This is a genomic window from Pantoea sp. SGAir0215 (assembly GCF_043543215.1).
In genome coordinates, this window is record NZ_CP028031.1 from 1,151,056 (window position 1) to 1,266,398 (window position 115,343).

Sequence of the window (115,343 nt, forward strand, 5' to 3'; positions counted from 1 at the left end):
TCGTTCCAGTGAGTTGCGCTTTGCCCGGTGGTCCGAGATCGATTTTGAAAGGGCAATGTGGACAATCCCGGCAGAACGAGAAGCTGTAGAAGGTGTTAAGCATTCGCAACGTGGTTCTAAAATGCGTACACCTCACTTAGTACCGCTGTCTCGTCAGGCATTAGAAATTCTGAAACAGGTTCACAAGTTTAGTGGCGAGCGTGATTTTGTTTTCGTTGGCGATCATAACCCTCGTAAACCGATGAGTGAAAACACGGTGAATAAGGCGCTGCGTGTTATGGGGTATGACACTAAGGTGGAGGTTTGTGGGCATGGCTTCAGGACTATGGCATGTAGCTCGCTGATTGAGTCAGGGCTGTGGTCAAGGGATGCTGTAGAGCGGCAAATGAGCCATATGGAACGTAACTTAGTACGTGCGGCTTACATTCATAAGGCTGAGCACTTGGATGAGCGCCGTTTGATGTTACAGTGGTGGGCAGATTTTCTTGATGTGAATCGGGAGAAGGGGGTTAGTCCGTTTGATTTCGGTAAGAATACTTAAACCTAGTGCAGCCGGATATCTTTAAGCGGTTCCTCGAGAGCTGATTTTGGGCCCGCATTGATTGCTTTATGTACTTTTCTATGACCAAATCTTCCTGAAAGGAGTGAGCATAAATGTTACATAAGCGACTATCTCTAAGATTTATAGAGAATTTACTGTTTTTTGCAACATAAAAACAGGAGGTTGCGATCGATGCTAAGGCTCGACTGGTTGAAGGTTATTGTGTGATTAGTGCCCACATTTACCGTATATAATGCTTAACCCAATCTACAACAATGCAGGTTGTTGTAAGAGAAAAAAATTGAAAGAGCGGAGAATCAAGAAGTGACAACGCCAAACAAGCCAAATCTTACATGCATCGATCTTTTCGCAGGATGCGGTGGCCTGAGTCTCGGGCTAAAAGAGGCTGGCTGGGCCGGTATTTTTGCAATCGAGCGCGATCCGATGGCGTTTGAAACCCTATCTAATAACTTCTTGGTACAAAATGCACCATACGCAAGTTTTGACAAATGGCCAAGTTGGCTGTCAAAAACTAACCATGACATAGTGGAGCTTCTAAGAAATGAGTCTAATAGGGCTCATCTTCTCTCATTACGTGGCTCTGTAACTATGATGGCCGGAGGACCCCCTTGCCAAGGTTTCAGTGTTGGAGGACGGCGCGATGGTGCTGATGAACGGAATGATCTTGTATATCAAATGCTTGATATGGTTGACTTAGTTCGGCCACGCATTGTATTAATTGAAAATGTCGAAGGGATAGCTCGTCGCTTTGTAGCTCGCCCTGGTGAAGAGCGTACCTCAGTTGCTGATTCTGTAATTAAGCAACTCGCTGAGTTGGGTTATACGAGTATTTTAAATGTAGTAGATGCCAGTCGTTTTGGGGTGCCGCAATCGAGACGACGGGTGGTTATACTAGGCATTCAAAATTGTCCAATATCTTCGCAAGAACTAAATATTGCATTTAATGATAATCTAAATGAAGCAGCTCTGGCAGTTCGTGAGCATTGGGGATTACATAAAAGCAAAAATATCACAGCAAAGGAAGCAATAGACGATCTCACTGGGGGGTTGCGAGTTATTTGCCCCGATTCTGAGAAATTTGAGTCATCAACCTATACTAAAGCTGTTTCTGCATATGCGCGTGCTTTAAGGAGAGGGCAAAAGACAGGGAATATTCCTAACTCTCATCGGTACTCAAAACATGGGGAGCGAATTCTTGATTTATACAACCTCGCTCATCAAACGCAGCCGCCGGGGAGACTGTCCAAAGCTTTCTTATTAGAAAACGGAACTAAAAAGGACAAAAAGGTCCTGATTGATTCTTCAGAGGCAGTATCAACTATTACGACGCATCCTGACGAATTTATCCATTATGCAGAGCCTAGGAACATTACTGTCCGTGAAATGGCTAGATTTCAGTCTTTTCCTGATGACTTCCATTTTTACGGCCGATATACCATCAATGGACCACGTCGGAAGTTTGATGTGGCTAGGTGCTCGCAAGTAGGAAATGCGGTTCCGCCTTTGATGGCTGAAGGTATAGGCTTGGCAGTACGAAACTTGCTTTTATTATTAGGAGATAAAGGTGTTTCGGAGTTAGCTCTACCGACCTCAGAAATTGAGGAAGATATTTCTGTCAATTTGAAAAACTGTGGTTAATAAAATGTTAGTGAAGTTATCGTCAAGGCTATAAATATTTGTAGGGACATTCAAACTATAATCTCAGATTGCAGTTTGAATGTCCCTCAAAAACTAACATCAAAATCATAAACTGTCTTGTTAGAGGCGATTTTTCATATGATGACTAGAAGTAATCTGTTACAATATTTACAATTTCGAACTATGTTTAACGCTGCATTCTAGCAATCACTTAGCAGCTTTTTTCAAGGAATAAGAAATGGCACTTCTTGATCTTTTGAGTACAAATAGTGAAGAAAAATGCATTTTAGAGAAAGCTAGCTCTGTAGCGGAACTACATGAGGTGTTTCCTGATTCCGAATGGGGGATAGATACAGATTTCAACTTTTATACTCAAGCTAATATTGATAATATTTGGAATAATGAGCTACGTCGTGGAATTAGAAATAAAATTAAAATAGCTGGTCTAGGCGAAGATGACTATAAGTCTTGGTTAGGAGATGTGCATTTTATTAATATTAGCATTTACCGTAAAAGCCTATTTGAGCGTTACAGAAGCAATGCAGGTTGGCGTTTAATCGTTATGGCGTTGCCGCGAGCAGGGGCAATTTTGCTTGGGATTGCTTCACATTATCAAAATGCTCAAAACCACAACAAATTATCGGAAGTTTCGAATCTCCTTTTTGATATTGCTTCAGATGCAGTAAAAAGAGAGGGACAATCCCATATGTTTGGTCGAAAAATATCAAGTATTGATTGGGACCAAAATGGATTATTTCCGTCTCCATTATCAACTGTGGCTGGTGTTTCTATTTCTCCTGATGTTGTATTTCTTAAGGATGTAAGAACAACAACCTTAAAGAAAATATTGGCATCATTTGTTACTGTAAAGGTGTTACCAAATTCAGTAAGTAAGGCTGAATTATATAATGATTTATCCCAATTAGCAAAAACTGCAAAATTTCTTTCCTCAAATGTTTATCCGTTTGGCAGTTTGGAAGAGTTTGAAGCCCTCCGTGCATTAGCATTACAAGATCTCGCTGCTGCTGGAACTCGGTTACTTTTGCGGAAAAAAAGCTCAACCAGATCAATCGTTCGCATCTATTATGGTCCTCCAGGAACAGGGAAAACTTTGTCTGCGGTTCGTGAAGCAGTTAAATTGATAGAACCTAGCTTCGATGATAAAGGCGAGTTATCTTACTCTTTTGAAAGATTCAATGATTATCGGGATCAGTGCGCCTTTATAACTTTTCATCCCTCCTTACAATATGAAGATTTGGTCGAGTCAATTCGACCAGTAATAGTTAATGAAGATGAAGTTGATGAATCAATTGAAAATAATAATTTTGATTTAAAAAATGGACAACTGAGATATCGACTTCATGAAGGGTTATTACTCAGAATGATTAGACGTGCAATCCAATCACCTGAAAAAGAGTTCGTTATTGTTATTGATGAAATAAATCGAGGTGATGTAAGTAGGATTTTAGGCCCACTAATCTCTTCTCTGGATGCTGATAAGCGAGTTGGTGCGGAATTCCCTATCGGAATCGAGTTGCAATACCCTCGGGCTGAAGAGTTAGAGTCGCGGCTTTTCATGCCATCAAATTTGCATATAATAGGAACGATGAACTCTGCGGATAGAAATATTGCACTTGTCGATCATGCACTTAGACGTCGATTTGATTTTGTTAATATTCCACCAGATTCATCCCTATTACGTGACACTATTGATAGTCCATCTATTAATTGCGGACAGCTTTTACGGACAATAAATTCAAGGATAGAACATCTATTAGATGCAGATCATTGTATTGGACATGGATACCTAGTAGGCTGTGATACAAACTCAAAAGTTATTGAACGGTTAGCAACTAGAGTTATTCCTCTACTGCGTGAATATTTTTATGGTAATGAAGGCTTGATACAGCTTGTCTTGGGAGACTCCGCGTCAAAAAATGCAAACTTCTTTAAAATAAATCCAGTGGAAAAACAGTTTGAAGTTTTATTCGGAGTAGATCAGGATACTGCTGCTTCATTTGGTTATAGGGCACATTCTGTAACTAAAAACTTAGAGTTAGATCCACGGTTTTGGAATCCAAAAAAAGTTATTCCGGGGCCAGATAATGAAGACTATGCTATCCATTGTGTTCTAAAAATATGTCAACCTATTCTCATTGACACCAATGTATTTAATTGAGAGCTTGAGAGGGGTCAGTGAAGCGTATACTGAAATGTGAGGAATGGGCCAAGCTAAGAATTGGCGAAGGCCTTGAGTTAAGCAGCTTTGACGAACTCACATCAATTCTCCATGCATGGAAAAAAAGCACAGGAAAAAATACAGATGCTTATTTCGATATTTATGCAGGAGCATTGGTGCCAAAATTTTGGACAGGAACCTTGGAAACATCTAAGCTAATTCTAGAGGTTGTTCCAATAGGTGCTAATTTGCTGGATCAGAAAAACAGAACCCTATTGGATAATAATTTATCTAGAATGCTTGAGAATGCTATATCATCTAGTTTCATCACCGCTGGATTAGCCCCTCTAAGTACTGATGGAAATAAATTCGATTCATTGTTGGGGATATTTTGTGATGAGTTACAGTTGGCACGCCGTCGCCAAGTCATTCGACGATATATATCTTCATCAGATAGCCTTTCCTCCCCTAGAGGTCGAATAACCTTTCCTGAGCAATGTTACGAAAATATTCGTAGGCCAGGGCGTTTTGCATCATCATGGGTTGCATTGACTGAAGATGTTCCGGAGAATAGAATTTTTAAAGAAGTTTTACTGCGCTACCGATCGAGATGTTCTGCCAATATAAGAGGAATTATTGATCTATGTTTATCCGATATGGATTCAGTCAATATCTCCCCAGATTATCGATTGGAATGGCCAAAGGTGCGTACTGACCGTTTATCCGCAACCTATCATTCACTTCTTCGCCAAAGCCAATCACTCTTGGAAGAGAGGGGGATTGGAATATTTGTTGGTGATGAATTAGCTACATCAGAGATTATTTTTACCTATCGTTTATTTGAAGCATTTATTGCAAAGGAATTGAATTGGATTGCTACATCCGAAGGTTTAATAGCGAAAACACAGGCAAGAGGGACTTTTGCGTGTTCTAGTAATGATGGTGAAGGTGTATTTGAGCTAATTCCTGATGTTAGGTTGATTAATAATGAAGGGGCTACTGAACTCATAATTGATACAAAGTGGAAGTTTCTTCACATGAATAAACGTAATTTAGGTATCTCACGTGAAGATATCTATCAAATGTTGACATATGGCATGCGTTTCAATTGTATGGACATTGTGCTTTTATATCCAGATGTTACCAGTGAGACTGGAAATAAAGGGGTTTACCATAGATTTGATACTTTTCAAGAACAGGGTAAATATTCTTTACATGTAGTAAAAATTCCGATGCTCGCTAACTCGTTATTGGCGATTAGAGACGTGTTGAAAAAAGTGGTTATGCTCAGCCGATCAAAAAATAAATAAACTACTTGTTAAGTTAAGCATGTAAGACAGCGGGTGGTTATGGACACTCCACTGTCTTTTTGATACTAGTATAAAGCTTAAGAAGCAAGACCAATTGAATTTCTTGTCACAGTTGCCTTGACGCCTGTGCGAGGATTCCCCTCTAAATAAATTGTGTTAAGTAAGTGCTCATCCGGAAGGCTTGAGAATTTTTGCGCAAGATGTCGAGCCAAGCTGTCACTTGCAGTTGTCAGGATCAAGTTCATGTTCGGCATTGAGGTTGCCACAAGTCTGAAAATATCCAGCATGGCTACTCGATTTAGATCATCTAAATGAGCGATAGGTTCATCCAACAGGAAGCTTCCACCGGTATTCTTTGCCCTTGCAAGGTAGAGTGATAGTGCTAAATCTTGTCTCTGTCCTTGGCTTAGCTTCTCTTCTGCTTCTAATGGCGTCTCATGACCTTCAGCAAGTACCATCCAATTCAAATCATCGCCAGAAACACTTAGTTGGTGATATACCTCGTTCGCGTGCATTCTGGAGAATAACTCCGTAGCAGGGACAAGGAGGGGGGCAAGGCTAGAAACAGTCGCATTACGAACATGATCGCCGTATTGTGTAATCGCATTATCAGCGACAAGTATGTGGCTTTGCCCCATCCTGAGCTTTTCTTCGACCGCTATTTTCTCACTACGGAGTCTTATTAACTGTTCAGTATCAGAGTCAACACTCAGGCATATCTCACAATCGCGAAGCTCTACTACATACCTCTCCGCTTTTAGAAGGTCTCGTTCAACCGCTGCTTGGGTTGAAGTGTGTATATTTTTGGTGACGGGAAGAGTTCCAATGACCTCATTCCATTGGCTTTGAAAATGATTTACCAGTTGAGAAACTGTCGCAATGCTGGCGTTGACCTGATGTGATTCTCTAGTTTTTATTTCAATACTTTCCAGCTTCTCTTTGACAGAGAGGGTAAGGCTTGCCCGTATAGCATTGGCTGAGTCGAACTGTTGCTGGAAGCGCTGTGCATGCTGCACAAGCGCCTGAAGAGCTTTGGATACGCCGGTATTTACGGTCTGGGAGCTAGGTAGTTGAAAGAATTCTTCAACTTGCGATAATGCTTCTGCAATGCTTTTCGCACTAATGGCAGAATTAATGCGAGCCAATAAATGCGGAAGACTAGTAATGTCAGAATGTGAGAATTCAGATTTATCCATGATGCTCAGATAACTGGTTCTTTCCTCAATGGCCTTCAGTTTATCGTTTATAGATTTTACCCGAGTAACGTAATCCTCAAAAGAAGATTGCTGTAGCTTGGCGTTTTGTAGTGTCGTTACACAGATCTGTTCATTCGACTGTGCAACTACTAGTTTATGGCTTGCAGCCTGAAGTTCGGGCGATAAGTTGGCATCGGAAAGCTGTTTTCGCAGCACATCAGCTGATTTCCAGTCATGGTCGCATAACGGGCAGTGCCCACTCGAAAGGGAATGTGACGCTTCGTGCCCCAATGCCCTCAGGCGGTTGATGACATTTGAAAGGGCATCGAACTCTCCCTGTGCTGTAATACGCGCTTGCTTAGCTACATCTGCAGATTTTAATAGCTCCACTAGGTTGTCCGGTGGTTGGACTGGATTGCTAGATAGATCCCGTTTGACGTTAAGAAGATCTAACAGAAGTTCTCTATTGCTGATCAGATACTCAATAGCATCTAACCAACGCTGTTGCCTGTCACTTTCCCACCCATACTCGACAAAATTTTGCTCCAAGAACTGGAAACTTAGTTCAGTTTGAGGAAAGATCCGAACGAAGTTTGGATCCGAGATGATACCTGTCCAGCCATTGAGAACATTGATGTTTTTTTGTGCCCACTCAATTCCTAATTTCCCTTGCAATATCTGGCTTTCGACACTAGCAAGTTGCTCAGCTAGCTGACGATGCTCATCGCTCAAGGCTGAGCTGGCCTGGGTAATCTTTGTGAGTAAACTACGACTGCTTTCAAGCTGTTGCAGGCCCGATTCATACCCCAGCCATCCTTCCTGCAGTTGGTTCAACAGGTTCTTTTTGCGCTGTGTGGTCTGCTGCAGTTTAGCGACTTCCAATTGTGCTGTTTTGAAGTCATCCAACAGATTTCCCGTTACCCGAGTGTTGGGAAATGTCTCTAATATAGATTTCAACTTGAAAGAGAGCTGTTCCCGTCCCAATTGGTTGGTGGAGAGCTTTTCTTCGAGTGTCTGAATCTCAATGGTAAGGCTTTGCAACCTTTTTTCCAGTCCCTGGACTCTAGGAAGATCACTTCTGTATTCCTTTAGATTGCTGAGCGTGTTTGTAAGATGACCAAGCCCCAATATGTCAGCAAAAATTTGTTGCCTTAGTTCTGACTTGCTATTGTCAACAAGGAGGGCTAATGAGTTTGCGTACAACCATCGGCAATTGCGAAGCCAGTCGCGGCGGGCCTTAGTAGTAGCTTGAGTACTACTGCCCTTAACTGAGGATGGTGTGAGCATCTCAAGCAGCTCGGCATCCTTAATCTTTTTTTTGCGAGTCTCCCCATTTTTTTTTAATGCAGCTTTTCCATTGACCCGTTCTAGATAGCACGTCTCGCCGTTTATCTCACATTCAGCACTTACAGAAGTATCACCATCCCCCCACTGACAAGAAAAGTCTAAGGTGGTTGGAAGGTCATCCACTTTATTAGTAAGCAGCCACTCTAATGCATAGCAAATTGTACTTTTACCAGTACCATTAGCTGCATGAATGATAGTTAATGGTGCATTGAGCGGGATTTGCAAAACATCGGGAACCCCGCGAAAATTCCGAATCTCCACCGAAAGAAACTTAATAGGAAGATTATTCATTTAGATCCCACTCCTTTCCATGATGACGAGCTAATTCCTTACCTGTAACGCTCCCAAGAGATGTCAAAAGCTCAGCCATTTGTTCATTTTCAGGTACAAATCCGGAAAATTCGGTTTGCTCAGATTTTCCACCCAGCCCAAGTGGAGTGATGCGCTGGCAACGCTGCCAGCCACTAGTATCTCGATAAACAACGTGTTTCCGCACAAAGCGGGTGTCCTTTTCCACATCATTGATGAACTGTCGGAAATCATCAGTGAACTGAGTCAGCGCCAGTACCAGATAACCATCAACAACTACCCCCTTTCTTTCGCGCTGTAAAAGTGCAGCATCCAGGAAAGCTTCAGCCTGTCTCGTCTGTATCCAAGCCTCTTCAGGCGTTTGGCAATCGACTTGTACAAGCAGTACTGATGCAAACTTAGTCGACCAGTACTTCACTTGAGTCTCCAAAGGCGGACCCGGCCAGTACGGCGTATCAGCAAACAACAATATATGGTCTTCAGGGGAAGTGAAGCCAGCTTCGACAGCACGCTCATCAAGGAGATGAATCAGTTCATTGAGCATCTAATTTTTTCCTACGATTGGAAATATCATCCATGAACTCCTCTGCTGATTCATCATCAGACTCATCGTACATCGACTCAATTTCATTGAGAGCAAAAAAGTAGACGTTGTTTACCATTGCAACATCTGTGATGGAATCTTTCACACTTGGCCCCGTCGTAATATCAAAGCGTTCGCTGCTGGAACCATTGAGTTCACTGAGCTTACTAGGCTTTTCATCCTTCACTCTCCCAACACCATTACCGAACACTACGAGCGGTGGATGATTGGCGGTATCTCTTGCCCACCGATAAAGATCATTTGACATGTGCCTTACGCGATACCCGTCATTAGTCCACGCGAGTACGTTGTAATCACCTTGGTTGGGATCAGTGAACTGCAGATGGCCCTTTTTACCTGGCTCAGTAACCCAAGCCGAATCCTTGTGGGATTTTAGGTAGCTTAGAGCCTGCACCGCCTTCATCACATTTTTTCCAGAATTGGTCAATTCATCCAATGTGAATCCGTGCGTAGATGTCACCCCATATCGGGTCTGGTAAGCAAAATCCTTGACGTCCTTGATTCCCCTATCCTGGACGAAGTTATCCAGTAATGAAAATTCCTTCTTCACCGATTCGGGGTAATCAGGGTCTGGAGGATGCCGGTTGAAGAGTTCATGAAACTCCAGCGCTGCGGGTTCTAGATCGTCCTGGACTACACCCCCCTGCAATCGCTGCCCTTTCGCACGTTCCAGTGTGAGATTCGCATTCCACGTCAACGTGAGGGTCAGTCCTCCGCTAGTGCTCCTGCGCATCACGCAGCTTGGGGGCTGCATCGCAGGCGGACTTGCTCGAGTATTATGTTCGCTATCGACGGAGGGGAATATCCCTGTGGCACTATGAAGCTGCATCTGACAACTTTGCAGACGTCCACTGTTAGCGGCTGCAACTGCAATCGGGGACACCAATCGCCGTGCATGATAATCCAAAAGAGCTTTCACGAACTCCTTAAGATCAGTAATGTGCTGGGAGGCCAAAATCAGATTTGGACGTTTGAGCCTGTCCTCAACCTGACTAGCTATAATTCTTCGTAATAGGGAGTTATTACGGTGGATCGAGTTTGTAAAATCATTTCCCAAAGTTGGCCAAATGATGACATCTTTAAAAGCCAGTCGAAGCGAAACATTCCCGCGATCAAAGCCTGCATCCTTTGGCTCGTTTTCAACTAGTATGTAGCAGTTGATACTTTCGTTGTCAGGATCTGTTACCCAGCACCATCCAGCTTTAAATTTCTGTGCAGAAGCCGGTCGCCAAGTTGGATCTACCCAAGACATTCCGTCGACTGTCTTCCAATTGATAAGCAAGGAACCGGTAACCTCTCCGCATCCGACCATGAAGACAAGTGGATACGGATAGGCTTTTACCAGCTCATTTATTTCGCTCCACTGTGTAGGAGTGGCAGCGGCTGCTCCGGCAGTGAGCACCACAGGGCGATTGCCAAAATGTTGTTCAAAGGTACCCACTTCTGTGGCAAGCATGCCCTTTAAAAATGGGATGAGTTCTGGACCTTGGATGAGGCTGATATTGAGGTGGTCTACCTCACACAACTCTCGGTCGATGTACTCTGTGCGGATTTTCTGAAGATAGGGTTTATCGGCTTCAGGAAATGCTCCGCCTTGGGATGCCAAATACTGCTTGATGACCTCGATTATCTGAGTCGCATCAGTATCCAGTTTGAAATAGGTATTCTTCACCTTTGAGTGTTTGGCCACCAAGCTTGATAAACTATCCTTCTTAAGGATTTTTGTATCTAAAAGGGGAGTCCACTGCCACACTATTTCACGCAGTTGCTTGGAAGATAGATCTTTGAGCCGTGCATCTTTGTGAAGCGTTTTTGATTTTTTGAGTATTTTCCCGCATTCATCTTCAAATGACGAAATATTGTCGTCGAAACGTTTTTGACCTGATGCCTGTAGGAACTCGAAAGCTTCAGTGGTTACACCATCGGCAACCGCAAAGTAGTATTTAAAGGACGTTCCAGGATGTGGCGCGATCTGGGGTCTGATGTGCGCATACAGGAAGAACTTGCAGATCTCATAGATAACCGTACCTAAATCAAGATTTTTCTTGAGGCGCTTGCACTGTATTACCCCTGTTGGTATCCCATCATTGTACAGGACAACGTCTCGACCTTGGTCAGCACCGTCGTTTAAGCGGCTTACTCTGTCATACCAGTTTTCAGCGTTACTTTCATATTCCGCTCGATAGATGTCTGCCACCAGAAGCTCAAACTGAGCATCACCCATGCGTTCGAATGGAAGCTGTCCGCAGTCAAAAGTGAATAGCTCTGGAGCATTTGTCTTGTCTCCTCTAATCACTGCTTCTTCTTCAGGCGAGATGAAAGACACTTCTTCTTTTACAGCCAATTTTCGCTCCTAGCGTTGAGAGACTGGTATTGTGGAGACTACGCGCTATGCCGCACGCTTTGGTAAAGAAGCCGCGAAAGGCGGAGCCAAAATCAATGTTGCTTTAAAAAAGCTTGTAGCTTTACGCACCTGTCTACTTTGCGAGAGCTATATCAAGCGATCTTAATCATAATCCGAGTAGTGCTGACTATCGAGGAGTTGTTTGTGGTTATGGAGGGTCTGTCGCCTTTATCAGTGAGTCAGCATGGTGACAGAAAGCACTTCGGCACAAATCGGAACTGATATTAGTGGCCGGTAAATAGCAGATATTCATCCATCATTTGCGTGAGAGATATGTTTTCCTCCTGCCGTCCAACCAGCCACAAGCCTAGAGCTTCAGGTGCCTTACGTTTCAGGTTATCCAGCCAGTCTTCCAGCGTCGCCCCCATCATCAAATCGTACCAACACAGCCAGACCAGCTTGTGCCGATACTCCGGTGAACTGAATTGTTGTAGCAGGCTAATCAGCTTATTCGCCAGCGGACGCTGCTTCAGGCGGATACATTCACTCAGCAATATCCCTTCCAGCATTGGGTGGTGAAGTAAAGTTTTTTGCTTTGTCTCAAGGTTGATTTGCATATCAGTCACAACCGACACTGGCTCCGGATGCTGACTTCCGTAAATCAGTCGGTAAAGGCATTGAGGTACCACGGCAGTCATCTGCCCCGCGCCGGGAAAGTACAGACTGCCCACCATCAGATGGTGGCTGGCCTGGATATTGGGGTGACACATGCCATTCATGATGGCCAGTTTTGTGAACCCGTTTAGCCAACGTTGATAGCTGATTAACAAACTGTCATATCGCGTCTTTGTCTCTTTCATGGTGAATTATCCCTGAATACTGAATGATAGGCAGCCGCAAACCCCCGCAATGAGCGGATAAAGAGTCTGCCTGTCAGGAAAGTGATATGTAAGAAGAGGTATCTAGCTGCGTGATTCGTCGATTCTCGCCTGAAGCCAGGCTTCAACTTCACTTTTCCGCCAACGGGAGCTGCGACCAAATTTGGTGGGTTTTGGAAACTTACCGTCCTTAATAAGTTTGTAAAACCATTTATCGGTCAACTGAGTGAGTTGCGTAATGAATGCCATATCGATGAACTGGTCTTCGAGCAGGGAAATTTGAATAGTCATGATTTTATTCTCCGGTATCTGAATGGAAACCGGAGAAGGTCTTATTATTGTTACTATCCCGCTCCGGCATAGGTACCGGTGGTGCCGTAAAAAATAGTATTAGCATGGTATATATTTTCTGGGTCTACCCTGTCGTGCAGGTGGTGGAACCTCATTGCATCCCCAGATCGGATAACCATTTTTCTGGTCTTCTTTTGTCAAATAGCTGGCTATACGTCTCAGGCTGTCTATGGCTTCGTTGTTGTGATATTCAACAATATTGTTAATATTGTCCTGATGATATTCATTTGGCCTGCATCGTTGGTATTTTCCCTCCCCATGGGTAATCTGATGCCACAGTTCTCCTGTCTGTAAAATGAACGGGAATGACTTCTGATGTTCCTGAGCATTAAGATAGAAAATCGCATGGGCATGAACTGCTCCTTCTGATGCCCATTCCAGTACCCAGAAAATACCAATGACGCCAGGAAGGTTCGTCATCGCCTGAGTGAGTTCTCTGAGGTCATCCTGTATCTCAAATGAGGAATTACGAATAAATCTGTTAGTACCTCGCTGGTAATCAAAATCCATTCGGAACGCCAGTATTTTGGAGTGACATGCCAGAATCTGATTAAGATGGTGATTGATCATATTCAGCAGAAAATCATTAGGGGTGATTTTCTTTAGATGTGGGTAATGTTTTTGCATTGATCTGTTCCTTTGGATGAATTCAAAGGAATTGGTATATCTGTTTTTTTGTCTCATAAAGGATGCCTGCAAAGCAGGTTTTAGTCACTTTTTACGGAGATGTATCACCCCGTGGTTGGGATGTTAGATGTCTATCAATTGAGATCTACTCTCTATAATACCAATTAACCTTAATTATGTTTTAACCTGATAGACGTCTCCGTTTTCCTACAGTTTTTACATTCATACAACCTGTTACCCTTGGCTGTCGTTGGGGGGGGGGGGCGCAGAGACAATTTTCAGTATTTCCGGGGAGGCGCTCTACATGACTTAGGTCAAATTTTCTCCGGTATGATTGAAATCAAGGCATGAAGTACAGGTGTAGAGGCTTATGATAGTCAAAAAAATAACGTAGTATACTACGTAGAGTGCTACGGCTTGTTCTACGATTGTTGTTACGTTTGAGGTTATGATGAGTGCAGGAAAACGAGTGACCAGTCTCTGGACGGAAAGAGTAAATTTATGGCTTTACTGGGATATCTTCCGCTCAGCATTAATGCATGTTGATGAGTCTCGTGAATTAGTGGAAAGAATAGGTGATGCTAATCTTTTCAAAGAGTCTTGTATTAAATATATGAATAAAAAAGAAATGCTTAAGTATAGGAGTGCGGAAGATTTCTTTGAAAAGAGTAGGCGAGAGGTTGAGGGGTAAGTTAATACCTTTTAGTGAACTTGAGTGGATTGATTGTGAACGTTCGTTGTCATTTGTTGCTAATTATATTCATGCTGAATATAAGCTATATGCAAATAATAATACCCCCTCTCTCCTTGATATCACTTTACCTGAATGGAGCCTTGATTCTGATAAGAGTGGCGTAAATTATGACGGGTTAATTCTTTTGATAGACCATCAATGTCGTGTATCAAGCTTTAACCATATCCGCTCAAACTTAGAGCGTTTGAGAAACTCTTGGCTCCGTATACAGAAAAAATTTGGCAATCCGTTTTGGTTCTCATCAGCCAGATATGATGCTAAATGCTTGGCAGATTATCAGTGGGTGATGTCTTACTTCTATAAGAACAAAATGATTAATGGTAATGTGGATTTTTGGTTTAAAAAAAATTTGAATCTGAAAGTTCACTCAATCTTTGATCAATGGGTTGAGAATAAATCCGATGCTGAAGGTGAGTTGTTTATTATAAAAACAAAAAAAGCATGGGGCCAGAAAAAATTCAGAGATAGTGTTGCAAACAAAAAAGTACTCAATACCTATATTAGCAAAGATTGTAAGAGACAACTTGATTATCTGGCAAGCCAAAATGAAATGAAAATCAATGAATTGATTGAGATGCTGATCAATGATGCATACGCAAAAGCTAAACTGAAAAGTTGGGGGAATTAAAAAAGATCACAGATATATATCATCACTCTGAACATATCCCATTAACGGCAGAACCTCTTAGTTCTGCCGTTTTTGTATACTTTTTTCGGAGGAGCAATAATGAAACAATTTGACGGTCTGCAGTCACTGCAGCAACCGCTTTCCGGCCTGCCCCAGTGGGTCTCTGAACGCATTCTGCAGCAGATAAATCAGTTAACCCACTACGAGCCTGTAATAGGCATTATGGGGAAAACCGGAGCAGGCAAGAGCAGCCTGTGTAATGCCCTGTTTGCTGGGGATATATCACCGGTCAGTGATGTGGCGGCATGTACTCGAAAACCACTGCAGTTTCGCCTGCAGCTCGGCAAACGCTTTATGACAATTATGGACCTACCCGGTGTTGGAGAGTCTGAACTCCGGGATGCTGAATATGCCGCACTCTACCGTGAACAACTTCCCCGGCTCGACCTGGTGCTGTGGTTGATTAAGGCCGATGATCGAGCACTAGCGGTGGATGAACATTTTTACCGGCAGGTGATTGGTGAAGCATACCGGCATAAGGTGTTGTTTGTTATCAGTCAGTCCGACAAGGTTGAACCCACCAGCGGTGGTGAAAAGCTGTCTACAGAGCAGAAACAAAATATCAGCCGCAAAATCTGTCTACTGCATGAGTTGTTCCAACCTGTAAATCCTGTCTGTGCGGTGTCGGTACGTTTGCAATGGGGGCTGCGGGTAATGGCTGAAAGGATGATTCATTGCCTGCCGCGGGAGGCCAGTAGTCCGGTGGCGGTACAGCTTAGTGATCCACTTCGTACCGATGCCATTAATAAAAAAGCCCGTGACGATTTTGGTGAAACGGACGGCTCGGTGTTGGACACAGTAAGTTCCATGCCCCTGATACCGGCCCCGGTTCGGACTGTCATCAAGTCTGTAAGCGACATCGTGGTATCGGTCGCTCGTGCAGTCTGGAACTTCTTCTTCTGAACATTAACCCTTCTAACCCGTAGTTTCCTAAGCCCTGCCGCGATTGAGCGGTAGGGCTTTTCTGTCTTTATTTTCCCATCATGAGGAGTCTGCTTATGACCCGTCTGGCTTCGCGCTTTGGCGCATCAAATCTTATCCGTCGTGACCGTCCGTTAACCCGCGAAGAGCTATTTCGTGTAGTGCCCAGTGTTTTCAGTGAGGACAAACACGAATCTCGCAGTGAACGGTACACATATATACCCACCATCTCTCTGCTGGACAGCCTGCAGCGCGAAGGCTTTCAGCCCTTCTTTGCCTGTCAGACCAGAGTGCGTGACCCAGGTCGCCGCGAGCACACAAAGCACATGCTGCGCCTGCGTCGGGAGGGACAAATTACCGGCAAGCAAGTCCCGGAAATCATTCTGCTCAACTCTCATGACGGCACCAGCTCGTATCAGATGCTGCCGGGATTATTCCGCGCGGTATGCCAGAACGGGCTTGTCTGCGGTGAGTCGTTTGGAGAGGTGCGTGTGCCGCACAAAGGAGATGTCGTGAGTCAGGTGATTGAGGGGGCGTATGAAGTGCTGGGTATTTTTGACCGTGTGGAAGAGAAGCGGGATGCCATGCAGTCGCTGATGCTGCCGCCACCTGCACAACATGCTCTGGCACAGGCTGCACTGATGTACCGTTTCGGTGAGGACCACCAGCCAGTGACAGCACCTCAGATACTCTCCCCACGCCGCTGGCAGGATGAGAGCAATGATCTGTGGACCACATATCAGCGTATTCAAGAGAACCTGATTAAGGGCGGGCTCAGTGGTCGGAGTGCGAAAGGCGGGCGAACGCATACCCGCGCCGTGCGTGGTATCGACGGAGATGTGAAGCTCAACCGGGCTCTCTGGGTGATGGCTGAAGCGATGCTGAGTGGGTTTCAGTCCTGAGCTTGTTATCAGCATGTTAGGAAAGGACACTCCCTGTCCGTTTTACCTCCACTGGATTGAGTGTTTTTTCACCGCATTTCACGATGTGCCGCGTCGGGCCTGCTTCCGGTGGCAGATAAAAAATAGTTCATTCCATGTCCATACCCTGTCCGCCCCCCTCTTTAGAATCATTTCATATTCAGGCAGTTAACTATTACGGAGATTTAAGATGACACAGGCAGAGCGCCGTCATGACCGGCTGGCTGTCAGGCTGTCACTGATAATCAGCCGCCTGGTTGCAGGTGAAACGCTGAACATGGCGCGGCTGGCTGCAGAGTTTGGTGTGTCAGTCCGCACCCTGCGACGGGATTTTCGCGAACGGCTGATGTACCTCGACCTTGAGTATCGACGGGGGCAATGCCGCCTGCGCAGCACCGGTGGGGGCGTACAGGGCGAGCTGGATGCGCTGACTTTTGCTCACCGGGCAGGACTGGCCGATATTTTTCCGGGGCTGGACCGGCGTCTGGCAGGCATGCTGCTCACCGCAGGAGGGATGCCCTGTCTGGTGTGGCAACCCCCACAGTCAGTGTCACCGGCCAGCTCGCTGGTGTTTTACCGCCTCGTCAGTGCCATTACTGCCTGCCAGCGGGTACTGCTGCTGGCCGAGGGAGAGCGCTGTGACGGGCTGGCCCCGTACCGACTGATTTCATTCGACGGCTGCTGGTACCTCACCGGTGAACTTAACGGGTATATCACCGTGCATCCTCTGGCGAACATCCATGCGGTGACAGTACTCAACACCACGTTCACCCCGCTAAAACGTCTCAGCCAGTTAACCACACAGGCGGGCTTTATCCGGGCTCTTCCGCACTTCAGCTATATCCGCGAAGCCCTGTCTCCTGGGCCCTCTGAGGAGGATCCAGTCAACATACTGATTTAATTACCTCTGTTAAGAAGGAAAAACAATGATCTGGCATTACGAGAAAAATGGCATACGTCACGACAATGTGACTGAAGACGACATCACCGGCCTGATTATGCGCGGTGAACTGACTGCATCCACTTTGGTATGGCGACAGGGTATGACTGAGTGGCAGCCAATCTCCGCAACCCCGCTGGCTTCGGCGCTGCTCCACAGCACAACTCCACCAGCATTACCAGGAAACCGCATTCCGGGTGGAGTGGTATGGACGCTGGCAATTGCTCCCTTCATTGGTTATGCGCTTGAGCTGTGGACGGCTGGGCTGAACGGAATGTCTTTTGACGAGGCATATGAGGCTGTCTCGGACGGGGAGTACTGGTTTATCACGCTGCTGCTCAATATCGCTCTGGGGTATCTCGATGAACGACGTCTGCGTAAGGCCGGAGTGGATACCACCACGTTCGGTAAACTGGCTTGGTTGGTGCCATTCTATCTGTGGCGACGGGCGAAAACCCTTGGGCAGAAACCAGCTTACTTCTGGGTATGGTTGTTGATGTTAATTCTGACTGTGGTGGCCTGAACCATCACCTGCGGATATCTCCCCTCTTGAGGAATAACATAATGAAAACACTGCTTAAGATACTGAGCATTACAGGCAGCCTGCTGCTCTGTGCAGGAGCTCAGGCCCAGCCTTATAACCGGACGCTCCCTGCAGCCGTCAGTGACAACAACGGGAAAATTTTCTGGTGTGATGCGCATCGCCAGGTTACCGGGAAATGCGAAGCCATGTCTGTTGATCGTCTGGGCGTGATGGTCACGGTGCGTTCAGCACCTTTTAAAGGCTGCGAAGGCGGCCTGTGGGGCTGGATAACCATCATGCACAACGATGTGTCGAAGGGATTCACCATTACTCCGGACAAGAAATTTGGGCTCACCGTAAAAGACCTGTGCCGTCCGGGCACGATAGTGACCTTTAAGCCCAACCAGAAGAAGCCGGAATATGACGACCTGGTGGCACTTTATCAGGGCAAAGAGCTGTTTCGCTACCGGCGCTTCTGATAACACCCGATACCAATCTACCTCATTTTGCCCGACAGCGGGCTGGATTAATTCAGGAAGAAAACCATGCTGAAAATAATGACATCTGCTGTACCCGCCCTCATTCTGTCACTTGCCACATTTAGTGCCGGTGCCGCTCAACTTCCGGCAAGCCTGATGGATAAAGACAATCCCGGCCAGGAGTACTGGTGCCAGGGAAATGACATCAACACCTCCATGTGCTCACTGACCGGTTTAAGCGACGACCATAAATTTGCTCTGATTCACGACCTGCCGGGCCCGGCCTGTGAAGACTTAAGCTTCGGGGTTATCGACCTCGTGCGCCAGACCGGTGTCAACATTCCTTACGATGGTGGTGACTGTAAGGGCGATGTGCAGGCCGGTTTTGTGCGTGGCACGAAAGATAATGCCCTGTATGTGAAAATTGTACGGGGCAGCAAAACCCTGCGGCTGTATAAGGTGCAAACCGGTTACTGACAATCCCACCACACATGCAAACTCCCACAGCCCCTGACGCATCTGCGTCAGGGGCTTTTGTTTTTAAGGTACACCGAATGCCTGAATCTCACATGCTGCCACCGGGACCGTTTACCCGACAGCAGGCCGAAGCGGTTACCCGCCGGTATCACAACCTCAGCATTGAAGATGACCAGAGTAGCCACTTCCGCCTGGTGGTTCGTGACTCTGAAGGTCTAAGGGCTGGCGGGCGTGGTGCTTTGAACCTGATGCCGGTAAGGGCTTAACCGTTATATCCGCAAGTCAGGCATCCTCAGAGCATCCTCCTCCTGACCACACTCATTCATCATCCCTGCATGTCCTTTATTTCCCATACGGCAGCCATCGTCGCTGGCGTTTTTATTGACGGAGAATATCCATGACGACACAAACTCAACGCGAATTGATATCCGCTAATGAGTCTCAATTTGACCTTACTGTAACACCAGTACCTGACGAGCAGCGTCTCGATTTCTGGCTGCAGCACTTTGGCTCTATCCCGCAGTGGATAACGCTGGAACCCCGTATTTTCGCCTGGATGGACCGCTTCTGTGATGAGTACAGCGGTGGTATCTGGTCTTTTTACACGCTCAGCAATGGCGGGGCGTTTATGGCCCCTGATACTGACAGTGACGATAAATGGCATCTGTTCAACAACGTGAACGGCAATGGTGCGGAAATAAGCGCGGAAGCTGCCGGGATAGCCGTCTGTCTCCTCGCGTACAGCCACCACGCCTGCCGCACGGAGTGTGACGCCATGACTGAGCACTATTACCGCCTGCGGGATTACGCCCTGCAGCACCCTGAATCCCACGCCATTTTTCGCATTATTGATTAAGGATACCCATGATGGAACAGTCACTTATCCCACTGACTCCGGTCCTTCCACTAACCGCACAACGCACGGTAAAACGCGCTTTAGCGCTGCTTGACCGACACCTGCGCGAAACAGGCGTGGCATTCACCTCCACTCAGGCTGCCCGTGACTGGCTGAAACTGAAAATGGCTGGACTAGAGCGCGAAGAGTTTATAGTGCTGTACCTGAACCAGCAGAACCAGTTGATTGCCCATGAAACACTATTCACCGGCACAATTAACAGTACCGAGATACATCCTCGCGAGGTGGTCAAGCGGGCCCTGTACTTCAATGCGGCGACGGTGATTATCGCCCACAACCATCCTTCCGGTGACCCCACACCCAGCCAGGCAGATAAAACCATCACGCTGCGCCTTATGCAGGCACTTGCCCTGGTGGACATCCACCTGTTGGACCATCTGATTGTCGGCGGGATCGAGATTGTCTCGTTTGCCGAACGCGGCTGGCTATAAGGAGAAAACAGTGATGAATATCATCAGCAAGCGTCAAGCGATGACAATCTACAGTCAGCATCCGCAGTCCCGCTTATTTCGGTTTTGCAAAGGGAAATATAAGTGGTCCGGCAGCATCTGCCACTACGCCGGGCGCGAGGTGCAGGATATTAGCGGGGTACTGGCGGTATACGCCGAACGACGTCAGGACTTCAACGGCCCGTATGTGGCCCTGCGTTGTGTCACGCTGAATTAACTCATATTTAAGGAGCGCTACATTGTCGAATAAAACACCGACAGCAAGCAACCACACGAAAGCGCCTTGGTGGGGACTGAAACGCGATATCACCCCGTGCTTTGGCGCACGGCTGGTCCAGGAAGGCAACTGCCTGCATTACCTGGCTGACCGTACCAGCATCGCCGGGACATTCAATGATGCAGAGTTATGCCATCTGGACCAGGACTTTCCGGTACTGATGAAACAGATGGAACTAATGCTCACCAGCGGCGAACTTAATCCCCGCCACCAGCACAGCGTCATGCTGTATGTGAAGGGGCTGACATGCGAAGCGGATACTCTTGGTTCGCATGGCTACGTCTACATCGTCATTTACCCCACAAAACGTTAAACCTTTTTAATTCACGCGAGAAAAAAAATGAAAATCTTACCTGAAACAATCCGGCGGGTGACGATGCCATATCCACTGCCTGGGGGTGTCTGGCTAATGTTACTGATAAGCCTGCTGTTACAGTCCTGTGGGCTGACGTTGAGCGGCACATTATTCAATGATGAAAACGTTATTTTGAAAAACGAAGCTGGAACTTACCCAAACACAGAAGGAAATTATGATGAAAAATAACATTCGTTGCCCAGTATGTAACTCCCACCGAGTTCGGGAGCGTCATACCGGCAAGAAAGGGGGCGCTGTTGCTGGCGGTGTATCAGGGGCTTTAAGTGGGGCTGCCATTGGTTCAGCCATTCCTGTTGTTGGCACCCTTGCTGGTGCAGCGATGGGGGCATTATTGGGCCGATTTATCGCTGGAGCAACCGCAGGTGCTGTGGCAGGGGCCGCACTGGATGGCGTCATATTCGAACGCTATGAATGCGTGGACTGTAATCAACTATTTGATTGATATTACTTTTATAGGATTGACAGCATTGTCTTTCTGACAGTCTGGCAATTTTATCCTCATCATTATTTACTCCTCAAGACATTAACTTCTATTCACCCATCTGAGAGTTCGTTATGAAAAGCTTACCTTTATTAAATAACCGAGGGGCTAAGCCTTGCCTGCCGCCTGTGACTATCTGGCAAATGCTTTTGGCTCGTGTGCTGCAACAGCATTATGGACTGACATTAAACGACACGCCTTTTAGTGAAGAACGGGTTATTCAGGAACATATTGATGCCGGTATCACTCTCACCGACGCGGTTAACTTCTTGGTAGATAAGTACGAACTGGTACGTATCGATCGCAGAGGGTTTAGTTGGCAAGAACAATCACCTTATCTTCGGGCCGTTGATATTCTGCGAGCACGACAGGCAACTGGCTTGTTACGACGAAGTCTTAATGATGCTCTATTGTGAGAGGCCCGAGCAGCATTCCTGACTAAAATCACCAGTCTTCACCAAATTTATATAACATACATCGCACCTGCCACTATTGGCAGGTGCGATTGCTTTTACAAAGTATAGCTAGTTTTAAGGATATTTATTATTAATGATTGAACTGAAATCCTCTTTATCGGTTTCAGCATCAATGACTGGTGGAACGTATGTGTTCAGTTTTTTACTGATGCCGAATATCTTGAGAATACAGGATAACATCCAAAACCATGGAATAAGAGTAGCTAAGGTGACAGTTAGAAAGAAAATAAACTGACTGACATCTTCACTTGAATACCTTTTAATTATCTCTGAACCCATAATGGTCAGTATAAAAATAAGCATGAGTGGTAGAGGCCACTTCAAATGACTATGGGGGTATATCTTGCCATCGTTGATATCATATAATCCCGGCCAACGTAATACCGCTTTGAGTGATTGAATATAGGTTTGAGAGTGGCTGGAATGAAAAGCCACAAGCCTGTAGGATAAATCTCTGTCCCTATGTAGACCTAAAGATAGAAGGCGGAATTGTTGTTCAGCCACATCTAGTGGGTCTGAAGATGGTGGTTTTGAGTGCCTTAACCATTTAACAGCTTCGATCTGCTCTAAAGGAGAGCGAGAAAAGAAATCCCGTCGGCTGAAGTGGACATACTTTTTCGCAATTGCGGCGAGAATGGCAAGGGTGACGCTTGTGATAACTGGAATATTGAGCAAATCTTTTACCAATGTGAACATCATCTTTCTCCTCTTAATCTTAAATGAACTGGAGATAACAGATTGATTTTTTGCAGGAGTTTTTTCCAGAGTGAGGCAAGAAGCATTAGTTTTGCTATGTAAGTGCTAGTTGTTAAATCTGTCTAGGAAAGAAAAATATTCCCAGCTGAAATTATTAAGGATGGTATGATTACTGTGTCATCGTTTAGATGATTCAGGGCGTTATGTTACTACGCTGATTTTAGAGGGGGAAGCAGTTGAGTATACATGTAAGTATATAACATCAATTATCCAGATGTTAATCACTTAAAATTCAGTTGATTAATGTTGAAATTCGAGTCCGGCCTTCGCACCATTCATATTTGAAGACTTTCTATTTTTTTAATTCAGTATGTACCATGATTTTTATACTCTGTGTAGTTCAGAGGGCCCGTTAGGATCGTGAGCTGAGTAACTGGATTTTCTTATTTTACATTAGTGAAAATTAAAAAAATGAAGAGCAATGCCAAAAATTTTAGGCTGTAAATCTTAAGGGAGAAATATAAAAAGAAAAACTCATTTTATTAATTTTTATCCTCTGAATTGATTAATAAATACAGATTTTTTTCGAGAGAATTTATAATCCTTACGTTCAATACTCTATGCTTACTGTATATAAAAATTTATAAATAAAAGAGCAGAAAACATAAAACGAATTTTCGTCCAGATCACAGTACGCGTCATGCTCTGGTTAGATAAGCCAAATTTAAAGGGCGTTTTGGACAAATAAGTTTTATATGTGCATAACACAAACAAATCATTGCACTCGCGCTCACATCGTGGACAATGCTTAATCATAAGGTGCGTTTATATCTATCAAATCAATAATTTGACTTAAGTTGCGGGATGCGGGATGGACAGTAACACTAAAGGATTCACTTCATACTGGCGTAACTCTCTGGCTGATGCAGAGTCGGGCAAAGGTGCTTTTGCTAGTAAGGATGTAGAGCCATTCACCAGATGGACGAACATTAACTCAGCAAGGCTGAAGGATGAAACAGTCCGTGCGTTTTTTGAGGATGAAGATGAAGACGTTAAAACCGTTGAGGTGCTTTTACGGCCTCGGGTATTTATCCGGCTGTTGAAGCATGGCAAAGAGCGGACTGCAGGCGCACCAGAGTTCGTCACGCCACTGGTCACTTCTGCTCTCCTGAACCGCGAAGGTTTTTTGTTTCCCAACGCACCGACCACCATTCCGCGTGACCTGATTGAGCCACTTCCCAAAGGTACATTTTCAATCGGTGAGATGGCGAATTATGACAAATACAGAACAACACATGACTCAACCACCTTTGGTGTGGATGATGAGCATGAGCACCACGCGGAAACGGATGAGCAGCGTGAAAAGCGATATGAACGATACAAAAACTTATGGGAAAAATATCGTAAAGAGTCAGAAGATCTTCTTGAAAATGTTGCTAAAGAATGGATTGAATCCCACGAGCAATATGAACTGGCTGAATATGGCTATGTAATCAAAGCAAACAAGCCAGGTGGGGCAACAAAGCATCTTCTGCCTATGTATGATCATCTGTTGGTGAGCAAAAAAGAAGTGCCGTTGTTATCGCGCTTTGCCTCTAATGCAATGCTCCCATTAGAACCACTTCTGCCTGACAACGCCATGTTTAGCGACCGTCTTGGGCATTCTGGCGATACATTTCCGCTGGCTCTGGCACAACGTGATGCTTTGAGTCATTACCTGACCCAGCAACCGGGCGATATACTCGCTGTTAACGGTCCTCCGGGAACCGGTAAGACTACGCTGGTGCTTTCCATTATTGCGACCGAATGGGCCAGGGCTGCGCTTAATAAGAGTGAACCGCCTGTAGTTATTGCTACGTCGACCAATAACCAGGCTGTAACCAACATCATTGAAGCGTTCGGTAAAGATTTTGGTTCTGGTACCGGGATAATGGCGGGGCGTTGGTTACCCGACGTGACCAGTTTTGGCGCGTTTTATCCGTCTTCCACTCAAAGAGCCGACGCTGTAAAAAAATACCAGACGGAAGATTTTTTTAATCGTGTTGAATCCCTCGAATATGTTGAAGACGCCAGAGTTTTTTATCTGGAGAAGGCAAAGGCTGCGTTTCCGAACGAGGAATGCAGTTCACCAGAGCAGGCTATAAATCTTTTGCATAAGCGTTTAACTGAGATGTCTCATCAGCTTAAGCAAATCGAGCCGGCATGGAACAGGCTGAATGCGGTTCGCCGTGAGCGGGATGCCATCAGCGAAGATCTCGACCAGTACATTGAAGATAAAAATGCGTTACTGCTTAACAGTACGAATGACATCTCGCTTTTGAACCAGGGTAAAAAGCAGTGGCAGCAATATCGTGCGAATGAGTCCGTGTTATATGCGCTTTTCTCCTGGCTGCCTGTCGTTCGGACTAAACGCCAATATCAAATGAACCTCTTTTTAGATGAATTGTTTGGCGCAAAGATGATGGCATTTGAGGGAGCACTGCCTGAAGATATTGACGCATTTATAGAAGGTTTAATTTCACAAGCGTCTAAAGAACAGGCGGGTTACCAAAAGGAGATTGAACTAGCCCAGGACATCTCCAGACGCGAAAGCGAAGCATCTCAGCGCTGGCGCGAGCTGACATATTCATTAGGGCACTCAGATGCAGATGAAGTGACCTTGTCCAAAGCGGATGAGCTGGCGGATACAGGGATCCGTTTCCCTGCGTTCTTACTGGCAACCCATTACTGGGAAGGCCGCTGGCTAATGGATATGGACGGGATTGATAATCTTCAAAAAGAAAAAAAAAGTCCTGGGGCAAAAAGTGTTAAAGCACGCTGGCAGCGTAGAATGAAACTCACGCCTTGTGTAGTGATGACTTGCTACATGTTGCCGTGCCATATGAAGACCAGGGAGTTTGTAGGCGGCAATAAGAAATTTGACGACAACTATTTATACAATTTTGCCGATTTGCTGATTGTCGATGAAGCGGGGCAGGTCCTCCCTGAGGTTGCTGCAGCGTCTTTCGCACTGGCGAAAAAAGCCTTGGTAATTGGTGATACAGAACAAATTGCCCCTATCTGGAACAGCCTGCCAGGCATTGATATAGGTAACATGATGGAGGAGAATATCCTTCACGGCAGTACGCAAGAGGAGCTTACTGAAGCCTATATCTTAATGAGTGAGTCAGGAAAAAGTGCTGCATCAGGCAGTGTTATGAAAGTGGCTCAGTTTAACTCACGCTATAAGTACGATCCTGACTTTGCCCGCGGAATGTACTTGTATGAGCATCGACGTTGCTTCGACAATATTATTGGTTACTGTAACGCTCTTTGTTATCACGGTAAGTTGCAGCCAAAACGAGGCGAGGAAAAAGAAACGATTTTTCCTGCGATGGGTTATCTTCACATTGACGGCAAAGGTGTAAAGAGAAATGGCGGAAGTCGCTATAACGCCTTTGAGGCTGAAACGATAGCGGCCTGGCTTTCGGCTCACAAAGTGGAAATCGAGGCGCATTACGGAAAACCGTTACATAAAGTGGTGGGTGTAGTGACGCCATTTTCTGCACAGGTTAATGCCATAAAGTCATCATTACGCGAACAGGATATTAATTGTAGCGGTGATGAAAATTCCCTGACGGTAGGAACTGTGCACGCTTTGCAAGGGGCAGAACGCTCCATCGTGCTTTTCTCACCCGTATATTCGAAGCACGAAGATGGTGGATTTATTGATAGTGACAGCAGCATGTTGAACGTTGCCGTTTCCCGGGCTAAGGACAGTTTTCTGGTCTTTGGGGATATGGACCTCTTCGAGATCCAGTCGGGCTCTTCGCCCAGAGGATTACTGGCGAAATACCTGTTTGCTTCCGCAAATAATGCGCTGCAGTTTGAGTTCAAAAAACGCCCGGATTTAAGTACTGCTCAAACACAGATTTCTACCCTACACGGGGCAGAAGAGCATGATGCCTTTCTCAACCAGACGTTTGACTCAATCGGGAACAGCATCATGATTGTCTCTCCCTGGTTAATCTGGCATAAGCTGGAAGAAACCGGATTTCTGGCATCAATGAAACGTGCTCTTTCCCGCGGAATTGATATCACAGTCGTGACAGACAAGAGTTTCAATACCCAGGCTTCCAGTTATGATCAGCGGATAGAAAAACGGCAGCGCCTTGATGAAGCTCTTGGAAAGCTAGAAGAACTCGGTATATCAACCAGACTTGTTGACCGCATACACAGTAAAGTAGTCATTGGTGACGAAGGCCTCTTGTGTGTCGGTTCATTCAACTGGTTTAGTGCATCTCGTGATGAGAATTTCAAGCGTTACGACACATCGATGGTGTATGTCGGTGATGCTTTAAAAAATGAAATTAAGATCATTTATTCCAATCTGGAGCAACGCTTACTCAAGAAAATTTGAGGCATATCTTCGTATTATATTCCTGTCAGCAGCCGTTCTGTCATTTTCAAAACGGCGCTAATAAGTGAGTTAAAAGAAGCTTTTATAGACATGCTGCTCTGAATATATCATTTTTTAGGATAGGGTTAACCCGTATTGTTGGGTGCGGGTTTCAAGCTTTACTAAAACTGCTGAGTTTAAATTATTTTTTTAATGATGTGTGTTGTGTGAGATTTTTGTAGTTTAAATCTGGGAGTATAGAAGTTTATTGTTATAGTACTTATTTAAAAAAGGTGATTTTATCAAGTCTGTGCTCGTAAGCTTTGCGTTACCTAATCGATATCAGGCAAGGGTATTATCATAGATTTGCCCAAATAAATTGCCAGCTCTACGACTACTATGAGGAAGCTTTTAAAATGAATGAACTCCCAGACAGTCTGCCGTACGAATTTATTATTCAAGCTATCAAGGCTTATGATGAAGGATTCTCACATAGTTTTAAAGAAGCGAGACTTTATGAACTTGAATTTGAAGGACGTCGTTATCCGTCAAAAGCAATTGCTGGAATAGCCGCATCGCTAATGACAGGTAGAAATTTTACACCTCAAGATTTCTCTGGTGGTATCAATTCAAAATGCGTAAGATTGCTTATAAAACAGGGGTTTAATATTATACAAGATAAAAATCGCGCTGTGCCTGCTCAGGGTTTTCTTTTTCCTGATGAACTACCCAACCAATCTCAATATGTTGAGGGGGCCGCAATGCGAGTCGTGGTTAACCGATATGAGCGCGATCCAAAAGCCCGTAGTGCCGCTCTTGCTTATCATGGTCATCAGTGCAAGGTATGCCAAATTGATTTGTCAACGGTCTATGGTGATATTGCTAAAGGATTTATCCATGTTCATCATCTCAAACCACTTTCTGAAATTAAGGAAAAACATTCTCCAGATCCAATAAATGACCTTATTCCCGTTTGTCCAAATTGTCATGCTATGCTACACCGTAAAGATCCCCCATTTACCCCAGAGGAGATCAAAAATATGATGATTTAATATTTAATTTAAATATTCATGCTTTTTTAAGCTTGGTTTTTATGATTTTTTTTCCTCTTCTTTTTTCTTGAAGAAAGGAGTAATTCTAAAATAGCTGTAATTATTATTGTTAACACGCTGCATAAAAACCAATAATCAGGAACGACAAAGTAGTAAAAGAAGAATAGTAGTATAACAGCTAAGCATATTACTGCATATGCAGCAGTATCTTTAAATAATTCTAAGATGGCCTTTTTCATCTTCTATTTTTTCTTTTTGTGGTTAAAGTCAGGAGGTAATATAATAACGATGAAATCATAAGTGAGATAATTAACAAAAAAACAAATAGTGAGTTAAAAGATTGTTGAAATCCTAAGAATGAAAGTTTTCCCAAGAGTGAGATGAATGAGTCAGCATCGCCGAACCTGAAGGTAATCTCAAAAGTTACTGAAGCGATTAAAATAAACAAGCCAATAAACAAGAGTGTTTTGATGATATTTTTCTTCAAAATCTATTTCCTCATGATATTATAGATATCTTGTTTCATTCTGAGTTAGGATACCCGGTAATGTACCTGTCATCAATAATAAAATTCCGAACCACACCTGAAAAGGATGCAGCAACCGCACTCGATAAAGCTGTAAAAGGATTGGGTTCAAACAGCATGGGGACATTAAAGGACGTTAAGGCAGGAGTAGAACGTGCATCCTGGTACAGTTCGTGTCTTTTCGATAAATACGAAGACATATGTTCAGAACTTAAGGGGGAAGATCGCCGGTTCATCAAAGTTATATTTGAGATATATAAAAGAAAAGATGTTATGGCTGATATGATGAGAATGTATATTGAGGCTGAATTAAATAAACTGGAGCAGTCGCGAATTCAGTATATGGACCAGAAGTTGGCTAATATGCTGGCTGGATACAGCAGTGGGAAGTTAACCAAAACAGCTATAGCGACTAGTTTTTCTGTATTAATTGTTAATTCATTTAGTTTTAAAAATGAAGTTTTGGTCAGGGTTAATAAATATTCAATCGCAATAGTTACTGCGGCATCATATTATGGAAAGGTTCAGGTGGCTGCGTTAGCTTCCAGAAGATTACAACAGCTTTCACCACAGTTATATCAATTATTCTATTCAAATAATATCGAAATGCTTTATTTCTTAATTAGTGATAGTATTGACAAGGCTTTGATTAGTGCTTTGGGATTAAGCGGGGAAAACAGAATTATCGCTATAATCCAGAGTCTGACAAAATAAATCTCCCTATAGTCTGATATTCTTTATATAAGAAAATACTTCAGTGAATAAAATGAATTATAATTTTGGTGCTTTTGATATATTATTTACCGAGGTCTTTAGATGTGGCTTTGTCTAACTTTCATTTTCTGCAAAGAATAGCAATCGGTTTTTTAACTGCCTGAAGCTGTGCTTTTTTTGTTATTTTCTTTTAAGAAATAATGATGTGCTCGATAGGCTAATGAAAAAAATGTAAATTCTGTTTTACTACATATTCCAGTTTATCAGTAATTCGCGGTAGAAGGATGTTAACCATGAAGGGTAAAATTTTTTTGGCTGCGGTATTTCTTTTAACCGGATGCCCCGGGCCGGGTGACAGGATGACTGAGCGAGAATCAACCTCAGTGATTATTAAAGATAATCAGGTTTGTGTAGTGTCGCCGCTAAAATCAGAGGAACGGGTTACCGCTATTCAAATAAACAGCGATAAAAACGATACGCTACATAAAGTCTTTGATGATAAACCTGTTTATGTAGCTAAAGGGGAATGCCTGCCACTATTTGGATTTACATTTGCACCGGGTGAAAGATATTCAATCGCTTATGACGTCATGAATCAGAAATCACAATCGCATTTGGTAACGGCTGAGTTTTCAACTCAAATCGACAGAGGCATCATCAAGATCTTTTAACACCATGATCTTACAAGCGCGCATATGCGTATAAGACCATAGTCACCTTTGTACAAATCGATATCGATAAAATATGTGCCTAAATGGGCTATGCAAGGCGCGGAGTCGAGAATGGTATCAGTGGAGAAATGGGTTACGTTCCCGACTGCGACTGATAGTAGCACTAAACTAAGTGTTGAAGACGAAGTCATCAGGGTCATCTCTTTTTTTCTTTAAATCAGATATTTATGAGTCGTAAGGGCTAAGGTTCTGACTGTACCTTGATTTTCGGGCAACAAACTGATGTTATCTTTATGGCATCGCTGGTTTTTCAGTATGCAGGTTGGATAGGAGAAGGGTGCCTTTTTTGAAAATTTTAACTTTATACTGAAATGAAAATATTTATTGTTTTAATTATACTGCTTGCTAATATCGGCTTCGTCTTGTCTATCCTTCTCTACGCATTAAACAGAAGGAAATATTATGAGCTTATTAAGCTTTTCCAGAAAAAGCATGTACTTCCTGCGCCGTATCTTTACAGCAGTATGATTGGCTTCTTTGGTGCTTCCACGATGGCATATTTCTTTATCAGACTTAAAAGGAATAAAAGTATATTTTTTCTGGATGAAAACAGCGAGGCGTATCAGTTTGTCGATTCGAATAATGTCGAATTGATGCGGTGGATGATTCCTTTTTTTATGTTTTTGTATTAAGTTTTGGATGCATCTTGTTCCTGATTTGTTTTGGCGGTGTACTAATCTTAATCGATAAATTCACAGTTTGACTTATTTAACTTTAAATTCCCCAGCGTAACGTTTCCCCTCACAAGTACTTTTTTATGCCATCAAAATGATTCTGAAGTCTCTGTTAAAACCCTGGCTATACAATATAATGAGCAGAGACTTGTTGAAATGCATAAAGAGGCTTGAGCTTTGGATAATCAAGACGGCGTAAGATTAGTGCTCTCTCCTATACAGATGGCAGCTTTGTTGTCTGATAAAAGCGTAAGTGAAGGGGAAACCCTGAGTGATCGGCTATACGGCGGCTTAGGGTTGGCGGAGGGATTGTTGAATTTATCCAATGGTTTAATTATGAAAAACATTAATGTACATGTCCTGGACAGCCTGATTGCCATCTATTTTGGGCAAGATTATGATTTGTTTGGTAGTGGAGAGAGCGTGGATACGCAAATAGACGCATGGATTGCAGACACACCATCCGCTACACGACATGGCTTGATAGGATATATTGATCAATTTATTCAGGAATCTGATAACCTCGAAGATGATTTTGAAAGCCGCTATGGTAATGAATTTTCGGCACAGTTATGGAATACCACGCCAGCTAATTTCCTTAGCTTATTAAGACAAAAGGTAATTGATTCACTTTCTTGACGCGAATGCCTAACACCAGGTGATGCTTATTCGGTCCCCATACGATTCTCTCTGTTTCGTGAAAAACCTCGTGAGAGGTTAGATGAGCACCAAAATGTATAGCAACGCCTTCTCGTTAAAGTGAAGGAAAAGGACTCATCTGTACCTGTTGATGGTGCTTTTGAGCGTTTTTCATGTAATTACATGTACAGCTCTGTTTCTTTAAAAGACGCCATTTTTTGACCTCTAGGGAAGGTCATTAAGGTAATCCTGTGTTCATCTTTAACCTTATGCTCCCCAACCACTCAGGCAACACCTTCCCGTACCATCCCAAATACTTCGCCAGTTCCGGCTTTCCCCGCTCACTCAATATCAGCACCACCTCATTCACAATCCACGCTTTAGCAAGGGCGATCTCTTTCGCCAGCACATCCGCATTAAACCTGCTATGCAACTGAAAATAGCGCCTTGCTAACAATCGAAAATCTTCTTCTCCTCCCATCCCTTTGATCAAAGGCGCTAAATCTATCGCCGGGCTACCCAGGCCAAAGCGTTCCCAGTCGAAAAGCACCAGTTCGCCATTCTCTCTCTTTCCCCAGTTACCTGCATTGGTATCACCGGAGATCACGCAATGCGGTTCAAAAAGCACATTGCTGTGCTTGTGCATTGCCCGAAGCTGCCGTTCCGCCTCTGCAGGCAGGCGAAGCAGATCGAGGCAGCTTTCCAGTGCTGCCTCGTCCCACCGATGTGTGCTGAACGTCCATGAGGGATCAGGCGGTACAGAATATAATCGTGCAAGAACGGAAAGGAATGCATCGCCTGTAACAGCGTCTTGTTGGATGGGTTCAGGAATATATTCGAGTATGAGCTTTCGTTGTTCGTAGCAGGCTGATTTCACAACGGGCGTCAGAATGCCATGCCGTGCCAGAAGGGGAGCGGCATCGCGGTAGAAAGCATATTCCACCTCGCTTACCGGCGCTTTTTCAATGGCACAGGCCTTACCATCTTCATCCGCAAGGCGTTTTACGCGGGCACTACCCATTTTCGCTAAATCTGCGTCAGTCATAGCAACGCTGCATTTACTCTTAACATAGCAAACCCAGCCTGCCCCCACCTCCGCAGGAGCAGGCCGCCTCAATCTTACTATTCAGTCAGCCCAATCGCCTTCATCACCCGTTTTCTCTGCTGCACGGACAGCGAAGCCAGATCCTTAATCGATCCCACCCGCGTCCCGTTTATCACATCCCTGGGTTTGAAGCTGATAATAATCTGGCACCAGGTAACCTTCACATCCAGTTGCACACCAATCGGAAAACCCGCTTCTTTTAGCCAGCAGCCCTTCAGGGTGATCGCTGGAACGCGGCGATAATTTGGAGTGCGGGTCACATAACCCACGGTCGCATAGCGCTGCGTATAGTTTGGTGCTTTAGGTTCAGTGTGGCCTGAAATACAATCGAAGGCAGTCATGATTACTATTCCTTATAAATAGTGATTGTGATCAGCGATGCGGATGTGTTGCCCCACATTCGTATCGCGCTAAATGACCGGAATATTTAATCAGGCAGGCGAAAACGCAGCGAGAGTGAAAATAGCAAACTGCGAAAACGTACGCAGAAATTTCACGCAAATCGCAACGTAATCCATCATTTTTAGTGGCAGATCTAAATTCTGATAGTGGCGAAAAGAAGGGGGAAATACCCGACCATTTCACGCGTCCTCAGCGTCAATCCGTTGTCCTGTTGCCCTGGCCTAAACCGCCTCCGGGACTTTCACCGCGTCACCAAACCCTGACCCCGAAATCCTTTATCAGCCACTCGCACTCTCCTGGGATCTCCATAACAATTTCCACATCGGCACTGTTAACGCCTTAGCTAGCCACAGGATCAGGCGCTTCCGCTGGTGAAGCGTAATCTTATCGCCGAGCCGTTCGTGACCGTTGCCTCACCGCAATACTTACTGATGCCAGCTTGCTGACCGGCAGCAATGACTGGGCTTATGAGATCACTAACGAATGTCACTTTTTCAACATTCCCAAATCGCTTGCGGTCTGTGACCGTACGCCGTTACGAAAATCGGTGCTTTCAGGGGCTGGGATTGCCTGCATGCCGGAGTATGTTGTCCAGCGTGATATTTGCAGTGAAAAACGCATCTGCCTTTTTAAATAGATGAAATCATCGAAATGGTTATTAAACCTTTATTATCCGACCCGCAGCCAAATAGCTGAAGCCAGATGGACAGCAAGAGAGATAGGCTCGTCGCCTGATATTGAAATCCTTTCGACTAATCCTGTAATTACGCAGAATGCTCTGCAACTATGAAGTCTGTTGATGATTACGAAGATGCAGTAAGGCTCCGTTATTACTTTATCGCTCTGTGTCGCCGTGCTCTTGATAATCTGGTATACAGACCCGTAACGCCCTTAACGTCAGGATAAAAAATGAAAGTCAGCGAAGAAATCCTTATGCAGGCCGGTTTCACGTCACGTGAGCTGGGCAGAATAAAAAACATTTCACAACGCTCTGGCGATACACTGGGCGAAGCTATTAACGACCTGGCCCGACGCTTTATTATTGCTGCTGTCGCCGTGACATTTTGCCTGGTCGTGTTCTTTATCCTGCTTGTTTTTGGCTCAGCCCAATCGGTTATCCCGGGTGCTATCGGTCTGGCCTGTGGCGCTGCCGTTGCAGCATTCTCTCAGCCGCCTGTTATCACTTACAAAGCCTGGCGTTTCAGACGCGCTCAGCGCGGTTGATCGCTGTTTTTACTGTCGTGAAGCAGTTCTAAAATGACCCCGGCCTTCACCCCGTAGTTCACGATCTTCATTGTCAGTTGTGACCTGTCCATCGTGTCTATTTTCCGGAAGTAGTCTGTCGGTAGCCATCGAAATTTATGCAACGCCACTGACTGTTTCGGCGCGACCTTTGTTAGCCTGTTTCTGACGGATACATCGCCGCAGAAGGCTCTGAGATGGGAAAATACCAGCGGTTCGCTGGCAATGAGTTAGCGTGGTCCAATGAAAGGTACGTCGACGCAGGCCCAGATCAGGCAGGTTTTGAGGAAGACAGGCTAAAATTAAGCTTACGATTAACGTCGAGGCTTTTATGCATCGCCAGCGTTCTGCGTTTTAAAGAAGATAATATTGTCGTTGTGTTATAAAATTGAAGTTCCTGAAAAATAATAAATAATAATATGCATTCTTTTCTGTCATTGAGTTTAACGCTGGCGTTTATCATTTTGCTGATTAAGTATTTCTTTCTGCCGATGTTCAAACGAGACGATTTCTTTGCTGTTAAAGGTGAGTTGAAGAAGATTTCTATTGATACACCGCTGCTTAAACGTCTTGGGATGAACACGGAGGATTACTATTACGAGGCAAATTTCCTCTACCAAAAGCGTAAGGAAGACATCTTTAATAAAAAATCTCGCTGGGCCAACTTATTCAGGTGAGACCGACCGGAACGCAGATTAGCAATCGTCGTGTCTGGCAGCTTCGTTATCGCACAGGTGCCTCGCAGACAGAAAAAACAGTCAGTATCCTGAATAACTACTAGCTATTTAATCAGGACTTTGCCGGTTTTCTTTCAGCCGTTCGGGCAGCCAATCCCGAGGCTGAAGTAAAAAATGATAATCTGGGGCATATAAACCTTTGGAGGCCGGTGCTGAAATGAGTCCTGAACTGGAGGAAGTCATCGCATTTGTTCGTGACTATGCGGGATGGAAGTCTAAAGTCGTCAATGAAAATACATTGTTGGAACGAGACCTTCATCTTGCCGGTATGGATGGCGTCGATTTTTTAGAGGCAGCCGAAACGTTTTTTGCCGTCAGCTTCGATATCGAAGATGACGATTTTCGTACACTGTTTGATTTGAAAGAAAACGAATACCTGTTCAGCAGTGAAGGACTCGATTTATTGGGCATTGGCTACTTTTTTGAATGGCTGCGGGGAAAACCGCATTCTGTCGTTAAAGATCTCTCTGTTGGTCAGCTTCACCAGGTTCTGGTGAAGCTACGCAGCAAAAATTCGCGAGATGTCCGTCGTGACATCTGAAGCAATGTGTCACTCTGGGCACGGATAAGTGTTTCCTAAGCGCGGTCAGAACCAGTCAGTAAACCCCATCACGTCACGTTATTTAGTCGTGCTTTTTCCATCTTTATCCCAAACACCGCGATACTCAGTAGCAAACAGATAACCGCACCAACGCCGAACAGCAAATTAACGGCCAGGTCCAGGCTGGCATGATCCACCACCGCGCCTAACAGCACGGGCACCCAGTTAGCGATATAGGCAATCACGTAAAACAATGAAATCAGTTTTGCGTGACTGGCGGTAGGGGAGAGCATATTCACCAGAGTTGCACTTCCTACAAAGATCGCGCCATAGGAATAGCCGGCGACGATCAATCCTGTACATGCCCAGACCAGAGAGTGGTGGCCAATCGCCCAGGTAAAAAGCACGATGGATATGGCCTGCGTAAGGCAGCCAGCAGCAAGAGACGTGCGGGCGCGAATCCGGCGGCTCAGAATCTGACTGATACCAGCCACCACTAAATAAACCGCAATCACATAGCCATAAACGCCCTGGCTATGAATGCCAAGCAGATGCTCGGACACGGCCGGACCAATCGACAAGATACTGGCGGCAAACGCCCAGCTCATAAACAGCGCGCCGGCACAGAGGAAAAACCGCACGCCTGTCGCTTTCAGTCCGGCTTTCAGTGTCGCCTCCACTGAGGTGGCAGGTGAAGAGGTGGCGACCGAGGGTTGGTCGTGACGCCCATCTGGCCAACTGAAACGTAACCCGATAAGGGCGATTGCGGCCGTCAGCATGATCAGCAGAAACGGTAACGTCTGACTGTGGAAACCTGTCTGAATCGCCACGCCGCTAAAAACCGGCCCCAGCGCCAGACCTGTGGTGAAAGAGAGCGTAGCGAGCAGGGCCGCCACTTTACCGCCATCTTTGGGACCAAACCGCACCAGGGCGATATTCGCTGCGCCGGTTAATGCCCCCGTTCCCACACCCGCGAGCAGGCGTGCCATAAACAGACAGGCAAACGAATCGGCGAGAGAAAACAGCAGGGCACCGGCAAAGACAGCCAGCAGTGCGGGCATCATCAGGCTGCGCAGATCGGCGACCTTCCCGGCAAGATTTCCCACGCTAAATAACGCAATCAAAACGCCCGCCGCATAGGCGCCGTAGATAACTGTCAGGCTGACGGCGGTTAAGCCCAACTGCTGTTGATAGAGAGGGTAAAGCGGCGTTGGCGCACTGCTGTTTAATAAGGCGGCGATCAAAGCCAGTGCAAGAAAGAATAAAATGCTCTTTGTGGAAACAGACTTTTTTTTGTCTGTCGAACGGCTATTGATGGTTAACACTTCTGACATGTTTATTTCCTGAGCTGTAGATAATTCAGCTCTGCTTAGCAAGCGCTAATGTCACAGAGCAGTAAACAGATGGATAATAGTGTCTGCTTATTGCTTGTAATAGAGACAATAATGCATCACAAGTCTTCATTTATGCAGCTTGATGATTTATACAGAATGTGTTTTGTTAAGCAGGATGCGGGTAATGAAGATACAACTTGCTAATAATGCCAAGCCATAAACAAAATGATTGATGAGAGCCGCTATTAACAATTCATAATTGCCACTTTTCATTCCCCACAAACCCAACCCTACAGAAGGATAGATAAAAACTAAGGTTATCAATGAGCATATCAACCCATAAACAGCCGTTTTGAAAACTGACAGGTTAGAAATAAAATTTGTCTTAAAAAATAGCCAGCAATAAGGAAAGGCTAATGCAATGCCTGCAAAGTAATGGAAAAAGTAACCTATTAGTAATCCGTTTTTATTTGTTGCGATTTCACTGGGGTGAGAAAAAATAAAATCACCTTCCATCCATTGTGACAGCATGTTGCCAATGAAATAGATATTTAGTGCTGGTATAAGATGGATTGTTGATGTGATTTTGTTTATTAAATCCATGCTAATTGTGGAGGTTACGCCACTTAAAGAAGTTAGAAAGATAATTTTCTTGAATGTTTTATGCATTTTTTTCTTCCATTGATGTTAAATTTATTTTCGAAGGCGAACGTTTTTTTATTGATGCCAGGATGCCGGATGCAACTATACATAACATACCACCTGCAGCGATTATGGATATTTTCTCTCCAAATAAATAATAGCCAATAAACGCTGTGAAAATAATAGTGCTATAGGAAATAACACTTACAGTGGTTGCTTCACCTAAACTGTATGCGCGCGTCATAGCCAATTGACCAAGGGTACCAAATCCACCAACAGCGATAAGAGCAATAAATTGTTTTAACGTTGGCAGGCTGATCTCAGACATCAGACACACACCGAGGCCAATAACTGCACCTGGCAATGAAAACCAGAACACGACTCTGAGGATTGGTTCACCGCTCAGAGTCAATTTACCTATGTTATAATAAGCGAGCGCAGTAAGCAGACCCGATAAAATTCCAGCTACAATGAAAATATGGCTGCTAACGGGATAATTAGGATTTAACAAAATGACCACACCCAAAAAGCCTAGTAAAATCGATGCCAGTATGCGACTGGATGATCTTCCTTTTTTGGTAGACACCATGATTATTCCTTGAAAAATGGGGTTGGTATAACTCAGCGTTGTAGCCATAGCTACAGGTAGATGCATAAGAGAATAAAAGCCACAATACATCGCGCTATTACCTAATGAAGCACGTTTCAAATGTAATAATGGCTCATTAGGTCTAAAAGTGATGCCTTTGTAAAACATCATTACAGAGACGGTAAGCATATTAATAAAACAGCGAAAGAAGATTATCTCAAAAAAACTCATCTCTATTGATAATGATTTTATTGTTGCGTTCATTAGTGAAAAATAAATACAAGCGAGTAGCATCCATAAGACAGCCATGATCGTATTCTATCTCCTATTAATTAGGATTTTTATTGTTTGTGGTTTCAGTCGTAAGTGGTGTGTTTTTTGAACAGGCAAAGAAGACTAACATGCCCGCTCCCTGGCTACCAGAAATCCCCTGATGAACCGAGTTCACTGTGTCGCTGAAAGTATCTCCTTCAGAGAAGGTGATTTTTTTCTCTGCGTTCTTCATTGTGAGGGTTACGCTTCCATGCGTCATATAGACCGTACTTATGCATTTATGGTAATGCCATGGAAGAACATGTACAGGCGGAATTTCAACTTTTAAAACTGTAATTTCTGGTGTGCCATTAGGATAGGCATGATAAATATTTCCATCCCATGAGCGCTCGGTCTGTAGTAAGATTTTTTTTTCAACTCTCGTCTTTGCAATTACAGTATTCATGAAAAATATAGTGGTTAACGCGATTATTAATTTATTCCATTTAAGCATAATTATTCCCTGAGTATCTTATTTGTGAGGTATTAAAGAAAAACTCTGCGCAGCAATTCGTGCCTCATAAGCCGTTACGCTTTGTGAGTAGTAGTGATTCGGTGTTGTGTGATTACCGACAACGATTTCGATCAGGAAAGGCCCGGAATGTTGATTTGCTGCGTCGACGGCTGTGTTTAATTCTTCCAGTCGTGTAACGCGGGTGGCTTCAACACCAAGGCTTGTCGCAAAGCCTACCCAATCATGGGCTGGAAGATGGGTAAAGTCTGCAGAAACGCCACGTTGATGTAATGTATCAATGTGCATAGCGCCGTGGGCTTGGTTGTTCAGGACTACGAAAAGCGTTTTAACACCGTAACGGGCTGCGGTTTGAATTTCTATGCCGTGCATCAGCATGCATCCATCACCAGTTACCACCATACACGGCCGTTCTGGTTGGGCCAGTTTAATGCCGATACCCGCACAGATAGCCCAGCCCATGGGGGCAAGCTCACTGGAAGTATGATAATCACCGATGCCAGCAGCGGACCAGTAATGGGCCATAAAGATTCTATGCGCACCAGAATCAACAACAACGTTAGTATTCTCGGGCAAGATATTACGTAAGTAGCGAACAACATCACCAGCAAACAAGCGGTTATCTTTTTCATCCTTTGCTGTAAAAATCGATGTTTTAGAGATGGTTAACGGTAATCTATGAATATCAGATATCCAGCGTAAACGTTTCTGTTTAGCCGCGAGCAAAGGTGTTCTTCTCGGTATCTTGATATTGAAGAGGTAATCTAAGGTTTTACTAAGATTTGAGAATATTTGAATATCAGGTTGGTAGTGTAAGCAGTTCTTTTCGAAATCATCGTCAATGAATATTAGTGTCTTATTACTGTGAAGTTCTGGGCACCAATTGAGGCTGTCTCGCTGTGTTAAATCACTACCGAGAACAATCAAAACATCAACACTGGTATCATTAATAGTTGTTATTGCGCGAGTATGGCCGGCGAAACCGTATAAGCCAAGGGATAAAGAGTGTTTTTCAGGGAAGGCACCTTTACCTGAAAGGGTAGTCGCTACCGGAATAGAAAATTTCTCGGCTACGCCTTTCAACAGTTTAGCACCATGATAATTATTAACACCGTTACCTGCTAAAATAGCAACATTGAAATCATTACAAAGATAATCATGAATAAGCATATCCATTGCTGATGTATCAATCGCTAAACCATGTTGTATACTATTTGTCTTTATCGAGTTGTCTTGTTGAGATTTCTTTTGAATGTTTACTGGCAAGTTTAAATAGGCACGCCCTTTTCTATGAGGGTTAAGTAGATCGAAGGTACGCCGTAATTCGTGGTTAAACACAGAAGGTGTTTTTATTTCAATAGCACTATTAAGTAAAGGTTTGACGACGGATATTTCATCAAGTCCACCATTACTGCCATCTTGAAAGGCTCCCTGAGCTTCATGGTAAGTAGCTACGCCGCCTGTGATGTAGAGCACGGGTATTCGGTCAGCTCGGGCAGCTGCCATCGCTGGTATAAAATTCATTGTGCCAGGCCCGGAAATTCCCAAACAAACGCCAAAATTCCGATTACCTCTTGCATAACCGTCAGCCATGAATCCGCAGGCGGTTTCATGTGCCCCCATAATTCCGATGATTGATGATTTTTCCAGTGCTTTGATGATGGGATAAATCAATTTACCAGGTACTAAGAAAATGTGACTTATTTGTTTATTGTATAATTGATTAATAAGATCTTCAGCAAAATTCAAAGCAATTTCTGCTTCGCTAATATTATTTTCAACAACTTTATCGGAGTTAAACGCCGGGTAGATGGTTACGAAACTATCATCTTCAAACAATTTCATTATCTAAATCCATTAGAATAAAAGTAAAGATAATCAGAACTGATCGGGCAATAAAATGTGCGTTAGATGGAGGCCACTACAGGATAAAACACAGCGAGGCTATATCCAAAAAACGGCCCATCATAGTCACAATTTGAAATTTTAAAAGTTGCATTAATGCTTCACAATAATGCAAAAATATTTATGATTGCATAGTGGTTTTTATGATATGGCTGATGGCGTTCGATAGTTTTTTAGCCAGTTTGAAGACACACGTTTAGCTAAAATAACATGGAGTAGTGGATGAACTGGGATGATGTCCGTTTTTTCCTTGCACTGGCAAGGCATAAAACGTTGCGCGGGGCTTCGAAATCGTTAAATGTTGATCAGGCAACGGTAGGACGACGTATCGCTGCGTTTGAAAGCGCGCTCGGTTCCCGGTTGTTTATCCGCACGCCCCGTGCCTTTACGCTAAGTGAGTTTGGCGAACAGGTGATGGCAGAAGCCAGTGCCATGGAAAGCGCCATGCAGGTAATGCGTCGCAAAGCGGCCTGCGGCGATAACCTCCCTGCAGGTAACGTTCGCATTGCCACCACCGACACGCTCGCCTCGGCGTTTGTCATGCCTGCCATTGAACGTCTGCGTGAAGACTATCCGGATATCACCGTAACCTTGCTGACCGGACTGGAATTCGCCGATATCTCCTACCGCAGCGCAGATATCGCCATTCGTGGGGCACGGCCAGATTCTGAGGAGTTGATCGTCAAACGTCTGGCGACCATTCAGATGGGGCTTTACGTCAGCCAGCGTTATTTCGACAGACTCGGTGAACCGAATGAAGATAGTGGATTAACCGACCATCAATTGGTGATGTTTCCGGCAGAGCTTGTGCCGCGTCATCGACAAAACCTGTGTGGATTTGCCGTAAACAGCCAACAGGTGGTGCTGGAATGCAATACGCAACTGCTTATGGAAGCCGCCATTAAACGCGGGATTGGCATTGGCTTACTCTCGACGTTTTTGGCTGAGCGCGATCCGCAATTAATCCCGCTCTTTCCCGACAAACGCGACCCGGTTGATATCTGGCTGGTGCTCCATCCGGATTTGCAAAAGGTCGCGCGCATCAGGGCGGTGATTACGGCGCTTGAGCAGTGTTTTGCTGCGTAAGCAGTATAAGGGTAAATTTGCAGTCTATCTCATAAAGTAAATGTTTAAATTCTTCTTAAACAGGTATTTATCTATAAGGAAAATAGACGTGTGATCGCTTTATAGTAATTGCCTTTTTGGATAGAACCCAAAGAAAAGCTGACGAATCGGTAAACCTCGCAGGGAAAGAGTACCGAGTCGTCATGTTATTAAATTAATCAATAAAATATACGCGATATAACAGGGCTGATTATAAAAAACTAAAGAAAACTCTGGGTTATGGTTTTAATCAAAGGTAATAACTTTATGGTTCTCAACTGGAAATATTGTTTTTCTATTAAATTGTTATATCGCATCAACAACCGTAAGCAAAGTACGTAAACCCATCAGTAGCTTATTGGAAGTGCAACTCGGGTATTTTTATTCCCATATTTCTACTGTGAACGGTATAATCCTCTGGGATGTTATATTTCTCCCCGTCAACTCCAGGGGTGAGTATATTTTTGACATAATATTCTACCGCCTTTTTAAAAGCTGCGTCATCCTCAATAATTTCAAGCTCTTCAATCTCGTTAACAAGAATATGTATACCTTTAAGGCATTCATTTAGATTGAGAGCGGGCTTATCAGGAGCAGCGTCATATGAGAAAGAAAAGTTATTTCTTTTTAACCAGGTAAATAAAAAGACACCTGTTGCTGAATCAAAGTTTCGCGTTGCATCATGCTGGGCCGGGTACCTTGCCAGTCTTTCGAAAAGGATAAACTCAGTGATTTCTTGCCACCATGGATACTTTCTCTCTTGTAAAGTCATAATTGTCTTGCAGTCAACTTTTATTTCTTCGAGAATACCAGCCCAGAAGTTCATTTTAACGTGTATGTTTCTGTCAAAAGGCCGGGTGCCGCAATGATGATAATAATCATGAAGATATCCCCATACTGTGCGAGCGGCATAGCAGCTTTCTTCATCAATCTCTTTAGAATAGATTTCTTTCAAATTGAAAATATTTTCAGCTCTACATATTGTATCTTGAGTGTAGATTTTGTGAAACTTGTCGAAAAAAAATAAAGCAAAAGATTGGTCAGTTATTTTTTTCCTTTGTCTTAACATTTTCAGGAAAAAAAACTAAGCAGCGTCCAGTTGAAAAACCATAACTAGATGAAAGTAGGCATACAGTTTGGCTTACATTTTTTGGGTGCGGGATTTCGGCTTCAATTTCCTTAACAACCGCAGGTTCTTTACGCTGTACCAAAAAACATTCTAACCAGTATCCCTTTTGATGGCCGCTGTTGGGTGTGGTAATTGCTGCCAGGCAGAAAGTCGTCTCACCATCTTTGGGAACTACAAAGTTAGCAAGAGAGTTATCAAAAAAAGGCTCTTTATTAAGGCCTCGTTTTTTCCAGTCATTGAGGTCAGCAATAAGATGTGTTGCATAATTATCTTGAGAGAGATCTTTAAGTATATTGCCCGAAATAGATATAATCTCGTCTAATAATTTCTCAGCTCGGGTAAGTTCATTAATGACTGCGCCAGTATTGCACTGATAGCGTTGAAACTCATTAATCATTGGGACGAGTTTAGAGGAAACTTTATTTTTAATATCTGTCATAATATTTTCCATTAATGACGATGCCCATGAATGGTGAAACACATAGGAACCTCGCCAAAGTCCTCAATAATATGCAATCCATTTTCTTGAACTGCTTTCAATGTAGTAATGCAGCCGACCGTATTGTCATTAGCGCATTCAAGTGCAGCCTGTACATTACTATTTACCAGCTTTACATGCTCACTATATAGTGAAGCAAGGTGTGCTGGCGCTGGATGTGAGGAAATAGTTGATTCTTTTGTTAAAGATGTATTTTTATCCTTTACTGCAAGAACCATATTCCATGTTGGCATAATAAAACTGTCTTTGATTTCCATTTCTATTAAATTTTTAAAAACGATATGATGTAAATCAGGGTAAACTGCACAACCCAAAAGAAGATCTTGCTTGTTTTTTTTTACCTCAACCAGGGCTTCCTCAAGAGTAGAGTAAAGTATAACCTCTCCATTGAAGTTATTATTTTTAAGCCATAAATAACCTGCTTTTTCACAATTTGTTCCAGCAGGACCTAAAGTATGAATCGTTCTACTTAACATTTTAATTTTCCATTTAATTAGTTATTGGTATACGACAGTAAGGTTTTTATCTAAATATTCATGAAATTCAACACAGTCTTGATGACTCTGATGTTGTGTAAGGATAAAGCCAGGGTAACCTGAGAAGTGAGGATATGGAAGGATTTTCGTTCCCGGTTCAATGAATTGAAATATCCTCTGAGTTTCTTCCATGTTGTTTGCTTCATTAATTCCTTTAATTTCCTTGAAGATACCATCTCCCTGAAGTGGGATTATATAATTTCCGGCGGTGTGTTTGCTTGTTATATTATCGGGCAAATCTGGTTTGGCTATATTTAAAGCCTGGCATATAACAAGTTGCAAGAAATTTATACCCGTACTGGCTTTAACTATAAAATGTGAAATGCCAGAACCGCCTATACGTGGGGCCACCTCAATAACATAAGGCTTCCTGTTGCTGTCAATACGTAATTCGACATGCGCTGGTCCTTCCGTAATACCTAAAGCTAGAACAACCCGTTTAGCTTCATCACATATATCCAGATGTAATTTATTATCGATATTTGCTGGCGATATGTAGATTCCTTCCTCGAAATAAGGGCCTTTACAGTCACCTTTGTCTCCAACTGAAAGCACAGTTACAACACCTTGACTCGATAAGGTTTCAATAGCAAATTCAGGGCCATCGATGAAAGATTCAAGAATTACGCCACCTTTACCATATACAAACTTACCTAATTCCGTATGGTTGATTTCCCATACTTTTTTTACAGCTTTAACAAGACTTTCATAATCTTCAACACGGATAATACCTTGACTTGAAAATCCGTTAGTAGGTTTAACAACTAATGGAAATTCAAGGGCAGCTTCATTTGGTATTTCTTCTTCGCTCAGTTCAATGAAAGTAGGCGTATTTAGCCTATGCTCAAGCATTATGCGACGAGTTAAATTTTTATTTCTGCAGTTTTCAATTACACTTTCAGGTAAATAAGGTAGTTTTAATTTTTTTGCAACTTTTGATGCGAAGTTAAGAGCGGGCTCAAAGAGTGTCAATATGCCGTCAAAGGGATGATTCTTATATTGTTCCTCCATGATTTTTAAAGCTTCTGATTCATTGCTAAACAGAGGTAAAGGTACAGCATATTTTACAGCAGGAAGGGAAGGTGGAGCACATTCTTCTGAGTTGTAAAAAAAAGTGATGTCGATCCCTAATTTTTCCGCCTCTTCGAAAACAAAAGGCAGTTTCCTGTTTTGACATATGATAGCTAAGTTCTTTCTAACATTTGACATCTTTCAAACCTTTTCTAAAAGGAGGAAAATTAATTAACATTACACCTAAAATCACTATGGACGTTCCAATTCCGACATTGGTAGTGATAATCTCGTCCATAAAGACATATCCGATGTAAAGCGCTATGACTGGAGATATAAACAAATGAGAGGTTGCTTTAGATATATGCCAGTGTTTCAAAAGTAATATATTAAGGGAGAACCCTAATACAGAACCAATTAAAGCAAGATAGAGGAGGGCATATAAACTTGTACTTGAAAAGGTTCTAACGCCACTTTCTAAAATTAGGCTGGCCGACAATAGTAATACGCCACCACAAAGCATCGATAATGATACAAAGTTTAGAAATGGTAACTCGCTAATGTGACGTTGGACTTTTAATGTTATTGCTGCTGAGCTTCCCATCGCAAATAGTATTGATACCATCGCAAGAATGCCAATGCTATTACTTTCAATATGTAATCTGTTGCTGAAAACTATTATTATGCCTATTACAGCACAAGCTACACCAAGTATTTGGCGGAATGAGGCTGGCTTACCACGTAAGAAATGATTCAATAATAAGGCATAAACACTAATACTTGAAGCTAGCACCGCAACCAAACCACTTGGGACATGTGATGAGGCCCAGTAAACTGTTCCAAAAGGTACCGCAAAATAAAATAACCCATTTGCGAGAGCGAGTTTTATTAAGTTTTTATTTAATTGAAATTGACGACGTAAAAACTGAAATAAAAAAATTATTGTTCCCGCAATCAGGAATCTCATACCTGCAGACCACAAAGGTAAGCTATTGTTTAGACCCGTTTTCTGAAGTGCCCACGTTGTTCCGCCTATTAAGCATAACGCAACGAAAGCTAGTACCGGAATGCTTGATTTTGAAAAAATACGACCTTGAAATGGCATTTACAGACTCCGTGCCTGAAAGAATTGATGCTTAGTTGGTAGTGAATCAATAAATTTCTCTCACTTATCCCTGCTTGTTCTTAACATATCAGACTGCTAAATGTGATGTAAATGATAAAAAAAGGTTAATTTACATTCGCACTAACATTCCTTGTTTTTTTTAAAAAAGTAATATGAAAGCCTGTGTTCTGTGAGAAAGTTGGTTGAAATTGCTGCGTCGCAGGAGGTCTGTAAAATGTTGTCAAATCAATATAACTTAATGATTTTAAATGTTTTTATCTTTGGGTTATGTAAGAAGGAGAGCTACTTCATCAGATAGTTTGTTTTATGACACAATGAATTATTGCGTTATTTATAAGTAACATCTTAAAAATTTCATTATAGAAATGGCTTAATAGTGACCAAGCTAAACTGCATTTATGGTTATCATGAATTTTCATTGATCTTTTTATGAATTTATTAAGTTATGCATTGCATCTACAGATGTATGTTTTTTTCCTTCATATTTAGTTAATTGTAAAAAATGATTGTATAGGGAGTTTATTTGTCCTTATGGTATTTATTGAGGTTATGTTAGACCTACATCTTTTGTATCTATGACACCAAAAACCCCACCGCCACCAACGCATAAAACCCCGCACAAATCACATCAAAACTGCGCCTTGCCCGATTGAGATACGTCTCCGCCGTTTGCGAAGTAAAAATCAGCGCATATAACCCAAATATCATCACGCCGGTTAGCGCGCAGGTGGCAACCAGAACATAGCTCTGCCACTGCGGGGCGCTGCGGGTCAGGCCTACGCTGGTGACGGTGAACCAGGTCAGTGCGGCTTTGGGATTCGTAAGGTGCAATCCCAGCCCTTGCAGATAGTAGCCGCGTAAACGCGTGTGAGAACGGGCGGGACGTGTCGCCAGGTCGCCAGGGCGAAAGGCACTGCGCAGGGCTTTTGACGCCAGCCAGAGCAAACAGGCCGCGCCGAGCAGTTTTAGCCAGAAAATAAAACCGTGTTAGGAAACCAAACTGGCAGAGATGCCAAAGGCGTTCAGTAAGCCCCGGCACTGGGAACCTGAGATGACGCCGGTTGCCAGCACCAGCCCGGCCTGACGGCCGCAGTAGCGATGGGCAGATTGCCCGGTCCGGGCGAGGCGGTGCCAATGGTGTAAACCAGTGAGGTAGCTAAAAACTTAGCGGGGTTGCACAGGGGCAACCCCATTGAACCGCTAATGGCTCTGCTTACTCTCTTCGTCTTTATGCTTCTTCGCCAGGTAATGTCCTGCCGCGCAGCCCGCCACGGCACCGGCAACCGCATGGTGTTTAAGGTGACCGGCTACGCCGCCGACCAGCGCGCCTTTCAGGCAGCCTTCTGCCTGTGCCTGAGAGGCAACCGACATTAACAGGCCAAGCGTGACCACAAAAAGGGGAAGTTTACGCATCGTTTCTTAATCCTTATCGGGAGTGCGGTGTTTACGCTGCGACAATAACCGTAATGAAGCATGAGTGGGCAAAAAAGTGCAGGGCTGTTGTACGACGGTTGTAAAAAAAGTGGTCAGGCCCGATGGCAAAGGTCTGGCACAACGTGTGCCTGGGATAACTGGGGTTTGCGCAGGCTACACCGGGGTCAGGGCTTGCGCATAATCCGTTGGCCATATTCATCAGTGCCCGCCGCGCGCCAGCCGTGTTTTTCATAAAAACGTTCAGCAGGGGAACCTGTGTCGGTGGTCAACATCATCGACCGGGCCTGTTGTTGTCTGAACCAGTCGGTGATGTTTTCAAGCAGTTGGCTACCTATCCCGAGCCGCTGAAACGCGGGCTTGATAAACAGGCCACCGATTAACGGATCGGGCGCATAAATACCCAGCCCGTAACCGACGTACTCGTCATCGACGTTGGCGATCCAGCCACCGCCCTGGCGGATATCGTCAAGCGCCTGCTCACGCTGCAGATAGCGGATCTGGTGAGCATGCAGCCGGTTTTCCGTCACCGAGAAGCGGATTTCATACATCTCTTTCAGATGCCGATCGGCCAGTTTTTCGTAGGTAATATGCATAGTGCCTCGCAAATCATCATTGAACCGTTGATGTCATGACCTTACCGGTTTACGCCTGAACAGCATCTCAACGCGCCGGGGCGATCGCGCGCCGGTGAGGCTGACGGCAGGTTAACGCCATTCTTTGACGTTCATCACAGCCTGCGCTTTTTGCGACGGTATCACCTCGCTTCCCGGAGAAAAAATGTAATAAATACCGCGTGATCAATTCAATTATCGGGACGCAAAATGAAGAAAAAATTAACCTGTTTATCTCTGGTGGCCGGAAGCCTGCTGATGGGATATGGACCCGCACTGCTTGCCGCACCGTTACCGCAAACCCCGGATACTCACATCCCCGTGAGCCGCTATATCACCGCGCTGAATCCCGATCACTCCATTACCTTTCGCCTGTTTGCGCCCGCCGCGAAGCAGGTTGCTGTGGTCACGGGGGCCACGCCGCTGAGTCAGCAGCCCCATGATATGAAAAAGGACAGTGCCGGTATCTGGTCGTGGACCAGCGAGCCGCTGAAGCCCGATTTATATGAGTACTATTTTGATGTGGATGGTTTCCGCACGCCGGATACCGGCAGCCGCTTTACCAAACCGCAGCGCCAGGTGAACACCAGTATGATTCTGGTGCCGGGCAGCATTCTGGATGAGCGTAACGTGGCGCACGGCGATGTGCTGACGCTGACGTATCATTCCACCGCACTGAAATCCGAACGTCAGGTCTTTGTCTGGGCACCGCCGGGCTATAAGGCAGACGGTAAACCGTTACCGGTGCTCTACTTCTATCACGGTTTTGGCGATACCGGGCTGTCCGCCATCTCGCAGCTCCGCCTGCCGCAGATCATGGACAACCTGCTGGCCGAAGGCAAAATTACGCCGATGCTGGTTGTGGTGCCTGATACCGAAACGGACATCGTGCAGGCCATTCCTGAAAACTTTCCCCCAGCCGACCGTCGAAAAGACTTTTATCCCCTCAATGCCGCAGCCGCCGATAAGGAACTGATGCAGGACATTATCCCGCTGGTGGAAAAGCGCTTTACCGTCAGTCGCAAACCGGCAGACCGGGCGATTGCCGGACTGTCTCAGGGCGGCTATCAGGCGCTGGTGTCAGGCATGACGCACCTGAACGACTTTGGCTGGCTGGCCAGCTTTAGCGGCGTGACCACCAGTACGGTGCCGAATGAGGCTGTGACACGCCAGCTGAGTCAGGCGCAGGCGGTGAATAAGCAGCTGAAAAACATTACGCTGGCGGTGGGCGATAAAGACATCGTGACCGGCAAAGACATTGCCGGACTCAAAGCCGAGCTGGAAAAGCAGGGCGTAAAATTCCATTACACTCAATATCCGGGGTTGGGGCATGAGATGGATGTCTGGCGACCTGCGTATATCGAATTTGTGCAACAGGTGTTTAAACCGCAGCAGCCATAGTCAGGCCCGATCCCTTCCTGTGACGGTGATTCAGGGCAGCATTTACGGAATCACCGTTATTCACAGCATTCTTCCCCGGCGACGCTAAACAACGTCGCTGAAATACCATGCACGTCCTTTAAAAAGCGTTTTTATTTATTTCTTCAGCCTGCCGTGTCAGGTAAGTAAAAAAACACTGCCTACGTCGACAGTAAATGCTGCAAACGCCGTATGGGAAAAATCTGCGTCAGCCATTTTTCAAAATGACCGGTATTGATGTATTTAAGTTACCCGTTAACCGGATGCGGCAATATTATCCTTTTTATTTTTTCTCACTGTCTCCATTTTTCACTGGTCTGCAATGCTTAATTCTTAGCACGCGAAGGATACAGGCGCGTTGAGCTGCGGGCAGGAAATGGGGTCAATACCTTGTGCAGCAGGCGTTGTAAAAGGCTTCGCAATCCGGGCCAGCATAAAATAAAGATTTTAATTCCTGAAACCTTATTAAATAACAAGGGATTAACGATCAATCTTTTAATTTTGATAGGTTAAATCATAGCTTAACCCGATAAATAACATTTGATTGATAGTCTGTAGCGATCAATAATCACGCTACTTCATCGCGTTGAATCAGAGCATGGGAATGGAAATCCACAATCTCGATAATAACAACCGTGCCTGGTGGTTCATTGCTGAACCTGTCGTTAACAACGCGTCGACATTAATTGCTGTAGAAGTTTTGACGCGATTCGCCGCACCGGGAACCCCCTGTTTTCATATTGCGAAATTAAATAAACAACAGAAAATAAAGCTGTTACGAGAACAACTTTCTCTAATCGATAAGAAGCGTCATTTTTTTGAAGAAAACCAGTTGCTGTGTTCTGTAAATGTCGATCTGGAAATGGCTTTTGCGCTGCTGGAAGAACGGGATATTGTTGAGCTCGCCACAGCGCACTCTTTTCTTCGCATTGAAGTCGCGGAACACTTTCCCGATCTTGCGCAGGGATTAAATAATCCCTTACTCCGGGAATTACATAATAAATACACGTTATGGCTGGATGATTTTGGCAGTGCGGCTTCCCACTTTCCCTGTTTACAGCGTGGAATGTATGAAGCCGTGAAAATAGATAAGCATTTTTTCTGGCGGCATCAAAACAGCCCCGTCTGGCAAGCCACGCTGGCGGAAATTAAACACTATTGTGAATTTATTATTGTAGAAGGCGTCGAAACGGCGCAACACTTCGAATTCGCCAGACCGCACGCTGCGGCATTTCAGGGCTATTTGTTTGAGGCGTTTTTATTCGATACGCTCGCGTAACCGCTCAGCGATAATTCATACCGGGTTTTCTTTCTTCAATAAGAAAGGCCCGCATAATGCGTTGGCCAGACAGCCTGATGCTGTCAAAGAAAAACCGTGCCCTGCGATTTACGGCAGTCGCGTGGGCTACAACCGAACCAGCGGCGAAAGGCGCGTGAGAAGGCGCTGACTTCAGAATAGCCCAACAGCAAGGCCATTTCAGAGACCGACAGATGGTGTTGTTTCAGGTAATGCGTCGCCATCTCTTTGCGGACGCTGTCGACCAGGGCGGAAAAACTGGTTTGCTCATCGCGCAGTCGCCGCTGTAACGACCAGGCAGACAGTCCCTGTTTTTCGGCGATAATGTCCAGTGAGGGTTCGCCATTGAGTAGCTGAAGGTGAATGTCGGTGCGGGTTTGATTAACGGTATCCTGAATGATGACGGGCGGGCTGAGCCGACGGATCGCATCCTGCATCACCAGCAGCAGCATGGGATCGTGATCCGGCATTTTACGGCCCAGATCCGTTTTGGCGATGATCATCGAGTTAAAGGGCTGATCGAAATAGACCGGCGCATCAAAGACTTTACAGTGTTCGTGCCAGTGCTCAGGGCGCGGATGCTCGAAATGCACTTCACGCGGTGCCCAGTGGCGTCCTGCCGCGTGGCGAATCAGGTTAAGAAACATGCCTAACGTCAGTTCTGCATCCTGACGGCGCTGCAGAATCGCGCCGTGACGCACCTGATAATCCAGCTGCCAGCAGTCGCTGCGCTCCGTCAGACGAATACAGGTGTTGTGTTGATGGTAGGGAAAGGCATTGACCACGTTTTGCAGCGCCTGTTCCAGCGTGGCCGAGCACAGACCAATATAGCCAATCAGACCCAGAGACTGTGGCCGGAACTGATGACCATACTGTAAACCGAAGTTGTCCACGCCCGCCTGGCTGGCCGCTTCTTCCAGCACCCGACAGTAATTGACCAGGTCCAGGCTCAGCGTCGGGCAGGCGAGCGTATCCGGATCGATCCCGCTGATGCCGAAAATACGATCCACATCGCCACCCTGGGCGTTAATGAAATCACCCAGTCCCGTCGCGGCGGCCGACAGGACGCCACGGTGACTGCTACCCGCGCTGGACATGGCCGTTATGGCGGCCTCTGGAAATCTGCTGGTCATGATGTTTTCCGCCTGCAACTGAACATCGTTAGCTTCTGCAAGAAACATACCAGCCGTCAGGCAACAGTTAACAGGCACTTAGCATCGCCCCCGTGAAGATTGCACCGCGATCTGTCATTCAGGCACCGCCAGAGTGCGCTAGACGCCAATCGGCAATCGGGCCCCTTCGAGATAGCGGTGGCACAGGCGTACCGTGTCGTTCGCCCAACCGTCGCCCAGGCTGCGCGCCATTTCTGTTTCGCGATGGGAAGCGACCCAGGCGGTCAGCTGAATGCGGCGCTGAATCAGCATGGACGGGATCATCGCCAGCTCCTCATCGCTGACGTGTGCCACCTGTTCGTAGCCGTTTAGCCAGTTTTCCACCCACTGTGGGGCGCTGGGATGATGTTCGACAAAGCTGATCGCGGCGGCAAGATCGTGCAGATACCAGCCCATTCCGCAGTCATCAAAATCAATGACCCGCGTTTCGCCTTTGTGTACCAGCAGATTGGTCAGGCGCAGGTCGGCGTGAATCAGACCATAGCGGTCGGGCGACTGGCCAAACGCTGCCATCTCACGGCCGACATGCGACAGCGTTTCTTCGATCACGCCATGTTGTGATGGCGCTAAACCGGCCACATCGCGCCAGTCACCCCAGTGACCCGTAGGGGAAACCATCGTGTGATGATCCCAGACGATACGGCGAAAGGTTTGTGGCTTTTGCCAGCGCCGACTGTGGTGGTGGAGCTGCGCGGTGATGCGGCCTAACTGGCGAAAGGCGGCCGGATCGACCGCATCGGTGAGCATATCGCCCTCGATCCAGTGAAACAGCACAGCATAGCGTTCACTGCCGTCCGGCAGCGGCAGCGTCTGAATGCGGTTATCGTGCCCGTCGCGCACCGCCACCGGCACGCAGATGTCTGCGGCCTGAAGCGCATCCAGCCAGTGCAGCTCGCTTTCAATATCCTGCTTAGCGTGGTAATCGCCGCGGTGAATACGTAACGCGTACCGGCCCTGCGGCGTGCTGACAGACAGGGTGGCGTTCTCGGAACGGCACAGAAGTTTGACCTCTGCATGCAAACAGGCCGGATACGCCTGCAACGCCTGGTGGGCAAGCTGAAGAATGCTGTCGTTCGTTAAGGCGTCATATTGCTTAATGCTCATGTCTGTCTCCCTTTCTCTGCGTGTGGAGGCAGCATGGCGCTGAACCGGCCTGGCGCGCTTGACCTGAGAGCAGGCAAAAATTGACTTCGGCAGAGGCGTCACAGCCCGACCCGGGTCAACTTGACCCCAGCCGACGTGTTTCTGTTTTCTGCGGTCAAGTTTTTCTGTTGCGGCTGTGTCCATCATCTACCCGTCAGCTTTTTAGGCATCGCCTTTTCACTTTACACAGACGGGGAACGCAGTGATGAAAGAGAAACTGAAACCCACCCTTGGTACCCTGCAACTCTGGGGCATCGCTGTGGGACTGGTTATATCGGGAGAATATTTCGGCTGGAGCTATGGCTGGGGAGCCGCGGGTACGCTGGGTTTTCTGGTCACGACGTTTTTTGTCGCCGCCATGTACACCTGTTTTATCTTCAGCTTTACCGAACTGACGACCGCCATTCCGCAGGCCGGAGGACCGTTTGCCTACAGTCGCCGTGCTTTCGGTGATACCGGCGGGCTGATTGCGGGCATTGCCACCTTAATCGAGTTTGTGTTTGCGCCCCCGGCCATTGCTATGGCGATAGGCGCCTACCTCAATGTGCAGTTTCCGGAAGTGAATCCTAAGCTCATTGCGGTCTGTGCCTACCTGATCTTTATGGGACTGAACATCATCGGCGTCAGCATTGCGGCAACCTTTGAGCTGCTGGTGACGCTGCTGGCGGTGATTGAACTGCTGGTGTTTATGGGCGTGGTCGCGCCGGGCTTCAGCCTGACGAATTTTGTCGCCCATGGCTGGGCAGGGCAGGATACGTTCTCTCTGGCCTCGGTATCCGGGATGTTTGCCGCCATTCCTTTTGCCATCTGGTTTTTCCTTGCCATTGAAGGCGTTGCCATGGCGGCCGAAGAGGCAAAAGACCCACGCCGGACCATTCCCCGCGCCTACATCAGCGGTATTTTAACGCTGGTGGTGCTGGCGATGGGTGTCATGGTGTTTGCCGGAGGGGCAGGTGACTGGCGCACGCTGTCAGGCATTAACGATCCGCTGCCGCAGGCCATGAAAATGCTGGTCGGTAACGATTCACGCTGGATGCACATGCTGGTGTGGATTGGCCTGTTCGGCCTGATTGCCAGTTTCCACGGCATTATCATGGGCTATTCGCGTCAGTTCTTTGCGCTGGCGCGGGAAGGTTATTTGCCGCCTTCACTGGCAAAACTGTCGCGCTTTAATACACCGCACCGGGCGATCCTGGCGGGCGGTGTGGTCGGCATTGTTGCCATTTTCTCTGACGGCATCAGCTTTCAGGGAATGAGCCTGACCGCCGCGATGATCACCATGTCGGTGTTTGGGGCGATCGTCATGTACATCATGAGTATGCTGAGCCTGTTTAAACTGCGTCGCACGGATCCGACACTGGCACGTAGCTACCGTGCACCGGGTTATCCGGTGATCCCCGCCATCGCCCTGTGTGGCTCGGTGATCTGCCTGATCGCGATGCTGTGGTTTAACCCGCAGATCGGCGCGCTGTTCGTGGGCTTTATGGTGGCGGGCTATCTCTACTTCCTGACCACGCACTCCCGCCGCGGTGCTGTCGCGCAGCGCTCTGTTGCCGCAGAAACCGATTAACGTTTATACCCGCCTGGCGGTGCGTAACGTGCCGCCGGGCAGCACAAAGACCAAGGAGTCACGATGACGGTACGTTCAACCATAATGGATACCAACAGCTTTCGTGCTGAAAACGCGGAAACGCTGGCACCGGACATTCGACAACTGACCGATAAGCGCAGTCAGGTACTGGGCGAGTCCTATCGACTGTTTTACCGCAATCCGGTGCATCTGGTGCGCGGAAAGGGCCAGTATTTGTGGGATAAGGCGGGCAATCAGTATCTGGATATGTATAACAACGTTGCCAGTATTGGTCACTGTCATCCGGCGGTCGTGGATGCCGTACATAAACAGATGATGCAGTTAAACACCCATACGCGCTATTTGCATGAGTCGATCCTTGCGTACAGCGATCGCATTCTGGCCACGATGCCGGCCGAGATTGATCGGGCCATGTATATGTGTACCGGATCCGAGGCAAACGATCTGGCGATCCGCATTGCCCAGTGCTGGAGCGGTGGTACGGGCATCATCGTGTCCAAAGAAGCCTATCACGGCACCAGTGCGCTTACCTCCGGCGTTTCGCCCGCGCTGGGCAGCGGTCAGCCGTTATCACCGCATACACGGCTGGTGGCCCCGCCTGACTTTTATCGCATTCAGACGGCGGATCAGGGTGCCTGGTTTGCGCAGGAAATTCAGAAGCAAATCGATGATATGGCTGCGCACGGCATTAAATTTGCGGGGTTCCTGGCCGACTCGATTTTCTCGTCAGACGGCGTTTTACCCGGTCAGCCCGGCTTTTTAAAACCGGCGATTGATGTGGTGCATCAGAATGGCGGCATTTTTATTGCCGATGAAGTGCAGCCTGGCTTTGCCCGTACCGGCGAGGCGTTCTGGGGCTTTGCCCGACACGGCGTGGTTCCGGATGTCGTAACTACCGGCAAACCGATGGGGAACGGCATTCCGGTCTCGGGGCTGATGGCGAAAGCGCCGGTCATGGCGGCGTTTAGCGATGCGCTACCTTACTTTAATACCTTTGGTGGTAACCCGGTCTCCATGGCGGCGGCGCACGCGGTGATGGATGTCATTGAACAGGAAGAACTTCAGGCGCACAGCCTGAAAACCGGTGCTGCACTGCTGGCGGCGCTGCAATCCCTGCAGGCAACGTATCCGTGCATCGGTGAAGTCCGTGGGGCAGGGCTGTTTATCGGCTTTGAGCTGGTGAAGGACAGAGAAAGCAAAGCGCCTGACAAACGTCTGGCACTCGATCTGGTGGAGGCGTTACGTGAGGCCTTTGTGCTGACCTCCGTTGCCGGGCCATACGGTAACGTGCTGAAAATCCGCCCACCGCTCTGTTTCCAGACGCACGATATCGACTGGGTGGTCAGTGCCATGGATCGCTGCCTGAGGAAATTACAGAGCTGAACGCCATCCCAAAAAACAGGGACCACGCAGACGGAACGCAACCTGTCTGCGGCATACAGGCCCATCCGTTTGCAGCGCCAGAGGAAAATCCTCTGGCGCTGAGCTTCCTGTCCTTTACGTGGCCGCGCAGGCCTGGCAGCCGCCGGGCCTGCGCATTCTCAGCTTAAGCGTGGGCGCCCGAAGGCAACTCCAGTTCATGGCTTTCCCCCGCAAGGGTCCAGCTGTCAGGATCCAGCAACCGGCCCTGGCCAAAGACACAACCATTTGGCTGGAAGAACACGTCGCCGTAAAGGGGATCGTTCACGCAAATCGTGCCGTCCTCACGCTGTTCGACACTGATCTGGGCGAAGCGCGAGTCAAATTCTTCCAACGTGCTGAGTTGCGGATCGTCATTCAGACGAATCAGCCAGCAGGTCTCTTTTCCCGCTAAGCGGGCTTCACAGTGCTGCGCGGGACCGCGGGTTGTCAGCCGGAAAGGCTGGTTGCCCGAAATCTGCACCATGCCGTTACCGCTGCGGAGCAAAATGCGTTGCTCACAGACGCGCATCTCATCGAAATAGCGCTGCGGCAGCCAGGCATGGGTAAAATCGGGCTGATCGTCATGAACGTTGAACATCACGATGGCCAGGCCACGATATTGCTGAACGCGCGGCAATGTGCCACATCCTCCCCAGTACGAAGGGCGACCAAAACCGCCGTGCAGCTTTTCGCCCGGATGATTGATCCAGATTTGCGCCTCAGGCACGTCGCCAATCCTTAAATGAATCGGGGTTTCCTGATAACCCCACTCGCCCCAGCGGTAACCGGCAAGCGAACCCATAGCCACGTGGCGGGTTTTATAGTGATAAAGGCGGGCAATGCGGTTTTTCCCCTGGGCAAAATACCATTCCTGCGCGGTGTCACCCTGCCAGCAGGCGACCTTTGCCTGGCCGGGCGGAAGGGGTAATTTTTTCTGCTGCAACAGCAGGGCCAGCTGCGGCAGGGCATGAAAGCGGCAGCCGTAGTAACCTTTTCCCCACAGCAGGCGAGAGATCGCCGACAGCTCCAGCGAGCGGCCTGCGCACAGCGTGTGCTCATAGGAACGTCCCTGCGAGGCGGTCAGCATGCCCTGATGTGATGAACGGGCGAGCTGCTCCAGCAGGCGCAATATGGCCCGCTGGCTGCGCGTCACGATGTCCGCATCTTCTGCCAGGGCGGCAAGGGCGCTCAGACCTTTCAGGTCTATCGGGAAGTACGGTGCTGAATTCCACTCGGCCATCTCGCACTGCTCGAAATGATCGAGCCAGGCCCGCACGCGCGCCAGACCGGCTGCGGCCTGCTCACGGCCCGTTCGCCCAGATCGGATAAACGTCGCGTCAGGAAAGGCGCTGCCTGCCAGGTATGCGGCGGTATGAAACAGCAGGGCATGATTTTCTGAGAAGTACCACTGCACGTCATTACCCGGTTCATCCATCCAGTAGCGGAAGCCTAAAATGGCCCGATCGATTTTTTCCCGTGTGGCGCTGGCCAGGCGATCGGCCCACTGGATCCGGCACCAGAGCAGCGGCACCAGGGTAAAGTCGGCGCAGTCGTGACAGGCTTCAACGGAAGGCAGAACGCCTTCCAGCATTGACTGGGTTTCCGCGTCATCCATCCCGCAGGCTAAGCGTGCCAGCGCTTTTACACTGCTGTACTCGCCGTGCAGCGCAACGTGCCTCAGGGCTTCTTCTGCCCTGGCTGCCAAAGTGTCAGGCACCTGCGCCTGGCGTTCAGCGTGGCAGATTTCGACGCCCAGCGTGCGGGTGATGTGGAAAGCGCCTTTTTTCAGGCTGACAGCAAAACGGCGAAAATCGGCGGGCAATGTGTCGCTCTCGGCGAGCGTGACGGCCCCTTCGCCTTTCTCCAGAACGGTACGAAGCCGCACCGGCTGATCCAGCGAAATAAAATCGCCGGAAACCAAAACGTTTAGATCGAAAGTGTCTGGCGCAGGGGACGGGAAACACAGGCGCACCGGCCCCTGCGTATAAGTCGGTTGTTCAAATGCCATTCCTTCCAGCATCGACTCCATATGCCGCACCTGTTCTGCCTCCACCGGCACCGCCAGCGCAACCTGAAGCGGATCCCCCTCGACGTAATCCAGCTGGAAAAAGAAGCGGACATCGCGTTCGGCCAGATCGTCAAACCAGATGCGAAGCGTATTTAACCCGGCCTGAAGGTTAAGCGTAAATTCAACCTGGCTTTCCAGGTTGCGCTGATAATCGGCCAGCCAGGCAACCTCCTCGCCGTTCAGGGTGACCAGTGCTGCGCCACAGGTGGTCAGGCGAAAACGACGGCTGCCGGGCGCGGCTGCGACCAGACAGGTTTCCGCCTGTGCGCCAATGCGGGTGGCGCGAAACCAAAACCCCGACAAATCGACCCGATCGGACCCAAAAGGAAACCACCAGTTTGTCAGCGTGCGGTCGCCAAACGGACAGGGTTTTTTGCCGGCGAACTGTTTTTGAAATTCAGTACGGCAGGGATAGGTATGCGGAATAAAGTTTTTATGTTTGCTCAGAAAGAAAAAAGGATCCATCTCGCCCGACATGGGAACATCATCCACGTCATAGGGTTGTGAAGCCACTGCCGAGAGCTGCCAGTAGCGCACAGCATCTCGTTGTTGCAGCGGAAAGTGACAATAGGTTGTCTGCGTCATAATTCGATTCTCCTGGTGTCAGCGTTGTTATTATTTTTGGGTGTGCCTTAACCCTTCGGTCAGGCATAAGATGGCCAGCGCCTGACCGTAGCCGGTCGGCTGAAGCGGAATGTCTTTATAAAATTGCAGGGTTCTTCCCATGCGGGTGCCATAAGACACATTGTGCACGGTGCCCTCGTCATCAATGTTTCGCTGCACGGCTTCCAGCGCGCGCAACCCTGCCTGTAACCAACGGTCATCGCCATAGCCCAGACGCGCGCCTTTTAACAGCCCATAGCCAAACCCGGCCGTGGCCGAGATTTCTTCGTAGCTGTCGGGATGATCGAGTAGGGTGTGCCACGCGCCCTGCGAGGATTGCAGGTCGATGAGGGTATTCACCTGCGTTTTCAGGCACGCCAGCAGATAGTCACGTACGCCACCGCGAAGCGCGGTCAGTTCCAGAAACTCAATAATGCCAACGGTGATCCAGGCATTGCCGCGCGCCCAGCGGGCGTGAGCAAAATTATTCTTCTCGGCGAAGCTCCAGCCGTGAAACCATAAACCGGTTTGCGGATCGTTAAGATAGCGGGCATGCAGTAAAAACTGACGCACGGCTTCATCCACCAGTTCCTGCCGCCCGGCGACCATGCCGTAGTGGCCAAGAAACAGCACCACCATAAACAGCGTATCATCCCAGATTTCCATGGGATTAATGCCGTCGGATACGACGTGCTGAAACCCGTCCTCCGGCGTACGCGGCAGCGCGGTCATTACCCTGTTGGCCCAGTGATCCAGCACCGCTTGATACTGAGGATCACGATTGTGAGCCCACAGCAGCGACAGCGGCAGCATCGGTGCCGTGGTATTAATATTTAAGGGCGGCAGGCCTTTCTGAATATTATTCTGGAACCAGGTCTCAATAAGCTGGTAAATATCTTTGCGTTGCGTGAGTTCCCATAACCGGACGAGGCCAAATAATCCCACGCCCTGCGGCCATTCCCAGTTGGCGAAGGAAATATAATCTCCCGCGGTGCCATCAATATTGGGTTCGTTAAATCGTCCTTCGTCTTTTAGCTGTGTAAAACCCGTCAGTAACAGATTGAGTTGATGCTCAATAGATTGCGTAGTCATTGTTATTCCTGTGTTTTATCATTATTCCATGGTGATTATTTTTCATGCCTGGCCCTCGCGATTTACGCGATAATCGTCAGTTTCAAATGGCCGTGTTTAATGCTGTCCGCCCAAAAGGCGTAAACGTTTCAGGTAAAAAACAGCGTCCTCTTTTATTGATGCCATTATTACGTGGTGCGAACCTTACCCGTTTTTACGCGCGACGATTTAACACCGATATAAACTGTGTTGTTTAATCTGTGACATTTAAATAACGCGTAACAAGGGCCCGAATATAATTTCCGCGCTGAGTATCAGTGATGCGTAATAACACCGCCACACAGATGGCGATGAGCGTATGCTGGTTAACGTGCCAGCCAGCCGCCATCCACGGCCAGGGTATAACCATTGATATAGTCGGATGCTGGCGAGGCGAGAAACACCACTGGCCCCATGACATCGTCCGGCTGTCCCCAGCGCCCGGCCGGAATGCGATTCAGAATGTCAGCATTACGCTGCGCATCGGCCCGGAGTTGCTGCGTGTTATCGGTAGCCATATAGCCCGGTGCGATAGCATTCACGTTAATCCGGTATTTGGCCCACTCGTTTGCCAGTAACCGCGTGATGCCCATGACGCCGCTCTTTGATGCTGTATAGGACGGAACACGGATCCCACCCTGAAACGACAGCATTGAGGCAATATTGATGATTTTGCCGCCGCTGCCCTGTGCGATAAAGTGTCGGGCCACGGCCTGAGACATAAAGAACAGACTCTTAATATTCAGGTCCATCACATCATCCCAGTCTTGTTCACTGAAGTTGATGGCATCCTCACGGCGAATCAGTCCGGCGTTGTTGACCAGGATATCGATACGACCAAAGTGGGCAACCGCGCTGTCCAGCAAGGCAGGGATCGCGTCAATCTTGCGCAGGTCGGCTTTCAGGCTCAGGAAACGTCGCCCCAGTGCGGTAACACGCGCCTGGGTTTCATCGGGCTCAACCTGGTTAATGCCTACGATGTCGCAGCCTGCCTCCGCCAGACCTATCGCCATTCCCTGGCCCAGGCCGGTGTTGCAACCCGTGACCACCGCGACGTTACCGTGTAGAGAAAATGTGTTCAGTATCATAATGATTCCTTTCAGGCGTATCGCCTTGTGCTTACTGCATCATGCCGCCATGGGTTAGCGCAGATCGTTGACTGCGACGTGGTCCATGTCATCAAACACCTGATTTTCACCAACGGTGCCCCAGATAAAGCTGTAAGCACGCGTCCCCACACCTGAGTGAACAGACCAGCTGGGTGAGATCACCGCCTGTTCGTTATGGATCACGATATGACGCGTTTCCTGGGGTTCTCCCATCATATGGAACACGCAGGCGTCATCGGCTATAGCAAAGTAGAGGTAGACTTCCATGCGGCGCGCATGGGTATGACAGGGCATGGTGTTCCAGAGATTGCCGGGTTCGAGCTGGGTAAGTCCCATGCTGAGCTGGCAGGTTTCCACTACCTCGGGGACAAGGTACTTATGGATAGTTCGGCGATTGCTGGACAGCGGATCGCCCAGCGTGACCGAGGCCGCATCCGCTGCCGTGACTTTACGAATGGGTAAGGTTTTATGGGCTGGCGCGCAGTTAAAATAAAACTTTGCAGGCTGGTGTGGATCCAGACTGGCGTACACGACCGTTTTGCTGCCTTTGCCGATATACAGCGCCTCGCGATGACCAATCTCATAGTCGTTGCCATCCACGGTAACTTTACCGGGACCGCCAATATTAATCATGCCCAGTTCACGGCGTTCCAGGAAGTCACTGACGCCCAGTTGCTTCGCCACCTCATTGTTAATCGAGACAGCCCGTGTGACAGGCATAATCCCGCCGACAATAATGCGATCGATATGACTGTAAGTCAGGGTGTAATCATCCGGGACAAAGATTTTCTCGATTAAGAACTCATCGCGAAGGCCTTGTGTATCCAGCGTGTTGGCGTGCGCGCTGTGAATGCTTTGTCTGATATCCACGTTTATCTCCCGTTAAATAGAATAGTAAATGCAACACGTAATAAATGGCTTATTGATTCCAGTTGCACGCATCCTATTCGGCACACCAATGACTTTCAATTAAAAATGAAACGTTGTTTTGATTTTTTATTTTAAAGGGTGAGGTATGTCTGATTTTTATGCGTGTCCGGGCTTGTATGAGCAACATTAATTACGAGTTCTGTTACAAAAAAACGGGCATGTTGCGATGAGTTGTATAAAACAGGCTTGAGAATTTCTGTCTGATGTAAAATGGGCATTATCGTTAAAAGCGTGTGCGAAAGGATTTAGTGGCTCAATTAAATAAAATAAATAACTTTCTTTATCTTCTACAAGGAAACGTCATTCAAACGATGTGGAGGTGACAGTTTTGTCAGAACCGTCTGGATAATCGCTGTTGGAAATGCTGTAAGATGATAAAACCCATGGTTACCACGGGTTTTTATTGAGGTTTTAAAAGACTATTTTGAATGCGTTTTATTTCTGAGCTTGAGTTGCTTTCGCCAGACGCGGTTGTGCAAATAAAACGCATTACTTTTGAAAAAAAGATGACTGTTAAGGCACGATAACGCAACAAGAACAAATACCATGCCGATACAGGATGAAATTAAAGTAAAGGTTGTAACAGAACCGCCGAATAGCGCGGAAATTAGCGTTTTTAAGAAATAGATTGCCACTACCGCTAATGTGAAATATACGAGGTTAATATATGTTTTTAGGGCGGTATGGTTTCCACGAGCGATTAATGTTAATGAGGGGAACATGACTAAGCAATAGATAAAACCAGTAACAATGACGCCTCCTGACAACGCTTTATCAGGCCATGCCATAAGAGAAAAAACAGTTTCCCATATAGAGGTTTGAGGAACAGTAAAAGCCAGAAGAGAGAGAACAAAACTGATCAGCAATGGGATGCCCATAGTATGCCATCCTATAGGCGAGACCATCAAATCCTTCATGTTATCTTTGAGCTGTTCGAGTTCATCGGCGTCATCCGTAGACATTTTTTCATTAACCATTTTACTAAGTTCAAGCGTTCTTTTAAGTTGCATTAGCATGCTTTAATTAACTAATTAATTTACTGAAAAAGACTGAACGACCCCAGTCAAATACTTCCCGGACTGCGGGATAGTGTGAGGGTTCCTTATTGTACCTGTAAGCGCACTCCCCATAAACGCAGAGCTGTTAACAAACGCTGTGGCCAACTCCCGCTGAAGTGATTTTTGCAAGGCATCAGAAGGATATCGTTTAGGATAAATCCCTGCTTTTATAGCCGCTTTAATACCGCTGTTTGAGATGCCAGGATTTTGTTGCCGTATTATTTCCTCAGTAATACGTCTGCGTTCAGCTCTACTTGGTGTTTTAAGCCAGTTAATCAGGTTTTCAGAAGACGTCGTTGCCTTCAGAACCTTATGCGTTTTATCAACGCTTTTTAAACCCGCTCCTGAACCAGATGATATCAAGTGCGGCGATTGTAGTAGTGTACCGACCTTATGAGCCGAACCAGGCCACTTTTTTATTCTATTTAAAAGAGGTTGTTTTCCTTTTTAGTTCCAGTTGCTTTCGCCAGGCCCGATTATGAAGCATAAAAGCGCAGGACTTATAAAACATTTGACTGTTAAGGCACTTGAGAGCCGTCAGACTTAACGCAGTGCTTAATAATGCACCTGCAAAAGATAGCGAATAATTATTATTGCCACTCATTGATGAAACCATGGTGAGAAAGAGAAACACTAAAGCAGTCATTAATACCAAAAACAGGATGGAAATATAAGCTCTTAGTGCCAAATATATTCCGCGTGAAACCAGCATCATTGTTGTAAACAAGACCAGGACATAGATAAACGCTGCAGCAATTATACCGATAAAGACAGCGTGTTTTTGCCACCCCATCAGGTCATAGATGAATAACCACAATGAAAACTGAGGCAGGGAGAAGCTGATCAACGTCAGCACCATACTGATGACTAAGGGGGCGCCAAAAGTGTGTAATCCGATTGGCATACCCATTTTTTCTTTCATGTCATCTTTAATATGCTCCAGCTCATCAACGCCACTAACATTTATTTCTTTGTTCGTTTTTTCGCTGAGCTTGATTGTTTTATTAATGTATTTCATTTTAACAACTTATGTAGAGGGAAGTGACTGAATGACGCCGATGATATACTTCCCGGACTGGACAATGTTTTGTGGATTTTTTAACGTGCCTGTCAATGCGCTACCAGCAAACGCCGATGAATTCACCAGTGCAGACGTTAATTCACGCTGAAGAGATTTTTGTACAGCCTCGGCCGGATAACGTTTAGGGTACACACCTGCTTTCATGGCTGCCCTGATACCGCCATTTGAAATACCGGGGTTTTGCGCGCGGATGATTTCCTCTGTAATTTTTTTCGCTCAGCGCGACTTAACGTTTTAAGCCAGTCGATGGCCTTTGCAGAAGAGGGCGCTTTCATCACCTTATACGTTTCGATCGCGCTTTTTAGACCGGCACCCGCTCCGGCAAGCGATATAACATCCAGCGCGGTCGTTGTTGCAACATACCATGACTGTGAATCAATCCACGCGACATAGTCTTCCTGACCTTCGTAGATAGCATATAATCGCGCGCTACCGATGGCGCACTGCATACCTGTCGCTAAACCCCCTGCGATAATCATGCCTGCTACAATACCCGATGCTCCTGCTGTCAAAGGTACGGCAACGGCATAATCTATCGCAAGAAATCCCGTAATAATTAAGCACCACATGAAAATATTGTCGATATCATCTCGCCAGCCAGCGAAGGCTTACTAAGTGTTTCCGTCAGCGCCTTAATGGCAACCTGAGGATTTATAGCATTGACCTTCGTTATTACTACATGGCTAACACGACTTTTGCTGGCTTGCGCGTCATAACGCGAAGGCCGGACCAGCCATTGCTGTGGGCCGTCAGAATAGATGATACCGACCTGGCTAAAGTCCCGCATGCAATCCAGACGATTCGCCAGTGCGTTAAAATCAATGTCATCAGCTGACACCAGCCCCATCCGTCGGCCCAGGCTGTAATCCGGAAGAGAATTTGAATACGGTTGTGGTAAGGCCATTCGATCACTCCCTGATAATGAAAGGCTGGTTAGTGTCGCTAAAGAGTAAAGCACAGCGGAAGGTGAGAGATTAAGAACAGTTTTAATAATCGATTCGTTAAGTAAATGGATTATCAAGACAGAGATGGCTTGCTGCCAGAACCTGTCGCATGCGCCTGTACAAAAAATATTAAACAGGTTTATATTTTAAACCCTCAGTCTCAGCAACCACTGGCATCAAAAATCTGAGCAAACTGTGATTATGTCGTGGGTTTTACGCGCGCAGGATGCCTTTGTCGTGTAAGGCGTGGGCGTACATTGTTGGGGCCTTTGCCACATCATTCAGTCTGTTTGTATTAAGAAAAGGGCAGCATTGCGCGTGCCAGCAAAAACCGGGACTGGGCTTTCATAAAAAATTAATAAAAACCCCGCTATCAGGTGAGCATACGTTTAATAATCCTGACTGATAATCCCTCACCTGAAATACTTCAGTCGCTCCGTGATGAAAAGAAGAGAGGGCTCATGAACTTCCGATTCACCATGCTGGCGGCTAACAGACGGTTGCTGCCAAACGTCTGGGATGCCGTGGCATTTCCCCTGATTATTTGCCTGATTGCAATGGTGGCGGTGGGCTTTCATCAAACGCTGATGCCGATTGACAGCCTGAAAACCCAGGCCATCTCCCTTGATCCGACTAATCTGCCGGAATATGCCATGCGCACCACGCTGCGTATGTTGGTAGCGATGCTGGCTTCACTGGTGTTCAGCCTGATCTACGGCACGCTGGCGGCCAAAAGTCGCCGGGCAGAAAAGGTGTTAGTGCCCATTCTGGATATCCTGCAGTCCGTGCCGGTGCTGGGTTATATCTCTTTTACCGTGACCTTTTTTATTGCCCTGTTTCCCGGGCAGGTGCTGGGCGTAGAACTGGCGGCGATATTTGCCCTGTTTACCAGTCAGGCCTGGAACATGACCTTTAGCTTTTACCAGTCGCTACGTACCGTACCGGCCGATTTGGTGGAAGTCTCACGTGGCTTTCATCTGACCGGCTGGCAACGTTTCTGGAAGCTGGATGCGCCTTTCGCCGTGCCGGGACTGGTGTGGAATATGATGATGTCGATGTCGGGGGGCTGGTTCTTTATTGTCGCCTCAGAGGCGATCACGGTGGGTAACAACACCTTTACCTTACCCGGCGTGGGCGGCTATCTGGCACAGGCGATTCTGCATAAAGATATCCATGCGGTGGGCTGGGTGCTGCTTACCATGGTGATCGTGATTCTGGCTTATGATCAGCTGTTGTTCAGGCCGCTGGTGGCCTGGGCGGATAAGTTCCGCATGGAAAACACACGTTCGGGGAGTGCGCCGACCTCATGGGTGCGTGATCTGATGCGCCGTACGCGCCTGATTCACCAGATCTTTACGCCGCTGCGCCTGCTGCTGTCTGCGCTGGCGCGTATCTCGTGGCGCTGGCCTGCCTCCAGGTCGGTCCGGGCCGAAAGCAGCACGGAATCCCGCTCGCGTCTGGGTGACTTTATCTGGGGCGCCTTCGTCATTTTACTGACCCTGTATGTGGTCTGGCGGGTTATTACCTATGTGCAAATCGGTGTCACGCTGGCGGACGTGAAACATGTCTTCGGCCTGGGGCTGATTACACTTCTGCGCGTCACCGTGTTGATTCTGATTTCATCGCTGATTTGGGTGCCGCTGGGCGTGATGATTGGCCTGCGTCCTGCACTGGCCGGAAAAATTCAGCCGGTTGCCCAGTTCCTGGCGGCGTTCCCGGCCAACCTGATGTTTCCGGTGTTCGTCATTATGATTGTGCACTTCAGGCTGAATCCGGATATCTGGCTGTCTCCGCTTATTGTGCTTGGTACGCAGTGGTACATCCTGTTTAACGTCGTGGCGGGCACCACCGCCTTTCCCAATGATTACAAAGAGGCTGCCGCAAACTTTCATATTCGCGGCTGGCAGTGGTGGCGTCAGGTGATGCTGCCCGGCATTTTCCCCTACTACATTACCGGTGCCATTACCGCTTCCGGCGGAGCCTGGAACGCCAGCATCGTGTCCGAATTTGTACAATGGGGAAATACGCAGGTCACCGCCCACGGCCTGGGGGCGTATATCGCGCAAACCACGGCCGCTGGGGACTTCCCGAGGATTATTCTTGGTATCGCCGTGATGTCGTTGTTTGTCACCTTGTTCAACCGTCTGCTGTGGCGGCCGCTGTACGTCTACGCTGAATCAAAATTCCGTGCTAATTAAGGGACCCGAGATGTTAAACAATCAACCCACACACCATGCAGACGTGTCGACCAAAAAAACGGACGGTCGCCAGGCGGTCCTGACGGTAAAAGACATTAAGCACGGTTACGATAAAGCGCACGGTGAAGTGCTGATTCTGGATGACGTCAATCTGACTCTGCATGAAGGCGAGATAGTGGGGCTGCTGGGCCGCTCTGGTTCGGGAAAATCGACACTGCTGCGCATTATTTCTGGTCTGATTACGCCCGGCTCGGGTTCCGTTGACTACCTGGGCGCACCGCTGAACGGCCCCGCCAAAGGCGTGGCGATGGTGTTCCAGACCTTTGCGCTGTTTCCCTGGTTAACGGTGCTACAGAACGTAGAAGCCGGGCTTGAAGCGCTGGGCGTGGAAAAAGCGGAACGCAGAAAGCGTGCGCTGGCGGCCATTGACCTTATCGGCCTGGACGGTTTCGAAAACGCCTATCCGCGTGAATTATCGGGCGGCATGCGTCAGCGTGTGGGCTTTGCACGCGCTCTGGTCGTCGATCCCACCTTATTGTTAATGGATGAGCCGTTTTCCGCGCTGGATGTGTTAACCGCCGAAACGCTGCGTACCGATTTACTCGATCTGTGGAATGAGGGACAGATGCCGATGAAATCGGTGCTTATCGTCACCCACAATATCGAAGAAGCCGTCTTTATGTGTGACCGCATTCTGGTGCTGTCCTCTAACCCCGGGCGCGTAGTGGCAGAAATCAAAGTGCCCTTTGGCCATCCGCGTAACCGGTTGGATCCGGCTTTTCGTCGGCTGGTCGATGATGTTTATACCCAAATGACCGCACGGCCTACCAGCGATAATGTGAAAAAGAGCCTCAGACTGGGAACGCGGCTGCCGCATGTGTCAACCAACCTGATGGCCGGGTTGATCGAAACCCTGGCAGCAGCACCGTACCACGGCCGCGCCGACATGCCAGAGGTGGCCCGTTCGCTGCATCTGGAAGTCGATGAACTGTTCCCGATAGCCGAAGTGCTTCAGTCGCTGGGCTTTGCGGACGTGCGGGAAGGGGACATCTTCCTGACGCCGCCCGCCCGGGTGTTTGCCGAGTCAGACACGCAGCAGCGTAAGGTGATGTTTGCCGATCATCTGCTGCGTTACGTGCCGCTGGCCGCCCTGATCAAAACGGTACTGGATGAGCGTCCGGGACATCGTGCACCGCGCGTGCGTTTTGAACAGGAACTGGAAGATTCGCTTTCCGACAGTGCGGCTAAAGAGACGCTGGATAGTGTGATTAACTGGGGCCGTTATGCGGAGATCTTCTCTTATAACGACCAGACCGAGTACTTTAGCCTGGAAGACGTCGAATTCTGATTGGGGTGGATGAACCGGTAGCGACTCAGGGTCACTGACCCGGTCCCTGGTCTGAACGCGAGTACGTTTCGTTTACAGGACCGGGAAGAATAAAGCAAAGGCACCCTGTTGCGCCTTTGCTTCCCGTTAACGGATTCAGGGACGCCAGACCGTGCCATCGGGCGTACGGGCCATCGTCCAGGTGGGGTTACCGCCTTCGCAGGGGAATTTCGCCGCCAGCGTTTCATTAATGTCGATACCCAATCCCGGCCTGTCATTAACGTACGCATAGCCTTGCTCGACGTCCGGGCAGCCGGGAAACACTTCACGCAGGGCATCGTTCATCGGCGTGTATTCCTGAACGCCAAAATTTGGTGAGCTCAGGTCCAGATGCATATTCGCACACACGCCGACCGGTGAAATATCGCCGGGGCTGTGCCAGGCCGTGCGGACACCGTTTAATTCACTGTAAACAGCAATTTTCTTCGCCGGCGTAATTCCGCCAATGGAACTGATATGGCAGCGAATATAGTCAATCAGCTTATTGTCGATCAGCGGCTTCCATTCGTTCACATTCACGAACAGCTCGCCCATTGAGATGGGCGTAGAGGACTGCTGGCGCAGCATCTTCAGCCACTCCGTGTTCTCTGGCGCAACCGGATCTTCCAGGAAAAACAGCTGGTACGGCTCCAGGGCTTTAGCCATATGAATGGCGTTAATCGGTGTAATGCGCTCATGCGCATCGTGCAGAAGCTCTACGCCAAAACCCAGCTTGTTGCGCAGATGATCAAACAGGCGTGGAATGCTTTTCGCATAGGCTTCCGGATCAAAGTACATGCCTGCTGTTTTGCTGCGCGGTGAACGCTTAGGCTGGATATTTTTCGCTTTGACCATGCGGTTCGCGATGAGTCTGAGATCGTCAGTACCGGCACCGCCATACATGCCCATCTGGCAGCGGATATACTGATAACCTTCCTCCATTTTGGCGCGGGCACTGTCTTCCACTTCGACTTCGTCTGCGCCATCGGTGTGCACATAGAGCGCAATACCATCGCGACACTTGCCGCCCAGCAGCTCATAAACCGGCAATCCGGCCAGTTTGCCTTTAATGTCCCACAGCGCCATATCGACACCGGACAGGGCGTTATTCATGACCGGACCATTGCGCCAGTAGCCACTGACGGCGGCAGACTGCCAGATATCTTCGATTCTTGCCGGATCCTTGCCCGTCAGAAAAGGCGCCAGGTAATCATCAATGGCGCTTTGTACCGCATAGATGCGTTGGGTAAAGGTGGCGCAGCCCAGGCCATACAGACCCGGCTCGTTGGTTTCGATTTTAACCACGACCAGATCGATGCCGCCGGGCGCAGTCAGAATGGTTTTAACATTCGTGATGGACAGATTACTCACAATCGCTCCTCTTTTATCAGGCCACTTACCGCCACCGTCGTGCTCGTTGCTGCTCATGGCTAACAGGTATGTTGTCATACAACATGACTGTTTTATCACAAAGCCGGGTCGTTGCCCTTATTAGCTTCCGATTCTGTGATGGGGATCTAATGACTGAACTTTATGCACGTAGTTAAGATTTATTTTCTTAAAATACAGCATCCTAATCAATTTCAGGGTGAGGGCTTTGTGATAGACGCCTCATAACGCATCATTTCGTATTGATTTAATCTGCGCGTAAATTCACCTTAATAAGATAGTTGTCATACATATTTAAGGGTGGAATATGACTGCACTGTTCGATCTGACCGGGAAAACGGCATTAATCACCGGTTCATCTCGTGGGCTGGGTTATGCCTATGCTGAAGCCCTGGCGGCGGCCGGGGCACAGGTGATTTTGAACGGCACGCGTAAAGCGGGGCTGGATGAGGCGGTTGAACAACTCGTGGCGAAAGGCTATCACGCCACGGGGCGGGTATTCGATGTGACAGATGAAGGCGAAATTGAACAGGCATTTGCCGCGCTGGATGAGCAGGCGATTGCGGTGGATATCCTTATCAATAATGCCGGCATTCAGTACCGTAAACCGATGCTGGAACTGGCGCTTGAACAGTGGCAAAAAGTCATTGATACCAACCTGACCAGCGCCTTCCTGGTTTCACGCGCGGCGGCAAAGCGCATGATCGCCCGTCACCAGGGCGGAAAAATCATCAATGTCGGTTCGTTAACCAGTCAGGCCGCGCGTCCGACGGTTGCGCCTTATACGGCGGCCAAGGGCGGAATCAAGATGTTGACCTGCTCAATGGCGGCCGAATGGGCGCAGTTTAATATCCAGACCAACGCGATTGGGCCGGGTTATATCTTAACCGACATGAACCGTGCGCTGGTGGACGACGCCCGGTTTGATAGCTGGGTGAAAAGCAGCAATCCCTCTCAACGTTGGGGCCGGCCAGACGAAGTAGCCGGCACCGCCGTTTTCCTCGCTTCGCGCGCGTCAGATTATATCAACGGGCAGATGATTTACGTTGATGGCGGCTGGCTGGCCGTGTTGTGAGCCTTATTGACCTGCAAAGGGGAACCCATCGTGCATAGCTTAATGACCCAGGCCTGCGTGGCAAAGGGTAAAAAAGACATTGTGGTAGAAGAGCGCGAGCTGCATTACGCAGAGGATGACGTCGTGATAAAAGTGGAGTGCGGCGGCATTTGCGGATCCGATATTCATTATTATCACGAAGGGCGGGCCGGGTTATCCGTCATTCAGCATCCTTTTATTATCGGACACGAATTTGTGGGGCGGATTTATCATGCGCCGGAATCTTCTGCCCTCAAACCCGGACAGAAAGTGGCGGTTAACCCGTCGCAGCCCTGCGGGCGATGTGAATATTGTCAGGCCGGGAAACAAAATGCCTGCCCAACCATGCGCTTCATGGGTAGTGCGCAGTTCACGCCGCATGTGGAAGGCGGGTTTGCACAGTATGTCGTGGTGTCCGCGCAGCAGTGTGTGCCCTACGACGAGCAGGTTCCGGCCAGCGTGATGGCGGTTGCCGAACCCACCGCGGTCGTCATTCACGCGCTTAATGTGGCAGGCAGTATCGTGGGCAAAAAGGTGCTGGTAATGGGCGCAGGCCCCATAGGCGCGTTAGCCATTGCCGCAGCAAAAGCATCGGGCGCAGCGGAAATTGTGGCCTGTGATCTCAGCGAGCGGTGTCGTCGTATTGCGTGTGAAATGGGTGCCGATGTCGCCGTGGACGCGGCCGATACGGCGGCCATGGCCCGCTATTGTGAACACCGGGGCTACTTTGACGTCACACTGGAGGCCAGCGGGGCAGAGGCAGCCATCAGCACCAGTATCCTGGCGACGCGGCCAGGTGGCACGGTGGTTCAAATTGGCATGGGAAAAAGCCCGCTTCATTTTCCCGTCGCGCAGATGCTGGTAAAAGAAATTAGCTGGAAAGGTTCCTTTCGTTTTATTGATGAATTTGCGGTTGCAGTGAAATGGCTGGAAAAAGGCATTATCGATCCGCGACCGATTCTGTCCGGTCAGTATGCGCATCAGGATATTGAAGTGGCTTTGCAGGCCGCCAGTGATAAAACGCAGCATTCAAAAGTGTTAGTCGTCTTTTAAGTTCATTCACAACAGCGCTGTTATTCAGCGTGCAAATAACTTTAATGATCAGGGCGAGTGAAATGCTCTCACGTCTCGCGTGGACTGCGCTCGCCTGTCTTTTATTCACCTGTCAACGCCGGGTTGGCCTCGGGGTAAAACATGAGTCATTCACATACGCGTACAAAAGAACGTAATACGTCTGATCTTGTCAGGGCCTCTGTTTCAGGATGGTTGGGTACCACGCTGGAGTTTATGGATTTCCAGTTATATTCCCTCGGTGCGGCTCTGGTTTTTCATGAAGTCTTTTTTCCCGGGCAATCAGGCGCAATGGCGTTAATTCTGGCTATGGGCACCTACGGCGCAGGTTATATCGCGCGTATTGTGGGCGCCGTCTTTTTTGGCAAAATGGGCGACCGCGTGGGCCGAAAAAAAGTGCTGTTTATGACCATCGCATTAATGGGCATATGCACCACATTAATTGGTGTGTTACCGACCTATCAGCAGGTCGGTATCCTGGCGCCTTTATTGCTGGTCGCGTTGCGCGTAATACAGGGATTAGGGGCGGGGGCAGAAATCGCCGGGGCCAGTACGATGCTGGCGGAATATGCGCCCAAAGGGAAAAAAGGCCTTATCGCTTCCCTGGTTGCCATGGGCACTAACTGCGGCACCTTGAGTGCCACCGCTATCTGGGCCGTCATGTTCTTGTTTTTCACTAACGAAGAGGTCGTCGCCTGGGCATGGCGTATTCCTTTTCTGGCCAGTTTTGTTGTGATGGGGTTTGCGCTCTGGCTGCGCTTTAATTTGAAAGAAAGCCCGGTGTTTGAAAATGTGGCAGCATCCGCAACCGTTACGCTCCGGTCGAAGGAAAGTCAGTCCATTTTTCAGTTAATTCAGGGGAAAGCGTTCTGGATAGCAACCGGCCTGCGGTTTGGCCAGGCCGGAAATTCGGGGATTATTCAGACCTTCCTGGCAGGCTATATGGTGCAAACGCTGTTATTTAATAAAGCGATTCCCACCGATGCCATCATGGTCAGTTCCGTGATTGGTTTTCTGACGATTCCCCTGCTCGGCTGGCTCTCAGACAGGGTCGGGCGGCGCATTCCCTATCGCATACTGACCGTCGGCTCGATCCTCCTGGCCTACCCGATGATTTCACTGATCGTCGACAAGTCCCAGGCTGTCAGCACCATTATGGTGTGCCTGATCGTGATTCATAACATCGCGGTGCTGGGCCAGGCCGCTATTGAAGGGATCACCATGGCAGAGATGTTTGGTTCGCGAAACCGCTTCGCACAAATGGCGATTTCAAAAGAAATTGGCGGGTTGTTTGCCACCGGATTAGGTCCTCTGCTGGCGGGGATATTTTGTCAACTTACCGGCTCCTGGCACCCGATTGCGGTGATGTTAATCTGTTATTCCTGCATCGGTCTGCTGGCGTCACTGATCATGCCTGAGGTGGCCGATCGCGATCTGACCGCAGAAGCCGATGCGGTGGAGGCACAGTCTGCCATCAGTCAGCACAGGGTGTCCACGCTCAGCCCGCGTCGCGGCGAATAATGACCTGTTTTCGAACGGCGTGCTTTACAGTGTCAACACAGGACTTTGTCTGAAAGGATGAGATAGAATGGCATCATGTAGGACATCATATGAGAAGGTGTTGTGAGCATAAAATCCATTCAGAAACAGAACGTTGTTAACGAAGTGTTCGAGCAAATCAAGGCCCGGCTACTGGACGGTAGCTGGCCCGCGGGCGCTCGCTTGCCTTCTGAAGCGGAGCTGACACACTCTTTCAATGTCAGCCGGGTGAGTGTGCGCAGTGCGGTGCAGCGGTTGCGTGATCTTGGCATTATCATCACCCGTCAGGGCAGCGGCAGCTATGTGTGCGAAGATTTCACTCCGCAGATGCTGAACAGCAGTGCCAGACCGCTGATGCACCTGAGTCGGGAAGCGTTTAATGACATGATGGTGTTTCGTCAGACCGTCGAGTTTAAATGTGTCGAGCTGGCAGTTGAACACGCGACGGAAGACGACATTACCCTGCTTGAGCAGGCCCTGAATAACATGCTCATCAACAAAGGGGATTACAAGAAATACTCGGAGGCCGATTATGAATTTCATCTGGCGATTATCCGGGCTTCCCATAACAGCGTGTTTTACAACGTGATGAAGTCAATTAAGGACATTTACTACTATTACCTGGAAGAGCTGAATCGCTCGCTGGGTATCACCCTTGAGAGCGTGGAAGCGCATATTAAGGTGTTTATGGCGATTAAAAACCGCGATGCGTCTTCGGCAGTGCAGGTGCTGAATGACGCGATGAAGCACAACGTGGTGGCTATCGACAGGATTAAGAACGGCGAAGGTCTGTCACCTGCGCAGCCCGTTCCCGCGCCGCGTTAATGTCATGTACCTGTAACAGTGAATGGGGCCGGTTACCGGCCCCGGGTGGCTTAGTGCAGACAGCACTGCTTGTATTTTTTACCGCTGCCACACGGGCAGGGATCGTTGCGACCAGGCTGCTTTGCTGCCGTGACAGGCTGTTGAACCTGAGGAATCGCCTCAGGCTGCGCAATCCAGTAATCGTGCAGCGCAAGAGCGGCAGGACGTATGGCATCCATGCTGCTTTCCATCTCTTCCGGCGTTAACGCATCGACTTTTTCGAGGTTTTCTTCCTTGCCATGCAGCGCGATGACGTCCAGTGATTCGTGCAGTTCGGCAGGCAGCGCAGACCAGTCCGTCAGCGCTACGCCGCGCATATAGCCATAGCACCACTCTTCCACCACGGTGAATTCCAGACCTTCCATTTCACGCACGCCAAACAACGGCTCAAATTGCTCCGGAAACTCGGACAGGCGGTCAGCGATATCATTCATATGTTGAAAGCAGAGCTCCATAAAGCGCGTCATTTCGCGCTCATTGCTCCATTTAGGGATATGCTTTTCGCCGCCCCAGAGCGCAACCAGCCAGCGGCTGGGTTCAACCGTTGTCGGGCCTGACAGTACGGCGGTGAGCAGGCCATCCAGTTCGGACACATCAAGAATAGATGCTTCGCTACCGTATTTTTCCAGCATATCATCAAGCCACTGCAGCTCTTTCTCGCTTAATGGACCTTCTTTCATGGTTCTCTCCGGGCGTTTCTGGTTCAGCAGAAAATTGACTGCGTGTAAAAGCGCGCAGTGTACACGCTTATGCATCTGATGGCAGCGCCATCAGATGCACAACGTAATAAGGGACACGACAGAGGCATTCTCTCTGTCGCTATGTTACTCTCCCGGCCCCGCAAGGCCTGATGCCAGAGGGAACGACAGGCGGAACGCCGCCTGGCAACCGGATAAAGATTTAGCTGACTGTGCCGATATAAGCACAGCGGTATCATCTTGCAGGATCGCGATGAAGCTTTTCGTCAGCGCCCTGATACGACAATAAGACGGGCGCGAGGACGTGACCAGAAAAAAGACGCTCATCCGGACGTTATCCGGCCTGCTGACCGGATGCTGCGGTATGTTGACACGGTTCGGCATAGTGACGATCGGTGCGGTAGGGTTAACCGCCTGCGGCACACTGTCGCAAACGTCCGCCCCCACGGGCGACAGGATTTATCTGACTCACAGCGCCTTCCACGATAATCTGGATGACCTGGTGCGCCATTACATGCAGCGCAAACAGGTCTCCGGCATCAGCATTGCCATTATCCACAAAATGCGCCCAAGTTGTTCTACAGCGCCGGCGTGACGGACGATGTCCATCGTTATCCGATTACGCCTGATACCTTGTTTGCGCTGGGCTCCTTGAGTAAAGGCGTAACCGCAGAGGTGATCACGCAACAAGTCGATGAGGGGCAACTGCGCTGGGAAGATACGCTGGCAACCCTGCTACCCGCAACAGTGGCATTGAGCCCGGATGCCCGTCGTATCACGCTGTTACAACTGGTGACGCACACGTCAGGATTGCCGCGCCAGGACATGGACCTGGCGATGTTTATGCAGTTCATGACTTATCTTCGCACGGGGCAGAATTTTTACGGCAATCTCGACGATGACCGGGTGCTCAGCTATCTGGCCGACTTTAGGGCACCCCGTCACCGCGTTCCTCAGTATTCAAATCTGGGTTATGCGCTGTTGGGCTATATCTTACGCACCCGATGCCACAGTGATATTGACAGCCTGGCCCGTCAGCGAATCTTTCGTCCACTGGGAATGACGCAAACGAGTTTTGTGCCTGAGCGCCTCAGCGGTTTCCCCATGCGGGCGCTGGGCCATGCTGGCGATCAGCCAAAGTTTATTCCGCGCGGCGATATTACGTCGGACTGGCGCTTCAGACGTAATATGATGGCTGCAGGCAGTCTGTACAGCAATGCCCGCGATCTCAGCGTCTATCTGCGGGCACATTTGACGCCCGGTCCGTATCCTGAAATCAACCGCGCGTTCGCCGGGGTGAATAAACGCGTATACCAACAGGGCAACCAGACGCAGAACATCGCCTGGGTAACGGACCGGCTGGAAGGACGAAACATCACTTATCAGGTAGGCTATATTGGTGGTTATTCGGCATTTATCGGTTTTGACAGAGAAGCTGGCAATGCGATTGTGGTGCTGCAAAACGCGTTTAACTGGAGTAACTACCTGGGTATCACATTGCTGCTTAACCTGGCAGAAAAAGACAGGTAAGGTGTAAGCAGGAGCCGGAATACGTTGCGATTCCTTACACTTACCTTTATGAGTGATGGAACGGTAATCCTGTTCAGATTGTCTTCAGAGTGGTCTACTGTTATTAAAATCAATTCAATGTGGAAATTATTATGCGCAGGACTCAAATTGCTTTAATTTCAGCGGGTTTACTGTTCGGCTCGCTGAGCCTTATCCCTACTGTTCAGGCCGCAGGCGAAACCACCGACAACGTGCCGCCGCCGCCGCAGGTTCAACCTGCTGCGCCTGCCAGCCCGTCTGGCGAGTCGAACGTACAGCCAGGCAGTAATGCGGCTCAACCCGAAACGGCACCCGTTCAGTCCCAGGCACCTGCGAGTTCTGACTCTAACGACGGTATTACGCCAACCACGCCATCGCATGCGGAGGGTAATCCCGGTAAGCCGAACTACGATCTCAGCACCATCATCATCGATTACAAAGAGCATAAAATCGGTGATACCGTGCCAGATAAATACCGCAGCAAGACCTATACCATCACGGAGTGGCAGAAACGTAACCTGCCTGCGCCTCAGCCCGGTACGCACTGGGCTTATATCAATGCCAATTACATCCTGATTACCGATGACACCGGTAAGATCGTCATGGGTAAATCAGGCGATATCTTCTTCCGCGGATAACCCCGTCGCCGGACGTCGGCACGACGCAACCGGAGAATGTGAAATAACGGCCTCGTCACGGGGCCGTTTTTTTTGGTTTTATCAGAGTAAGACTTCTCAACCTCTGCGTAACGTGGCAACGTGTTTTGATTAACCGAAACGCAGGAGGCACGATGGCACAGCACCTCAATCAGTATGGTCAACCGGTAGGGCAATCAATGCCCGACTGGCAGTCACGCCCTTTACCACAACGCGAGATTTTTCAGGGACAGGTCTGTCGGCTTGAACCCTTTAGCGTCGCTGCGCATGGGGCGGCACTCTGGCAGGCCTGGTCACTGGCGGAAGATGGTCGTGACTGGACTTACCTTTCAGATGGCCCTTTTGATGATGAGGCCGCATGGTTAGCTCATGCCAGAACCTTGGAGGCGAGTCGGGATCCGCTGCATTTCAGTGTGGTTGATCGAAAAACCGACAGGGCTGTGGGGACGCTATCGCTGATGCGTATTGACGCGGCGAATGGTGTGATGGAGGTGGGATTCGTCACCTTCTCCCGCTTACTTCGGCAGACAAGAATGGCGACAGAGGCACATTTTCTGCTAATGCGTTACGCCTTTGAACAGCTTGGCTACCGACGTTATGAATGGAAATGCGACAGCTGCAATCTGCCTTCTCGCCGGGCCGCGTTACGTCTGGGGTTCCAGTTTGAAGGGGATTTTCGCCAGGCCCGCATCTATAAAGGTCGCACGCGCGATACCAGTTGGTTTTCGATCATTGACAGCGAATGGCCGCAGGTGAAAGCGGGTTTTGAACGCTGGCTGGCAGAGACCAACTTCACCCGTGAAGGCCAGCAACGAGAAAAGTTGGAAACGCTTCGGGGCTGAGATCTGCCCCTGCCTGGTCGTTCAGACAAGCATGTATTTCATGGCCGCCATAAGCAGAGTGGTGGTCATGACCATAAGCAGACGTTTAACCCAGCACATATCGTTTTTTAACCCGCCGACATCCGTCCTGAGTTCATCCACATCGGTTCTCAGCGTACTGACATCCATAGTCAGCCTGTTCACATCGGTTTTCAGGCTATTAACGTCTGTTCTCAGCACGCTGACATCACTCTTCAGGCTATCGAAGTCCGTTCTCAGTATGCTGACATCACTCTTCAGGCTACCGAAGTCGGTTCTCAGTATGCTGACATCACTCTTCAGGCTACCGAAGTCGGTTCTTAACACGCTGACATCACTCTTCAGGCTACCGAAGTCCGTTCTCAACACGCTGAGATCGGTCTCCATATTCTCAGACTGCTTACTCAGCCTGAGAATATGCTGGTTATGACGCGTAAAAGCCTGCATGACATCAGCGCGCGAGAGTGCGTTGTCCTGCTGTATCTGCGCAAAAATATCGACCATCACTTCGGCCTGACGGTCATTGATGCCTGCCCGTTGCAGACGTTTAAACGCTTTATGTGTATTCATCATTGCGGTCGCCATTCATGCCTCTTCGCGTTTCATCACACCGTGATGGCATCATGACAGGCAAGCCGAAACAGTCACAGTACAGAGGCAATATCTTGCGGATTAAATCCAAAAATATCAATTAGTTAAACAGGTAATAATCATTTTTTTGCGTGGCGCTTCGCAAAAAGATGAGCGTTTTGCTGCTGCCGACATCGCCATTTCAATGCCGGCAGCCAACATCAGTGGCGTGACCACTCAGGGAAGGGGAACGACCTTGAGCTCGACCAGACCAATACCGAGTTTGCGCGGATCGTGTCCGGCGATATTGTTGAGGTTACTGAGTTGCGGCTCGGGCGGCGAGAGCGTTAACCGGTGGCTTCCTTCAGGATTGTCAAAACGTAGCGTATGGGTAGAGGGAATCTCCCCCAGCGTCAGCAACTGCTCAGTATCGCCCACCCTGACCGGTATTGGCCGGTGGATGTTCGGACCGTAGGCACGAGCGGTGATCACCAGATCAAAGTGCGCGGGCAACGGATCGACAAACTCAATCGTCACGTCGGGGGCAAGACTGGCATTCGACCAGCGTCCCCAACTTTCCTGGCGCGAAATGCCGCTAAACTGCTTCACACTGGCTGGCGCGCCGGGGATCGCAAACAGAAAGCTTTCAGCGTCATAACGAATCGCATTATCTTCGATGCGCAGCTGTGCCACAGCAAGTTGGTAGCGGGCATTGCTGAGGGTGTCTGCCGGGAACCGGGATTGACCTTTCCACTGAGGCGTATCAACGCGTGTGACGGTGGGCTGACCCGCAGGTTGCCCCATCGCAACGCACCAGTCACCGGACAGTGCCAGAGAAGGTTGCCAGATGCGGCCCATTTTGAAACAGCGATCGACCCAGATAAACTTCTCATCTGCTTTGAAATCGGCCAGCTGGAAACGCAACGGCGCGGAATATTCCCCTTCCGGCAGCGGCTCTATATGTTTATCTGTTACGCGCAACAGAATCGGCAATTTAAAGCTGGTTCCGGAAAAGCTGAAAGTATTTTTGGCCTGATTGATAATAAAACTGTCGATTTTGCTGGGAAAATTCCAGAGCTGAATAATATCGGGCTTCCAGCTTAAGACTTTGGTTTTCATGTCCTCAAACTGACTGGATAACGACACCGCTGACAGACTGCTGCGGCCCAGGCCAATCGCATTATCCCCGCCCAGGATATCCAGCAACGTGGCGCCGTTATCCAGCGTACTGCGTTTCATATCAATCACGTCGGTCTCAGGCCGATCGCCGCGAATCACCATAAACAAATCGTGGCGGGGATGCGTTATCAAAAAAGGGTGCGCGGTATTGTTCATCGCCAGATGATCGGAGGCAACCACAATCACCGTGTCAGCGAACCACGGGGACGCTTTGATACGGGCGATCAGTCGGGCGATATGTTCCTGTGAGCAGGATACCGCGCTGAACGACTGGTTGGGTTTACCCGCATAGCTGTAGCTTTTGCGCTGGCAACCGCGAGAAATAAAACCGTCGGGATGGTGCGTGTCGACGGTGAGCGCAAACAGCGCAAACCGTTTTTGCTGGCGTGACAGCGAGGCATAAGTGTCGTAAACCTTATCCAGCACCGTGTCGTCATAATATCCCCAGTTATTGCGGTACGTGGGATCGCGCACCTGATCTTTTAGCTCCTGTGCACCGTACATATGTGCGGCATCGAAACCGTGGGAATGCAAAAAGACATCTTTGCCTGCAAAGCGTAAATCGGCCCCCTGAATAAACCAGTTCTCATAGCCCGAGTTCTTCAGGATATCGCCCAGGCAGATATTTTGTGGATAAAAGCTGGAAAGGGAAGCGGAGGCATTGCCGTCGAAAGGGGCAAAAAGGGGAATGCCGCATTGCGATGCGACCATACCGGCAATGGTGTAATCCGTGCCGGGCAGTTGTTCGGTCTGACTGAAGTCCAGGCTTTGCTCTTTCTCGCGATTCAATTCGGGGGCCAGACCCGGAAAGGCCATCTGGTCGAAATAGGTGCGCTCCAGGCTTTCAGCGTAGATATACACGACATTAAGCGCAGGCCGCTCAATGCGGTTCTTCGGCACCTTATAAACGGTGTCGAAGTCAGAGTCGTCCCGCAGTGAGTAAGAGGTGATCAGTGTGCTGACCTGATGAAAAGCCGGCGTGGTCTGCACCGCACCGGCGGCGCAGATAAATGCGACCAGGCTCCAGCCAGGGTGAAAAGGGCGCTTACGGCGTCGAAGCAGCCATGATAAGGCGCAAAAGAGTAAAAACAGCACGATAAGCAGGCCAAGGCCGGGCACAACATATTTGCTCAGGCCCGCACCGGTCAGGCTGTTTGTCAGTGTATACACCACGGCATCGGTAATGCCCTCGCCCGTAAAATAATTGCTGGCAAACAGCGTGGCATTCAGCACGACAAACAGCATGAGCAACACCAGGACGAGGCAAAACCAGATTCTGTTTCGGCCTGCTTTACAGGAATAAACAGCAATCGCGGTCAGAAAAAGGAGCACTGACACGAATTCGGGCAACGTCACATCCTCTTATTATGTGAACCTGTCTCTTCTGAGGGGGACATTTTCATTAAATTGCGGCTCAATCTAGCTTGGCTGTCATCGGGCTGCAACCTGTCTGCCGCCATTTTGGCGGCAGATTCACATTGCCAACAGATAAAAACACGCCATCGCGAATGCTGAAGAACCCGTGACGGATTACGCGCGCTGCTCCTGGGGGGCCAGCAGTCTGGCGGGCGACGACAGAGTTTGATGCATGACTTCACCTATCAGGCTGGAGCGATTGTAAAAGCGCAGCTTAAGGTTGAAATCAAGATGTGTGCGTTCGCGGGCACTCAGTTTGATCACCGGAGGAGGCGTCAGAGGACGTTGCTGGAATAAAACAGAGCGGACAAACGCCGTGCTGTTACCGGCATCAACCCTGTGATAATACCCGGCGCTCGCTTCGGCTTTACGCAAAAGGAAATTGACCCGACGATGTTCGTCCATCGCCAACTGGTGGGCCAGCGACGGCAGCTCACTGTCAGGATGGCTGAGGTTTTGTCTCAGCGCAGGGAAGTCACTGCGTTTCTTTAACTCCAGCAGGTAGTTATGCATACCGACATATTTTACCGGTGCCAGTTGTTTGAGCCATTCCCGGATAAACGGGTTTTGGACGGGCGCGGCGAGAACGCTGGTATCAATCACCGGCCTGAGTGAATGACAGGTGGATTCCTGGCGGTAATAGCCGATCAAATCCCTGGGGCTGAGGCTGTGGGCCTGATGTATCCACGTCAGATCTTCAAACAGTAAGGTATGACAATCAATGCTGATGCCGCCATAACGGAGCAGCAGTTCCAGCCGGATGATGTCGTTTTTCAGCGCCTGCGTCAGATCTGAAGAGATGAACTGCAACTCAGGCAGCCAATGACTCAGCGTTTGCGGAGTCACCAGATGAACATCATGATCCGGATTATCGCGACGAAGTTTGCGAATTGTTAAGGCGACAGAGGCAGGTAACCGTTCGCCAGGCCAATAGAGCCAGACCGTTCTGGCAATGGCAGGCAGTGACTTAGGCACCGCGGTCAGTTCCACATCGTGTTCAAGGCCAGGATCATATTCTGGCGCACTGAGGGCACGGTGCTGTTTCATCGTCAGCAGCATACGGCTGGTGAAGGCGAGTTTTTCCCAATGGCGCCAGAGCGGAAGCAAAGAACGGCGATGCGAAGTCATATTTCACCTGTTATTTTGGTTATTGTGTTTTATGCCGGTCGTCAAAATAACGTGCTTAACTGCCAGCCTGTATCTGAACCGCTATAAAAGCAGACATCGCTGTACTGCAATGCTTATTCGTCTTGCCGGGTGATGTGACGATGGCACGTGGCAACGACGTTTTGAACAGGCGAAATCAACCACGCCAGGTTATTTAATAGAACACAATGTAGTCATTCGCTATGCCTGATAAACACTTTAGGATAAAACGGAAATAACGCTCAGCCGGAAACAAAAATAAATATTTATTCACGCTAATGGTTTATTTGTTTATGACAAACTGAGTCTGTCGTCATGCTGAACATTTAACTTCAAAAAAAACCGATACACTGTGAAGCTGTCAAAGGGATACAGGCTAAATCGGGATAAAAAAATTATTTAGCATATTTTATCAATTCTCAGGTGTACGCAGCCCGATAACCCTTGTCTACGCTTTAAGCTTACCGATGATAAAGGAGATGCCATGTCGTTTGACTCTCGAGGATTACTGGCGGTCGACAGACAAACCCGCCGTGCGCTGTTTCTCGATCCCGACACGTTTGCCGTCAGCCAGGCCGTGGACGTGATTCCGACGCGGCTGCATGAACTGCTGATGCTTGCGCCCTGGGGAAAAGCTTTTTTGCCCTTGTACGGCGATGCGATGCGAAGTGAACTCCCGCATCCCGGGCACAAAGTCGCCGTAATTGATCTTCGACGGCGGGAAATTACCGACTACATTGATCTGTCGCCGTCTAAAGCGCCCCACAGCGGTCAGTTAGGGCGGGATGGCAAAGTCTATTTGTGTTGCGAGAATCCAACGGCCGTCGTGGTGATCGACCCGCAGACGCATCGTGTTGAAAAGACCATTCCCATTCCGCTGGATAATACCCATCGCCTGACGCTCTCTCCGAGCGGCCGCAAATTATTTACCGACAACGAGCAGGACGCCACTATCACCGTGGTGGATCTCTGTGAGGCGGAAGGGCGCGTCATTGATACGGTGCTTATGCCGGACCCCGTTTCGGGTCTGACAGCTTCACCCAAACATCCCTACCTGATCGCCAGCGCCGCCGATGCGCCCTTGCTGTATGTGGTGGATCGCCAGAGTCATCGTATCCGCCAGAGGCTGGCTTTGCCCGATCATCAGCATCCCTGCCAGAAAGTGCGCTTTAGTCCGGACGGGGACTACCTTATGGCAATGGGTGATCAGGAGCCGACTGTGACACTGTTTGACGAGTTGCTTAATCCGCTGGGGCGAATCACGCTGGCTGGACAACCGCTCGATGGCTGTTTCAGCCCGGACAAAAAAAAGCTGCTGATCACGCATGATGACAATAAGACGTTAAGCGTGATTGATTTGATGCGCCAGACCGTGGTGGTGACCGCAGAAGTGGGCGCGGGTTATGAAACACTGAGCTACTTCCAAATCGATTAAATAAACGGGCGATGATAAATCGCGGAACTCCAGTGACGGCTGCTGGCATGCTTTTCGGCCTGCCAGCCACGCTTACGCAGTTCGCGGGCAATCATTTTGTTCATAATGCCGTGACCCAGCAATAAAACCGTGCCTTTCTCCGATAAGGCGATCAGCCTTTCTGCGGCGCGCGACGCCCGTGCGCGCGCATGTTGCAGTGATTCGGTCTCGCCCGCGTAACCACACAACCACATCGCACGCAGAATGGCCTGCCAGACAAAGGTGGGTAACTGAAGGCGATCGGCCCGCAGCAGCGGAATGCCGACTTCACTGAACAGCGCATCGACATGATGGGGGCGCAGCCCCAGGTGCGCCAGCGATGAGTGGGCGCGGGGTAACGGACTGCAGACGACAACCGCGGCGTTGCGCGCGATATTGATGCTGCGCTCAGGCGGCCCATCGCTGACCAGCGAAAGATCATAGGCTTCGCACCAGTCCGCCATGCCCTGCGCACTCAAACGGCGGGCAAAAGGGTGGGCGGGTTTGCCGTGTCGCATCAGGATAATGGTCATAACGTGTAAACAGCGTCCTCCAGGTCAGGTGCGGACAGGGCTCTGCGCGACTGTACGCGATACAAACGTGGTGCGTTGTCATTTTGCAGTCACACCAGTATGCGACAACAGCATCTGATGAAAGGTTCTGACGGCCAGTTTGGCTTAATGATAAAAGAAAAGTGAACCGGGTCTAGCGTTATGCTGTTTTTTTGCGCGTCAGGTTACAATTAACCCTCTGATTTTGCGTTAAAAATAGCATCTGATGCAGCTTGATACTAAAGAAAATCTAACAAATTTTCTCAAGTGCTATTGATTTATCTACGCGCGTAGATAAACTAGCTTCCAGTGATTGCTCTCGGTGCCCGATGCACGGTAGGCCGATCGAGGAACAAGTTACATTCGCCAGACTTATACGACCGCTGAAAAATACAGCGGCGAAGCTCGCGATACTGCGGATTCCAACACCAGGGAATCTTTTAACTTTCCTTTCATCATGGTTAGCCAACTGAATGTCGCCACCAGAGCGATTCTTCTGCTTAAAGTCAGGGAATTGTCTCTCGGAATGGCATTTATCTATCTGCATATTTTCAAGGGACAGCGTTTATGACGGCACAGCACTCCGTTACGACACAGGCATCACTGCCTTCTACCTCCGCCGCAGATGAGCGGTTTAACACCTCAGCCGGCCGCAAAGATTTTTGGCGCGCTACGGTTTCCTGTTGGTTAGGCACGGCAATGGAGTATGCAGATTTTGCGCTCTATGGCCTGGCTGCGGGCATCATTTTTGGTGATGTCTTTTTCCCCGAACAAACGCCCGCGATGGCACTGCTTGCCAGTTTTGCCACCTGGTCCGTTGGGTTTATTGCCCGTCCGATCGGTGCCCTGTTTTTCGGCTGGCTGGGCGATCGTAAAGGCCGCAAGGTCGTCATGGTCACCACCATTATCCTGATGGGCGCCTCCACCACGTTGATTGGGCTGATTCCCAGCTATGCTTCGATTGGCATCTGGGCGCCGGCCTGCCTGGTGCTGTTACGCTTCAGTCAGGGCTTTGGGGCGGGCGCCGAACTCTCAGGCGGAACCGTTATGCTGGGTGAATATGCACCGGTCAGGCGCCGTGGCCTGGTGTCATCGGTCATTGCACTCGGCTCTAACAGCGGCACGTTGCTGGCCTCGCTGGTCTGGCTGCTGGTGGTACAAATGGACAAGCAGAGTCTGCTGGAGTGGGGATGGCGCATTCCGTTCCTGAGCAGTGCGTTGATCGCTCTGGTGGCCTTGTGGATCCGTCGTAATCTGCGTGAAACACCGGTATTCGAGCGTAAAAAAGCAGAGCTTGCCGAAACGCGCGCCCAGGCGATTGCCGCGCATCGTTCTGAAGCGGATACACGCCCGTTCTTTCAGCGCACACGTGCCTTCTGGACAATGATCGGGCTGCGCATCGGTGAAAACGGCCCCTCTTATCTGGCCCAGGGCTTTATTGTGGGCTATGTCGCCAAGGTGCTGATGGTAGATAAATCCGTGCCCACCACGGCGGTGTTTATCGCCTCATTGCTGGGGTTCCTGATTATTCCGTTTGCAGGCTGGCTGTCTGACCGTTTTGGTCGCCGTGTGGTCTATCGCATGTTCTGCCTGCTGCTGATGATCTATGCCTGGCCTGCTTTTACCCTGCTGGATACGCGTGAACCGGCCATCGTGATTCCGGTGATTGTGGTCGGCATGGCGCTGGCTTCTCTGGGCATCTTTGGCGTACAGGCGGCCTGGGGCGTGGAGATGTTTGGCGTGAATCACCGTTATACCAAGATGGCGGTCGCGAAAGAGCTGGGTTCTATTATTTCAGGCGGCACCGCCCCGTTAGTAGCGGCGGCCATGCTCTCTTATACCGGACACTGGTGGTCTATCGCCGTCTATTTTTCCGTGATGGCCACGATTGGTTTCCTGACTACGTTTGTGGCACCGGAAACACGTGGGCGCGACCTTAACCTGCCAGAGGACGCTATCTGAAACAGGCTATGCTAAAGGCAGTGCACGTTAAGTGAGGAAGGGGAAGTGGCGAAACAGGTGAAAACCGCCGTGACGCGGAGTGACGTTGCTAAAGCTGCCGGGACCTCCGTCGCTGTGGTGAGTTATGTCATCAATAATGGCCCGCGTCCGGTCGCGGACGCGACCCGGCAACGGGTACTGGCGGCAATAGAGCAGACCGGCTATCGCCCGAATGCCGCCGCGCGTGCCCTGGCGTCAGGGAATACCAAAACGTTTGGTCTGGTGGTGCCCAATATCAGTAACCCCTTCGTCGCCTCCATGGCGCATATGCTGCTTCAGGAGTCGCTCAACCACGGCCATGTGATGCTGCTGGGTGATGCCGGCGACGATCGCAAGCGTGAACTGGAGCTGATTCAGGGGCTGCTGAACCGTCAGGTCGACGGTCTGTTTTACACCAGTGTCGATCGCCATCCTTTCATCGATATCATCAAAGCCAGCGGGACACCGCTGGTCATGCTGGATCGGGTCGACCCACAACCCGGTGTCAGCATGCTGCGGGTAGATGAGCGTGACGCGGCGTTTCAGGTGACGTCGCATTTACTCAGCCATGGCTATCAGCAGGTCGGGATGATCAGCGGTCCCCGGGACATGCTGAATGCGCAGGATCGTATTCAGGGCTGGCGCGATGCGCTGCGGGCGTATGGTTTGCCAGCCGATGATGCCAACATTTTCCCCGCAACCTATACACGTGAGGGCGGCTATCAGGCTGCTTTACGTATGATTGCCAGTAAACGGGTGCCGCGCGCCCTGTTTGCCAGCAACGAAGGTCAGGCGATTGGCTGTATTCGCGCCTTCAGCCAGCATGGCCTTCGTGTGCCGGACGATGTGGCCCTGGTCTGTTTTAACGGAACCGATCAATCCGCCTACCATGTTCCGGCATTAACCACCGTGCGCCAGCCGGTTAAAGAGATGGCTCGCTGTGCGATTCATATGCTGAAAGCGTGGAATGGCGAGGCACGGATTGAAGCATTCCCACACCAACTTGAGATTGGTGAATCTTGTGGCTGTCGGCCATCAGAACAAAACAAATAAAGCGACCTAATGAAAAGACTGATTATTGATTGTGATCCGGGGAACGGGATTGCCGGGGCCAATACTGATGATGGCCTGGCCCTTTCCCTGGCGTTAGCCTCACCAGGGCTCTCGCTGGAGTTAATTACGACGGTCGCCGGGAATACCCCGAGTGATGTCGGCGCACGAGTCGCTAAAGACTTAATGGCGCGGCTGGGCTGTGCGGTTCCTGTCGTACAGGGGGCTACGCGGGCGTTGTGCGAAGACCCTGCGCCCTGGCGCGCGCTGCTGGATAAGCGGGTCGAACAACTCGACCTGATGGCGTTATGGCAGGGCGTTCCTCAGCCTGCGGCATTACCGGCTGACGGAAACGATGCTGCTGAGGCGATGGGGCAGCTCATCTGTGATAATCCCGGCGAGATCACCCTGATTGCGATTGGCCCGTTGACCAATGTGGCGCTGGCCATGCAGCGTTTTCCCGCAATGGCCGAATCGGTAGCCGAGATTGTGATTATGGGGGGTGTCTTTGCGCTGGAAGACTACATCAAAGACACGAATTTCGGTGTGGATCCCGAGGCGGCTCATCAGGTGTTGCACAGCGGTGCCGCCATTACCCTGGTGCCGATGGATGTGACAACACAAACCATGCTGACCCAGGCCGATCTCAAACGTCTTACCCGGCATGCTCATCCGCTGACCCGTTTCGTGCGGGAGACGTTGCAGCCCTGGATAGATTATTCAATGCAGACCCGGCATCTGCCAGGTTGCTGGATTCATGACGCGCTGGTTGTCGCCTGGTTGCTTAATCAGCGTGTCGCCTGGGGCACGGATTACCGGGTCGATATTGAGCTCCGTCCGGGAGCCACACGCGGGAAAAGCTGGCGTTATCGTCAACCCCTGCGGCTGGATGTCGGTATCCCACCGGACAGCGGTGCGCTGGTACATGTGCTGCACAGTGTGGATAACGCTCTTTTGCTGTCCATCATTGAGTCGGCATTTCAACATCTTCCTGAATAACGTACAGGCGATTCGTCGCCTGACCTGCTGGCAGAAAGTCAGACACGCTTTCTTACAGCCTGATCCACTGCCTCACAATTACGCAATACGCTCTCCTCCTAAACATGATGTATACATTTGATTAACAATCACATCACTCTTCGTTAGCCACCAGAAAATTTTTGGGCGGAGCGCCAGAGTGTCTCAGAGAGGAGACTTGTATGCTTGACTGGACATCGACCCAGCGCAATGTGGCTTTCGCCTGTTTTGCCAGTTGGACGCTGGACGCTTTCGACTTTTTTATTCTGGTGTTTGTCCTGAGTAATCTTGCTCAGTACTTCCATAATTCCGTCACCGACGTGTCGGTCGCTATCATGCTGACGCTGGCGGTGCGCCCGCTGGGTGCCTTACTGTTTGGCCGGATGGCGGAAAAATATGGCCGCAAGCCCATCCTGATGCTGAATATCGTCTTTTTCTCGGCGTTTGAGCTGTTGTCCGCCTGGTCACCCACCTTCACCGCATTTCTGGCCTTTCGTGTTTTCTACGGTATTGCCATGGGCGGAATCTGGGGCGTGGCATCCTCGCTGGCGATGGAGACGATACCCGATCGTTCACGCGGTCTGATGTCGGGACTGTTCCAGGCGGGTTATCCCTGTGGCTATTTGCTGGCGTCCATTGTATTCGGTCTGGTTTTCGACATGGTGGGCTGGCGCGGCATGTTTCTTATCGGCGCTGTCCCGATTCTGTTGTTGCCGTTCATCTACTTTAAAGTCCCGGAATCCCCGGTCTGGCTGGCCGCGCGTGAGCGTAAAGAAAGCAGTGCCCTGATGCCCGTCCTGCGCCAGCACTGGAAAATATGTATTTACATGGTGCTGCTGATGGCCTGTTTTAACTTTTTCAGCCACGGCACGCAGGATCTGTATCCGACTTTCCTCAAAGTGCAGCATCAGTTTGATGCGCACACGGTCAGTATTATTGCTATCGCCTACAACATCGCTGCGATGATGGGGGGCATTTTCTTCGGTACGCTGTCAGAACGCATTGGGCGCAAGCGAGCCATTATTATCGCGGCGCTGCTGACGCTGCCTGTGTTGCCGTTGTGGGCCTTTTCCAGCGGTTCCTGGACGATTGGTCTTGGTGCCTTCCTGATGCAGTTTATGGTGCAGGGCGCCTGGGGCGTGATCCCGACTTACCTGAACGAACTGGTTCCGGGAAACGCAAGAGCAGTGTTGCCCGGCTTTGTTTATCAGTTGGGGAATCTCATTGCGTCCGTCAACGCGACGCTGCAGTCGCGCATTGCTGAAGCGCATGGCGGCAATTACGGTCTCGGTATGGCCATTGTAGCCGGGACGGTGGCAGTATTGATTTGCCTGTTTGTCGCCTTTGGCCGGGAAACGCGCGGCATGACAATTTCGGGAACGGTGGCAAAGCAGACGCACTAGCGCGTTTCACAGACATCTACCCATTTTGCCGCAGTGAGTTCAGCCATATGCTGCGGCGAAATGCGGACAGCGCTGTGAATCGATCCTGCGGCAGGCAACACTTCATCAAAGCTTTTTAACGAGATATCGCAATACACGGTCACCGGGTTTTCCAGGCCAAAAGGGCAGACGCCGCCCACAGGATGCCCGGTCCAGTTAATCACTTCGTCCACACTCAGCATGCGCGCTTTCGCACCCATCACCGCTTTCAGCTTACGATTATCTAACCGTGCATCACCGCGTGTGACCACCAGGATCACCTCATTTTTCACTTTAAGTGACAGCGTTTTCGCAATTTGTCCCGGTTCAACACCGTGAACACGTGCCGCCATTTCTACCGTTGCCGTACTGTATGGCATCTCAATGATGTCGATTTCCGGCGCACGCTCGGCAAAAAACTGGCGTACAGACTCCAGGCTCATTTTTTACTCCCGACTAATCGAAGGCGTAGAAATTGCCATAAGCCCGCGGTGGTGTAAACGGCAGAGCGAAAGAATAGGTAACAGAATGCATAACGGTACCTTACAGAGAGAGCCATGGCCGTCAGGCCGGGGACAGACGGCCCCCGGTGATGTACGATGTACGTGCCGACGGCTGGTGGTCCTGCGACCCGGCACGGCGGTTAGCCGATCTCGCTGACGGTGTTGTGAAGTACGGGGAGATCTTCCCAGGCGAGGATGGTATTGCGCCCCTGATTTTTTGCCACGTAAAGCGCACGGTCGGCATTCGCAACCGCCTGATCAAATTCATCATCGTAAATAGGGGCAATGCCTGCGCTGATAGTCACATGCGTAGAAACGCGCTCATTAAACATATGCGGTATTTCCAGGTTGACGACATATTGCCGAATACGTTCAGCCAGTTTCATGGCAATCGAGGCATTCACATTGGTCATCAGCACAAGAAATTCTTCGCCGCCATAACGGGTTACCACATCACGTGACCGAACGGCGTCACGAATAGCGACGGAAACGCGGGCCAGTGCCTGATCGCCCATCGCGTGGCCGTAATTATCGTTGTAGGCCTTAAAATGGTCGATATCAAGCAATAACACATAATGGCTGCCCGCATGATTATCCAGAATGTTATCAAGGCGGTTCTTCAGTCCGCGGCGGTTATATAAACCGGTTAACGGATCGAGCATACTGAGATCGCTAAACGATTCTTTCTCTTCATATAATTGATACATTAAGCGCAGTGTAAAATCTTCCGAACGTCGGCGCATTAAATGTTGTAAAGAAAACCCGATCAGCGGCAGGGCAATGGTCAATAAAATCAAGGGCAAATGCTGTCCGTGATCCAGCATCAGCACGGTGAGCATTGCGGGCGTGATGTGCAAACAAAACGCCACTAAATAATCGCTTAAGGCAATCGCACTGATAAAAAAAACGCACAGCAGACTGACAATCAGAAATCCACCATCCGTCAAAGAAACAAACTGGTAGCGGTGCTGAATATGCCACGCCCATAACCCGCCTAAAATCAACGCCACAGGATTTAACAGGGGTAATTTTAGTTTTGCCTTTATTAAACACGTGGCCAGCATCGTCATACTGAAGAAAGCCACCATAATCACCGGTAAAGTAACTTGTGTTTCATTGTTTTCTGCTAAAGGGAGCAGACAAAAAAGTGAAACTGCAGCGTTTAAAAACAAAAAGAGCATGAAAGAAAGGCGGTATTTGCTGTGTTTCAATTCATCATAAGATTCTATTTTCATTATTAATACTCGTGACGGCCCTGAAATAACAAAGCAAAAGCCGGCAAATGATTTCAGCCGATCGACAGATTTAATATTGCTGTTATAAATTGTGTAATCAGCCGCAATTTAGCATTTTCTTGTTTCTCTGTCATCTTCCCGCCGGGCCACAAAAAACAAGCTGCGCATTGAGAATAGTTATCATATGATAATGGGAATGGTTATCATCCCTGTGATCAGGTACTGTCCTGACAGCGATGACAGATGAGGAGACGATGATGCGCGGGATAAAACTGGACAGTGCATGGGCGGGCGTACTGGCCTGTGCGGTAATACCAGCCATGACGCTGTGGCAACCCAGCTTCGGGCAGTGGCGTATGATGATGTTGGTGGCGTTACTGCTGACAGTGCTGATGCTGTTTAATCAGCGGATGCGGCATTATGTGTTACTGCCTTCCTGTCTGGCGCTGGCGAGCGTGCTGGCCGCGATTAGCGTGAGATTAACCGGATAGTAACAGTAAAAAGGGAGCAGAAGAAAAAGAGAGGGAGGACAACGTTGGTGCGAAGAGAGGGACTTGAACCCTCACGTCCGTTAAGACACTAACACCTGAAGCTAGCGCGTCTACCAATTCCGCCACCTTCGCATCCTGTTGTCTTTTCATATCACCGCATTGGTGCGAAGAGAGGGACTTGAACCCTCACGTCCGTTAAGACACTAACACCTGAAGCTAGCGCGTCTACCAATTCCGCCACCTTCGCGCAGTGCTCGCGATATGAAATCTGTGATTTTGGTGCGAAGAGAGGGACTTGAACCCTCACGTCCGTTAAGACACTAACACCTGAAGCTAGCGCGTCTACCAATTCCGCCACCTTCGCATACCCGTAATACGTTACCGTATTACAACCACGGAGGCGCATTTTAGAGATTTTACTCAATGCGTCAACACATATTTCGCCAGACGGAAACGATCGCTGCAAAAAGCAACGTTTTCAGCCTGGCAACACGCAAAAAGGGCGAAAAAGGCAGAAAAAAGATTAACGGGCTTTCGCACCGCGACCGTAAACGGCACGGTAAACTTTGAAGCGACCGGTCTGCGCCAGCACTTCATGATTGCCAAAGGTTTCGTCCAGCACCTGGGGATAAGGCAGGAAGGCATTCGCCACAATGCGCAGTTCTCCGCCGCTGTTAAGGTGCTTAACGGCACCACGAATCAGCGTTTGTGCTGCATCCAGGCTGGTCTGTGTGCCTTCATGAAACGGCGGGTTGGAGATAATCATGTCAAAGCGCCCGGTGACATCGGAAAAGACGTTACTGGCAAACACTTCGCCTTCCAGACCGTTAGCGGCCAGGGTGGCTTTGCTGGCCTCGATTGCGGCGGCATGGACATCGCATAACCACAGGCGCACTTTGGGCGAATGCGCCGGTAACGACGCCGCAATCACGCCTGCACCACAGCCGATATCCAGCACTTTGCCTTTGGTATGGGGCGTGAATGTTGAAAGCAGTAACGCGCTGCCGGCATCCAGGCCGTCGCGGCTGAAAACGCCGGGTAAGGTATGGATGGTCAGGTCATCCAGCTGATAGCGGTTGCCAAAGGCCGAAGCATCAAAGGCGGGCTGCTTCTCCAGACGTCCGTGATAAAGACCGCAGCGCCGCGCACTGTCGATTTTTTCCAGGGTCACCCACTGCTCCAGCATGCCTTCTGCGCTGCGCACGCCGCTGCGGTTCTCACCGACGACAAACACATCACAGCCGACGGGCAGTAACGACAGCAGGTTCTGCAACTGAAACTGCACTTCAGGTTTGTTTTTGGTCCAGAAGTAAACCAGCGTATCGCAACCCTGCACATCGTCGGCCTGCGCAACCAGTCCATAACGCGCCTGGTCGCCCAGACGGCGGCTCAGGTTTTGCCAGTGATGATATTGTTGGGTATGCACACGGGAAGCGGCGGTCTCCAGCTGTGCGGGCAGGTCATCCTGCAGGTCGCCAGCAAATAAAACGTGGCGGGTGGAAAATTCATCACTGTGGCGCAGAATGACTTCACTGGCCGGGGTAAAAGCAGACATGTCGGGCTCCTGTAAGATCTGAGCGGAGATTATAGTGGTTTGTTGGCGCATGTTCGATGGGTTTGCTAGCATAGCGTCGCATTCCGCGAGCAAAGCAGGTATACCATGACGTCCAGGCGCGACTGGCTTTTACAGCAAATGGGGATAACGCAGTATCAACTGCGCCGCCCGCGCGTGCTCCAGGGCGAAATCGCCGTGCGGCTTTTGCCGGATACCCAACTGATTATCGTGGCGGAAAATCCGCCCGGTTTGCAGGAGCCTTTCCTGCGTGATGTTCTGCACACGCTCGGTCTGAAACCCACTCAGGTCATGACCGTTACGCCGGATCAGCTGCAAATGCTGCCGGAAACGTTGAACTGTGCAGGGTGGTTGCTGGGCGTTGAGAGCGAGCAATCCTTTAACGGCGTGGCATTATCGAGCGCCTCTTTCAATGAACTCCTGAGTAGCGGTGCCGCCCGGCGCGCGCTCTGGCAACAAATGTGTGAACATGACAGCCATTTCTTTTCTCACGCCTGACGCGATTCCCCAGGCTTTCGCGATTGAGTGCCGTAGCCATGCGTTTCCATGGCGCGAAGAGACCTTTATCAGCAACCAGGGCGAGCGGTTTCTCAACCTGCGGCTGGATGTCGAGGGCCAGATGGCCGCCTTTGCCATTACCCAGGTGGTGCTGGATGAAGCTTCGCTGTTTAATATCGCTGTCGATCCGGCGTATCAACGGCGCGGCTTCGGGCGGGCGCTGCTGCAGCATTTAATCGATCAACTGCTTGCACGCGATGTGATGACGCTGTGGCTGGAGGTGCGTGCGTCCAATGCACCGGCCATCGCGCTGTACGAACAGCTGGATTTCAACCAGGTCAGCCGCCGTCCCAACTATTACCCTTGCGCCAGTGGCCGTGAAGATGCCCTGATCATGGCGCTGACGCTGTAGCCGCTTGTAAGGAATGTCGATGTTAGATAACTGGGATTGCATTCTGTTTGATGCAGATGACACGCTGTTTCACTTTGATTCGTATGCCGGCCTGCAACGCCTGTTTGCCGGGTACGATGTCCGGTTTACCGACCAGGATTTTGCAGATTACCAGGCGGTCAACAAGCCGTTATGGGTGGAATACCAGAATGGCCAGTTATCCGCACTGGAGCTTCAGACTCGCCGCTTTGCCGGCTGGGGGCAAAAACTGAGCGTGGCGCCGGCCATTCTTAACGATGGCTTTCTGTCAGCGATGGCGGAAATTTGCCTGCCGCTGGAGGGCGCAGACAGCCTGATGACGCTGCTACACGGCCGCGTCAAAATGGGCATCATTACCAACGGCTTTACCGCCCTGCAGCAGCGCCGTCTGGAGCGTACCGGCTTTCTTGATTACTTCTCTGCGCTGGTGGTGTCAGAAGAAGTGGGCGTGCCTAAGCCTGACGCCAGAATCTTTGACTATGCGCTCGCGCAGCTGGGAAACCCACCGCGCGATCGGGTGCTGATGGTCGGCGATACGCCGGAATCCGATATCCTTGGCGGCATGAATGCCGGTATTAAAACCTGTTGGGTTGACCATGGGACGCGCCCCTTGCCTGACGCAATTAAACCCGACTGGCGGGTGAACACGTTATCAGAGCTGGAAGCGCTGCTCAGAGGCTGACTCTCGCCCGAAGTGCAACGTCAGTAAGGCCCGTGAAACGGGCCTTTTACATTGGGCTAAGCGTTAAGGAAAGCAGGAGAGGGCTGTCAGACGTTGACCTGTAAACCCTTCCGTCACGCGGAAGGTTTCGCGGCGTCGTCTTTTTTCTCGTCCTCTTCGTCATCCTCTTTCACAGGCGTACTGGCCGTGAGCAAAAACGGAGACTGCTGCCAGCGCGTGCGACGGTCGCGCAGTAACGTGCGACTCAGGATGATGCCAATGGCCAGCGCCAGCAGCATCATCAGGCGCAGAATATTGGTGGTGTTATCCACCTGGCGTGATTCGGTGACCAGCACGTGCGTATCCAGCGTAACGCGCAGAAAGCCAGCTGGGCCATTGCTGCCGCTGAGCGGCTGGACAATTTGATGATTAAAGTAACTGCCCGCGCGCTTGCCATCCAGCGCCAGCCGATCGCGCACGTTGATATTTTCGCCGCTGTGCGCCACCAGGCTGCCATCGCCTGCGTAGACGGACGCATCCAGAATACGGCTGTTGTCGGTCATCTGACTGATGATGGCCTCAATCTGGCTACGATTGTCTTCGCTGTTATCCATTAAGGGTTTCAGACTGAAAGCCACTTGCCGGGTCAGCGTCTGGGCCAGCTCTTCTGCCTGTTCAGAACGGGCCATTTGATGGCCAAGGCTAAACCAGGATGCGCCTTGCATAAGCACCACTAACAGCGCCAGTGAAATCAAAACAATCACCGTGCGATGTAAGCGAAATTTCAGTGCGGTTTTAGCCATTAATTATCCGAATCACGTGACGACAGAAAGCCTGGATATTATGTTGCCAGAAGCAGCGCAGACAAGGTAGCCTCTTGCGTGGTTTTGTTGTTCCTACAGGAGCCCTGATGTCAAATCATCTTACCTGGTGCGATCTGCCTGCTGATGTCTCTCTCTGGCCGGGGTTGCCCCTTTCACTGAGCGGTGATGAAGTCATGCCGCTGGATTACCGTGCTGGCCGAACCGGCTGGTTACTCTATGGCCGCGGTCTGGATAAACAGCGTCTGACCGATTACCAGCATCAGCTTGGGGCCGCCATGGTGATCGTCAGCGCCTGGAACGTCGACGACTATCAGGTTATCCGCCTGGCGGGGTCCCTGACGCCGTTTGCCAGCAAACTGGCGCACGAGCTGGCGCTGGACGTAGCGCCGCTGGGGAAAATCCCCCACCTGAAAACGCCGGGCCTGCTGGTCATGGACATGGATTCCACCGCCATCCAAATCGAATGTATTGATGAGATAGCCAAACTGGCGGGCTGCGGCGAGCAGGTGGCAGAAGTCACCGAGCGGGCGATGCGCGGCGAGCTGGATTTTACCGCCAGCCTGCGCCAGCGCGTGGCGACGCTGAAAGGGGCGGATGCCAATATTCTTAAGCAGGTGCGCGACGAACTGCCCTTAATGCCGGGTCTGACCACGCTGACCAAAAAATTACAGGCGCTGGGCTGGCAGGTCGCGATTGCCTCAGGTGGCTTCACCTATTTTGCCGAGTTCCTGCGCGATAAGCTGCATCTGGCGGCAATAGCCGCTAATGAACTGGAAATCCGGGACGGAAAACTCACCGGCGAGGTGCTGGGTCCTGTCGTTGACGCACAGTACAAAGCAGAGACGTTGAAAAAGCTGGCGAAGCGTTTTGAGATTGCGCCAGAGCAGACCGTGGCGATCGGCGACGGTGCCAATGATTTGCTGATGATAAAAGCGTCGGCGCTGGGCATTGCTTACCATGCCAAACCGAAAGTCAATGAGCAAACCGCCGTCACGATTCGCCATGCCGATTTGATGGGCGTGTTTTGCATCCTGACCGGTAGCCTGATTCACGAAGAGCGTTAACTGAGGAGTTGTTTTGGCCAAAGCGGCAAAACGCGCATTTGTCTGTAACGAGTGCGGAGCAGATTATCCACGCTGGCAGGGGCAGTGCAGCGCCTGTCACGCCTGGAACACGATTACCGAGGTCCGTATTGCTGCCTCACCGGCGGCGGCGCGCAATGAGCGCCTCAGCGGTTATGCAGGCAATGCCGGAACCAGTCGGGTGCAAAAGCTGTCCGAAATCAGTCTGGAAGCCTTGCCCCGTTTTTCGACCAGTTTTAAAGAGTTTGACCGCGTACTGGGTGGCGGTGTGGTACCGGGCAGTGCCATTCTGATTGGCGGTAACCCCGGCGCCGGGAAATCGACGCTGCTGTTGCAGGTGATGTGCCGTTTAGCCGAGAGCATGAAAACCCTCTACGTCACCGGGGAGGAGTCATTACAGCAGGTCGCTATGCGCGCCCATCGTCTGGGATTGCCGAGTGACAATCTGAACATGCTGTCGGAAACCAGCATTGAACAGATCTGCCTGATTGCGGAGCAGGAGCAGCCGCAAATCATGGTGATCGACTCGATTCAGGTGATGCACATGGCGGATATCCAGTCGTCGCCGGGCAGCGTGGCGCAGGTGCGTGAAACGGCCGCCTATCTGACGCGTTTCGCTAAAACCCGTGGCGTGGCAATTATCATGGTAGGCCATGTGACCAAAGACGGATCGCTGGCCGGGCCAAAAGTTCTGGAGCACTGCATTGACTGCTCCGTCCTGCTGGACGGCGATGCCGATTCCCGCTTCCGGACGTTACGTAGCCATAAAAACCGCTTTGGTGCCGTCAATGAACTTGGCGTATTTGCCATGACCGAGCAGGGCATGCGTGAGGTGAGCAACCCATCCGCCATTTTCCTGTCGCGTGGTGAAGAGATCACGTCCGGCAGTTCGGTCATGGTGTTATGGGAAGGCACCCGTCCTTTACTGGTGGAGATTCAGGCGCTGGTGGATCATTCGATGATGGGCAATCCGCGTCGGGTTGCGGTCGGTCTGGAACAGAACCGCCTGGCCATTCTGCTGGCAGTGCTGCATCGTCATGGCGGTTTGCAAATGGCGGATCAGGATGTGTTCGTCAACGTGGTCGGCGGCGTGAAAGTCACGGAAACCAGTGCTGACCTGGCCCTGATGCTGTCGATGGTGTCCAGCCTGCGCGATCGCCCTTTGCCGCAGGATCTGGTTATCTTTGGCGAGGTCGGACTGGCCGGAGAGATTCGTCCGGTGCCCAGCGGACAGGAGCGCATTGCTGAAGCGGCTAAACATGGCTTTAAGCGGGCGATCGTGCCGGCGGGTAACGCACCGAAAAAGCCGATTGAGGGCATGCGCGTATACAGCGCGAAGAAGCTGGCGGATGCGTTGGCTATCCTTGATGATCTCTAAGCGAGTCCGTTTGTCCGGTGGCCGTATGGTCACCGGGCAGACGACAGGCTACGCTCTTCCCCTCGTTGAACATTGCTTGCAGGAGGCACCACATGTCGGCGTTTGATTATTTAAAAACGGCGATTCGCCAGCAGGGCCACACGCTTCAACAGGTGGCCGATGCCAGTGGCATGACCAAAGGGTATTTAAGCCAACTGCTTAACGCGAAAATTAAAAGCCCCAGCGCGCAAAAGCTGGAGGCACTGCACCGTTTTCTCGGCCTGGAATTCCCCCGTCGCGATAAAAAAATAGGGGTGATTTTTGGCAAGTTTTATCCGCTCCATACTGGCCATATCTATCTGATTCAGCGCGCCTGTAGTCAGGTCGATGAGCTGCATATCATCATGGGCTACGACGAGCCGCGCGATCTGAGCCTGTTTGAAAACAGCGCCATGTCGCAGCAGCCCACCGTCAGTGATCGTCTGCGCTGGTTACTGCAAACCTTTAAGTACCAGAAAAATATTCGCATTCACGCCTTCGATGAAGAGGGGATTGAGCCCTATCCTCATGGCTGGGATGTGTGGAGCGCAGGGGTAAAGATCTTTCTGGAAGAGCAGGGGATTGCGGCAGACTGCGTCTATACCAGTGAGGCACCAGATGCTGAGATGTATCAACAGCATCTGGGCATTCAAACCATACTGATCGATCCGAACCGATCGTTTATGAATATCAGCGGCGCGCAGATTCGTCAGGATCCTTTCCGCTTCTGGGATTACATCCCCACCGAAGTGAAGCCCTTCTTTGTGCGCACCGTGGCCATTCTGGGCGGTGAGTCGAGTGGGAAATCGATGCTGGTGAATAAGCTGGCGAACATCTTTAACACGTCCAGCGCCTGGGAATATGGCCGCGACTATGTCTTTTCACATCTGGGCGGCGATGAGATGGCGCTTCAGTATTCAGACTACGACAAGATCGCGCTGGGCCATGCACAGTACATCGATTTTGCGGTGAAATATGCCAATAAAGTGGCATTTATTGATACCGATTTCGTCACGACCCAGGCATTTTGTAAAAAGTATGAAGGCCGTGAGCATCCGTTTGTTCAGGCCATGATTGACGAGTATCGCTTCGATCTGGTGATCCTGCTGGAAAACAACGTACCCTGGGTAGCGGACGGGTTACGCAGCCTGGGCAGCTCTGTCGATCGCCGCGAGTTCCAGAGCATGTTGATAGCGATGTTAGGTGAAAACAACATCGACTTCGTTCATGTGCAGGAAGAAGATTATGACGCGCGCTTCCTGCGCTGTATTGAACTGGTGAAAGGTATGCTGGGCGAACAAAGCGCCCTTTGAGGTTTTTGCCTGCACGCCGGGGCGGTGAGGGGACACCCTGCCGCTCCTCACGTCCTGTTTTCTGCGCCTGTTATTTTCCCGCCTTTTTGATTACAAAAAATAATGCTTTGCGAAATACCGCGCCCTCCAAATAACGTACGTAACATACACAAACAAAATAAAGAATTTTGAATTCCTGAGTAACATTATTTCGTATTTAAAGTCTGAAATTATTTTATTTCTTCTGTTTGTTTATGTTAAATGTAAGTTCAATATTATTTACTGGCTTATATTAAGGGAGCATTCATAAGACAGAAATAAGGATATATCCGGATTTAATAATATGAAAAAGATAAGTATTGGTAATGAAGTGGTTTTTTATCCTGGGAAAAGGGAAATTGTTGGTAATAATCAGGTGCTGAAGCTGCATTCTTCAGTCTCATATTGTTTTGAATTGCTGATCGCGCGGCAGGGCGAAATTGTCGATCATGAGGCGTTTTATCAGTATGCCTGGCGACGGTTTGGGATGGAGGTCAGTGCCAATGCGTTATATCAAAGTATTTCGCTCATCAGAAAAGCGCTGGTGGCATGCAATATCCGTCAGGATGTGATCAGGACCATTCCACGCCGTGGCTTCATGCTGGCAAATGCGATTCTTATTGAGGAGTCGACAATTGCGCCTGCTGATGAGGACGCTGGGGCAGGAAAAAACGACCAGAAAGACGAACAGAATATTCCGCCCTTCGCTACGTCCGGTGAAGAGGCGAGTGCGTGCGATACAACGGAATCCGTTATTCAGGATGATGAGGATATTTCAGAAAACCTTATTAAGAACGCACCGTATTCTGAACCAGAATCTCAACAGCCCATCAGCCGTCCTGAGCCTGCTGAATTCACTGTCAGCAAAGGCGCTTATCGCTATGCTATTTCGACACGGCATCTTTTTATCACGGGACTGGCGGTGATGACGATACTGGTTTGTGGTTTTGCCATCATGACCTTTTCACTTCACCGCCACGAGATGATTTTTATTAAACGGTTTGATATGAATGGATGTGAAATATACGCCAATGAAAAAGCCGGTAATGGCCTGGTCGCGCGCATCGCCGTTGACAGTAAAGTCAGTTGTACAGAACGACGAAAGATTTATATCACGGCATTTACCAATGGTGAACGCATTTCGGTACTGCAATGTAAAAATGCACTCTCGTTTTTCGGCTCCCCCGACTGTATTTCGTATTATTATATAAGGAGTAAGTAGTGAAGTTAACCTTTCTGTTGGCTGTAATCGTGATGACAGCAGCAGGCATTGTCGTGTTTTTATTCAGACAGGATTCTGTCCATTGTATTGCAAACAGTAATTACATCAGAAATGGTGAGACATTTTCCGTCATCACCTCTCATGATATGCGAGAGGGGCACGGTGTTATCGCCATCACCGGCCGACTCACCGATCACGATAATAACGTTACTCGTCTGAGCAAAATTATCCGGTTTACTTATCAGCGCGAGGGCGATCTGTACCTTGCCCGGTCAACATTAATTGAATCGTCCCCGGATAATCAAATGTCCCAGCAGGAACAGCAAAAGTGGCTGCCGGCATTTTTTATTAACGTGGGGGCGACGTTTCCCTTTGTCATCAAAAGGACGGGTATTGACACCTGGACATTTTATTCGGGCCCTGTTCCGCTTTACCTCTGCGAAAAATAAGCCATAAAACGTGGCGATCGTTAATGTTCTTTGTGGGTTCCCGGTCTGTGGTTATCTTAAGGGGACTCTCATTTCAGTAACAGAGGATTAACACCATCTAATTGAATTTAAATATCTTTCTATTTGATGGTGCATTCCTTCACATAAGCTCAGAACACTTCACACACCGTTCCCCTGCCGTGCGCCTTATGATCCTCGCCGCCAATGCGCATCTTTATTCATCAAAAATCATAAGAGGGAATCAATGAAAGCCAGCTCTTTTTCACGCTGCATGACGCTTGTTGTATGGAGTGCGAGTTTAATGTCTTGCCATGTTTTTGCAGCCTCAGAAAATACAATTCGCTTTCAGGGTGAGGTCAATGCACAAACCTGTAACGTCAATGTTAATGATGCAACCGGCAGCCCGATTATTTTGCTGCCGACCGTTTCAACGGCCGAGTTGAGTACAGCAAAATCAACCGCCGGTAAAACACCTTTTACGATTAACTTAACCGGTTGCGTCGCACCGGACGCCGGATCAACACAGGCAATGGCAATTAATTTGGCTGGCAATAATATTTCGCCCACCGGCGATTTACTCAATACCGGCACCGCCGAAAACGTGGCGCTGCGTTTACTGGACAGTAACGACAACGCGATAGATTTGTCGGGTGGGACGGCCAGGGTCACCGGTATGACGCTGGAAAGCGGAAGCACCAGCGCATCGCAAAACTTTTCAGTCGTCTATTACAGCGACTCTGGAAAGGCGGGCGCCGGTACGGTTTTAAGTAGCGTTCAATATTCTGTCAGCTATCCCTAATCATCAGGCCCCCTTATTTTAAGGGGGCAGGAGAACCCTGTGTTGAAGTCTCTAGTTCTTCTTTTTCTGGCCTTTTCAGCCATGTTTTGTCAGGCAAGCGTCGTATTAAATGGCACGCGCGTCATTGTAGACGGTGCGAAAAAAGAAAAAACGCTTCAGTTTACGAATACTGGCGATCAGCCAGCGCTGATTCAGATTCAGGCGATCAATCTCAATAATCATTCTGTCCCCCCTTTTGTGGCGTTGCCGCAAATATTCAGGATTGCTCCTGAAGCCGGCCAAACGGTAAAGCTCAACGTGACGGAGAATAATCTTCCTCAGGACAGAGAGTCACTGTTTTATATGGATTACACCGAGATCCCCTCGTTAAAAAAAGGGCTGGAGGATAAGAATAAACTCTATTTGATTATTAAGAACAGAGTAAAGGTTATCGTTCGCCCAAATGGACTGAATTTTTCCATGGATAACCTGAAGAATGCGCTCTCATACCATATTCAGGGACATGACATCGTTTTCCGCAATGCCTCGCCCTTTTACGCCAATATTCGATCTTTTGCGTTGGTTAAAGGAAATAACCGTGTTCCCTGGCATGAAGCCGTGACGCTGGCACCGTTTAGTGAGCAGCGTATTACGTTAAAAGGCCAGTCATCCCTTCAGGGATATACGCTTAACGCCGTTCTTATTAATGATTTTGGTGCCGACGAAAGAATAAACGTGAACGAAAAGTAGCAGAAATGAATATAGTCTCATTATTCTTATTGTTCGCTTTGAGTCTGCTTTTCCTCCGGGGCGGTCAGGCGGCTGAAGGTCAGGATGACTATCTGTTTGATCCTGCTTTAGTGCGCGAAATGCTGCCTGGACAGATTGCGATGCCTGACAATGTGCAGGACGCCTGGTTCCAGCCCGGCCGCTATGATGTCGATCTTTATCTCAACGGTAAATTTCAACAGTCCACGTCGGTTGATATCGTTCGTGCGGGTAGAGCGCTTTCGGTATGCCTGCCGTTGTCCTTTTATCAGGCCTTCGGCGTCAAAGCCCACTATCTCACTGCGCTCAAGGCGAAAGACTGTGGCAGGCCCGATGCGCTTTTGACGGGCGCGTCAGTTAACGTGAATACGGGCAGCCTGCGTGTAGACGTTACCGTCCCACAGGCGATGCGGGTTCAGCGGCCCGTCGGCTATATCGCGCCCGAAAACCTGACGGCGGGCACGACCATGGGGTTCGTGAATTACAATCTGAACCAGTTCTATTCCGATTATAAAAATGCGCAGCGTTTCGAATCCACGTATCTGGGTATTAACAGTGGCATCAATGTCGGCATGTGGCGTTTTCGTCAACAGGGAAACTTTACGCATGACGAGGTCGGCAATCGCTGGCAAAGCGCCAGGGCCTGGGTACAACGTGCGCTGCCGTCATTACGAAGTGAGGCGGGCATAGGCGAGCTTTTCAGTAACGGCGATCTGTTTACGGCGGTCAGTTTCAACGGGGTCAGTCTGGACTCTGATGACCGTATGCTGCCGGATTCTGTTCGGGGTTATGCACCGCTGGTGCGCGGCGTGGCAAACAGCAATGCCCGCGTGACGGTCTGGCAGGGCAAGCAACGGATATATCAGACAACCGTGCCGCCAGGGCCGTTTACGATCAATGACCTGAGCCCGGTGAGCTATGGCGGCGATCTCAGCGTGGAGGTTCAGGAGTCTGACGGCAGCCTGCATCGTTTTAGTGTGCCGTATGCGGTCTTACCGCAGTCGCTGCGTCCAGGCCGGACAGACTACAACTTTGCCGCCGGTAAAGTCAGGGATTACAGCAAAGCCAACACCTTTACTGAGTTAACCGTCAGGCACGGCCTGAGCAATGCCATTACGCTGAACGGCGGCGTCAGGCTGGGTGAACGCTATCATGCCGTGCTGGCTGGCGGCGTCTGGGCTTCAGACACAGGGGCCGTGGGATTTAACAGCGCGTATTCCAGCGCGGTTCTGAACGGCGGTGAGTCGACCCAGGGATGGCGTTACGCACTGAGTTACAGCCGGACCTTTCAGCCCACGAATACCACTCTGACGTTTGCGGGCTACCAGTATTCCACCCAGGGTTACCGCGATCTCAACGACGTGATTGCACTGAAGAATGCGGAAACGCCGGGCCGCAACAGTATTACCAGCGAATATATGCAGCGTACCCGCCTGCAGATGACCCTGAATCAGACGCTGGGGCAGTGGGGCAACATCTATCTCTCCGGCTCGAAGCAAAATTACTATGACGGTCGCTCACGGACGACACAGTTTCAGGTCGGTTATGGCACGGTGCTGCCCAAAAACATCGCACTGAATATTTCCCTGTCCCGCCAGTATTCGCGCAGAGCCTATGCCACCGATCCGCGCAGAGCTGTCATGGCTCAGTACGCAGACGAGACGTTTTATAAAGATACCCAGTTACAGGTCAGTGTCTCTGTGCCGCTGGGCACGGACGCCACTTCACCTTACCTGGCTCTGGGGGGATCCCGTGGAAGCCAGAACGGCAGTAATTACACAGCGTCGCTCAGCGGGCTGAGTGGTGAGAGCGGCACCAGCTACAGCCTGAATGTGAATCGCGATCAGCAGCAGCGTGACACGACAGTAAGCGGCAGCCTGGGCAAAACCTTTTCTGAGGCCAGCGTGACCGGTACTGCCTCGACCTCTTCACGGTTTAATCAGATGTCCGTTAACGCCATGGGGGCGGCGGTGATCCACAGCGGTGGTGTGACGTTAGGCCATTATCTGGGCGATACCTTCGCCCTCGTCGAGGCGAAAGGGGCCAGGGGCGCACGGATCCTGAACAGCCAGGGCAGTGAAATCGATCGCTTTGGCTATGCGCTGGTCCCTTCGCTCAACCCGTATCACTACAACACCATTACGCTGGGTGCCAGCGGCAGCGACGGTCATGTGGAAATTCAGGACAGCGAAAAAAGTGTCGCGCCTTATGCCGGTGCGATGGTGAAGGTGTCGTTCAGAACCTTACGCGGTTATCCCCTGATGCTGAAAACCCGCACGAATCGCGATGCTATGGTGCCTGTGGGCGCGGATCTGCTGGATGAGACGGGCAAGCGCGTGGGCACGTTTGGCCAGGGCGGCAATGCCTGGTTACGTGTGGCGAAAACCCAGGGCCGACTGAAAGCCGTCTGGGGCGACGATGCGCAATCGTCCTGTGTGATGGATTACCACATTCCTCAACCTGAACCTGACGCGGTGATGACCTACGCGGATGCCGTCTGTCGTTTTTAGATTCTAAGGTGTTAATGATGAAACGCGTTTTAGCGGTAATGACATTCTTTTTTTTGACCGCATGGCTCCCGGCTTACGCGACCTGCACCCGGGTAAACCCGGTCGATCAGGGCTGTGATGCCTGCGGTGCGCCACTTAACTTCGGCAATATCGCATTAATGAATCTGCGTTATCAGCCGGCCGGCACGGTGCTGGCCCGCTCGGTGTTTCGGGTCGTACCGGCTGTCAATAACAGCAATCCCGACCGTGTGTTGTACCAGTGTGATCTTGCCGATAAAGATCAGCTGTATGAGGTCTTCGCCACCAATGGCGACAGTAACGTTGGCGGCGCCTGGGACATGGGGGACAGTTATTTCCAGACCTACTTTCCCTATACCGCGTTAAAACTGGTTCACGTGCGCAGTGGCAGGCCCTTTACCCGTATCTGGCAAAAAGTACCGCTCACCCAGTATGAAATACAGGGAAATAAAATCCTGATCCGGGGACGCGACTTCAGCCCCATCAGCGCGGAGCTCATTCGTACCGACAGAAACAACCGCACGCCGGGTTACGCGTCGTGGGGCTGCCTCTGGGCGGCGGCTGATAATTACACTGGCTCCTACAGTTGCAACCAGCCCAATGGCTATGTGGTGTTTATGGGGCCGGGGATGAATGTGCCCGAAGCGGGTCAGGACAGCTGGAACCATTTTGAAACCTGGGGAACCGGACGTTACATGGCCTTTGGGATGAATACCGCGCCGGTCGCCACTCTGACGCAAAATATGACCCAGGGCTGCCGGGTGGAGAATTATACCGCAAACGTCCTTTTCCCCGGCATCAGCATCAATGCGCTCAATGAAGGCCAGGCGGTGACGGCGCCGCTCAGCATTACGCTGGCCTGTGCGAACGGAACCGAAAACCTCTCTGGCGTTCAGTCGGGTCAGCTGTCTCTGGGGTTTCAACCGAGCTACGCCGCGTGGCTGCAGGCGCAGCAGTTGGGACTGACGACGGGAGATGGTCTTTCGCGCTACCTGGTGTCCGATCATTACGACAGTTTACCGTCGCTGGCGAAAGGCGTGGGCATTCAGCTGGAAACGTCAGGTGGCCAGCCCGTCTCCTTTTTAAGCTGGAGCAGCTTCAGCGGGAGTGCGGGCTGGCGACCGGTGCTGGAGGACGCGCAGGTGATCAGCGGCAGCCAGCAGAATGACGAGAAACTGTATCAGCGAACTTTTAACGCCCGTCTGGCAAAGCTCCCGGGTAAAACGGTGACGGCGGGCCATGTTGATGCAACCGCATCTATCCTCATTCGGCTGCAATAAGATGAAAACGTTTCTTTGGTTATGGATGTGTATCGTGATTAACGCTCAGGCCGCGGTCATTCCGCAGCAAAGCCGACTGATCTTCCATCCCGGCGAGGTGCAAACCCCGTTACTGCTGGTTAACAGCGGCGACGCACCCGTGCTGATCCAGACCTGGGTCGACAGCGGCGCTCCGGAAAAATCGCCGGGCAGTAAAGCCTTTCCTTTTGTCGCGCTTCCCGGCGTTTTTACGCTGAACAAAGATGAAAAAAAACAGATTACCGTTTTACGCACTGAGCTGGCCGCAACGCTGCCACAGGATCGGGAATCCCTTTACTGGCTCAATCTGTACGAAATCAGCGCCGTAAAAAAAGGAACGATACAGCCGGGCAGCGATAAGATCAGCATGGCGCTGAATACCCAACTTAAAGTGATCAACAGACCGTTTAAGAAGGCGATACCGTTTACGGCACGGGTGAACGCCGTCACCTATCAGGTCAGGAAAATGCAGGGGCAGGTTTTCATTCGTGCCACCAACCGTAGTGGCTACTTTTTCACGCCGGGCAAAATGACCGTGCGGGCAGGCGGAAAAGGCTACACCGTTTATCTGGACGGGGATAAAACGCTCGCGCCTTTTTCCAGCAAAGAGTATCCCCTGATGGGAAACGCGTCGCCTTCCGCGGCGAGCCAGATCCTTGTTGATTACACGGCGCTGGACGATGAGGGGAACCCGCAGGCTTTTACCACGCCTGTGGCTCCCTCCGAGGAAGCCCCGTGAAACGGGCCGAGCGGATGCCGCACGGACCGGCATCCGCAGGTGATCAGTAAACCATGACCACTTTGCCGCGCATATGGCCTTCCAGTACACGCTGGTGGGCCGCTTCCAGGGTTTCCACACTTAACCCGTGCAGGGTTTCACTCAGGGTGGTTTGCAGCTTTCCGTCATCTAACAGGCGGGCAACGCTGTTCAGAATCTCACCCTGTTGCGCCATATCCGGCGTGGTGAACATGCTGCGAGTGTACATAAACTCAAAGTGCAGCGAGGCGCTCTTAAGCTTCAGTTGATCCATTGACAGCGGATGTTCGTTCTCGACGATGGTGCAGATATGACCCTGGGGCGCGATGAGCTGGCTCATGGTTTCCCAGTGGCCGTCAGTGTCGTTAAGGCAGAAAATGTAGTCGACCTGCTTAATGCCGTGCTTTTCCAGCTCAGCGGGCATGTCTTTATAGTTGATCACCAGGTCGGCCCCGCGATCGCGGCACCACTGGGCAGAGTCTTCCCGTGACGCGGTGGCAATCACTTTCGCCTTGCTGCGCATTTTCGCCAGCGGAATCGCCAGAGAGCCTACACCGCCTGCGCCGCCAACGATCAACAGCGTTTGATCGTCACGCGCGGCTGCCATATCCAGTCGCTCGAACAAACCTTCCCAGGCGGTAAGCGCCGTTAAAGGAATCGCCGCAGAGGCCGCCCAGTCGAGCGTTTTCGGCTTATGGCCAGTGATACGGGAATCGACTAACTGTTCGGTGCTGTTACTGCCTGGGCGGGTAATATCGCCTGCATAGTACACTTCATCCCCGGGCTTGAAGCCCGTGACTTTGCTGCCGGTTTCCAGCACCACGCCGCTGGCATCCCAGCCGAGGATACGCGGCACCTGCAAACCATTTTTGATCGCGCCTTTATGCACCTTGGTATCCACCGGGTTGACCGAGGCGGCTTTTACCTGGACACGCAGGTCATACTCGCCGGGTACAGGCGTTTCCGGGAAAATTTCGGTGAAGTTTTTTGGGTTTTCGGGATCAACAGCAATCGCGCGGACAGACATAATTTATTCTCCTGTAGTGTTTCTTCAAGTGTAGAACCCCACCGCCAGGCTGATAAGATGGACAATAGTTATTAGAGTGTTCGTCTGAGGTGAACAATGGCGTTTCGTGAGTGGCAGGATATGGCGCTGTTTGCGCTGGTGGCGGAGTGCGGCAGCTTTACCGCTGCGGCAGAGCGGGCAGGTTTGCCCAAATCCAGCGTCAGTCAACGTATCAGCCAGCTTGAGCAGCGGCTGGGCATCCGGCTGTTAAACCGGACGACGCGCCAGCTTAACCTGACCTTTGCCGGGGAGCGTTATCTGCTGCACTGTCAGGAGATGATGCAGGCCAGCGAACGTGCCGAACAGGCGATTGCCAACCTGCGGGAAAATCCCAGCGGTCGCCTGCGCATCACCAGCCCGGCAGGTATTGGGGCAACCTTACTGGCGCGCTGTAACGCCGCATTTTTACGGCGTTATCCTGATGTCACGCTGGACATTTCCGTTTCAGACGAGATTCGCGACCTGGTACAGGATGGCTTTGATCTTGCCTTACGCACCGGCCAGCCACAGGAATCGTCTCTGATTGGGCGGCGTGTCGGCTACTGCGAGCGATTGCTGGTGGCCTCGCAGACTTATCTCGATCAGCATCCGCCGGTTACTCATCCGCAGCAGCTGGCTGAACATCGCTGTATCGCGCACCGCGCCTGGAACGAGTGGGTGCTTAAACGCGACAGTCAGTATCATCGCTGGCTGCTGCCGCCCGCGCACCTGACCGACAATTTGCTCTATGCCCGCGAATCGGCGCTGGGGCATGCCGGCATTACGCTACTGCCGCGTTTCTTAACGGACGGGGAGATGCGCGATGCGCGCCTGGTGCAGGTGTTACCCGAATGGACGGTTGAGGGAAACGAGCTGTGGCTGGTCTATCCCAGTCGTAAACTGAATTCGCCCGCGCTGATGAGGTTTATTGAATTTGCGTTGCAGTCGCCGGTGTTTCGCGACTTTTACCGCTGAGGAAAAGAAAAGGGCGGCATTGCTGCCGCCCCTGAATCATTTGGCAATACGCTTGTACTTGATGCGCTTCGGCTCCAGCGCATCCGCGCCCAGCGTGCGTTTCTTGTACTCTTCGTATTCGGTAAAGTTACCTTCGAAGAACTCGATCTTCCCTTCATCCTGGTAGTCCAGAATGTGCGTCGCGATGCGGTCAAGGAACCAACGGTCATGCGAGATCACCATGGCACAGCCAGGGAATTCAAGCAGGGCGTTTTCCAGCGCGCGCAGGGTTTCAATGTCCAGGTCGTTGGTCGGTTCATCGAGCAGCAGCATGTTGCCGCCAACCTGCAGCAGTTTTGCCAGATGCAGACGGCCCCGCTCACCACCGGATAACTCACCGACGCGTTTGCCCTGATCGACGCCTTTAAAGTTAAAGCGTCCGACATAGGCGCGGCTTGGCATTTCCGTGTTGCCGATACGCATGATGTCCTGGCCGCCGGAGACTTCTTCCCACACGGTTTTGGCGTTATCCATGCTGTCACGGAACTGATCGACAGAGGCCAGCTTCACGGTTTCACCCAGCACGATCTCACCGGAATCCGGTTGTTCCTGACCGGACATCATGCGGAACAGCGTGGATTTACCGGCCCCGTTCGGACCGATAATGCCGACGATGGCACCTTTCGGTACCGAGAACGACAGATCGTCAATCAGCACGCGGTCACCGTAGGATTTACGCAGGTGGCTGACTTCCAGCACCTTATCACCCAGGCGGGCACCCGGCGGAATAAACAGTTCGTTGGTTTCGTTACGTTTCTGGTAGTCGGTATTGTTCAGCTCTTCAAAGCGTGCCAGACGGGCTTTGCCTTTAGACTGCTGGCCTTTTGGCCCTTTACGTACCCACTCCAGCTCTTTCTCGATAGATTTACGACGGGCCGCTTCAGTCGAAGCTTCCTGTGCCAGACGGGCATCTTTCTGCTCCAGCCATGAAGAGTAGTTACCTTCCCACGGAATCCCCTCACCACGGTCAAGTTCCAGGATCCAGCCGGCAACGTTATCCAGGAAGTAACGGTCGTGGGTAATCGCGACCACGGTGCCTTCGAAGTCATGCAGGAAGCGTTCCAGCCAGGCGACCGATTCGGCGTCCAGGTGGTTCGTCGGTTCGTCCAGCAGCAGCATGTCTGGCTTTTCCAGCAGCAGGCGGCACAGCGCAACACGGCGGCGTTCACCACCGGACAGGTTCGCGATTTTGGCGTCCCAGTCTGGCAGGCGCAGCGCATCGGCGGCACGTTCCAGCTGTGTGTTCAGGTTATGGCCGTCGTGTGCCTGAATGATCTCTTCCAGACGTCCCTGCTCAGCTGCCAGCTTGTCAAAATCCGCATCTTCTTCGGCGTAAAGCGCATAAACCTCATCAAGGCGTTTCAGCGCGCCAACCACTTCCGACAGCGCTTCTTCAACGGATTCACGCACGGTGTGCTCAAGGTTGAGCTGCGGTTCCTGCGGCAGGTAACCAATTTTGATACCGGGCTGTGGACGGGCTTCCCCTTCGATGTCTTTATCGATGCCTGCCATGATGCGCAGCAGCGTCGATTTACCGGCACCGTTCAGGCCGAGTACGCCAATTTTCGCACCGGGGAAGAAGCTGAGGGAGATGTTTTTCAGAATATGACGCTTTGGCGGTACCACTTTGCCAACGCGATGCATGCTATAGACGAATTGAGCCACGTTGTATTGAGCCTCTGGGTCTGTTTGTCGTTTGGATGATGTCGAAGTTTAGCCTTTTTCGCCGCCTAATCACAGCCGAGGGGACGGGATTATTCGATGGCGGCCGCGGGTTCAGAATAACTGTTTGATTTATGTCCGTTGTCAGACCGACCCGGCACAGGGCAACGCGCATCAGAACGCCGGTGGACAGGCTGAAGTCAGGGCAGCCGCACGGGAATAGACTGTTGCGCTAACCACTGACTCAGCGTGGCATCTGGCGCGCTGTCGCTGACCAGCAGGTCGAAGCGTGAAAGTGCGCCAATGCGGGCCGGTAACACTTTCCCGTATTTGCTGCTGTCCGCCACCAGAATTCGCTGGCGGGCGCGCCGCATGGCGTGGTGTTTCATGGGCAGTTCATTGAGGTTATAGCAGGTCGCGCCCTGATCGTGGCTGACGCCTGCCGCAGAAATAAAGGCCAGGTCAGGGCACAGGTCATCCAGAATGCACTGTCCGCCCACCGGCGTGAATAAGGCGTTATCCGCATGGAATTCACCGCCGCTCAGGATGACATGGCAGGCGGGCTTTTCTTTTAACGCCAGAAAAGTATTCATGGCACAGCAGATGGCGGTGAAGGGCAGGGCATCCGGAATGGCATCCACCACATAGGGCAAGGTCGTCCCGCAGTCGAAAAAGACGGTATCGTTCTCCCCGATCAGACCTGCCGCCGCCTGCGCCAGCTGCTGTTTGCGGGTGGCGTTTTGGCCGTGCTGATCGGAGACAAAATAGTGACCGGGTTGGCTTCTGGGATCGCTGACGATATAGCCGCCGAGCAGGACGACGCTGGATGTCGGTTCGCTCAGATCCCGGCGAATCGTCATCTCTGAGACGTCCAGCAACCGGGCGGCATCCTTCAGGTGAAGTTTATCGGTGCGCTTCAGTGCCAGAGCGAGTTTGCGCAGACGTTCGTCGCGGCGGGTTTCCATTGTCATCTCTGAACCTGTATTCCTTGAGGTGGACGTCATATGTCTGTTACACCGCGAAGGTGGCCGGTAACGGGGGCGTTCAACTCGCCCGTTTTCACTTCGTGACCTTTGATAAAGGCAAAAAAAGAAGGCGTTGCATGCTCGACGCATCCGTTTTTTATCTTACCTGCAAAGCGATTATCCCGTAAATCGCTGGCATGCCAACCGGGGAACCGTACTGTAACCTGCAATAAGCCGATGTGTGATGTTGAAATTTTAACAATGTCTTTGCGCGATATCGGACGGCTTATACCGCAGCGCAATATGCCAGTGCGCAGGTCGCACCGGCAATGCCCGCTGAGCAACCTCCTCTACAGGTCAAAGCGCACAGGCTGTGAAAGCGCAAGGCAAGATATTATGGGTAAAAATGTCGCTATTTGGGGGCTTTCTGTCACAAAAGTGTCACGTTATTTCCTCAACCGGCTCCATAAAGGTTGCTACCCGCCAGGACGATAATCAATGTGACGAAAGTCACGTTTGTTCTCCTATTTATTCATCAGGTAACAGTTTTTATGAAGCTCAATCGATTTAAAATTGGTCAAAGACTCGGTTTTCTTGCCACGTTGCTGCTGCTTGCAACCCTGTTGATGGGGGTGAACGGATTACGTGTTAACGGACAGGCTTTAGAGAACAGTCAGGCCGTTATGGCAAAGGAGATGCTCATTGCAGAAAGTATTGATACTGCGCGCAGCGCGCAGGTGCAGTTCAAAATACAAGTGCAGGAGTGGAAGAATATTCTGCTGCGTGGGACACAAGGACAAAATACATTTGATAAATATAAAACGGCCTTTTTGAATGAAAGCCAGAAAACGCAGCAATTATTGACCCGGCTCAGTCAGATTCAGGCCAAGCTGAACCTGCCAGTTGCCCCGGTTGAGCAGGCGCGCGCGGCGCATGCCGGGCTGGAACGCCAGTACCTGACGGCGCTGAACAGCTATGTTATCAACGACATCAGCAGCCCCGCGCGGGTCGATCATCAGGTAACGGGCATTGATCGTGCGCCCACCCAGCAAATCGATGCGCTGGTCACGTCGACCTTAGCGCGTGCGCAGGAAATGCATCGGGACATTGATGCGAGTAACCTTGCGCATTACCAACAAACGCGCCTGCTGTTGCTGATCGCAATGGGATGCATCCTGTTAGTGGGCGCGGGAATTACATGGTGGCTTATCCAGAGCATTACGCAACCGTTGAAACAGGCAATCACGATAGCCAAAACGGTAGCAGCGGGTGACCTGCGCGCCCGTATTAGCGTCAGCGGACGTGATGAAACGGCACAATTGATGGCCGCACTGCGCGATATGAATACGAGCCTGACACGCATTGTGATCGGTGTTCGCGGTGGAACAGAGGCCATTGCGGCCACGACAGATCAGGTGGCACATGGCAGCCGTGAGCTTTCTTCACGTAATGAAGCGCAAGCCAGTGCGCTGGAAGAAACGGCGGCGTCAATGGAACAACTGACCTCTGTTGTAAAAATCAATGCAGAAAATGCCCATCATGCCAGCATCATTGCACGTGATACGCGCCAGCGCGCCGATGATGGCGGTGAGGTGGTCGAAAAAGTGGTCATTGCCATGGAAGATATCCATCAGTTTTCACGCGAAATTAATGACATCGTTACGGTAATTGACGGCATTGCTTTCCAGACGAATATTTTGGCCCTTAACGCGGCGGTAGAAGCCGCCCGTGCTGGTAACGACGGACGCGGTTTTGCCGTTGTCGCTTCAGAGGTCCGTGCACTGGCGCAGCGTTCCGCTACGGCGGCCCGCGAGATTCGGGGACTCACGGATCGATCGGTGACGCTGGTTGCGCAAGGCAATTCACTTGTAAAAGGCGCGGGGGCATCCATGCAGGCGATCGTTGAGAGCGTAAAACAGCTGTGTACGCTCATGGAGAATATCTCTGCTGCCAGCGCTGAACAGAGTGCCGGTATTGAACAAGTCAATTTGGCGGTGACGCATATGGATGCCGCGACGCAGCAAAACGCAACCTTATCACAGCAGTCAGCCCAGTCCGCACGGGCATTAGACCAGCAGGTCAGCGCGCTGGTTGAGAACGTCAGTGTATTCAGGCTCGATGCCCAGACCGCAATGTAGAACCGTGCCGGGGCTGAGCCTCTGCATCCCGTCATCTGTATTCACATCTTGAAAACAGCACTTCCCTACGGCATCAGGGCCGTGGGGAAGCCTGTTTTGTCAGCCTGGCGGCTCTTTTCGCCTACTTTTTGTGATCAAGATCACGTAAATAGATATTAGTCATACTTATGAGAATGGTTACACTTCCATAAATTGAATGATAATGATTATTATTTATGTTGTCATTTTCGTTAACAATCACTCAGTAAATACAAATAAACCACACAAAATGTAGTTTTTTGGATTTTTGCGAACATAAATTCTCAATTTTTCAGGGCTGATGGGTTAGCTGTACCGGCTAAAGATTACCGAATCTGAACTGACACGTGCGGTCTGGCACGATCTGCTGCCCTTTTACCGGGGCGGCCAGGCGACTTACGTCTTAAACAAAGGAACAGGATATGGTGTTACGTAAGCAAACTCTGTCGGTCCCGCGCCGACATCTGTCTGAAGATATTCCTGCGGCTCAGGACGTCATCTTTAACGAGGCGCAGATTACGGC

At 49.7% G+C, this 115,343-nt stretch carries 105 protein-coding genes, 3 tRNA genes and 4 pseudogenes (2 of these 112 only partly in view); 64 read left to right on the plus strand and 48 right to left on the minus strand.

Features of this window, described 5'->3' with window-relative positions; genetic code table 11:
• The 4 genes from C1N64_RS05435 to C1N64_RS05450 all read left to right on the plus strand — a co-directional run.
• Nucleotides 1-541: the 3' portion of a tyrosine-type recombinase/integrase gene (locus C1N64_RS05435; RefSeq protein ID WP_251903810.1), read on the plus strand. It extends 713 nt beyond the left edge of the window; 541 of the gene's 1,254 nt are visible here — the last part of the coding sequence; its start codon lies beyond the left edge, outside the window; it ends in the stop codon at nt 539-541.
• 324 nt (nt 542-865) lie between these two features.
• Nucleotides 866-2,200: a DNA cytosine methyltransferase gene (locus C1N64_RS05440; RefSeq protein WP_071685836.1), complete on the plus strand. Its 1,335-nt coding sequence runs from the start codon at nt 866-868 to the stop codon at nt 2,198-2,200.
• A gap of 238 nt (nt 2,201-2,438) precedes the next feature.
• Nucleotides 2,439-4,379 carry an McrB family protein gene (locus C1N64_RS05445; RefSeq protein WP_251903809.1) on the plus strand — a complete coding sequence of 647 codons (1,941 nt, stop codon included), beginning with the start codon at nt 2,439-2,441 and terminating at the stop codon, nt 4,377-4,379.
• A 17-nt stretch (nt 4,380-4,396) separates the two neighbouring features.
• Nucleotides 4,397-5,689 carry an McrC family protein gene (locus C1N64_RS05450; protein WP_071685934.1) on the plus strand — a complete coding sequence of 431 codons (1,293 nt, stop codon included), beginning with the start codon at nt 4,397-4,399 and terminating at the stop codon, nt 5,687-5,689.
• Between the two features lie 77 nt (nt 5,690-5,766).
• Here C1N64_RS05450 and C1N64_RS05455 read toward each other — a convergent pair whose 3' ends face one another.
• The 6 genes from C1N64_RS05455 to C1N64_RS05480 all read right to left on the minus strand — a co-directional run bounded on the left by C1N64_RS05455 (nt 5,767) and on the right by C1N64_RS05480 (nt 13,345).
• On the minus strand, nt 5,767-8,523 hold the full coding sequence (locus tag C1N64_RS05455) for an AAA family ATPase (RefSeq protein WP_251903808.1): 2,757 nt from the start codon (nt 8,521-8,523) through the stop codon (nt 5,767-5,769).
• Complete coding sequence (locus C1N64_RS05460; protein ID WP_251903807.1) at nt 8,516-9,085, minus strand: hypothetical protein; 570 nt, start codon at nt 9,083-9,085, stop codon at nt 8,516-8,518. Before C1N64_RS05460 ends, C1N64_RS05455 begins: the two co-directional genes overlap by 8 nt.
• The gene (locus tag C1N64_RS05465; protein WP_394515305.1) at nt 9,075-11,489 is read right to left on the minus strand and encodes an ABC-three component system protein; all 2,415 of its coding nucleotides are present in this window, start codon (nt 11,487-11,489) and stop codon (nt 9,075-9,077) included. The genes C1N64_RS05460 and C1N64_RS05465 overlap by 11 nt, the downstream gene beginning before the upstream one ends.
• A 284-nt stretch (nt 11,490-11,773) precedes the next feature.
• A complete protein-coding gene (locus C1N64_RS05470) occupies nt 11,774-12,349 on the minus strand; it encodes a hypothetical protein (protein ID WP_251903805.1) in 576 nt (191 codons plus the stop codon).
• A 102-nt stretch (nt 12,350-12,451) separates the two neighbouring features.
• Entirely contained in the window at nt 12,452-12,658 is a 207-nt protein-coding gene (locus C1N64_RS05475) for a helix-turn-helix transcriptional regulator (RefSeq protein ID WP_039055622.1), read from the minus strand.
• A gap of 99 nt (nt 12,659-12,757) precedes the next feature.
• Nucleotides 12,758-13,345 carry a rolling circle replication-associated protein gene (locus tag C1N64_RS05480; protein WP_394515306.1) on the minus strand — a complete coding sequence of 196 codons (588 nt, stop codon included), beginning with the start codon at nt 13,343-13,345 and terminating at the stop codon, nt 12,758-12,760.
• 469 nt (nt 13,346-13,814) lie between these two features.
• On the opposite strand from C1N64_RS05480, the gene C1N64_RS05485 reads away from it, so the two are divergent.
• From C1N64_RS05485 to C1N64_RS05560, 16 genes and pseudogenes are all read left to right on the plus strand, one after another.
• Entirely contained in the window at nt 13,815-14,036 is a 222-nt protein-coding gene (locus C1N64_RS05485) for a hypothetical protein (RefSeq protein ID WP_394515307.1), read from the plus strand.
• Nucleotides 14,005-14,727, plus strand: a complete 723-nt coding sequence (locus C1N64_RS05490) for a hypothetical protein (RefSeq protein ID WP_394515308.1) — start codon at nt 14,005-14,007, stop codon at nt 14,725-14,727. Before C1N64_RS05485 ends, C1N64_RS05490 begins: the two co-directional genes overlap by 32 nt.
• Nucleotides 14,728-14,826: 99 nt before the next feature.
• Nucleotides 14,827-15,690: a GTPase family protein gene (locus C1N64_RS05495; RefSeq protein ID WP_394515309.1), complete on the plus strand. Its 864-nt coding sequence runs from the start codon at nt 14,827-14,829 to the stop codon at nt 15,688-15,690.
• Between the two features lie 95 nt (nt 15,691-15,785).
• Nucleotides 15,786-16,610, plus strand: a complete 825-nt coding sequence (locus C1N64_RS05500) for a DUF932 domain-containing protein (protein ID WP_227448140.1) — start codon at nt 15,786-15,788, stop codon at nt 16,608-16,610.
• A 208-nt stretch (nt 16,611-16,818) separates the two neighbouring features.
• Nucleotides 16,819-17,529: a DeoR family transcriptional regulator gene (locus tag C1N64_RS05505; RefSeq protein WP_193149472.1), complete on the plus strand. Its 711-nt coding sequence runs from the start codon at nt 16,819-16,821 to the stop codon at nt 17,527-17,529.
• Nucleotides 17,530-17,554: 25 nt separating this feature from the next.
• Nucleotides 17,555-18,091 (plus strand): DUF4339 domain-containing protein, encoded by a 537-nt coding sequence (locus tag C1N64_RS05510; RefSeq protein WP_193149471.1) that lies wholly within the window; start codon nt 17,555-17,557, stop codon nt 18,089-18,091.
• A gap of 41 nt (nt 18,092-18,132) precedes the next feature.
• Complete coding sequence (locus tag C1N64_RS05515; RefSeq protein WP_035343367.1) at nt 18,133-18,570, plus strand: hypothetical protein; 438 nt, start codon at nt 18,133-18,135, stop codon at nt 18,568-18,570.
• 66 nt (nt 18,571-18,636) lie between these two features.
• Nucleotides 18,637-19,047 (plus strand): hypothetical protein, encoded by a 411-nt coding sequence (locus tag C1N64_RS05520; protein ID WP_193149470.1) that lies wholly within the window; start codon nt 18,637-18,639, stop codon nt 19,045-19,047.
• Nucleotides 19,048-19,124: 77 nt separating this feature from the next.
• Nucleotides 19,125-19,359: pseudogene (locus C1N64_RS05525) on the plus strand (DUF905 domain-containing protein).
• 85 nt (nt 19,360-19,444) lie between these two features.
• Nucleotides 19,445-19,903, plus strand: coding sequence for an antirestriction protein (locus tag C1N64_RS05530; protein WP_090460851.1), 459 nt, complete (start codon nt 19,445-19,447; stop codon nt 19,901-19,903).
• An 8-nt stretch (nt 19,904-19,911) separates the two neighbouring features.
• Entirely contained in the window at nt 19,912-20,394 is a 483-nt protein-coding gene (radC, locus tag C1N64_RS05535) for a RadC family protein (protein WP_035343357.1), read from the plus strand.
• 13 nt (nt 20,395-20,407) lie between these two features.
• Nucleotides 20,408-20,629, plus strand: a complete 222-nt coding sequence (locus tag C1N64_RS05540; RefSeq protein WP_035343354.1) for a DUF987 domain-containing protein — start codon at nt 20,408-20,410, stop codon at nt 20,627-20,629.
• 22 nt (nt 20,630-20,651) lie between these two features.
• Nucleotides 20,652-21,002: a type IV toxin-antitoxin system YeeU family antitoxin gene (locus C1N64_RS05545; protein WP_105177933.1), complete on the plus strand. Its 351-nt coding sequence runs from the start codon at nt 20,652-20,654 to the stop codon at nt 21,000-21,002.
• Between the two features lie 27 nt (nt 21,003-21,029).
• Nucleotides 21,030-21,233, plus strand: a complete 204-nt coding sequence (locus C1N64_RS05550; RefSeq protein WP_142392809.1) for a TA system toxin CbtA family protein — start codon at nt 21,030-21,032, stop codon at nt 21,231-21,233.
• Complete coding sequence (locus C1N64_RS05555; RefSeq protein ID WP_224753023.1) at nt 21,220-21,507, plus strand: hypothetical protein; 288 nt, start codon at nt 21,220-21,222, stop codon at nt 21,505-21,507. The genes C1N64_RS05550 and C1N64_RS05555 overlap by 14 nt, the downstream gene beginning before the upstream one ends.
• A gap of 113 nt (nt 21,508-21,620) precedes the next feature.
• Entirely contained in the window at nt 21,621-21,962 is a 342-nt protein-coding gene (locus C1N64_RS05560) for a TA system toxin CbtA family protein (RefSeq protein ID WP_251903801.1), read from the plus strand.
• A gap of 114 nt (nt 21,963-22,076) precedes the next feature.
• Here C1N64_RS05560 and C1N64_RS05565 read toward each other — a convergent pair whose 3' ends face one another.
• Nucleotides 22,077-22,721, minus strand: a complete 645-nt coding sequence (locus C1N64_RS05565; protein WP_394515310.1) for a hypothetical protein — start codon at nt 22,719-22,721, stop codon at nt 22,077-22,079.
• A gap of 868 nt (nt 22,722-23,589) precedes the next feature.
• On the opposite strand from C1N64_RS05565, the gene C1N64_RS05570 reads away from it, so the two are divergent.
• Complete coding sequence (locus tag C1N64_RS05570; RefSeq protein ID WP_394515311.1) at nt 23,590-27,117, plus strand: AAA domain-containing protein; 3,528 nt, start codon at nt 23,590-23,592, stop codon at nt 27,115-27,117.
• A 395-nt stretch (nt 27,118-27,512) separates the two neighbouring features.
• Nucleotides 27,513-28,148: an HNH endonuclease gene (locus C1N64_RS05575; RefSeq protein WP_394515312.1), complete on the plus strand. Its 636-nt coding sequence runs from the start codon at nt 27,513-27,515 to the stop codon at nt 28,146-28,148.
• 26 nt (nt 28,149-28,174) lie between these two features.
• Here the strand turns inward: C1N64_RS05575 and C1N64_RS05580 are convergent, their stop codons facing one another.
• Nucleotides 28,175-28,387 (minus strand): hypothetical protein, encoded by a 213-nt coding sequence (locus tag C1N64_RS05580; RefSeq protein ID WP_205959126.1) that lies wholly within the window; start codon nt 28,385-28,387, stop codon nt 28,175-28,177.
• 308 nt (nt 28,388-28,695) lie between these two features.
• Between C1N64_RS05580 and C1N64_RS05585 the strand changes: the two genes are divergently transcribed.
• The 3 genes from C1N64_RS05585 to C1N64_RS05595 all read left to right on the plus strand — a co-directional run bounded on the left by C1N64_RS05585 (nt 28,696) and on the right by C1N64_RS05595 (nt 31,432).
• Nucleotides 28,696-29,388 carry a hypothetical protein gene (locus C1N64_RS05585; RefSeq protein WP_394515313.1) on the plus strand — a complete coding sequence of 231 codons (693 nt, stop codon included), beginning with the start codon at nt 28,696-28,698 and terminating at the stop codon, nt 29,386-29,388.
• 293 nt (nt 29,389-29,681) lie between these two features.
• Complete coding sequence (locus C1N64_RS05590; RefSeq protein WP_054688204.1) at nt 29,682-30,059, plus strand: putative T6SS immunity periplasmic lipoprotein; 378 nt, start codon at nt 29,682-29,684, stop codon at nt 30,057-30,059.
• Nucleotides 30,060-31,129: 1,070 nt separating this feature from the next.
• Entirely contained in the window at nt 31,130-31,432 is a 303-nt protein-coding gene (locus C1N64_RS05595; protein ID WP_054688474.1) for a contact-dependent growth inhibition system immunity protein, read from the plus strand.
• Between the two features lie 238 nt (nt 31,433-31,670).
• Here the strand turns inward: C1N64_RS05595 and C1N64_RS05600 are convergent, their stop codons facing one another.
• Nucleotides 31,671-32,477 (minus strand): phosphotransferase family protein, encoded by an 807-nt coding sequence (locus C1N64_RS05600; RefSeq protein WP_394515314.1) that lies wholly within the window; start codon nt 32,475-32,477, stop codon nt 31,671-31,673.
• Nucleotides 32,478-32,554: 77 nt separating this feature from the next.
• Nucleotides 32,555-32,878: a SymE family type I addiction module toxin gene (locus C1N64_RS05605; RefSeq protein ID WP_394515315.1), complete on the minus strand. Its 324-nt coding sequence runs from the start codon at nt 32,876-32,878 to the stop codon at nt 32,555-32,557.
• A 970-nt stretch (nt 32,879-33,848) separates the two neighbouring features.
• On the opposite strand from C1N64_RS05605, the gene C1N64_RS05610 reads away from it, so the two are divergent.
• The 3 genes and pseudogenes from C1N64_RS05610 (at nt 33,849) to C1N64_RS05620 (ending at nt 35,459) form a co-directional block, all read left to right on the plus strand.
• Entirely contained in the window at nt 33,849-34,163 is a 315-nt protein-coding gene (locus C1N64_RS05610; RefSeq protein WP_394515316.1) for a hypothetical protein, read from the plus strand.
• Nucleotides 34,164-34,307: 144 nt separating this feature from the next.
• A pseudogene (locus C1N64_RS05615) lies at nt 34,308-34,412 on the plus strand (sugar kinase); the annotation flags it as partial.
• A 663-nt stretch (nt 34,413-35,075) separates the two neighbouring features.
• Nucleotides 35,076-35,459: a hypothetical protein gene (locus C1N64_RS05620; RefSeq protein WP_033740132.1), complete on the plus strand. Its 384-nt coding sequence runs from the start codon at nt 35,076-35,078 to the stop codon at nt 35,457-35,459.
• Nucleotides 35,460-35,527: 68 nt separating this feature from the next.
• On the opposite strand, the gene C1N64_RS05625 is transcribed toward C1N64_RS05620, so the two are convergent.
• The 5 genes from C1N64_RS05625 to C1N64_RS05645 all read right to left on the minus strand — a co-directional run bounded on the left by C1N64_RS05625 (nt 35,528) and on the right by C1N64_RS05645 (nt 40,653).
• Nucleotides 35,528-36,793 carry an MFS transporter gene (locus C1N64_RS05625; RefSeq protein ID WP_394515317.1) on the minus strand — a complete coding sequence of 422 codons (1,266 nt, stop codon included), beginning with the start codon at nt 36,791-36,793 and terminating at the stop codon, nt 35,528-35,530.
• Between the two features lie 147 nt (nt 36,794-36,940).
• The gene (locus C1N64_RS05630; RefSeq protein ID WP_394515318.1) at nt 36,941-37,462 is read right to left on the minus strand and encodes a DUF2938 family protein; all 522 of its coding nucleotides are present in this window, start codon (nt 37,460-37,462) and stop codon (nt 36,941-36,943) included.
• Nucleotides 37,455-38,333: a DMT family transporter gene (locus tag C1N64_RS05635; protein WP_110267900.1), complete on the minus strand. Its 879-nt coding sequence runs from the start codon at nt 38,331-38,333 to the stop codon at nt 37,455-37,457. Before C1N64_RS05635 ends, C1N64_RS05630 begins: the two co-directional genes overlap by 8 nt.
• A 19-nt stretch (nt 38,334-38,352) precedes the next feature.
• Complete coding sequence (locus tag C1N64_RS05640) at nt 38,353-38,790, minus strand: cupin domain-containing protein (RefSeq protein ID WP_110267899.1); 438 nt, start codon at nt 38,788-38,790, stop codon at nt 38,353-38,355.
• Nucleotides 38,791-38,808: 18 nt separating this feature from the next.
• Complete coding sequence (locus C1N64_RS05645; protein WP_394515319.1) at nt 38,809-40,653, minus strand: thiamine pyrophosphate-binding protein; 1,845 nt, start codon at nt 40,651-40,653, stop codon at nt 38,809-38,811.
• 282 nt (nt 40,654-40,935) lie between these two features.
• Here C1N64_RS05645 and C1N64_RS05650 point away from each other — a divergent pair, with 282 nt between their 5' ends.
• The gene (locus C1N64_RS05650) at nt 40,936-41,799 is read left to right on the plus strand and encodes a LysR family transcriptional regulator (protein WP_033740138.1); all 864 of its coding nucleotides are present in this window, start codon (nt 40,936-40,938) and stop codon (nt 41,797-41,799) included.
• Between the two features lie 373 nt (nt 41,800-42,172).
• Here the strand turns inward: C1N64_RS05650 and C1N64_RS05655 are convergent, their stop codons facing one another.
• From C1N64_RS05655 to C1N64_RS05690, 8 genes are all read right to left on the minus strand, one after another.
• Nucleotides 42,173-42,772, minus strand: a complete 600-nt coding sequence (locus C1N64_RS05655) for a DUF6421 family protein (RefSeq protein WP_394515320.1) — start codon at nt 42,770-42,772, stop codon at nt 42,173-42,175.
• Nucleotides 42,773-42,857: 85 nt separating this feature from the next.
• Nucleotides 42,858-43,385: a DUF6421 family protein gene (locus C1N64_RS05660; protein WP_394515321.1), complete on the minus strand. Its 528-nt coding sequence runs from the start codon at nt 43,383-43,385 to the stop codon at nt 42,858-42,860.
• Between the two features lie 11 nt (nt 43,386-43,396).
• Nucleotides 43,397-43,921 (minus strand): type 2 periplasmic-binding domain-containing protein, encoded by a 525-nt coding sequence (locus C1N64_RS05665; protein ID WP_033740141.1) that lies wholly within the window; start codon nt 43,919-43,921, stop codon nt 43,397-43,399.
• A 21-nt stretch (nt 43,922-43,942) separates the two neighbouring features.
• Nucleotides 43,943-45,190: an ATP-grasp domain-containing protein gene (locus C1N64_RS05670; RefSeq protein WP_394515322.1), complete on the minus strand. Its 1,248-nt coding sequence runs from the start codon at nt 45,188-45,190 to the stop codon at nt 43,943-43,945.
• On the minus strand, nt 45,177-46,097 hold the full coding sequence (locus tag C1N64_RS05675; protein WP_072193753.1) for a DMT family transporter: 921 nt from the start codon (nt 46,095-46,097) through the stop codon (nt 45,177-45,179). The genes C1N64_RS05670 and C1N64_RS05675 overlap by 14 nt, the downstream gene beginning before the upstream one ends.
• Nucleotides 46,098-46,691: 594 nt before the next feature.
• The gene (locus C1N64_RS05680; protein WP_394515323.1) at nt 46,692-47,063 is read right to left on the minus strand and encodes a LysE family translocator; all 372 of its coding nucleotides are present in this window, start codon (nt 47,061-47,063) and stop codon (nt 46,692-46,694) included.
• Between the two features lie 255 nt (nt 47,064-47,318).
• Entirely contained in the window at nt 47,319-47,531 is a 213-nt protein-coding gene (locus C1N64_RS05685) for a hypothetical protein (protein WP_033740144.1), read from the minus strand.
• A 185-nt stretch (nt 47,532-47,716) separates the two neighbouring features.
• Nucleotides 47,717-48,145 carry a GNAT family N-acetyltransferase gene (locus tag C1N64_RS05690; protein WP_054634563.1) on the minus strand — a complete coding sequence of 143 codons (429 nt, stop codon included), beginning with the start codon at nt 48,143-48,145 and terminating at the stop codon, nt 47,717-47,719.
• Between the two features lie 276 nt (nt 48,146-48,421).
• Here C1N64_RS05690 and C1N64_RS05695 point away from each other — a divergent pair, with 276 nt between their 5' ends.
• Together C1N64_RS05695 and C1N64_RS05700 are read left to right on the plus strand one after the other, a co-directional pair.
• Complete coding sequence (locus C1N64_RS05695) at nt 48,422-49,564, plus strand: alpha/beta hydrolase-fold protein (protein ID WP_394515495.1); 1,143 nt, start codon at nt 48,422-48,424, stop codon at nt 49,562-49,564.
• 616 nt (nt 49,565-50,180) lie between these two features.
• Entirely contained in the window at nt 50,181-50,861 is a 681-nt protein-coding gene (locus C1N64_RS05700; RefSeq protein WP_058702119.1) for an EAL domain-containing protein, read from the plus strand.
• An 83-nt stretch (nt 50,862-50,944) separates the two neighbouring features.
• Here C1N64_RS05700 and C1N64_RS05705 read toward each other — a convergent pair whose 3' ends face one another.
• Both C1N64_RS05705 and C1N64_RS05710 read right to left on the minus strand, forming a co-directional pair.
• Nucleotides 50,945-52,012: an AraC-like transcriptional regulator QhpR gene (locus C1N64_RS05705; protein WP_033740338.1), complete on the minus strand. Its 1,068-nt coding sequence runs from the start codon at nt 52,010-52,012 to the stop codon at nt 50,945-50,947.
• A 138-nt stretch (nt 52,013-52,150) separates the two neighbouring features.
• Nucleotides 52,151-53,155, minus strand: a complete 1,005-nt coding sequence (locus tag C1N64_RS05710) for a phosphotransferase enzyme family protein (RefSeq protein ID WP_394515324.1) — start codon at nt 53,153-53,155, stop codon at nt 52,151-52,153.
• A 244-nt stretch (nt 53,156-53,399) separates the two neighbouring features.
• Here C1N64_RS05710 and eat point away from each other — a divergent pair, with 244 nt between their 5' ends.
• On the plus strand, nt 53,400-54,764 hold the full coding sequence (eat, locus tag C1N64_RS05715) for an ethanolamine permease (RefSeq protein WP_033740149.1): 1,365 nt from the start codon (nt 53,400-53,402) through the stop codon (nt 54,762-54,764).
• 63 nt (nt 54,765-54,827) lie between these two features.
• Nucleotides 54,828-56,168: an aspartate aminotransferase family protein gene (locus tag C1N64_RS05720; protein WP_033740150.1), complete on the plus strand. Its 1,341-nt coding sequence runs from the start codon at nt 54,828-54,830 to the stop codon at nt 56,166-56,168.
• 163 nt (nt 56,169-56,331) lie between these two features.
• Here the strand turns inward: C1N64_RS05720 and C1N64_RS05725 are convergent, their stop codons facing one another.
• From C1N64_RS05725 to C1N64_RS05755, 7 genes and pseudogenes are all read right to left on the minus strand, one after another.
• Nucleotides 56,332-58,839: a hypothetical protein gene (locus tag C1N64_RS05725; RefSeq protein WP_394515325.1), complete on the minus strand. Its 2,508-nt coding sequence runs from the start codon at nt 58,837-58,839 to the stop codon at nt 56,332-56,334.
• A 30-nt stretch (nt 58,840-58,869) separates the two neighbouring features.
• Complete coding sequence (locus tag C1N64_RS05730; protein ID WP_367143340.1) at nt 58,870-59,949, minus strand: beta-galactosidase BglB; 1,080 nt, start codon at nt 59,947-59,949, stop codon at nt 58,870-58,872.
• A gap of 344 nt (nt 59,950-60,293) precedes the next feature.
• The gene (gene kduD / locus C1N64_RS05735) at nt 60,294-61,055 is read right to left on the minus strand and encodes a 2-dehydro-3-deoxy-D-gluconate 5-dehydrogenase KduD (RefSeq protein WP_039338815.1); all 762 of its coding nucleotides are present in this window, start codon (nt 61,053-61,055) and stop codon (nt 60,294-60,296) included.
• A gap of 54 nt (nt 61,056-61,109) precedes the next feature.
• Nucleotides 61,110-61,946, minus strand: a complete 837-nt coding sequence (kduI, locus tag C1N64_RS05740; protein WP_054688191.1) for a 5-dehydro-4-deoxy-D-glucuronate isomerase — start codon at nt 61,944-61,946, stop codon at nt 61,110-61,112.
• Between the two features lie 479 nt (nt 61,947-62,425).
• Entirely contained in the window at nt 62,426-63,016 is a 591-nt protein-coding gene (locus tag C1N64_RS05745) for a hypothetical protein (protein WP_367143339.1), read from the minus strand.
• A gap of 469 nt (nt 63,017-63,485) precedes the next feature.
• The gene (locus C1N64_RS05750; RefSeq protein WP_039338813.1) at nt 63,486-64,082 is read right to left on the minus strand and encodes a hypothetical protein; all 597 of its coding nucleotides are present in this window, start codon (nt 64,080-64,082) and stop codon (nt 63,486-63,488) included.
• Between the two features lie 9 nt (nt 64,083-64,091).
• Nucleotides 64,092-65,049 (minus strand): annotated as a pseudogene (locus C1N64_RS05755) (hypothetical protein).
• A gap of 501 nt (nt 65,050-65,550) precedes the next feature.
• Here C1N64_RS05755 and C1N64_RS05760 point away from each other — a divergent pair.
• Together C1N64_RS05760 and C1N64_RS05765 are read left to right on the plus strand one after the other, a co-directional pair.
• Nucleotides 65,551-67,287: an ABC transporter permease gene (locus C1N64_RS05760; RefSeq protein WP_054688189.1), complete on the plus strand. Its 1,737-nt coding sequence runs from the start codon at nt 65,551-65,553 to the stop codon at nt 67,285-67,287.
• A gap of 10 nt (nt 67,288-67,297) precedes the next feature.
• Entirely contained in the window at nt 67,298-68,635 is a 1,338-nt protein-coding gene (locus C1N64_RS05765; RefSeq protein ID WP_164482913.1) for an ABC transporter ATP-binding protein, read from the plus strand.
• A gap of 135 nt (nt 68,636-68,770) precedes the next feature.
• Here the strand turns inward: C1N64_RS05765 and C1N64_RS05770 are convergent, their stop codons facing one another.
• Nucleotides 68,771-70,024 (minus strand): enolase C-terminal domain-like protein, encoded by a 1,254-nt coding sequence (locus C1N64_RS05770; RefSeq protein ID WP_033740161.1) that lies wholly within the window; start codon nt 70,022-70,024, stop codon nt 68,771-68,773.
• A 325-nt stretch (nt 70,025-70,349) separates the two neighbouring features.
• Between C1N64_RS05770 and C1N64_RS05775 the strand changes: the two genes are divergently transcribed.
• The 4 genes from C1N64_RS05775 to C1N64_RS05790 all read left to right on the plus strand — a co-directional run bounded on the left by C1N64_RS05775 (nt 70,350) and on the right by C1N64_RS05790 (nt 74,570).
• Nucleotides 70,350-71,117 carry an SDR family oxidoreductase gene (locus C1N64_RS05775; protein WP_039338810.1) on the plus strand — a complete coding sequence of 256 codons (768 nt, stop codon included), beginning with the start codon at nt 70,350-70,352 and terminating at the stop codon, nt 71,115-71,117.
• 42 nt (nt 71,118-71,159) lie between these two features.
• Nucleotides 71,160-72,188, plus strand: coding sequence for an L-idonate 5-dehydrogenase (gene idnD / locus C1N64_RS05780; RefSeq protein WP_033740164.1), 1,029 nt, complete (start codon nt 71,160-71,162; stop codon nt 72,186-72,188).
• Nucleotides 72,189-72,329: 141 nt separating this feature from the next.
• Nucleotides 72,330-73,727, plus strand: a complete 1,398-nt coding sequence (locus C1N64_RS05785; RefSeq protein WP_367143336.1) for an MFS transporter — start codon at nt 72,330-72,332, stop codon at nt 73,725-73,727.
• Nucleotides 73,728-73,829: 102 nt separating this feature from the next.
• Nucleotides 73,830-74,570, plus strand: coding sequence for a FadR/GntR family transcriptional regulator (locus C1N64_RS05790; protein WP_033740167.1), 741 nt, complete (start codon nt 73,830-73,832; stop codon nt 74,568-74,570).
• Between the two features lie 50 nt (nt 74,571-74,620).
• Here C1N64_RS05790 and C1N64_RS05795 read toward each other — a convergent pair whose 3' ends face one another.
• Nucleotides 74,621-75,289: a YecA/YgfB family protein gene (locus tag C1N64_RS05795; protein ID WP_039338808.1), complete on the minus strand. Its 669-nt coding sequence runs from the start codon at nt 75,287-75,289 to the stop codon at nt 74,621-74,623.
• A 382-nt stretch (nt 75,290-75,671) separates the two neighbouring features.
• Between C1N64_RS05795 and C1N64_RS05800 the strand changes: the two are divergent.
• The 3 genes and pseudogenes from C1N64_RS05800 (at nt 75,672) to C1N64_RS05810 (ending at nt 78,353) form a co-directional block, all read left to right on the plus strand.
• Nucleotides 75,672-76,837, plus strand: a pseudogene (locus C1N64_RS05800) (serine hydrolase domain-containing protein).
• Nucleotides 76,838-76,968: 131 nt separating this feature from the next.
• Entirely contained in the window at nt 76,969-77,493 is a 525-nt protein-coding gene (locus C1N64_RS05805) for an RcnB family protein (RefSeq protein ID WP_172913099.1), read from the plus strand.
• 152 nt (nt 77,494-77,645) lie between these two features.
• Nucleotides 77,646-78,353, plus strand: coding sequence for a GNAT family N-acetyltransferase (locus C1N64_RS05810; protein WP_172913100.1), 708 nt, complete (start codon nt 77,646-77,648; stop codon nt 78,351-78,353).
• 21 nt (nt 78,354-78,374) lie between these two features.
• On the opposite strand, the gene C1N64_RS05815 is transcribed toward C1N64_RS05810, so the two are convergent.
• From C1N64_RS05815 to C1N64_RS05825, 3 genes are all read right to left on the minus strand, one after another.
• A complete protein-coding gene (locus tag C1N64_RS05815; protein ID WP_394515326.1) occupies nt 78,375-78,944 on the minus strand; it encodes a coiled-coil domain-containing protein in 570 nt (189 codons plus the stop codon).
• A 234-nt stretch (nt 78,945-79,178) separates the two neighbouring features.
• Complete coding sequence (gene opgB / locus C1N64_RS05820) at nt 79,179-81,470, minus strand: phosphatidylglycerol--membrane-oligosaccharide glycerophosphotransferase (protein WP_394515327.1); 2,292 nt, start codon at nt 81,468-81,470, stop codon at nt 79,179-79,181.
• 180 nt (nt 81,471-81,650) lie between these two features.
• On the minus strand, nt 81,651-82,664 hold the full coding sequence (locus C1N64_RS05825; protein WP_039338803.1) for a glycosyltransferase family 32 protein: 1,014 nt from the start codon (nt 82,662-82,664) through the stop codon (nt 81,651-81,653).
• A 502-nt stretch (nt 82,665-83,166) separates the two neighbouring features.
• On the opposite strand from C1N64_RS05825, the gene C1N64_RS05830 reads away from it, so the two are divergent.
• Nucleotides 83,167-84,117, plus strand: coding sequence for a WD40 repeat domain-containing protein (locus tag C1N64_RS05830; RefSeq protein ID WP_394515328.1), 951 nt, complete (start codon nt 83,167-83,169; stop codon nt 84,115-84,117).
• Here the strand turns inward: C1N64_RS05830 and C1N64_RS05835 are convergent.
• The gene (locus C1N64_RS05835) at nt 84,114-84,668 is read right to left on the minus strand and encodes a histidine phosphatase family protein (protein WP_033740177.1); all 555 of its coding nucleotides are present in this window, start codon (nt 84,666-84,668) and stop codon (nt 84,114-84,116) included. The genes C1N64_RS05830 and C1N64_RS05835 overlap by 4 nt on opposite strands.
• Before the next feature lie 585 nt (nt 84,669-85,253).
• Here C1N64_RS05835 and C1N64_RS05840 point away from each other — a divergent pair.
• From C1N64_RS05840 to C1N64_RS05855, 4 genes are all read left to right on the plus strand, one after another.
• On the plus strand, nt 85,254-86,648 hold the full coding sequence (locus tag C1N64_RS05840) for an MFS transporter (protein ID WP_367143332.1): 1,395 nt from the start codon (nt 85,254-85,256) through the stop codon (nt 86,646-86,648).
• Between the two features lie 45 nt (nt 86,649-86,693).
• Nucleotides 86,694-87,719, plus strand: coding sequence for a LacI family DNA-binding transcriptional regulator (locus tag C1N64_RS05845; RefSeq protein ID WP_033740178.1), 1,026 nt, complete (start codon nt 86,694-86,696; stop codon nt 87,717-87,719).
• Between the two features lie 9 nt (nt 87,720-87,728).
• Nucleotides 87,729-88,715, plus strand: coding sequence for a nucleoside hydrolase (locus C1N64_RS05850; protein ID WP_033740179.1), 987 nt, complete (start codon nt 87,729-87,731; stop codon nt 88,713-88,715).
• A gap of 200 nt (nt 88,716-88,915) precedes the next feature.
• Complete coding sequence (locus C1N64_RS05855; RefSeq protein ID WP_394515329.1) at nt 88,916-90,136, plus strand: MFS transporter; 1,221 nt, start codon at nt 88,916-88,918, stop codon at nt 90,134-90,136.
• On the opposite strand, the gene C1N64_RS05860 is transcribed toward C1N64_RS05855, so the two are convergent.
• Nucleotides 90,133-90,597 carry a YbaK/EbsC family protein gene (locus C1N64_RS05860; protein ID WP_162286091.1) on the minus strand — a complete coding sequence of 155 codons (465 nt, stop codon included), beginning with the start codon at nt 90,595-90,597 and terminating at the stop codon, nt 90,133-90,135. The genes C1N64_RS05855 and C1N64_RS05860 overlap by 4 nt on opposite strands.
• A gap of 200 nt (nt 90,598-90,797) precedes the next feature.
• Complete coding sequence (locus C1N64_RS05865; RefSeq protein WP_039338799.1) at nt 90,798-91,892, minus strand: GGDEF domain-containing protein; 1,095 nt, start codon at nt 91,890-91,892, stop codon at nt 90,798-90,800.
• A 257-nt stretch (nt 91,893-92,149) separates the two neighbouring features.
• Here C1N64_RS05865 and C1N64_RS05870 point away from each other — a divergent pair, with 257 nt between their 5' ends.
• Complete coding sequence (locus C1N64_RS05870; protein ID WP_006121831.1) at nt 92,150-92,383, plus strand: DUF1435 family protein; 234 nt, start codon at nt 92,150-92,152, stop codon at nt 92,381-92,383.
• Nucleotides 92,384-92,428: 45 nt separating this feature from the next.
• On the opposite strand, the gene C1N64_RS05875 is transcribed toward C1N64_RS05870, so the two are convergent.
• The 4 genes from C1N64_RS05875 to rsmC all read right to left on the minus strand — a co-directional run bounded on the left by C1N64_RS05875 (nt 92,429) and on the right by rsmC (nt 93,938).
• Nucleotides 92,429-92,515, minus strand: a tRNA-Leu gene (locus tag C1N64_RS05875).
• 28 nt (nt 92,516-92,543) lie between these two features.
• Nucleotides 92,544-92,630, minus strand: a tRNA-Leu gene (locus tag C1N64_RS05880).
• Between the two features lie 30 nt (nt 92,631-92,660).
• Nucleotides 92,661-92,747: transfer RNA gene (locus C1N64_RS05885), tRNA-Leu, on the minus strand.
• Between the two features lie 159 nt (nt 92,748-92,906).
• The gene (rsmC, locus tag C1N64_RS05890; protein WP_039338798.1) at nt 92,907-93,938 is read right to left on the minus strand and encodes a 16S rRNA (guanine(1207)-N(2))-methyltransferase RsmC; all 1,032 of its coding nucleotides are present in this window, start codon (nt 93,936-93,938) and stop codon (nt 92,907-92,909) included.
• Nucleotides 93,939-94,043: 105 nt separating this feature from the next.
• Between rsmC and C1N64_RS05895 the strand changes: the two genes are divergently transcribed.
• Genes C1N64_RS05895 through yjjG form a run of 3 tightly spaced genes read left to right on the plus strand, consistent with a single transcriptional unit; the run spans nt 94,044 to nt 95,566 of the window.
• Nucleotides 94,044-94,454, plus strand: coding sequence for a DNA polymerase III subunit psi (locus C1N64_RS05895; RefSeq protein WP_006121833.1), 411 nt, complete (start codon nt 94,044-94,046; stop codon nt 94,452-94,454).
• The gene (rimI, locus tag C1N64_RS05900; RefSeq protein ID WP_006121834.1) at nt 94,426-94,866 is read left to right on the plus strand and encodes a ribosomal protein S18-alanine N-acetyltransferase; all 441 of its coding nucleotides are present in this window, start codon (nt 94,426-94,428) and stop codon (nt 94,864-94,866) included. The genes C1N64_RS05895 and rimI overlap by 29 nt, the downstream gene beginning before the upstream one ends.
• Before the next feature lie 19 nt (nt 94,867-94,885).
• Complete coding sequence (gene yjjG / locus C1N64_RS05905; RefSeq protein WP_006121835.1) at nt 94,886-95,566, plus strand: pyrimidine 5'-nucleotidase; 681 nt, start codon at nt 94,886-94,888, stop codon at nt 95,564-95,566.
• Between the two features lie 113 nt (nt 95,567-95,679).
• On the opposite strand, the gene C1N64_RS05910 is transcribed toward yjjG, so the two are convergent.
• Entirely contained in the window at nt 95,680-96,348 is a 669-nt protein-coding gene (locus C1N64_RS05910; protein ID WP_033740187.1) for a YtjB family periplasmic protein, read from the minus strand.
• 107 nt (nt 96,349-96,455) lie between these two features.
• Here C1N64_RS05910 and serB point away from each other — a divergent pair, with 107 nt between their 5' ends.
• From serB to C1N64_RS05960, 10 genes are all read left to right on the plus strand, one after another.
• Nucleotides 96,456-97,433, plus strand: coding sequence for a phosphoserine phosphatase (gene serB, locus C1N64_RS05915; RefSeq protein WP_033740188.1), 978 nt, complete (start codon nt 96,456-96,458; stop codon nt 97,431-97,433).
• A gap of 13 nt (nt 97,434-97,446) precedes the next feature.
• A complete protein-coding gene (gene radA, locus C1N64_RS05920) occupies nt 97,447-98,829 on the plus strand; it encodes a DNA repair protein RadA (protein WP_006121838.1) in 1,383 nt (460 codons plus the stop codon).
• A gap of 92 nt (nt 98,830-98,921) precedes the next feature.
• Entirely contained in the window at nt 98,922-100,160 is a 1,239-nt protein-coding gene (gene nadR / locus C1N64_RS05925) for a multifunctional transcriptional regulator/nicotinamide-nucleotide adenylyltransferase/ribosylnicotinamide kinase NadR (protein ID WP_006121839.1), read from the plus strand.
• A gap of 322 nt (nt 100,161-100,482) precedes the next feature.
• A complete protein-coding gene (locus C1N64_RS05930; protein ID WP_394515330.1) occupies nt 100,483-101,400 on the plus strand; it encodes a winged helix-turn-helix domain-containing protein in 918 nt (305 codons plus the stop codon).
• Nucleotides 101,400-101,849, plus strand: a complete 450-nt coding sequence (locus tag C1N64_RS05935) for a hypothetical protein (RefSeq protein ID WP_006121842.1) — start codon at nt 101,400-101,402, stop codon at nt 101,847-101,849. Before C1N64_RS05930 ends, C1N64_RS05935 begins: the two co-directional genes overlap by 1 nt.
• A 301-nt stretch (nt 101,850-102,150) precedes the next feature.
• Entirely contained in the window at nt 102,151-102,648 is a 498-nt protein-coding gene (locus tag C1N64_RS05940) for a fimbrial protein (protein WP_226374626.1), read from the plus strand.
• 39 nt (nt 102,649-102,687) lie between these two features.
• A complete protein-coding gene (locus C1N64_RS05945) occupies nt 102,688-103,377 on the plus strand; it encodes a fimbrial biogenesis chaperone (RefSeq protein WP_205952610.1) in 690 nt (229 codons plus the stop codon).
• Between the two features lie 5 nt (nt 103,378-103,382).
• Nucleotides 103,383-105,905 (plus strand): fimbria/pilus outer membrane usher protein, encoded by a 2,523-nt coding sequence (locus C1N64_RS05950; protein WP_394515331.1) that lies wholly within the window; start codon nt 103,383-103,385, stop codon nt 105,903-105,905.
• Nucleotides 105,906-105,919: 14 nt separating this feature from the next.
• Nucleotides 105,920-107,203 carry a fimbrial protein gene (locus C1N64_RS05955; RefSeq protein ID WP_058702092.1) on the plus strand — a complete coding sequence of 428 codons (1,284 nt, stop codon included), beginning with the start codon at nt 105,920-105,922 and terminating at the stop codon, nt 107,201-107,203.
• A 1-nt stretch (nt 107,204) separates the two neighbouring features.
• Nucleotides 107,205-107,960 carry a fimbrial biogenesis chaperone gene (locus tag C1N64_RS05960; protein ID WP_367143328.1) on the plus strand — a complete coding sequence of 252 codons (756 nt, stop codon included), beginning with the start codon at nt 107,205-107,207 and terminating at the stop codon, nt 107,958-107,960.
• Between the two features lie 43 nt (nt 107,961-108,003).
• Here C1N64_RS05960 and C1N64_RS05965 read toward each other — a convergent pair whose 3' ends face one another.
• The gene (locus C1N64_RS05965; RefSeq protein ID WP_006118291.1) at nt 108,004-109,005 is read right to left on the minus strand and encodes a zinc-binding alcohol dehydrogenase family protein; all 1,002 of its coding nucleotides are present in this window, start codon (nt 109,003-109,005) and stop codon (nt 108,004-108,006) included.
• Between the two features lie 96 nt (nt 109,006-109,101).
• Here C1N64_RS05965 and C1N64_RS05970 point away from each other — a divergent pair, with 96 nt between their 5' ends.
• The gene (locus C1N64_RS05970) at nt 109,102-109,998 is read left to right on the plus strand and encodes a LysR family transcriptional regulator (protein ID WP_039338795.1); all 897 of its coding nucleotides are present in this window, start codon (nt 109,102-109,104) and stop codon (nt 109,996-109,998) included.
• Nucleotides 109,999-110,034: 36 nt separating this feature from the next.
• Here C1N64_RS05970 and ettA read toward each other — a convergent pair whose 3' ends face one another.
• On the minus strand, nt 110,035-111,702 hold the full coding sequence (ettA, locus tag C1N64_RS05975; protein WP_006118292.1) for an energy-dependent translational throttle protein EttA: 1,668 nt from the start codon (nt 111,700-111,702) through the stop codon (nt 110,035-110,037).
• A gap of 197 nt (nt 111,703-111,899) precedes the next feature.
• Nucleotides 111,900-112,664: a DNA-binding transcriptional repressor DeoR gene (gene deoR / locus C1N64_RS05980; RefSeq protein ID WP_033740198.1), complete on the minus strand. Its 765-nt coding sequence runs from the start codon at nt 112,662-112,664 to the stop codon at nt 111,900-111,902.
• 551 nt (nt 112,665-113,215) lie between these two features.
• Here deoR and C1N64_RS05985 point away from each other — a divergent pair.
• Nucleotides 113,216-114,802, plus strand: a complete 1,587-nt coding sequence (locus tag C1N64_RS05985; protein ID WP_367143327.1) for a methyl-accepting chemotaxis protein — start codon at nt 113,216-113,218, stop codon at nt 114,800-114,802.
• Nucleotides 114,803-115,242: 440 nt separating this feature from the next.
• Nucleotides 115,243-115,343, plus strand: the 5' end (the start) of a protein-coding gene (locus C1N64_RS05990; protein ID WP_205957268.1) for a pyridoxal phosphate-dependent decarboxylase family protein. 1,453 nt of this gene lie beyond the right edge of the window; the window shows 101 of its 1,554 coding nt (coding positions 1-101); it begins with the start codon at nt 115,243-115,245; its stop codon lies off the right edge, out of view.

Coding starts and splice junctions, on each gene's coding strand:
- C1N64_RS05445 (WP_251903809.1), top strand. CDS start 2,439: ATGGCACTTCTTGATCTTTTGAGTACAAATAGTGAAGAAAAATGCATT.
- C1N64_RS05605 (WP_394515315.1), bottom strand. CDS start 32,878: ATGACTGCCTTCGATTGTATTTCAGGCCACACTGAACCTAAAGCACCA.
- serB (WP_033740188.1), top strand. CDS start 96,456: ATGTCAAATCATCTTACCTGGTGCGATCTGCCTGCTGATGTCTCTCTC.
- C1N64_RS05720 (WP_033740150.1), top strand. CDS start 54,828: ATGACGGTACGTTCAACCATAATGGATACCAACAGCTTTCGTGCTGAA.
- yjjG (WP_006121835.1), top strand. CDS start 94,886: ATGTTAGATAACTGGGATTGCATTCTGTTTGATGCAGATGACACGCTG.
- C1N64_RS05750 (WP_039338813.1), bottom strand. CDS start 64,082: ATGAAATACATTAATAAAACAATCAAGCTCAGCGAAAAAACGAACAAA.
- C1N64_RS05515 (WP_035343367.1), top strand. CDS start 18,133: ATGAAAACACTGCTTAAGATACTGAGCATTACAGGCAGCCTGCTGCTC.
- C1N64_RS05745 (WP_367143339.1), bottom strand. CDS start 63,016: ATGCAACTTAAAAGAACGCTTGAACTTAGTAAAATGGTTAATGAAAAA.
- C1N64_RS05640 (WP_110267899.1), bottom strand. CDS start 38,790: ATGCTTAAATGGAATAAATTAATAATCGCGTTAACCACTATATTTTTC.
- C1N64_RS05965 (WP_006118291.1), bottom strand. CDS start 109,005: ATGTCTGTCCGCGCGATTGCTGTTGATCCCGAAAACCCAAAAAACTTC.
- C1N64_RS05865 (WP_039338799.1), bottom strand. CDS start 91,892: ATGAAAATAGAATCTTATGATGAATTGAAACACAGCAAATACCGCCTT.
- C1N64_RS05590 (WP_054688204.1), top strand. CDS start 29,682: ATGAAGGGTAAAATTTTTTTGGCTGCGGTATTTCTTTTAACCGGATGC.
- C1N64_RS05795 (WP_039338808.1), bottom strand. CDS start 75,289: ATGAAAGAAGGTCCATTAAGCGAGAAAGAGCTGCAGTGGCTTGATGAT.
- C1N64_RS05700 (WP_058702119.1), top strand. CDS start 50,181: ATGGGAATGGAAATCCACAATCTCGATAATAACAACCGTGCCTGGTGG.
- C1N64_RS05850 (WP_033740179.1), top strand. CDS start 87,729: ATGAAAAGACTGATTATTGATTGTGATCCGGGGAACGGGATTGCCGGG.
- C1N64_RS05940 (WP_226374626.1), top strand. CDS start 102,151: ATGTCTTGCCATGTTTTTGCAGCCTCAGAAAATACAATTCGCTTTCAG.
- C1N64_RS05585 (WP_394515313.1), top strand. CDS start 28,696: ATGTACCTGTCATCAATAATAAAATTCCGAACCACACCTGAAAAGGAT.
- C1N64_RS05650 (WP_033740138.1), top strand. CDS start 40,936: ATGAACTGGGATGATGTCCGTTTTTTCCTTGCACTGGCAAGGCATAAA.
- C1N64_RS05660 (WP_394515321.1), bottom strand. CDS start 43,385: ATGACAGATATTAAAAATAAAGTTTCCTCTAAACTCGTCCCAATGATT.
- kduD (WP_039338815.1), bottom strand. CDS start 61,055: ATGATACTGAACACATTTTCTCTACACGGTAACGTCGCGGTGGTCACG.
- C1N64_RS05725 (WP_394515325.1), bottom strand. CDS start 58,839: ATGACGCAGACAACCTATTGTCACTTTCCGCTGCAACAACGAGATGCT.
- C1N64_RS05600 (WP_394515314.1), bottom strand. CDS start 32,477: ATGACTGACGCAGATTTAGCGAAAATGGGTAGTGCCCGCGTAAAACGC.
- C1N64_RS05760 (WP_054688189.1), top strand. CDS start 65,551: ATGAACTTCCGATTCACCATGCTGGCGGCTAACAGACGGTTGCTGCCA.
- C1N64_RS05540 (WP_035343354.1), top strand. CDS start 20,408: ATGAATATCATCAGCAAGCGTCAAGCGATGACAATCTACAGTCAGCAT.
- nadR (WP_006121839.1), top strand. CDS start 98,922: ATGTCGGCGTTTGATTATTTAAAAACGGCGATTCGCCAGCAGGGCCAC.
- C1N64_RS05565 (WP_394515310.1), bottom strand. CDS start 22,721: ATGATGTTCACATTGGTAAAAGATTTGCTCAATATTCCAGTTATCACA.
- C1N64_RS05775 (WP_039338810.1), top strand. CDS start 70,350: ATGACTGCACTGTTCGATCTGACCGGGAAAACGGCATTAATCACCGGT.
- C1N64_RS05705 (WP_033740338.1), bottom strand. CDS start 52,012: ATGACCAGCAGATTTCCAGAGGCCGCCATAACGGCCATGTCCAGCGCG.
- C1N64_RS05805 (WP_172913099.1), top strand. CDS start 76,969: ATGCGCAGGACTCAAATTGCTTTAATTTCAGCGGGTTTACTGTTCGGC.
- C1N64_RS05840 (WP_367143332.1), top strand. CDS start 85,254: ATGACGGCACAGCACTCCGTTACGACACAGGCATCACTGCCTTCTACC.
- C1N64_RS05575 (WP_394515312.1), top strand. CDS start 27,513: ATGAATGAACTCCCAGACAGTCTGCCGTACGAATTTATTATTCAAGCT.
- C1N64_RS05460 (WP_251903807.1), bottom strand. CDS start 9,085: ATGCTCAATGAACTGATTCATCTCCTTGATGAGCGTGCTGTCGAAGCT.
- C1N64_RS05630 (WP_394515318.1), bottom strand. CDS start 37,462: ATGCATAAAACATTCAAGAAAATTATCTTTCTAACTTCTTTAAGTGGC.
- C1N64_RS05910 (WP_033740187.1), bottom strand. CDS start 96,348: ATGGCTAAAACCGCACTGAAATTTCGCTTACATCGCACGGTGATTGTT.
- C1N64_RS05860 (WP_162286091.1), bottom strand. CDS start 90,597: ATGAGCCTGGAGTCTGTACGCCAGTTTTTTGCCGAGCGTGCGCCGGAA.
- C1N64_RS05645 (WP_394515319.1), bottom strand. CDS start 40,653: ATGAAATTGTTTGAAGATGATAGTTTCGTAACCATCTACCCGGCGTTT.
- C1N64_RS05550 (WP_142392809.1), top strand. CDS start 21,030: ATGAAAATCTTACCTGAAACAATCCGGCGGGTGACGATGCCATATCCA.
- C1N64_RS05505 (WP_193149472.1), top strand. CDS start 16,819: ATGACACAGGCAGAGCGCCGTCATGACCGGCTGGCTGTCAGGCTGTCA.
- C1N64_RS05670 (WP_394515322.1), bottom strand. CDS start 45,190: ATGTCAAATGTTAGAAAGAACTTAGCTATCATATGTCAAAACAGGAAA.
- C1N64_RS05475 (WP_039055622.1), bottom strand. CDS start 12,658: ATGACTATTCAAATTTCCCTGCTCGAAGACCAGTTCATCGATATGGCA.
- C1N64_RS05570 (WP_394515311.1), top strand. CDS start 23,590: ATGGACAGTAACACTAAAGGATTCACTTCATACTGGCGTAACTCTCTG.
- C1N64_RS05785 (WP_367143336.1), top strand. CDS start 72,330: ATGAGTCATTCACATACGCGTACAAAAGAACGTAATACGTCTGATCTT.
- rsmC (WP_039338798.1), bottom strand. CDS start 93,938: ATGTCTGCTTTTACCCCGGCCAGTGAAGTCATTCTGCGCCACAGTGAT.
- C1N64_RS05870 (WP_006121831.1), top strand. CDS start 92,150: ATGCGCGGGATAAAACTGGACAGTGCATGGGCGGGCGTACTGGCCTGT.
- C1N64_RS05635 (WP_110267900.1), bottom strand. CDS start 38,333: ATGGCTGTCTTATGGATGCTACTCGCTTGTATTTATTTTTCACTAATG.
- C1N64_RS05930 (WP_394515330.1), top strand. CDS start 100,483: ATGAAAAAGATAAGTATTGGTAATGAAGTGGTTTTTTATCCTGGGAAA.
- C1N64_RS05815 (WP_394515326.1), bottom strand. CDS start 78,944: ATGATGAATACACATAAAGCGTTTAAACGTCTGCAACGGGCAGGCATC.
- C1N64_RS05620 (WP_033740132.1), top strand. CDS start 35,076: ATGAGTCCTGAACTGGAGGAAGTCATCGCATTTGTTCGTGACTATGCG.
- C1N64_RS05695 (WP_394515495.1), top strand. CDS start 48,422: ATGGGATATGGACCCGCACTGCTTGCCGCACCGTTACCGCAAACCCCG.
- C1N64_RS05530 (WP_090460851.1), top strand. CDS start 19,445: ATGACGACACAAACTCAACGCGAATTGATATCCGCTAATGAGTCTCAA.
- C1N64_RS05610 (WP_394515316.1), top strand. CDS start 33,849: ATGAAAGTCAGCGAAGAAATCCTTATGCAGGCCGGTTTCACGTCACGT.
- C1N64_RS05470 (WP_251903805.1), bottom strand. CDS start 12,349: ATGAAAGAGACAAAGACGCGATATGACAGTTTGTTAATCAGCTATCAA.
- C1N64_RS05950 (WP_394515331.1), top strand. CDS start 103,383: ATGAATATAGTCTCATTATTCTTATTGTTCGCTTTGAGTCTGCTTTTC.
- C1N64_RS05830 (WP_394515328.1), top strand. CDS start 83,167: ATGTCGTTTGACTCTCGAGGATTACTGGCGGTCGACAGACAAACCCGC.
- C1N64_RS05970 (WP_039338795.1), top strand. CDS start 109,102: ATGGCGTTTCGTGAGTGGCAGGATATGGCGCTGTTTGCGCTGGTGGCG.
- C1N64_RS05500 (WP_227448140.1), top strand. CDS start 15,786: ATGACCCGTCTGGCTTCGCGCTTTGGCGCATCAAATCTTATCCGTCGT.
- C1N64_RS05765 (WP_164482913.1), top strand. CDS start 67,298: ATGTTAAACAATCAACCCACACACCATGCAGACGTGTCGACCAAAAAA.
- C1N64_RS05810 (WP_172913100.1), top strand. CDS start 77,646: ATGGCACAGCACCTCAATCAGTATGGTCAACCGGTAGGGCAATCAATG.
- radC (WP_035343357.1), top strand. CDS start 19,912: ATGATGGAACAGTCACTTATCCCACTGACTCCGGTCCTTCCACTAACC.
- C1N64_RS05495 (WP_394515309.1), top strand. CDS start 14,827: ATGAAACAATTTGACGGTCTGCAGTCACTGCAGCAACCGCTTTCCGGC.
- C1N64_RS05520 (WP_193149470.1), top strand. CDS start 18,637: ATGCTGAAAATAATGACATCTGCTGTACCCGCCCTCATTCTGTCACTT.
- C1N64_RS05625 (WP_394515317.1), bottom strand. CDS start 36,793: ATGTCAGAAGTGTTAACCATCAATAGCCGTTCGACAGACAAAAAAAAG.
- eat (WP_033740149.1), top strand. CDS start 53,400: ATGAAAGAGAAACTGAAACCCACCCTTGGTACCCTGCAACTCTGGGGC.
- C1N64_RS05895 (WP_006121833.1), top strand. CDS start 94,044: ATGACGTCCAGGCGCGACTGGCTTTTACAGCAAATGGGGATAACGCAG.
- C1N64_RS05510 (WP_193149471.1), top strand. CDS start 17,555: ATGATCTGGCATTACGAGAAAAATGGCATACGTCACGACAATGTGACT.
- C1N64_RS05455 (WP_251903808.1), bottom strand. CDS start 8,523: ATGAATAATCTTCCTATTAAGTTTCTTTCGGTGGAGATTCGGAATTTT.
- C1N64_RS05835 (WP_033740177.1), bottom strand. CDS start 84,668: ATGACCATTATCCTGATGCGACACGGCAAACCCGCCCACCCTTTTGCC.
- C1N64_RS05960 (WP_367143328.1), top strand. CDS start 107,205: ATGAAAACGTTTCTTTGGTTATGGATGTGTATCGTGATTAACGCTCAG.
- C1N64_RS05480 (WP_394515306.1), bottom strand. CDS start 13,345: ATGCAAAAACATTACCCACATCTAAAGAAAATCACCCCTAATGATTTT.
- deoR (WP_033740198.1), bottom strand. CDS start 112,664: ATGGAAACCCGCCGCGACGAACGTCTGCGCAAACTCGCTCTGGCACTG.
- C1N64_RS05710 (WP_394515324.1), bottom strand. CDS start 53,155: ATGAGCATTAAGCAATATGACGCCTTAACGAACGACAGCATTCTTCAG.
- C1N64_RS05825 (WP_039338803.1), bottom strand. CDS start 82,664: ATGACTTCGCATCGCCGTTCTTTGCTTCCGCTCTGGCGCCATTGGGAA.
- C1N64_RS05580 (WP_205959126.1), bottom strand. CDS start 28,387: ATGAAAAAGGCCATCTTAGAATTATTTAAAGATACTGCTGCATATGCA.
- C1N64_RS05855 (WP_394515329.1), top strand. CDS start 88,916: ATGCTTGACTGGACATCGACCCAGCGCAATGTGGCTTTCGCCTGTTTT.
- C1N64_RS05665 (WP_033740141.1), bottom strand. CDS start 43,921: ATGTTAAGTAGAACGATTCATACTTTAGGTCCTGCTGGAACAAATTGT.
- idnD (WP_033740164.1), top strand. CDS start 71,160: ATGACCCAGGCCTGCGTGGCAAAGGGTAAAAAAGACATTGTGGTAGAA.
- C1N64_RS05685 (WP_033740144.1), bottom strand. CDS start 47,531: ATGCGTAAACTTCCCCTTTTTGTGGTCACGCTTGGCCTGTTAATGTCG.
- C1N64_RS05690 (WP_054634563.1), bottom strand. CDS start 48,145: ATGCATATTACCTACGAAAAACTGGCCGATCGGCATCTGAAAGAGATG.
- C1N64_RS05560 (WP_251903801.1), top strand. CDS start 21,621: ATGAAAAGCTTACCTTTATTAAATAACCGAGGGGCTAAGCCTTGCCTG.
- C1N64_RS05730 (WP_367143340.1), bottom strand. CDS start 59,949: ATGACTACGCAATCTATTGAGCATCAACTCAATCTGTTACTGACGGGT.
- C1N64_RS05955 (WP_058702092.1), top strand. CDS start 105,920: ATGATGAAACGCGTTTTAGCGGTAATGACATTCTTTTTTTTGACCGCA.
- rimI (WP_006121834.1), top strand. CDS start 94,426: ATGACAGCCATTTCTTTTCTCACGCCTGACGCGATTCCCCAGGCTTTC.
- C1N64_RS05555 (WP_224753023.1), top strand. CDS start 21,220: ATGATGAAAAATAACATTCGTTGCCCAGTATGTAACTCCCACCGAGTT.
- C1N64_RS05985 (WP_367143327.1), top strand. CDS start 113,216: ATGAAGCTCAATCGATTTAAAATTGGTCAAAGACTCGGTTTTCTTGCC.
- C1N64_RS05595 (WP_054688474.1), top strand. CDS start 31,130: ATGAAAAACATTAATGTACATGTCCTGGACAGCCTGATTGCCATCTAT.
- C1N64_RS05675 (WP_072193753.1), bottom strand. CDS start 46,097: ATGCCATTTCAAGGTCGTATTTTTTCAAAATCAAGCATTCCGGTACTA.